The organism is Haloterrigena sp. H1 (assembly GCF_005938085.1).
GTDB lineage: Archaea > Halobacteriota > Halobacteria > Halobacteriales > Natrialbaceae > Natrinema.
In genome coordinates this window covers 1,059,012-1,171,313 of sequence record NZ_SMZK01000001.1, presented here as the reverse complement: position 1 = coordinate 1,171,313, position 112,302 = coordinate 1,059,012, and the positions used below count along the sequence as shown (strand labels likewise).

The window sequence follows — 112,302 nt, the reverse complement described above, 5'->3', positions numbered from 1 at the left end:
GGACGGTCGCGGTTGCACCGGCAATGACTGACAGCAGACCGTATGAGACCGCTGCGTGTCAGTTCGTGCTAGCACACTCCCGCTCAGTCGTGCGGGCGCATCGAGTTAGGCACCGAGGCCGGTGCCGAGCGGCAGTCTGACAGCGACCGCCATATCCGAGTCAGCACTGTCTCGAGGTAGATCGGTCAAATATCCTGATCTTCATCGTGAAGCGGGATAGCGGCAAGTTTTACAATGTGGTTCGTGGTGCGTTTCATGAGGTTCGATACCTAATGTCAATGGAAGCAGTCGTATATCAGGGACCGCACGACGTAGCTATCGAGGAGGTCGACGAACCCGAAATCGAGCATGAAAACGACGTGATAATCGATATCACGACGACGTGTATCTGTGGCTCGGACCTCCATATGTACGAGGGACGAACCGCGGCCGATCCGGGGATCGTCTTCGGACACGAGAACATGGGAACCGTCACCGAAGTCGGCGACGCCGTGACGACTCTCGAGGAAGGCGATCGCATCGTACTGCCGTTCAACGTGGCCTGTGGCTTCTGTCGGAACTGTGAAAACGGCTATACCGGCTTCTGTACCAACGTCAACCCCGGCTTCGCCGGCGGTGCGTATGGGTACGTCGCAATGGGGCCGTACAAGGGCGGCCAGGCCGAGAAACTCCGCGTGCCGTTTGCGGACTTCAACGCGTTGAAACTGCCGGAAGGCGACGAACACGAGGACGCCTTCTCACTGTTGGCGGACATCTTCCCGACGGGATGGCACGGCACCCGACTCGCGAATCTTCAACCCGGCGAGTCGATCGCGATCTACGGGGCCGGTCCCGTCGGCCTCATGGCCGCCTACAGCGCCAAGATCCAGGGCGCGTCCGAGATCTACGTCGTCGACCGCGTCGACAGCCGCCTCGAGATGGCCGAGGACCACTGTGATGCCCACGCCATCAACTTCGAGGAGGGCGACCCAGTCGAACAGATCGTCGATGCCCACGGCAACGAAGTCGACAAGGGCGTCGACGCCGTCGGGTATCAGGCGATCGACCCCGAGACGGACCCGGGCGACGACGCCTACGATCCGGCCCGGGAGAATCCCGCGGTCGTCCTCAACCAGCTTATCGAGACCGTCCGTCCGACGGGCCAACTCGGCATTCCGGGGCTGTACGTCCCATCGGACCCCGGCGCGCCCGACGAGATGGCGGCACAGGGACGGCTCGGCATCGACTTCGGCAAGCTCTTCGAAAAGGGGCTGAAGCTCGGGACCGGCCAGTGTAACGTCAAACAGTACAACCGGGAGCTGCGAGATATGATCATCGAGGGACGGGCCGATCCCAGCTGGGTCGTCTCCCACCGCGTCGACTTAGAGCAGGCACCCGAGATGTACGAGAAGTTCGACGAACGCGAGGAAGGCGTCACCAAAGTCTTGCTCGAGCCATAGCACTTCGCCCTCGAACGCCGTTTTTTTCGATCGTCCCGGACTGCTGTTCGACAGCCTCAGCTTCGCAGCCAGGCTTTCGGGTGGTCGTCGCGAAGGTGATCCTGGTACTGCTTGATCAGCGTGGGATACGATCCCGCAACCGCATACCAGTCGCAGTGGTCGCATTCTCGTTCGACCGTGTCAGTCGCGCTCTGTACGTATCCGCCGTGTCGGTGCATGCTCATCGCGCTCTGCTGTGACGATATAGCCTTTCTGTCTCGGCTGGAGAAACAGGTATGCTTCTGTCTGACATAGGCTGGTGTATGTGCCAGTACTGCAGCTACTCCTTCCACGACGGCTGGACACAGCTGCTCGAGTACGACGACGTCTATCAGAACGCCTTCCCCGACCGGCTGACAGACCAGTCGACACACGGTTTTCACGAGTCCTGGGAGGAGCTCAGCGACGAACTCGCACCGTAGCTCACAGCGGGAACGGATCGACCGCCGTGTCCGCCGCCTCGCGGTCGTCGTCGATCACACACGCCTCGAGGTCCTCACGGATCCGCTGTTCGTCCATCTCGCGGCCGATGAACACCAGTTGCGTCTGCCGGTCGTCGGTCGGCCGCCACTCGCCGATCGGGCCGGCTCTGACTGACGGCCCGGCCTGACTGACGCCGATCACCTCGTCGCGGTTCGCGACGTGACAGACGCCCTTGGCTCGGATGATCGCGCCGTCCCAGTCTTCGTCCTCGAGCCAGGCGGCGAGTCGCGCCGGGTGGAGCGGGCGATCGGCGCGGAAGACGAACGACGAGACGCCGTGTCGCTCGGCAGCGCTCGGCTCCGCGTCGTTGGTGTGCGTGTCGTGGTCGTGGCCTTCGCCACGCAGGTGCCGTTTCCACCCTGGCGAGCGCTTCGCTCTCGCGAAGTCGAACTGTCCGGTGTCGAGGATGAGTTCCGGATCCACCTCGGAGTAGCTCGTTCGACGCCGCCGTGCCCGCGGCTGAAGTTGGTCGACGACCGTCTCGATCTCCGCGACGACGTCGTCGGGAACCATGTCGGTCTTGTTGAGCAACAGGACATCGCAGAACTCGATCCCCTCGATCAGCACCTCGCTCAACGGCCGATCCGCGTCCGGCTGCAGCCCCGCGGGCAACTGCGCACCGGCGTCGAACTCCTTCCAGAACCCGTACGTATCGAGGACGGTGACCATGGTATCCAGCCGGAACAGGGACGTCGGGTCCACGTCGCTCGCGTCCGTCCCGTCGGTGAACACCTGTGCGATGGGAATCGGTTCACTGATCCCTGACGCCTCGACCAGCAGGGCATCGAACTCCCGGCTACGTGCCAGCCGCGTCGCTTCCTCGAGGAGATCGCCGCGTAATCGACAACAGATACAGCCGTTCGAGAGGTCGACGATCCCGTCGTCGGTGGCTCGCTCGAGTCGGTCCGCGTCGACGTTGACCTCGCCCATGTCGTTGACGATCACGGCCACCCGCCGCCCCCCGGGGTTCGACAGTACGTGATTGATCAGCGTCGTCTTGCCCGCGCCGAGGTAGCCGCTGACGACGGTGACTGGAATCGTATCGGCACTTGTCATACGGTACCTACTACCACAACAGGGACGGTACTAAGTGTACGTGATGGGAATCGCCCCGTTACCGGTCTCCGGTCCGGTACGCCAGTTACTTCGATCGTTGCGCGCCGCTACTCCCCCTCGAGGGGCTCCCTGCGGCGATCGATGCGCGTCGCGGGCAGGTCGGCCCGGTCGGCGTGTTCACGGATCGCTGCCTCCCCTTCGGCCCGATAGTGACAGAACGTGCCCGTGATCCGTCCGTTTTCGTTGGCCATGACTTCGGATTCGATCCACCGGATCTCGGTGCCTTCCTCCCGCAGTTCCTCGAGGGCCTCGCCGGACTGCTCGCCGGCTGCCTCGAGTTCGTCCTTGGTGATCGGGTCGTCCAACGATCGCAGTATCAGGAAGTCCGTCAGCTCGGTATCGGACATTGCTACCACGACACACAATCATGGCGCCCACTGTAATAACTGTCGGCCACCTCTCGAAAACGGATCGCCGAGAGCGCGTCGGTCGACCGGGTCTGCCCGCCATCTTTCCGCAGCGTTCGCGCTCGAGCCTCCACCCGATAGGAATCGATCGCAGTGACAGTGAGACGCAGCGTTACTCGTCGGGAAGGCGGTTCTTGCGGTATATCTTCGCGATTTCCATGTCGACCTCATCGAGCCCGACGATGATATCCTCGTCGGGGGACAGTTCCTCGGCCTCCCAGCTCTCGAGGAACGCGACGGCGTCGTCGCGATTGGCGTAGGGGCGCGGTTCGATCCCCATCGGGTCCTCCGCTGCCTCCTTGTCGGTAATGAGAACGTAGTGTGCTTCCATTGCGTCGATGTCGTCGCTTCCGGTCTCGTAGTCGGTCGTCCACGCGCCTTGGATCGGCGAGTCCGGCGTCGACGACACTTTGTAGGCGAACAGACAGCCCGGAAAGTCGAAGACGGCCGCCTGTCCGTTCTCGTGGACGATTTGACTCTTTCCATCGTACTTGGTGACCGGCATGCCACAGACATCACAGCGTTGCGATCTGGTGTATTCGACTGGCCCTTCCTCGACACCCTCGATCGATGGTTCGTACACCTGTGCCTGTTCGTCGTCACCGTCTTCGGACCCATCGCCTTCAGTCCCTCCACCGAGACAGCCGGCGATCGCCGCTGTCGCGCCGGCTCCCAGCACGCCCAACAGCCGCCGCCGTTCGAGTCCGTCGCGTTCGCACATACTCGCCTGTAGCGACCCAACGATCAAAACCGACGTGGTTCAGCCGTCGAACGCGGCTCTGATGCGGTCTGCTGTCCCGAGTGACCGGCGAACCCGCAGACGGGTGGCGGGTGCGCCAGAATCCACTGACAGGAGTCCGTCTGTGACCTCATTCGAGTTGCGCTTTCGCCAGCCGATGGCGGGCCCGGAACATGGCCGCGAAGCCGGGCTTCGAGAACGGTTCGGCAACGTCACCGAGCGGCCCGAACGGGAGTTCGTACGCAACGCGATCCCGAATGACGGTCCGATCGCCGTCGGCGAAAAAGCTGTGCGTATGCTCCCACCGGTCGAACGGCCCGTGGACCATCTCGTCGCGAAAACACGCTGCTCCATCGTCGCGCTCGCGGTCCGTAATCACCGATGTCCAGTGCTGGCGCGGCCCCACGCCGAACGGCCGGATCGACAACGCGACCTCCGAGCCAGGCTCGAGCACGTCGGGATCGGTCTCGCCATCGGGCCCGATCACCCGTTCGACGCGCAGCTCTAGCCAGTCGGGCGTCACTGCCTCGAGCCCAGACACGCGAGAGTGAAACGCCCACACGTCTTCGAACGGCGATTCGACCGTCGTTTCACGTTCGTACGTCGGCATGCTCGTGCCTACGGGGGCCAGCCTGAAAACGAAGATCCCAAACCGGCGACGGAAAGCGCCGCGTGGCGGATCTGTCGGCCGCCAGGATTACTTCAGCCGTTCCTGGAGAAACGACGGATGTGCTGCAGTGACACCGTCGATTTCGAGTAGCTCCTCGGAGATGATCTCGCCGAGCGCGTCGCCGTCTTCGGCGCGCACCTCGGCCATTAGCATGTGATCGCCGCTGGAACTGTACAACGCTTCGACCTCGTCGAGGTTTTTGATCGCCTGTGTGGCCTCGACGTAGCGTTCGCTCGCGACGTCGAGCCCGACCAGCGCGATCGTCTGGCTCGAGAGTTTCTTCGGATCGATGTCGGCCGAGTAGCCGACGATGACGCCCTCCTCTTCGAGCTGGTTGATATACTTACGCACCGTTGGTTTCGAGACGTTCGCTCGCTCGGCGATCTCGGCGTAAGACGCTTGCGCGTCCTCCTCGAGCACCTCGAGAATTCTGTCTTCCGTCGCCTGCGCACTCATACGAGTATGTTTTGCTCCGGCGGAAAAATATCTTTTGTATACGAAAACGACGGATATCCGATCAGAAGCACGCCGGGCTCGGACCGGCGACCGCGACGCTTGCGAGCGATTTTGACCGTTGAAGCCGGTCGAAACACTGCAGGCAGGCGGTCGCTCGAGGTGGAACCGACGCCACAAATCGAAATCAGTGTGAGTGGCCGTGAGACGGCGGCCGACTGTCTGCTATGGGACGGCGTCGACAGTCGGGTTACGTGTGTCGCTCGAGCAGGTCGTAGCTGCGTTCCCACTCCGCGTCGTCGTCGAAGTACCGTTCGGCCAGTGGCTGGTCGGGCATCTCGCCGACGGCGTGTTTCTCCTGCTGGTAGGACGGCCGATCCTCGTCGACGTAGTAGCGGCCGGTGAGGACGGTCCCCTCGTTGAGGACGTCCTCGGTCTCGCGCATCATCTCGGCGGCCTCGGCCCGGTCCGTGACGTCGAAGTCGTAGTCATCGGACTCCTGGACGTCGACGTAGGGGACGTACTGACGGGCGTCCTTGTTCCAGGTCGGACACTGGGTCAGGAAGTCGATGTGGGCGAAGCCGTCGTGTTCGATGGCTTCCTTGATGATCTCCTTGGCCTGATTGGGGTTGACTGCAGCGGTGCGGGCGACGTAGCTCGCACCGGCGTTCAGCGACATCGACAGCGGCCGGATCGGCGTCTTCGCGCTGCCCGAGGGCTGGGTCTTGGACTTGTGGCCCTTCGGACTCGTCGGCGAGGTCTGGCCTTTCGTCAGCCCGAAGATCTCGTTGTTGAACACGATATAGGTCATATCGTGGTTCTCCCGGGCCGAGTGGATGAAGTGGTTACCACCGATCCCGTAGCCGTCGCCGTCACCGCCCGCGGCGATGACCTCGAGTTCGGGATTCGCGAGTTTGGCGGCTCGCGCCACTGGCAGCGAGCGGCCGTGGATCGTGTGGAAGCCATACGTGTCCAGGTAGCTGTTCAGCTTGCCGGAACAGCCGATCCCGGTGACGGTCAGCACTTCTTCGGGCGTCTTGCCGACCTCCGGCAGCGCCTGTTTCAGCGCCTTCAGGACGCCGAAGTCACCACAGCCAGGACACCAGGTCGGCTGTGGTTCGACACCGGGGGTGAACTCGTCCCGGTCGATCTCCCGTTCCTCTCCGATCGCGTTGAATGCACTCATTGGTCAGTCACCTGCAGCTGGTTCGATTCGCACCTGTGCGGTCGGTTCGCGGTCTTCCTCGACGAAGTTGACCTCGTAGCCCTCGACGATCTCGGCGGGCTCGAACGGCTCGCCGTTGTACTTCAGCAGGCTGGTCAGCTTCTCACCGAACCGGCCGAGTTCCTTCTGGAGCAGGCCGCGGAACTGTGCGGTGGCGTTCATCTCGACGACCATCGCCTCGTCGACGCTCTCTAAGAACTCGGTCACGTCGGCCTCCGCGAACGGCATCATGTCGGAGACGCTGATACCTTTCACCGAGTGGCCGTCGTCGTTGAGCCGCTCGACGGCCTCCTCGACGGCACCCTGGCTCGAGCCCCACGTGATGACCCCGTAGTCGGCCGTCTCGTCGCCGAAGTAGGTCTGCGTGGACGACTCTCGGCTGTCGAGGTCCTCGCGGATCGACTCGAGTTTCTCGAGGCGTCGGTCCATCTGGGCGACGCGGTTGTCGGGGTCCTCGCTGATGTGCCCGACGGGGCTGTGTTCGTTGCCGGTCGCGAGGAAGCGCCCGCCTTTCTGGCCGGGGATCGAGCGCGATGCGACGCCGTTTTCGGCGTCCTCGTAGTTGAAGCGCTTGAACTTCCCGGAGTTGTCGTGGGCAGCCTCCCGAAGTTCCTCCTCGGTCAGCGTCGATCCCAGATCGGGCTGGGGTTCGCGGTCGAAGAACTCGACGTCGACGTTGGTGTTCTCGCCGGAGAGCTTCTGGTCGTAGATGATGATCGACGGGATCTGGTAGTCCCAGGCGATCTCGAACGCCAGTCGAGTCTGCTCGTAGGCTTCCTCGATGTTCCCGGGCGCGAAGACGACGCGCTGGGAGTCACCCTGACTCGTATAGAGGATGTGCTCTAAGTCGGACTGTTCGGGTTTCGTCGGCATCCCGGTCGAGGGACCGGCACGCATGGCCTCGATGAGGACCACTGGGGTCTCGGTCATCTCGGCGAGACCCAGTGGCTCGCTCATCAGTGCAAAGCCACCGCCGGACGAGCCGGACATCGCCTTGACGCCGGCGTGGCTCGCACCGACTGCCAGCGCCGCGGCAGCGATTTCGTCTTCGACCTGCTCGGAGATCCCACCCATGTCGGGGAAGTTCTGACTGAGGATGGTAAAGACGTCCGTCCACGGCGTCATCGGGTAGCCGGAAATGAACCGACAGCCGGCGTCGATCGCGCCGTAGGCGATCGCGTTCGAGCCCGACAGCAGCGCCTGCTCGGTGTCGTGAGTGCCTTCGGGGGCGCGCAGGTCGTGCTCGAACTCGTACTCCTCGTTGATGATGTCGTAGGCCTCGTGGAGGATCTCGATGTTCGCCTCGAGAATCTCGCCGCCCATCGCGTCGGACATCAGGTCCTCGATGTGCTCTAAGTCCATCTCGAGCAGCGCAGCCGTCACGCCGACGCCGGCGGTATTGCGCATGACCTCACGGCCGTGTTCCCGGGCGAGGGCGCGAAGATCCATCGGGAAGACGTGCCAGTCGTTCTCCTCGGCACGGGCCTCGAGATTGAGCGCTTCGACGTCCTCCTCGCTGATGAGGCCCTCGTCGTAGACGATGATCCCGCCGTCGCGGAGTTCATCGAGGTTCTCCGAGAGGGGTTTGATCTCCTCGTTCCCGTAGTAGGCATCTTCCTGGGGGTTGCGGGCGAACGAGTCGCCCAGCGCGAGCAGGAAGTTGTACCCGTCGCCCCGTGACTGTACCTCGTGGTCTGCGGCACGAATCTCGACGTACGTGTGGCCGCCGCGGATCCGCGACGGATAGTGCCGGTGAGTGAATACGTCGAGCCCCGAGCGCATCAGCGCCTTGGCGAAATTCTGGCTCGTCGAGTCGATCCCGTCGCCGGAACCGCCCGCGATTCGCCAGATAAGTTCGTCGCTACTCATAGTGGATCAGTGGCCGATGGGCCAACCGTACTCGGATTTTCGCACTACCGTGCCTAAAGCCTTTGCTATGGATTGACAAGTATCTTTCGTGAAGAATGAACGTCCATTGAATAATATGCCACGGAAGATCATTATCGATAAGCCGACGCCGCGTTCTCCCTCATTACGTCAGCGTGACCTATCACTGTCCGATGACCGACCGCCGGTACCTTTTATATCCTATTCATGCTATCCTATCCCATGGGTTACATCGTTCGGATGCCGAAACTCGGGCTCGAGATGGAACGCGGAACGCTTCTCGAGTGGGCGATTGATGAGGGCGACGCCGTCTCCGAGGGAGAGTTAGTCGCAGAAGTGGAGTCGGAAAAGAGTATCGGGGAAGTCGAGGCCCGCGAAGACGGCGTGTTGCGACGGACCTATCTCGAGGTCGACGAGACGGTCCCGCCGGGGACCCCGATCGGGATCGTCGCACCGAGCGATGCCGACATCAGCGATCTCGAGGACGAAGCGACAGCCGATCTCGAAGCCAACGTCGAGGTCGACGAAGCCGAGTCCGAGCCGGAACCGGAGGAGAGCACGGCCGAACCAGCCGCAAGCGGGGGCGATACCAGCGCCGGTGGGGCGACAGCCGATGAAGTCCAGGCCTCACCCCGAGCCCGAGATCGGGCGGACGAACTGGGTGTCGAGCTATCGACCGTCGAAGGAACCGGCTATCAGGGGTCGATCACCGAGGAGGACGTCGAACGGGCGGCCAGCGAGGGGACGGGAGAAGGTGCTGGCGAGCTGAACGCGTCACCGCGGGCGCGCTCCCGCGCCGACGAACTGGGTGTCGATCTCACAACCGTCGAAGGAACCGGCTATCAGGGCGCGATCACCGAAGACGACGTCGAGGCGGCCGCCGCTGCCGAGACCGGCGGGACGAGTCGAACGCTCGCGGCGGAACGGCCGTTCGGCGGGATGCGCAAGACGATCGCCTCGCGGCTGAGCGAGAGCGATCGCGAGGCCGTCCACGTGACCGTCCACCGCGAGGCCGACGCCGAGGCGCTGCTTTCGGCTGCCGACGCTGCCGACGACGTCCTCGAGACCGACGTCTCTGTCCAGGACGTCCTCCTCCGGACAATCTCGGCGACGCTCGCGGATCACCCCGCGTTCAACGCGACGTTCGAAGACGACGTCCACGAACTCTGGGAGGAACACAACATCGGGATCGCCGTCGATATCGAACAGGGGCTGATCGCGCCCGTACTCCCGGACGTTGAGAGCAAATCGCTCGCCGAACTCGCCGACGAGCGACGGGACCTCGTCGGCCGTGCGACCAGCGGTGATTACACGATGGACGATCTCCAGGGCGGGACGTTCACCGTGACGAATCTCGGCGTCCTCGGCATCGAGGCGTTCGACCCGGTCATCAACCCGCCGCAGGTCGCCATCCTCGGTGTCGACGCCATCACCGAACAGCCGACCCGTGGCGACGACGACGGCATCGAATGGCGACGCCACCTCCCGTTCGATCTCTCGTTCGACCACCGGGTCGTCGACGGCGCGGACGCCGCTCGATTCCTCGAGACGCTCGTCGACTACGTCGAGGAACCGTGGCCGCTGCTTCCGGACGACGTTGCCGAGGCGGCCGACCGCGGGGCCGGCAGTGCGGCCGAGACAGAGATGCCCGGCCGGTCGGTTACCGCCACGAACCCCGAGGGAATGCACGGTCGCATCGAGGCGGGCTCCTTCGAGTGGACGTACGACGAACCCGAATCCAGCGGCGGCACCGAGACCGGCCCGACCCCGGTCGACGTCGCCCTCAGTGGCCTCGCCTCGTGTCTCTCGCTGAGTACCAGGTTCCAGGCGAGCAAACGCGACATGTCGGTCGACGAAATTCGGGTCGACGTCGACGGGACTCCCGACGAGGGGTCGGTCGAAGAGATCGCGGCGACGATCCGGCTCGCGACCGACGCAGACGACGAGGCCGTCGACCGGCTCGTCGACCTCGGGGAGCGGGGCTGTCACGTCTCGCAGATGCTTCGAGAGGACCTCGAACTCGACCTCTCCTGGGAACGGCTCTAAAATCGGGGACGGCCCGTTTGACGGTCCGTTACTCCGGGTACGTCCGATCCGGTTCCGGCATCGCGTCGACGTTCGCCGCGGTCTCGAAGATCGCGCCGTTGAGTTCGTCGGCGGTGTCGAAGTACCAGTACTCGGTGCCGCCGTAGTTGCCGCTTTGGATGACCGGCAGGCCGGCGTCTTCGAACTCCTTGACGACCGCGTGTGGATCGTCGAAGGCGAAACAGGCGACGTGATGGAGCCCTTCGCCGTGTTCTTCGAGGTGTTCCGTGTAGATACTCTCTCCCTCGAGCGGTTCGATCAGCTCGATCATCGTCTCGCCGAGCTGGGTGAGCGCGAGTACCATCGAATACTCGTGTGATTCGCCGTGGTAGGTCCGGTCGGTGAGCGTCGGCGGCTCGAACCGATAGACCTCCCACGGGCCGACCCCGAGGATCGAGCCGAACCGGTCCATCCCGTCGTCGATGTCCTCGACGACGAACGCGACCTGCGATAGTTCTGGAATCTCGACGTCCACTTGTGGAATGTTGTCGCTTACCATTGTGGCGAGAGTCGGTACCACAACGGTCGATGTAATCCTTTGCCCGTGCCCGCCGCCCTGACACCGGCTACTCCGTCCGCGGCTCGTCGATGGGGGCGACCTCGAACGCGCCAGTTCGTGCGCCCGCCTCGAGCGTCGCGTCGACGTCGACGAGTCGCGGCCCGTCCGGGACCGGCGTCAGTTCGACCATCGCGTCCGTGAGTTCGAGTTCGCGCTCGCCGTCGGCCCCGACGACGCCGTCGGGCACGTCGAACGTGGCGGATTCGTTCGGTTCGAGTCGCTCACACGACGCGACGCCGATCGTCGCGGTGACGCCCGGCGCGACGATTGCACGGACGCATCGGGGCGCATCGTCGGGATCGGTGAGTCGGACGGCGACGCCGCCAGGATCAATGGGAGACAGCGGCTCGAGAGCGCCTGCGACGGCTGGGAGCCCGATGTTTCCGGGGTGGGCCTGTGACACGACCCCGCCGCGGAGATCGGACGGATCGAGCAGCGCGCGTGTCCCAATAAACGACTTCGAGGAGACCTCTGCGGCTGCAAGTCCGGTCAGCCGCCGCTCGCCGGTCGGCGTCTCGGCGCGTGCCTCGACCGTACCGTGTCGCGTTGTCACCGCGTCGGCTGGGACCGTTCCAGTCGCGACGAGTGCCGCAGCCGCGCCCGCAACGGTGCCGTCGACGGCTGCAGGGACGACGTTGTTCGTGCCCGTCGAGACGGCAACAAGGGGGACGTCACCGAGTTCGAGCGCGGCGTCGCGGGTCGTGCCGTCGCCGCCGAGGACGACTGCGGCGTCGGCTTCGTCACGAAAGCGGGCTGCTGCCCGTCGGGTGTCGGCCGAACTCTCCTCGATCGGCATCTCGAGCGTCGTCGCGTCTATTCCTTCATCTTCAGGTGCTTTCGCGACCACGTGGTCGGCGATTCCTGTCCGGTCGGGCATGACGAGCACTTCGACGGGCTCGCCTGCGACGGTCAGGCCGTCGCAGACGCACTCGGCGACCCGGCGCTTCGCGTAGTTGTCGACGACGCTCGCGCCGCCGGTGAGCCGGCGGATGTCCCGTCCTGCCGCGGGGTTGACGATCAGTCCGATAGTCGCCACGTGGAGACCTCGTTATGAGATCCGCTCGATCGCGGCTCTGACATCGTCGTCATCGGGCAGGACCTCCTGCTCGAGCGGTGGACTGAACGGCATGTGCGTATCCGGCGTGCCGACCCGCTGGATCGGTGCGTCGAGGCTGAAGAACGCCTCCTCCTGGACGCGCGTGGCGATCTCCGCGTGGGTGCCATAGGAGAGCGGACTCTCGTCGGCGACGACGAGTCGGCCCGTCTTCTCGACGCTCTCGACGATCGTGTCGGTATCGAGCGGGTACAGCGAGCGCGGGTCGATGACCTCGACGCTCACGTCGCCCTCGAGCGAGTCGGCTACGCCGAGTGACTCGCCGACGAGTCGCTGGGTGGCGACGACGGTGACGTCTTCACCTTCGCGTTCGACGGCCGCCTCGCCGATCGGGACCGTATAGTCCTCGTCCGTCGGGACCTCGCCCGACTGTTCGTAGATCATCTTGTTCTCGAAGACGAAGACGGGATCGTCCGAGCGGATGGCGGCTTTCGTCAGCCCCTTCGCGCTCGCCGCGGTTCCGGGAGCGACGGCTTTCAGCCCTGGGAAGTGGGCGATCCAGGTATGGACCGTCCCCGAGTGCTGGCTGGCGGCGCCCATGCCACCTCCCTCGGTGGTCCGGACGGTGACCGGCAGTTCAGCTTTCCCGCCGAACATGTAGTGCATCTTCGCCATCTGGTTCATGATCTGTTCCATCGAGACGCCCATGAAATCCGAGAACATGAGCTCGACGACCGGCCGCGTCCCCGTCGCCGCCGCGCCGGTCGCCGCGCCCATGAAGCCGGCCTCGCTGATCGGCGTATCCCGGACCCGCTCCTCGCCGAACTCTTCGTAGAGGCCGCCCGTTACCTCAAGGACGCCGCCGAAGAGCCCGACGTCTTCGCCCATCAGGTAGACGTCCTCGTCGCGCTCGAGTTCTTCGCGGAGGCCCTGTCGGATCGCCTCCCGTACGGTCATCGTCTCGGTCTCCTGTTCGAGTTCTGCCTGTGCAGTCATCGGTGGTCACCTCCGTTTTCGCCGCCGTCAGTCCGGGCGACGTTCGCGAATCGCTCGAGTTCCGGCGGCTGGTCAACGAACATGTCTTCGTAGGCCGCGCTCGCTTCCGGTGCGTCCGTCTCCTGTGCGTATTCGACGGCGTCGTCGATCGACGCCTCGATCTCGGATCGGAGGTCGTCGAACTCCTCCTGGGTCAGTTCGCCGCGCTCGATCAGTCGGTCTTTGAACGATTCGATCGGATCCTGGTCTTTCCAGCGTTCGATCTCCTCGTCTTCGCGGTAGGGCTCCTCGTCGCCCTCGTAGTGACCGCGGTAGCGGTACGTCTGTGCTTCGACCATCGTCGGCCCGTCGCCGGCGCGCGCTCGCTCTCGGGCTTCGGCGACCGCCTCCGCGACGGCAGTGATATCCATGCCGTCAACCGTCACGCCGGGGATGTCGTAGGCCTGGGCCGTATCGCTCAGGTTGTCGAGGTTGTGCTGTTTCTCGACCGGCGTCCCCTCTCCGTAGTGGTTGTTCTCGACGACGAAGATCGCCGGCAGGTCCCACGTCGAAGCGAGGTTGATCGCCTCGTGGACCTGTCCCTGGGCGACCGCGCCGTCGCCGAGGAAGCCGACCGCAACCTGGTCGCGGTCCTGATAGTCGATCGACAGCGCCGCGCCGGTCGCCATCGGCGGCCCCGCACCGACGATGCCGTTCGCGCCGAGCATCCCGGCGTCGACGTCCGCGATGTGCATCGAGCCACCCTTCCCATTACAGTAGCCCTCGGCCTTGCCGTAGAGTTCGGCCATCATGTACTTCGGATCGAGCCCCTTCGCGATGCAGTGGCCGTGCCCGCGGTGCGTGCTCGCGATGTAGTCGTCTGAATCGAGCGACGCACAGGTGCCGACGCCGACCGCCTCCTCACCGATATACAGGTGGACGAACCCCGGTATCTCGCCGTCTGCGAACCGATCCCCTGCCTCTTCGTCGAACGCCCGGATAGTTACCATCCGGCGTAGTGCTTCCCGTCGACCGTCTGCAGTTTCAAGGTCAAAATTTGCCATGTGGCTATCCTGAGGTACGGCACCATCCCACATATATCTAGCATTTATAATTGTGTAGTATTACCCGGGAAACTGTATCTGAAACGCGACTTACACGGTTTGATACTGATCTCACTCGAGTCGCGAATACGTCGGAACTGACGTCTGCCAGTCTCTCCCGGCGGAGAGGTCGCCGTTTGCGCGCAATCGTGCCCGCCCGCTCTTCGTCACCGCTCGAATCCGTCGGGAACGACCGGCTCGAGGCCGGTCTCAGCAATAAAATCGGCGAGGAAGTCGACACGATCGGGAATCTCGGTCGGCCGATGGGAGTCAGTGCCAACGGTCACGGCCACGTCGTACTCGCGGAGGAGCGACAGCAATCGATCGGACGGGTGGACGACGCCGGCGTCGGACAGCGCCCGGCCGGCATTGATCTCGGGGATCGTCCGCGAGTCGGCGAACGCCTGTGCCACGCGCCGGTAGTGGTCGTCAGTCGCCCGGCCTCGCAACGGCGGCGTCCGCTCGAGCAAGTCGACGTGGGCTGCGATTTCGAACAGTTCCGACTCGACGAGCGCGACGAGCTGGTCGAAATAGTCGTCGACGACCGCGTCGCGTTCGGCGCCGCTCATCGCGTCGAAGTGAGACGATACCTGCACGTTACGGCCGTCGACGTCGTGGACGCTCCCGATCGCGTAGTCAAATCCCGCCTCCGAGAGGAAGGCGTCGATGGCGGCCTCGTCTCGCGGATCGTAGTCCATCTCGACGGCGTCGTAAATCTCGAGACTGAACTCCTCGCGAACGCGGTCGATCCCCTGCCGGCGACGCTCGTAGGTGAGATCGAGATTGAACCCGTAGACGCTACGCATCGACGCGTGATAGTCGCGCGTGGCCACGTTGCAGTGGTCGGCGACACCGACGCCCTCGAGCCCGGCCGACTCGGCAGCTCGGACCATCGACCGGAGGAACTCGCCGTCCGAATAGTTCGAGTGGACGTGAAAATCCCGCATACGTCGTCGACCACGGAGGACGGGTTAGATGTTACGCTCGAGAAACGCCGCTCGAATCAATAGGTAGAACGCCCGCGCACGTTAGCAGCCGGCGACGGAGCGTTACTCGTTACGTGGGTTGCTCGGGTGGTAATTCGTGTCGTACTCGCCGGGCTGGTCGTCGACGCGGTCGGGGTTGAGTCGGCCCGATAGGAGCATGAAGTCGACCAGCGTCAGCGCGAGCATCGCCTCGACGACGGGAACGCCACGGGGCGGGAGCACGGGGTCGTGACGGCCGATGACCTTCTCCTCTTTGAGCTCGCCGGTCTCCCAGTCGGCAGTCTGCTGGGACTTGGGAATCGACGTCGGCGCGTGCAGCGTGACCTCGCCGTAGATCGGCTCGCCGCTCGAGATGCCACCCTGGATGCCGCCGTGGTCGTTCTCCACGGGAACCGGATTGCCCTCGTCGTCGAACTCCCAGTCGTCGTTGCGCTCCTTGCCGGTCCACTCGGCGGCCTCCGTACCGAGGCCGAACTCGAAGGCAGTCGCCGCTGGGACGGCCATCATGGCCTGGCCGAGTCGCGCGGAGAGGGAGTCAAAACGCGGCGCGCCGAGGCCGACGGGGACGCCCTGGGCCTCGAAGTAGATGCTGCCGCCGATGGAGTCGCCCTCCTCCTGATACTCCGCGATCCGCTCTTGCATCTCCTCGGCGGTTTCGGGGTGGGCACACCGGACGTCGTTTTCTTCCGAGTGCTCGAGGATCTCCTCGAAGCTCACTTCTGGGGCCTCGATATCACCGATCTGGTTGACGTGGGCTTTGAGCTCGATCCCCTCGCGCGCCAGGAGCTTCTTCGCGATCGCGCCTGCGGCGACCCAGTTGACCGTCTCACGCGCGGAGGAACGGCCGCCGCCGCCCCAGTTGCGCGTGCCGAACTTGGCCGAGTAGGTGAAATCGCCGTGGCTCGGTCGCGGCGCGGTGATGAAGGGCTCGTACTTGCCCGAGCGGGCGTCTTTGTTCTGGATGACCAGGCCGATCGGCGTGCCCGTCGTGTAGCCATCCTGAATCCCGGATTTGATCGCAACGTCGTCGGGTTCGCCGCGGCTGGTCGTGATCATCGACTGGCCCGGCTTGCGCCGATCGAGGTCTTTCTGAATGTCTGCTTCTGTCAGCTCGAGGCCGGCGGGACAGCCCGAGATGGTACAGCCCATCGCCTCCCCGTGGCTCTCGCCGAACGTGGTCACCTGAAAGAGGCGACCGAAGCGGTTGCCGTTCATTACCACGTCCTCGGGGACGGGGACACTTAGCCCTGCAGGATTCTCGCACGACGGCCTACCCGTCACCTGTGCGATCGGCGTCCGTCACGACAGTGGAGAGGCGGACACCTCTGGTGTGGGTGCCAACTGAACGCGTGGCGCGATAGGTGCTGGCTGTCGCTGCAGGCGACGCGCTCATCTATTTGTGATGTGCAAACACATGACTAGCTATGAGCGACGAACAGTTCGAACCCGATCTGCGTGCGCTCCGCGTAGCGGCCGACGAGTTCCCGTTCGACGATGTCGTCCGCTTGCTCGGGGACTGCCACACTCGCTCCGTGCTCGTCTACCTCCACGACAGCCCAGCGCCGTCGCTCGAGGAATTGGCCGACGTGGTCGCCGCCGCAGCCGCCAGCGAGACGGGAACGATCGCCGCACCGTCCGACCACGACCGGATTCGACTGCGGCTGTATCATTCGATCCTGCCTCGACTCGAGGACCTGGGATTCATTACGTTCGATACTGCGGCGAAGACCGTCACCGACACCGACATTCCGGAGGCCGTCAGCGCCGCGCTGGGGGTGACCGACTCGGAGCCATGAACGAACTTGGTGATCCAATCGAGACGGTCGAAGGCCAACGGAAAACGCTCGAGGTCCATACCGACGACGACGCGGTTTTCGAGGGGCTCCGTCGGCAGTTCGAGACGCGAAACGTCGACGTGGGCCGCCAGTCGCTTGGCCCGCTCGACGGGACGGGGTTCGTGATCATCCGGAGCGCCGACGGCACGTTCCGCGGTGCGTTAGGACTCGATCAGTTTGCGGCGCTCCTCTCGCCGCGGACCCATCCGCCGTGGGAACTCGCCGAGACCGACGACGATCGAGCGGAACTGTTCAGCTTCCTCGAGGAGACGTTGTTCACCTCCTACAGTCGTCGGCAGATGCTGGCAACGACCCGCGAGATCGAAGACCGGGCGTGGCGTGTCGGGGCCGGCCGGTTGTATGCGGGGTTCGAACGCGCGCCGGCGTTCGCGGCACAGACGGACGTCTACGAGCGATTCGGGCGTCACGACTCGCTGACGGTCGCGGTGTTTATAGACGACGAGTGGACCGAGCCCGTCCCCGAGGGTGTGGCCGTCGTCTCGGAGCGCGACAGCGAGCTCGGCGACTACTGGTTCGTCGTCTTCGACGGTGGCGACAACGAGCAGGAAGCCTGTGCGTTACTCGCAGAAGAGCGCCATCCGGGGTCGTTCTACGGGTTCTGGACGTACGATCCGGCGATGGTCGCAGAGCTGATCACGTATCTCGAGACGACGTACGAGATCCCCGAGTGACTCTCCTGTGGACACGTCCGCTTGGCCAGCTATGGCGCTTCCGCCCCGGAACAGACTCCGTCGGCGGAGGGGTTATACGACCGAGGCAATTTAAAGAGGGCAATGACGGCTTCCGCGTTGACCGACAGTCTCAGGGAAACGCTTGCGTGCTTCGACAACGCTGGGGTCCCGCGGACAACGAGCGAAGTAGCGGACCGGCTCGATCTCGGCCGCCGGAGCACCTACGACCGGCTCGACCGGCTCGTCGAGCGCGACCGGCTCGAGACGAAGAAAGTCGGTGCGAGCGCCCGCGTCTGGTGGCAACCACCGGCAGCGGGCGGGCGGGCCACTGCAGGCGGGGACCAGGAGCGTACAACCGTTACTGGACCACTGGTCGACGACGTGATCAACGACGCGGAGATCGGCCTGTTCGTCCTCGATGCGGATCTCGAGGTGGTGTGGCTCAACCAGACGGCCGAGCAGTACTTCGATCTCGATCGCGAACACGCAGTCGGCCGGGACAAACGAGCGCTCGTGACGGACCACCTCTCGACCGTTATCGACGACGGTGCATCGTTCGCCGAGACCGTGCTGGCAACCTACGAGGACAATACGTATGCCGAACGGTTCGAGTGTCTCGTCACGGCGAGTGAGAACCGCGAAGCGCGCTGGCTCGAGCACCGGAGCAAGCCGATCGAGTCCGGCGACTACGCCGGCGGCCGAATCGAACTCTACTACGACGTCAGCGACCGGAAACGCTCGGAGCACGCCCATCGCGCGGAACGAACCCTCCTCGAGCGCGTCCTCGAGGCGAGTCCAACGGGGATCGGCATCTTCGACGCTGATGGCGAAGTGCAACGTGTCAACCAACAGTTCATCGAGTGCCTTGGGCTGGCTGGGGACGATCCGGAGACATACGTGCTTGGTGACCAGCCCCTGCTCGACGAGGACGGGGCGGTGATCCCATATGCGGAGCGGCCGGCACCGCGGGTGCTCGCGACCGGCGAGTCGGTCGTCGACCAGCACAGTCAGGTCCGCGGCCACGACGGCCAGCTGCGGTGGCTCTCGATAAACGCTGAACCGATCGACGATCACGGTGTCGTCGTCACGATCGACAACATTACGAAACTCAAAGAGCAGGCACGCCACCTCGAGCGCCAGCACGACGAACTCGTGGCCGAACTCGAGGGGGTCTTCGAGCGGGTCGACGACGCGTTCTACGCACTCGACAACGAGTTGCGATTTACCTACGTCAACGACCGCGCCGAAACGCTGCTGGGCCATCCTGAGTCCGAACTACTTGGCAGGAACATCTGGCAGGCGCTGTCCGTCGACGACGCCGATCCACTCCGTGACCGGTTCGAGACGGCGCTCGCCACCCAGACCGACACGAGTTTCGAACGCTACTCTGAGCCACTCGACATCTGGGAGCTCGTCAGAGTGTACCCCTCTGAATCTGGCCTCTCGATTTACTTTACGGATATCACCGAGCACAAGCGAAAAGAGCGCCAGCTCCGCGAACACGAAGCCAGTCTCGAGCGAACGACGGAACTGCTCGAACAATCCCAGCAACTGGCGAACGTGGGTGCGTGGGAACTCGACGTGACCACGACGCCCGCCGACCTCCGGTGGACCGACGAGGTCTATCGGATCTACGGTCTCTCACCCGATGAGGAAATCGAACGCGAGCAATCGATCTCGTTCTACCATCCCGAGGATCGGCCGCGGATCCGCGAGGCGGTCGAGCACGCGATCGAAGACGGTGAACCATACGATCTCACGCTCCGAATCGAACCGGCCGACGGTGGCCTGCGATGGGTCCGGGGCATTTGCAATCCTGTGGAAGCCGATGGCGAAGTGGTAACGCTTCGTGGTGCGTTTCAGGACGTTACCGAGCGGATCGAGCACGAACAGGACCTCGAGCGCCAGCGCGAGCAACTCGCCGCGCTTAACAACCTCAACGACGTCGTCCGCAGCATCACCGACGAGGTGATCGCTCAGTCGACACGCGAAGAGATCGAGCGCGTCGTCTGTGAGCGCCTCGCCGAGACGGAGTCGTACCTGTTCGCCTGGATCGGCGACGTCGACATCGCAACCCAGACGGTAACTATGCGAACGGAGGCCGGTGTCGAAGGCTATCTCGACGAGATCACGATCTCGACCGACCCCGACGACGAGCGCAGTCGGGGGCCGACTGGCCGGGCGATCCTCGAGCGCGAAACCCAGACGACACAGGATATCGAGGCCGACAGCAGACACGACCCCTGGCGCGACCACATCGAACAGTACGGCTTCCGCTCGTCGGCGGCGATCCCGATCATCTACGAGGACACCGTCTACGGGGTATTGAACGTCTACGCCGACCGATCGGACGCGTTCGAGGACGAGGAACGGGCAGTCATCAGTCAACTGGGAGAGGTAGTGGGCCATGCGATCGCTGCCACCGAGCGCAAGCGGGCGTTGATGAGCGACGACGTCGTCGAACTCCAGTTTCGCGTTCGCGATATTTTCGCCGCCGTCGGCGCCGACATGACGACCGATGGCTCGATCACGATCGATCACATGGTCCCCATCGAGAACGACGAGTACCTCGTCTACGGGACGATCACCGAGGATGCGATCGCGGGAATGGACGCACTCGTCGACGCGCTTCCACACTGGGTGGATGTCACCTATCGGACCGCAGACGGGCCGACGAGCTTCGAACTCCGGCTTTCCGACCCGCCGGTGCTGTCGACGATTGCCTCGCTGGGAGGGGCCATCGAACGCGTTGTCATCGAAGACGGCGACTACCGGATGACGGTTCTCCTCGCACCGGGTGCTGACGTTCGGCGAGCGATCGATGTCGTGCAGACAACCTATCCGGCCGCGGAACTGCTGAAACATCGCCAGATCACACGTCCCGACACCACCGCCGAACGCGTCCGTCACGTGCTGACGGACGAGCTTACCGACCGCCAGCGAGCGGCCCTCGAGGCCGCCTATCACGCGGGCTTTTTCGAGTGGCCTCGCGATGCCACTGGCGAGGACATCTCCGCGTCGCTCGAGATCGCACCGGCGACGTTCCATCAGCACCTCCGGCGCGCACAGAAGAAGATCTTCAACTCGTTACTTTCGGGCTCGAGGGGGCCTTGACCGCGTCGTGTGTCGGCTGCCCTCCGCCACACAGCGGTTACGCCCGTCGCTCGAGGTCGATGCCCACCTCCTCGAGCATGCCGAAGAAGCCGGGGAACGAGACGTCGACGTGATCGGCACCCTCGACGGTGGTCTCGCCGTCGGCGACCAGTCCCGCGAGTGCGAGCGCCATGATGATCCGGTGATCATCGCGGCCCGAAACGGTCGCCCCCTCGAGTTCTGACGCGCCGCCGTGGATCGTCAGCGAGTCCTGCTCTTCGGTGGTCTCGATGCCCATCTTGCCTAACTCCTCGGCCATCGCACTCACGCGGTCGGTTTCCTTGTAGCGGACGTGCTCGGCGTTCGTAATCCGTGTGTCGCCGTCGGCGACCGCTCCGAGCGTCGCGATCGTTGGGAGCAAGTCAGGTGTGTCCTCGACGTCGACCTCGATACCGGAGAGTGGGGCCTGCGAGATGTCGATCGTCCCCTCGTCTTGGTTCCAGTCGACATCGGCACCCATCCGCTCGACGATCTCGACGATCGCACTGTCACCCTGTGCGCTGGGGTGGGCACCCTCGATCCGAACCGTCTCGCCCTCGGCGGCGGCGATCGCACCCGCCGCCAGCGGGTAAGAGATCGACGAGAAATCGCCGGGGACTGCGTACTCGCCGCCTGCAGGCGCGTAGGATTGCCCGCCGTCGACCGCGAAGCCGGTCTCCGTCTTGTGGGCGTCGACGCCGAAGTCGGAGAGCACCTCGAGCGTGATATCGACGTACGGTGCGGATTTGAGCTCGGTCTCGAGGTCGAGTTCGATTCCCTCGTCGGTGACCGCGCCGGCCATCAGCAGGGCGGTGATGTACTGCGAGGAGACGTCACCCGGAATCGAGACTGCACCGCCAGCCAGCGGGCCGGTGACGACCAGCGGAGCCTGCCCGTTTCCGCGTGTGCTGTCCGCTTCCACACCGAGGTCGGCGAGCGCCTCGAGCAGCGGCCCCTGCGGGCGCGAGCGCAGTGACTCGTCGCCGGTCAGCACCGACGTGCCGTCAGCGAGCGCCGCCGCCGCGGTGACGAGTCGCATCGTCGTGCCGCTGTTCGCACAGTCGATGACATCCGCCGGCACATCGGGGCGGCCATCGAAGCCGTCGATCTCGAGCGTGCCGTCGTCGTGTCGGTCGACGTCGCCGCCGAACAAGTCGACGGCGCGGGCGGTCGCCTGCGTGTCCGCACTCCAGAGGGCGTCGCGAACGGTCGCTTCGCCGGCATAGCCCGCCGCGAGGATCGCACGGTGTGTATAACTCTTCGACGGCGGTGCCCGCGCCGTCCCGGCGACGCGCGAAGGCGTGATAGTGACGTTCATGGTCGCCCTGTGGGGTGGCCCCGTCTTACCGATACCGATCCTGCGAGTCCGACCCGCTCGAGCGGATCGAAAGCGAAACCCCCTAACCCGCTCCGAGAGTGGGTGCGAGCATGCACGACGACAGCGAGGTCGCCGTCCTTCGGCTCGGCCACCGCCCCGGCCGGGACGAGCGGATGACGACCCACGTCGGCCTGACCGCGCGGGCACTGGGTGCCGACCGCGTCCTCTTTCCCGACAACGCCGGCCAGTCGCTCGAGACCGTCAGGGACATCACCGACCGCTTCGGCGGCCCCTTCGAGGCCGAACTGACCGACTCGCCCCACGCCGTTATCCGAAACTGGGAGGGAAAGGTCGTCCACCTCACGATGTACGGCGAGCGCGTCCAGGACGTCGATGCCGAGATCCGGACGGCCCACGACAGCGAGGGCGACCCGCTCTTGCTCGTGGTCGGCTCCGAGAAGGTAACCTTCGACGTCTACGAGGAAGCCGACTGGAACGTCGGCGTCACCAACCAGCCCCACTCAGAGGTCGCCGGGCTGGCCGTCTTCCTCGACCGGCTGTTCGAAGGTCGGGAACTAGAGCAAGAATGGGACGACGCCGATCGAACGGTAATTCCAATGGAGACGGGCAAGCGGGTCGTGCCAGCAGACGACGCGGACGACCAGAGTTAACCTGACTACCCCAGTCGGTCGCACACACCGCGATATGATGCGCGGGAGTTAACAAGACTTAATGGCTTCATGCCGTTACGTGTAGGCAATGGCTTTTGAGGACCTGCTCGAGGACCCAGTAATTCAGAAATATTTGCACGAGCTGGTCGGTCCCACGGGGATGCCCGTCGCAGCGGCACCACCGGACGGCGAGGTGACCGACGAGGAACTCGCCGAGGAACTCGACCTCGAGTTGAACGACGTGCGGCGCGCGCTGTTCATTCTCTACGAGAACGATCTCGCGACCTATCGACGGCTGCGCGACGAGGACTCGGGGTGGCTGACCTACCTCTGGACCTTCGAGTACGACAACATCCCGGAGAACTTAGAAGAGGAGATGTATCGACTCCACGACGCCCTAGAGGAGCGCCAGGAGTACGAGCGCAACCACGAGTTTTACCTCTGTGAGATCTGTTCCATCCGCTTCGAGTTCGGCGAGGCGATGGACTTCGGCTTCGAGTGTCCCGAATGTGGCTCGCCGCTTGAATCGATGGAAAACGACCGCCTGGTCAACGCGATGGACGACCGCCTCGACGCGCTCGAGGACGAACTCAACATCGACGCGGACGCCTAATGGTCGTACTCGCAACCAAACTGTACGTCGAAGGTGACGCCCGCGAGCGATCGCTCGATTCGTTGCGCTCGCTGGTCAACAATGAGATCGGCGAACTCGATGCCGACTTCGACGTCGGTGTACGCCACGACGACTTCCCGTCGGTGACGATCGAAGGTGACGACGCGACCGTCGCACGAAACGTCCTCCGCGAGGCGTTCGGCGAGATCGTCCCCGACCTCGAGGCCGGCGAGACCTACACCGGCACGCTCGAGTCCTGGGACGACGACGGCTTCGTCCTCGATGCGGGACAGGGCGACGGCGTCCGGATTCCGACCGACGAACTCGGGCTCGGCCCAGGGTCGGCGACGCAGATCCGCGACCGATACGGGTTGGTCCAGCACATGCCGTTGCAGTTCGTCTACGGCGACGACGAGCCGTCTCGGCTCGCCGAGGAGACACAGGATCGTCTCTACGAGTGGACTCGCGGCGACGGCCGACTCAACGTCAACAGCGCAACCCGCGCGGAAGTGCGGGCCACGCTCAACCGCGCCGGCCACGCACAGGACTACGTCACCGTCGAGCGACTCGGCTTGCTCGAGCAAAGCGTCGTCTGTACCGAGGGCACCGATCCGCCGGGCCTGCTCGCAAGCATCGGCGAGTACCTCCCGGCCGAACTGCGTTGTGTCGTTCCCTAGTATGAACCGCCGGCTCGCCCTCGCAACGGTCGCGGTCGCCCTGCTGTTGATGGGTGCCGGCTGTGCGGCGTTCTCTGGTGGCATCTCCGACGAGCAACTCGACCGCGAGCAAAACTACAGCGACGTGCGTGACGGCGACGCCGACGTCACGATCGCGCTCGAGGACGGCGACCTCCTCGGCGGCGGCGAGTACCGAGCCGTCTACGACTTAAACGGGACCGAGGAACTCTCCTTGTCCCAGTCGACCATCTATAGCGAGGAGCCGCTGGATATCTACAGCGTCCGCTACTGGTACCCCAACGGGACCGTAGTCAACGGCTCGGACCTCGAGGTCGAACAGGGAGGCTCGGCGACGACCGTCACCGTCCCCGACGAAAACGGCACGCTCGCGCTCTCGGGCGATGCCGGACGCAAGACGTTCCGGCAACCGGCGTACGTCACGAGCTCCTACGAGGTGCGACTGCCCGAGAATCACCGCGCGTCGAACTTCCTGTTCGGCGAAATCTCACCGAACGGGTACGAACGTGAGGTCGTCGACGGGCAGGTGCGCCTCTCCTGGGACGAGATCGAGGCGGATCGCACGATCTCGCTACGATATTATCTCGCGCGAGACATTCAACTGTTCCTTGGTCTCATCAGTGTGTTCGGCCTGCTCGGTGCCATCGGTATCGGATACTACTACCGGCAGGTCAAACGACTCCGCGAACAACGCGAGGAGTTCGGTCTCGATCTCGAGGACGATTCCGACGGCGGACCACCGGGATTCCTGTAGTCGTTTCCGGGCACAGCCTGGAAACTTCTGCTACAGCAAACCGTATTAGTCGTGCATCGTTTGCTCGTCGAGCCAGACGACTTCCTTGTCCTCGATCTCGAGACGGCCCTTGACGTAGGCCGTATTCACCTGCGGTGGCTTGACCGCCCCGCGTCGGACGTCGCGTGGCATACCCACGTCGTCGATCAGCCACCCGTAATACCGACCCTCGTCGTCGGTAGCGTCGAAGACGAGCAGCTTCGGCGCGTTGACGCGGGCCGTCGTGCGAAACGAGGCCCCGAACACTCGCGGGAGATCGACCACTCTGACCCGCTCGCCGGCGGCGGTGATCGCCCCCGCGTTCCACGGATCATCGGCGTCCGCGAGTGCGGAGTCGTCCGCGATTCCGAGGACTGAGGCGACCGACTCGGCAGTGACACAGTAGCGTCGGTCCTCGAGGTCGAACGTGAGGACGGTCACCCGTTCGTCGTCGGTTGTCCCGTCGTGGTTCGGTGCCGGTTCCATTTGCTTTGAACACAGTCGACGGAGAAAATGAACGCTCCGAATCGTTCGACCGGATGGTAACGACGGAGACACATAAATCGAATGAACACACACGTCGGAGTCAACGTTTTATTCATGGGCGCTGATACACGAACAGGACGATGGCCCCGGATCTCTCAGAAAAGCTTCTCGGAATCGATGTCGATGGCACCGATCGATCCCGCGAGTCGGACCGCGCGAACGGCGAGGACGAAGTCTTCGTCCAGTTCGTCTTCGTCACCGTCGGTGAATACCGATTCGCCCTGCCGGTCGACGTCGTCAGAACGGTTACGGACCCGCCCACGGAGGTGACGCGAGTACCACGGACGCCACCTTCGATCGAGGGACTGATGGACCTCCGTGGCGAGATCACGGCAGTCATCGATCCGCGAGTTCATTTCCCAACTCCCGAGATCGAAACGGACCGTGAACGGCTGATCGTGTTCGATCGGCCGAGCGACCAGCAGTCGGCTGCGATCCGCGTCGACGACGTGATCGGCGTCGAGGTCGTCCCCGAGAGCAACGTGATCGATGACGACAGCGTCGCTGACAGTCCCCTCTCAGGTGATGCCCTCGAGCATCCGTTGGTCGGCGCACTCGTCATGCAGGAACACGAGCGATCGCAGTCTGACGAGCCGACGAACGTGACCGCGAGCGACCGCTCAGATGATGGGGCCGATGTCTTCGAGTCCAGCATCGGTGACGAGTCGACGCTGTCGTCGGCTGGCGGTGCGAGCGGTGGGTTCGGCGGCTCGATCGGCGAGACATTCGAGATCGAATCGGCCGAAGACGCCAGCGATGAACCCGACGGCGACGGGGCCGATGACGAGACACAGGAGGTCGTCGTCGAGGCAACCGCACTCATCGATGTCGAACGGATGCTGTTGGCGTCAGGGCAGCAGTGAGAGACACCGTCTCTTGCTCGTCCACTCGATGCAAGCATTTGCGCAGTAGATAGGAAGCGTCTCGCTGCAACCGGACACGCTCGAGACCGTGTTCCGCGCGAAATCTTCGAATCGTCTCTGACATTTATCACGACTGATAATGGGGAGACAGCATTTATCGTAGTTGTATCGCTACCAGAATCTGGTGTACTACTGAATGTCGACAGGGGTGCTCATCGTGGACGACTCTCATTTTATGCGAAACTTATTGCGCCAGATTCTGGAACAAGATTACCGCATCGTCGGAGAGGCGTCTAACGGGGCAGAAGCCGTCAAAATGTACAAAGAACACGATCCCGACGTCGTCATGATGGACATCGTGATGCCCAAATGCAACGGCATCAAGGCGACCGCAGCGATCAAGAAGATCGATCCGGACGCCAGCGTCATCATGTGTACGAGCGTTGGACAGCGTGAGAAGATGAAACTCGCCGTGAAGGCTGATGCGGACGGCTACGTCACGAAACCGTTCGAAGAACCCAGCGTCAGAAAGGCCCTTTCAGACGTCGTCGCTGCATGACGAGAGTACTCGTTGTCGACGACTCGAGGTTCATGCGGACAGTCATCGGCAACGCACTCGGCGACGCCGGCCACGAGGTCGAAACGGCTACAAACGGCTCGGAGGCTGTCGACCTCGCCGGGACGTTCGATCCGGACGTCATCACGATGGACGTCGAGATGCCCGAGATGGACGGCATCGACGCCGTCGAACGAATCATGACGACGAATCCGGCCCCGATACTGATGCTTAGCGCCCATACTGAATCCGGGGCAGAGGCCACGCTCGACGCCTTAGAGCGCGGTGCCGTCGACTTTCTCCAAAAGCCTGACGGCTCCGATTCGCGGACCATGGTCGATCTGACCACGGAGGTCGTCAAAAAAGTCGACGGTCTCGCCGAGGCAAACGTCTCGACGGTAGCGCTCGCTCGAGCCACTGCGACGGCCCACGCGACCCGTTCGAGACTCGCCGGGAACCCAGGGCAGGGGACGACAACGGGAAAAGCCGTCGCTGGCGGCAGTGCCGACGTGCAAGTAAACGGCGATCACGGGACGGGGACAGTCGGGCCAAACGCACGCCCTGGAATCGAGCCGTCGTCAGAGACCGACGAGGACACAGCATCGCTTCCCACCGAGCGGACGACCGCGCCGACCATCGTCCTCGGTGCGTCGACCGGCGGCCCGAAGATCGTCGAACGCCTGTTCGAGCAACTGCCGATCGACCTCGAGGCGAAGGTCCTGGTCGTCCAGCATATGCCGTCCGGGTTCACGGAACGGTTCGCAGATCGACTCGATACACACAGCGCGTACGACGTCTTCGAGGCGACCGATGGCGAGTGGCTCGAGCCCGGCGACATCGCGGTCGCACCGGGGAACACCCACCTCGAGGTGGCAACCGAAGCAAGCGGCTGTCTCCGCTTGCAACTCAGCGACGGCGAACGAGTCCACGGCGTCCGACCGTCGATCGACGTGACGATGGAAAGCGCCGCCGAAGAGGTCACAAGCGGGCTCTGTGGGGTCGTGTTGACCGGAATGGGATTCGATGGGGCGGCCGGAATCGAGGCGATCAAAGCCGCCGACGGCTACACGATCGCACAGGACGAGGCTACGAGCCCAGTTTTTGGTATCCCCTGTCAGGCAATCGAAACCGGCTGTGTCGACACGGTCGCACCCGCAGGCGGGATTGTCGACGCCATCGTCAACGCGTTCACGACGGACGGTGAGAACGATGACTGATTATCTGACAGAGTTCGTGCAGGAAAGCGAAGAACGAATCACGGAACTGAACAACGCCTTGCTCACCCTCGAGCGCGATCCCGACGACGAGGAGGCGATGGACAACATCTTCCGGATCGCTCACACGCTCAAGGGCAACTGTGGGGCGATGGGCCTCGAGTCGGCCAGCGATCTCGCCCACGCGATCGAGGACCTCCTCGACGCCGTCCGCGGTGACGACCTCGAGGTGACGCCGCCGCTGATGGACGACATCTTCGACGCCGTCGACGAACTCGAGGAGATGGTCGACGAGGTCGCCGTGGACGGCGAGGTCGAGACCGATCCGTCGTCGACGATCGACGCGCTTCGGAACCACCTCGAAGACGGCGAAGACAGAGCAGCGACAGAAGTCGTCACACCGTCAGCCGACGAGATCGACGCGGTGTGTTCGCGGTTCGACCCGCCGGCCGACGACGGCCACGACGTCTACCTCGCCCGGCCGACAGCGTCATGTACATCTCGCCGAACAGCTCGAGCGTCTCGAGCGTGAGTTCCTGTTCCTGCTTTGCCGTGCGCATGTGCTTTTCTTTCTTGTCCTCAAGGAAACTCTGCATGTCACCGCCGCTGTTGACGATCGAGAGCATGTAAGTCAGGAACTGTGAGAGGTCGTCGCTCGGCGTCTCGAGGGCCTGCTTTCGGATCGCCGTCCGGTAGTCGATGTCGAAGTATTCGGTCTCTTTGACGATGCTCTGGAACTCCTTTGCGACCTCGCCGTAGGTGTCGTCGGCTTGGGCCATCGCCTCGATGATCTCGAGTTGGTTCAGGCCGCCGACCGAGAGCGCGTACATAAACGACACCGAGTCGGTCAACAGCATGTTGATCTCACGCTTGCGTGTCGAGGCGCGTGAGTAGGGTACCGCAACCATCGAGCCGAACCCGATCACGAATCCGATCGAACCGAATAGCAGTCCGCTAAAAAAGACGATCGCCGGAACGCGCAACATCTCGATGATCGTAAGCAAAAGACCCTGGCCGACCGGCATCCCGATGATCGGTTCGTTCGAGAGGATGCCGAGCGCGAAGAGGCCGTAGCCAAGCAGTAGTCCGATCAGCCAGAGGCTCAGCCCGCTGATCATCCCGATGCCAAGCGACCGGGAGAGATAGAGCTCGACCGTATCGGTCATCCGAGCCTGAGAAAGTTTCGTCTCGACATCGGCGACGAACTCGCTGTCTTCATCAAACAGCCGATCGTACAGCGGATAGAAGTAATCACCGAGCGCGTCAGAACTAGCTGACATAGTCGAGCCGCCACTGGTGTTGGTTTTCAAGCTCATATGTCTCCGTTCTCGTCCTCGTTACCGTCCTCGTCCTTGTCTTCGCCCTCGTCGGCTTCGAAGATCCCAGTATTGCTGTCGGCCAGTGCGTCGTCACTGTCCGTGTTGTCGTTTCTGATACTGTCAGCTAAAAATATTACAAAGAAAAGTACGTTACTCCGATATGACCTCTCTCGAAAACGTCTCTACCGAAGACCTCCGCCAGATCTTGGCGGAGGTCGAGGGAAAAAAGCCATCACAACGGCTGATGGCGGCAATCAACTATCTTGAAGAAGACGGTGCGACGCTACAAGAGGTCGCTGAACGCTATGGATACACTGCTGGCTGGCTCTCGCGGTGGCTTGATCGACTCGAACGGCTCGCCGACGAGCCGTTCGAGGAGGTTGTCTACGACGAACACCGTTCAGGAAGGCCCTCAAAACTCTCCGACGAAGAGTATGAACGGTTCGTTGAAGCGCTCCACAAGTCTCCAGAGGAAGTTGGACTTAACGCGCCTGCGTGGTCCGTTCCACTAGCTCGTCACTATCTCGCCGAGGAATTCGGCGTTGAGTACTGTGAGCGTCACGTTCGACGATTGATGACCGAGGCCGGGCTGTCCTGGAAGACAGCCCGGCCGGAGTTTCATAAATCCGACGAGAGAGCACAGGAAGCATGGCAAGACGGGTTCAAAAAAAGCGCGACAACCTGGACGACGAATACACGATCTTAGCCATTGTTCAGACGCGACAGATTCTCTCGACACTGATTCACGCCTGGTTTCCCAAGGGAGAGCGCCCGTCACTCCCGGTGACGGGCGCGTGGGACAGCATCAAACTTCTCGGTGCAGTCAGCGATACTGACGAGACGTTCTTTCTCCCTTGCGAGGAGAACTTCAACAGCGACACGACGATTCGTCTTCTAGACGCACTCCAGACCGAGTTCGGCGAGAAAATCTGCGTTGTCCTCGACAACGCCTCGTATTTCACGGCGAACAGAGTCCAGGAGTTCGTTGAAGATACTCCGATCGAACTGTGTTACCTTCCGCGGGGTTCACCAGAGCTGAACCCCGCGGAAGAGTGCTGGCGACAACTCGATCAATCACTCGGCAACCGCCTCTTCGAAACGCTTGACGAACTTCGTGATGCTGCTCTCTGTGCACTGGACGACATCAACGTACCAGATGTCTTTACGTACTTATGTCCGTGAGTATGAAAATCGATCCATCGTCGCTCGTCTCGGTGGCATCGAACAGCGCCTCGTCGTCTTCGTCGGGCGTGTCGTCCTCGTCGTCGCTGAAGACCGTGTCAGTCTCGTCGCCGAATATCGATTGTTCACCATCACTGGCGCCATCGGTATCAGCCGATGCCGACGTATCGGCTGGCGATCCTGTCTCGACTGTCCGTGTCCCACCTTCTGGGTCCGTGGACGTGGCTTCAGTCACGTCCTCTTTACCGTCCGGCGGATCCGACGTGTCGGCTTCGATATCGATCGTTGGTGGTTCCGGTTCAGTCTCGGCGACTGTCTCGTCTTGATCCGCCGTCGATTCGGTATCGATATCGATCGTCGGTGGCTCTGGCTCAGATGAATCACTGGAGGGTGACGCCGACTCGGTCTCGGTAGCTGATTGCTCACTGACCGGAGTCGCCGAGGACCCGTTTGACTCGTCACCACGTTCTGCGTCGGAATCGCTGCTCGAGTCGGTGTCACCCGACTCGGGATCGAAGATCGAATCGAGATCGTCCTCGGGGAACATCGACTCGAAACCGGCGGAGTCCGGGTGACTGGCCGTGTCCCCGGTATCGGTCGCTCGCTCGGCATCCGGATCGTCGAGTTCGTCGATCGTCTCACCCATATCGTCGAACAGTCCTATCAAATCCTCGTCGTCGGCACCACCACTGTTGTCGTCGGTATCGATCGTCGACTCGTGTCGCTCCTCGTCCGATTCCGTGGATTGACTCGAACCAGTCGAGGATTCGGCCGCCTCCGTGAGGTTCTCATCGGTTGGCGATTCGGTATCGGTTACACCGTCGCTCGCTCCCGACTCGGAATCCGACTCCGGTGGCGCGGACGACTGGCTGCTCGAGTCGGTGGCCGCGTCTGTCTCGTCGGCAGTGGATGCCGCCTCGAGTGCGCTCGGATTGTCGTCGGGTCCGGACGCAGCGTCGGTGTCTGCCGCATCAGCCGCCGACGCCGATACTGCTGTGTCTTCGCGCTCTTCCTCCGGTTCGACAGCGAATTCGCTCTCTTCGCTGAGCCACGCCGGTTCATCGGCGACGTCATCGTCGTCGATAGCGAACGCCGTCGAATCGTCGCCGAGTTCCCACTCTCCTTCGTCGACGCCTTCGTCGACGGTACCAGGGAAGTCGAACTCGTCAGTATCAGCGCGGTCGACTTCGATGGCGTTCTCCTCTTCGACGTCACCGAGCGCGCTTGCGAGGCCGCTTGGCACCTGACCACGGTAGTCCTCGAACAGGGACTCCTCGGCCCGCTCCAAGAGGTCCATCGAGAGGTTGTAGGTCTCGTCCGTCGCCTCCGGCCGTGGCACGAGCTCTTCTTTCTCCTGGTCGACGTCGATCAGGACGCTTTCCATCTCGCGGAGGTCTTCGAGACTGTCCTCGAGTTGCCCGTTCGCGATCAGTGTGAGGATGGTATCGGGATCGTTGATGAAGGCCTGCACCGTCGCGGCGACCTGTGCGTACGTGTTCAGTCCGTTCTTGATGAGATACGCGAGGATGACTTCCCGTTTAAACGGCTCTGTTTAATCGCTAGACGGCGTCGAGTTGAGTCGTTAGAATCACTGTGTTGAAGCGGAAGACCGGAAATTGTGCCAACCCAAATCTTCCGCTTCACCGAACGCTGTGTCTGGATTGCTAAAAGAGTTGCTGACGATACGGACGAATCCGCCGCCCCGGAAGGTGGCGGCAGATTCGCCGATTATGCGATGATTCCGCTTCACTGCTTGCGAATTTACCTTGGGACGTCCTATCGAATGACCATTGACATACTGACGGAGATGCCACGAATAACCCGGGAGATCGGCCTTGAACCGGCCGATCTCCCTCATCCATCCACGCTATGTCTAGCGTTCGATAGGCTCGAAATGCGTGTGTGCCGAGTGCTGCTGCGCTATTCAGCGCAGCTGCACGAGACCGGTGAGATCGGCGCGATCGACGCAACGTACTTCGACCGCTCCCGTGCAAGTCGCCACTACTGCCGACGGACAAACTACCGCGTTCAGACGATGAAAGTGACGAAGCTCGTCGATACAGAGACGCAAGCGATTCTCGATTTGCACTGTACTACGACGTGGGAAGGGAGTGATGCAGAGATCTGTGAGCAACTCGCCCGCAAGCACGCGGGCGAGTTGCGCGTCCTCACGGCGGACAAGGGCTATGACTGTAACTGGCTTCGAGAAGACCTCCGAGAGCTCGACATTCGGCCGTTGATCAAGCACTGCGTCCATGCACCGTACGATCACGCGCACAACGCGCGGATCGATGACGAACTCTACGGCCAACGGGCAATGTCAGAAACCGTCTTCTCTTCTGTCAAGCGCTCGCTGGGCGTCGCCCTGCGAGCGCGAACCTGGTACCGAGAATTTCGTGAGATCGCGCTGATGTGTGCGGTTTACAACATCAAGAAGGCCGCAAAACAGGAAATTCCGCTCCCCTCATGCGATTAAACACGGCCGTTTAAACAGTTCCTCCTCGAGTTTCTCTCTGCTCCAACCGCGGTCGAACTGAATGCCTTCCAAGGTGTTCGAGTCCCCCATCTTGAGGAACTCGTCGGTTTCGGCCTGCCACTGGTAGACGTCCTGAACGTTGATCTCGTCGTGTTCGGCGTCGTAATGGTTGATCTCGGTCAGCGACTTGTTCCGGCGAACCTTTCGACCCTGAACCCGAGTCTGAGTCTGGATCGAGACCAGGTCCAGGGCCGTGAACATCGTCTTCGAGACGTTGATCGGGTCCGTCGTAAATCGCTTCAGGACCTCGTCGACGGAGTCGGCGTGGAAGGTGGTGTAAGTGGTGTGACCGGTCGACATAACCTGGAACAGCGTCCGCCCTTCCTCGCCACGGATCTCACCCATGACGATGTAGTCAGGACGCTGGCGCAGTGCGGCCTCGAGCAAGTCGAACTCGTCGACGTCACCCTGTTCGTCGTCGGAGAACGACGGCCGGGTGACGCTCGCAATCCAGTTGCGCTGTGGGAGTTCGACCTCGCGGGTGTCCTCGATCGAGACGATCTTGGCGCTCGAGGGGATAAACAGCGAGACCGCGTTCAGCGAGGTCGTCTTCCCGGATGCGGTACCTCCAGCGAAGATCAGGCTCTTGTGATTCTCGATACAGAGCCAGAGGAACGCCATCTCATCGAGGCTGAACGTGTTCCAGTTGATGAGGTCGATGGGGGTGAACGGAACGTCCTTGAACTGACGGATTGTGTAGTTGGTCCCGTGGTCGGAGACTTCCTTGCCAAGCGTCAACTGGGCTCGTGAGCCGTCTGGCAGCGTCGCGTCGACCTGTGGGAGTCGTTTGCTGATGCCCTTGCCGGATCGCTGGGCGAGTTTAACGACGAAGTCGTCGAGTTCGTCCTCGCCGTGGTAGATGTTGGAGATGATCTGTTCGTACTCGGAATGATAGACGAACACCGGCGAGTTGTACCCGTCACAGGAGATGTCCTCGACGTTGATGTCGTGTTTGATGCCATCGATACGCTCGTAGCCGATGAAGTCGCGTTTGAGCACGTAGAGCAACTTCTCTACCTGATACTCGCTCAGGGTGTCCGGATCGTCTTCGAGAATCGCTGGCTCGGGGCGGACCTCGATTCCGCCCAGTGGACTCGGCCCGTCGTCGTCGTCGCCATCGCCCTCGTCGTCGTCGAGAAGCCCCTGAAGCGTCTCGAGAATGCCTTTCGACGTGTCGTTCGCGGTTGCCTCGAAGAGATCGTAGCGTTTGAGGAGCCGCCGGGTTTCGTCCTCGATCACTGTCCGTCGACCGTCTTCTGTGGCTTTCTCCTTGACGCCCTCTTCGGAGTACTTGATTGCCGTCCTGAGTTTGCCCGAGAGGAACTCTTGGAGTTCCGCCTCGATCTCGTTCTGGTACGGCTCGATCATATAGTACTTCTTTTCGTTTTCCTTCTCCGAATGAAAGATGATAACGAAGGCGTAGGGTTTGTTCACCCAGTAGCGCTCGACCTCCCGAAAGTGGGTCTTCTTCTCCATCGGGACGGCTTTCTCGAGATCGTAACGGTTCGAGACGGTGGTGTTGCCTGCGGCTGTCGAGAAGAACTCGTCCTCGTCGATCTCCTCTTGAACGTTGACCGTCCGCTCTTCGACGATATCGTCGACTCCCATCGCGATGTCGTTGGCGGCTGCGAGCCGTCCCTCGAGCGTGTCCGGATCGAAACCGAGCGCCTCTTCTTCGTCGTGCCGGACGATGTCGCCGTTGCTATCGCGCGGACGACTGCCGTCATCGTCGTAGTAGTACTCCCACTTGTAGTGTTCCCAGCTCCAGACGTCCTTGACGACGGGCGTCGTCTCGGGATCGACGTACTCGAGAAACAGCTCTGAGAGCGCCGCCGCGGTTTCGCCGGCGGTCGGCAGAACGTTGTCCTCGAGATCGTCTGGGTGATGGCGCAAATACGTTTCTGGATCGAATTCGACCTGATCCCAGTCGTCCCCGCTGGGAACACTCGTCGTGCTGCCGTCATTGGTGTCGAGCCCAAGCTGTTCGTCCGCATCGGTGGGTTTGTTCGGATACAGGACGGATACCTCGTCCTCGTACCCGTATTCGTTCATGAACTCCTCCCACGTGTACGCTCCGACACGGATGGCCGAGTTCGTGCTCGGCTCAGATTCATGGGAACTCTCCTCTTCCGACGCAGAATCGGACGCCTCCCCCTCAGAAAAGTCCCCAGCATCCGACTGGTCGGCTTCGTCAATAGCCATTACATTCCTCCTAACTTTCTCCCCTCAAAAAATTCATCCGCCCATTACCATTTCTGATAATCCTACGCAGCCGTTTTCGACTGTCCGCCCCCAATTTTTGGGGGTCAAATAAGTCATTTAACAGTTATGGCCGAAATCTGCTCCGACGGCACACGAAGCGTGAGGTAGGCGAGGAGGGTATCGATCTGTTCGGGTTCGCTGATCCCGTCGTCTTCCTCGTGATCGAGGCGGCACGTTACGTGACTGGTCGCTGCTCGCGGCCGACCGTGGCTAACCGGCGCAGTAGACGGTCAGACGCTTATTGACCGGCTGACGACCCAACGCAGACGTTCTGCTGATACTGCTGGACAGAACTACTTGAAGTTCGATCCCACCGACGGGATCGATGTGGGTCACAGCTCGAGGAGCACAATCGAGCAGCAACTGTAGTGGGTGTACTGCGGGACCGATGAAGAGATTCGGGTGTGGCGGGATTCGAACCACGCCCGGTTCGCTCACTTCGTTCGCTGCACGGGCGTGGCGGGATTCGAACCCACGATCAGAAGGTTAGGAACCTCCTGCCCTCTCCGCTAGGCCACACGCCCCGGCGTGAAAAGAACCTTAGTTGGTTTCCGTCTCGGCTTCCGTCTCGTCTTCGTTGGTTACCGGCTCCGTATCGACGAACTCGTCGTCATCACCAGCACTGTCGTCGTAGTTCCCGGACTCTCGCATTTCCTCGAGCTCCGTTTCGACCTTTTCGCGACCTTTCTGGAACTCACCCATAGCTTCACCGGTCGACCGTGCCAGCTTCGGAATCTTGTTGGCCCCGAAAAGCAAGATGGCAAGGAGCAGGATGACGCCAAGCTCCATCGGTCCGAATCCGCCGGGGATGAACAGCGGTGTTAGTTCGGCTTGCATTTCTACACACAGCTTGTCCACTGGCAATTATAACCTTTTTGGACCACTTAGGTAATCAAGCGGCCACGACAGTCCGTCTCTGGACGAGATTCGCCGAAAAATGAACTAACACAGCTCGGTTGAATTCTCGGCCCTGATATGGACTCCTGTCGGTGGGTTCCGGCGCACCCGCATGATGGGGTAGGGTGCACTGATACTGCCGGACAGAAGTATGAGACACAGTGACAGTAGACCGTATGATGGGGTTCCGCCGACTGCCCTCCATCGAAACTGTTCCGCGAACGAAACTGTCTTTCCCGCGTGGACGCAATGGACTGACGATGGTAACGACCGGAGACGCCGCACCCGATTTCACCGCACCGCTCGCGAACGGCGACATCGAGGAATTCACACTCTCGGAGCGTCTGGAAGACGAAGCACCGATCGTTTTGGCCTTCTTCCCCGGCGCGTTCACCAGTGTCTGTACGACCGAGATGTGTACGTTCCAGGACCGACTGGCCACCTTCAACGACCTCGATGCCAGCGTCTACGGTGTCAGCCGGGACTCGCCGTTTACGCTCAACGAATTCCGCGCACAGAACGACCTCGAGTTCGGCCTGCTCAGCGACTACAACAAGGAGCTCATCGACGACTACGACGTCGAGATGGACTTCGCCGATCTGGGCGTCTACGGCGTCGCCAAGCGCTCGGTGTTCGTCGTCGACGGCGACGGCGAGGTCGCCTACTCGTGGGTCAGCGACGATCCCGGCGTCGAACCCGACTACGACGAGGTCGAGGCTGCAGTCGAGGATCTCTCCTAACGCTGTTTGAAGAATAGCCCGACACCTGTCGCAGAACTTTTTTAGTCTGCAGCCGAGGGTTTTGTATGAGCGATTCTGCCGCCGAGGAGGATTCCCGCCGTGTTTACTCCCCCGACGACCATCACGCGTTCCCTGACGAGAAGCTAAACCGGGTCCTCGAGTACATCACGAGCGACGACGAGATCGCGGCGTACCTCGAGGCACAGAACGTCAACGCGGTCGATCGGATGCGATACAACGATCACGGGACGAAACACATCGAGATCGTCCGCAACCGGGCGCTGTGTCTGTACGACCTGCTCAAGGCAGGGAACGTCGACTTCAACGGGGCTCGCCAGCAGGGACTGGCTGAAGAAGACGAATCCGTCATCATCGCGCTCGCGGCGACGCTCCACGATGTCGGCCACGTCGTCCACCGCGACAGCCACGCCTACTATTCGATCCCGCTGGCGGCGGACATCCTTGAGCGAGTCCTCCCCGAGTTCTACGACGTTGCCGAGACCGTCCGAATGAAAGGCGAAGTCCTCCACGCGATCCTCTGTCACCACACCGCCGAGACGCCGCTGACGACCGAAGCCGGCGTTATCCGCGTCGCCGACGCCCTCGATATGGAACACGGTCGCTCTCGCATTCCCTACGAGTCCGGCGGTCGAGGGATCAACACCCTCTCGAGTCAGGCGATCAGCCGCGTCTCGCTCCAGCAGGGTGATACCACGCCCGTCATGGTCGAGATCGCGATGACCAACGCCGCCGGCGTCTATCAGGTCGACAACCTACTCAAAGCCAAACTGAAAGACTCTGGCCTCGCAGACCAGATCCGGATCGTCGCCGTCAACACGAACGAGAACCACGAACAGCTAGTCGAACGGATCGAGCTCTAGCGGACTCGAATTCGGCTCGATGAACCGCTACACTGACTTACAGTCAGTCGTATAGGAAACGCAATGTCGACGCAGCTTACGGTTTTGGCGCTTCTGACCGGGTTGGTCACCGGTGGACTGTTCCGGTTTCTCAATATCCCGATCCCTGCACCGCCGGAACTCCCCGGTCTCATGGGTATCGTCGGGATCTATCTCGGATACAGGGTGGTCGAGCACTTCGGCGTCGGTGTCGATCTCCTCGAGACGCTCGGCCTGTAGCCCCAGGACCCCCGCCTACGCTGACCGGACGCTCACCGAGAGTCGCATCGCCGCCCAAATCAACAACAGAATCGTCGCAGGGGCGAAGATGGTAGCGACGAATGGGAGCAGAGATGGTGGGAGGTAGCTGTAGAGGAGGACACCGATTCCGACGAGAAGCAAGATGAGAACTATAGGCGGCCATTGGCCGTTTCGATCGTCCATAGCGACGATATGGGCTGTCGGAGCTATAAACGATTCTACTCGAGGCGTCGATCGCGCTGAAAAATCGGAACCCGAATCGCGAGGTTAGTAGCTACGCTCTTTGGGCTCGTAGGTCTTGTTCTGGCCCTCGAGGATGACCGGGCGATAGAAGATCGAGGGTTTGCCGTCGTCCCAGGAAACGAGCGTGTGTTTGAGCCACTCCTCGTCTTTGCGTTCCTGGTGTTCTTTGCGCCAGTGAGCGCCACGGAACTCGTCACGGACGAGCGCGCCGAGTGCGATCGTCTCGGCGACGTCGATCAGGTTCCGCGTTTCGATGGTCTGCTGGAGGTCGGTATTGAACGTCCGCGACGGGTCGTCGACGTAGACGTCCTGATACTCCTGGCGGCACTCGCGGATGATCTCGAGGGCCTTCTTGACGCCCTCTTCAGTCCGGAAGACGTTGACGTAGTCCGTCATCGCCTGCTGGAGTTTGGCGCGGATCTCGGAGTGTTGGATGCCGTCGTCTTTGTCCATCAGCCCGTCGACGCGCTCGCGAGCCGTTTCGACGGTTCGCTCGAGGACGCCTTCAGCGTCGGCCGTGACGCCACCGTCGGCGGCGACGCCGCCGCTCGTCTCGAGTCCCGCTGCGCCGGGGGCGACCGGGAACTCGGTGTCGGTTTCGTCCTCGACATCGTCGCCGTAGCCGGTCTTGATCTCGGCCTCGCCGAGGTCGCCGCCGGCAGCGTGGTAGCCGGCGCGTCGGCCGAAGACGATCAGTTCCGGCAAGGCGTTGCCGCCCAGTCGGTTGCCGCCGTGAACGGAGACACAGGCACACTCACCGGCCGCGTAGAGGCCATCGATACAGGTCTGGCCGTTCTCGTTGACCTCGATACCGCCCATCGCGTAGTGCTGGCCGGGCTTGACCGGCATCGGTTCGATAAGGCCGTCGACGCCCTCGAAGTCCTCTGCGAGGTGCAGAATGTTCTCGAGGCGGTCCATAATGCGCTCTTCGCCGAGGTGACGCATGTCGAGGTGGACGTACTCGTCGTCGACGCCACGGCCCTCGTTGACCTCCGTGAGCTCTGCTCGGGCGACGACGTCGCGGCTGGCGAGTTCGCCGGAGTTGTTCGCGTAGCCGTGCTCGAACATGAAGCGTTCGCCCTCGTTGTTGTAGAGGATGCCACCTTCGCCACGGACACCCTCGGAGATGAGGACACCCGTCGACGGCAGCGACGTCGGGTGGAACTGGATGAACTCCATGTCCTCGAGAGGCACACCGGCACGATAGGCCATGGCCTGGCCGTCGCCGGTACAGGAGACGGCGTTGGTCGTGTGGTCGAACGCCTGGCCGGGGCCACCGGTCGCGAGGACGACGCCCTCGTTGGCCTTGAAGCCTTCAATCTGGCCGGACTGGACGTCGTAGGCGACGACGCCGTGACACTCGCGGTCGTTGGGGTCGTCTTCGTCGGTCGTCGCCAGGTCCATGACGTACCACTCGTCGTAGACCTGAATGCCGCGTTTGACGACCTGCTCGTACATCGTGTGCAGCAGGTGATGGCCGGTCTCGGCACCGGCGTAGGTCGTCCGCGGGTACGAGAGACCACCGAACGGTCGCTGCGAGACGGTGCCGTCTTCCTCGCGGGAGAACGGCATCCCCCAGTGCTCGAGATTGATCGTCTCTTCAGGGGCGTCCTGGGCGAGGGTCTCGACCGCCGGCGCGTCGCCGAGGTAGTCCGACCCCTTCATCGTGTCGTAGGCGTGGAGTTCCCAGTCGTCGCCTTCCTGTAAGGCGGCGTTGATGCCACCTTCCGCAGCGCCAGTGTGGCTGCGGACGGGGTGGAGCTTCGTGACCATCGCCACGTCGGCTCCCGCTTCGTGCGCTGCGACCGCGGCTCGGAGGCCGGCACCGCCGGCGCCGACCACGATAACGTCGTGTTCGTACATGGTTACCAGAACTTCAGGTTTTTCTTGACTGCTTCCCGCTTGAGCTCCTGAATGTGCTCGGTGAGCGGAATGTCTTTCGGACACACTTCGGTACAGGAGAACTGGGTCTGGCACCGCCAGACGCCGTGTTCCTGTTCTAAGATGCGGAGTCGATGCTCTTTGATGTCTTCTTCCTCGCGGTCGTCCATCGCGAACTTGTAGGCCTTGTTGATCGCCGCAGGGCCGAGATACTCGTTGTCGCCGGCCGCGATGTTACACGAGGACATACAGGATGCACACCAGATACAGCGCGTGGACATCTTGACCTTCTCGCGGTTTTCACGCGACTGGCGCTGTTCTTCGAGCTTGCTTGCGTCGGGCGTGTCTTCGCTCTTGAAGTACGGCTCGACGGCGTGCATCTGGTCGTAGAAGTGGTCCATATCGACGACCAGGTCCTTGACGACCTCCTGATGTGGCAGCGGCTCGATGCGGATCGGCTGCTCGAGGTCGGAGATCTGCGTCTTACAGCCAAGTCGTTGCTTGCCGTTGACGAAGAAGGCGTCGGAACCACAGACCGCCTGCCGACAGGAGTGACGGAACGTCAGCGACGAATCGTACTCGTCGCGGGCGTACATGACCGAGTCGAGGACGGTCATCCCCTTCTCGAAGGGGACGTGGAAGTCGTCGAATCGGGGTTCCTGTTTCTCCGCGACCTCGGGGTCGTAGCGGAACACCTTGATGTGGACCGTCTCCCCATCGAACTCGGCCTGACTTTCGTCACGCTCGTCGACCATGTCGCCGCCTTTTTGTTTCTCGGCTGCCGGCGATTCCGCGCCTTTCATCGCCGGGTCTTCCGGTGCTTCTTGCGTGTCGGGTTCGGCTTGTTGCGTGCTCATGTTAGATCATTCCCCCATGACGAGTGCGACGTAGGTCCCCTGTGCGACGAGTGCAACGCCGGCGAGGGTAAGCACCGCCAGGATGACCTTCTTCTGGGTGCCCTTGAGGCCCTGATTGACCAGCGCGTTGTAGACGCCGTTGACGCCGTGGAACGCGGCAGTGACCAGGAACAGGACCATCGTCAGGAGGTAGCCGATATTCTCCATTCGGGCCTGCGTTCCCAAGAAGGTTACCTCGTAGGCGTGGTTGACGAAGTGCAGAAGGAAGAAGTGGAAGGCGAGAACGACGACGAGAAACGCCGCCGTAAGTCGCTGGAAGAACCAGCCGGTCCCGCCGGGCGTGAACGAGGAGTATCGTTCTGCCATTAGAGACCCACCCCCGTCAGGAAGGTCGGAACGCTGGCAACGGTGATCGCACCCGTCAACACCAGCGAGGCGTAGAAACTCTTGTCCTGTGCCTCGAGTCCGACGCCCAGATCGACCATCAGCAGGCGGAGGCCGTTTAAAATGTGGAAGACAGCCACCGCGAGCAGGCCGATCTCGAGCAGGCGGATGAGGAACAGCCCCTCGAGTCCCTGCAGCGTCGTGGTGTAGATGTCCGCTTCGTTCATGATTGCCGCTTCGTTACCGGCTGCGCCGAGAGAGGTGCTCAGCACGGAAATGTGGGTAAACAGGTAGCCGATCAGGATCCACCCGGTGAACTTGTGGAAGATCCATGCCCACATCCCGGCCGAGAACTCCTTCCAGCGACCGAAGTCCTCGACGAGACCGCGATTGTAAGACTGACTCATGCGCTCATGTGGTCCGTTAGACCGCGGGGGTATAGAAGTTACTTTTATCTCGTCACCTCCGCCCTCAGTCCACCCGATATATGATGGGACGAAAACAGCTTTCGCCGAGCGCCGAACCCGTTCGGGCCGGTGGGGCGACTCGCTGCCGCCGCTGTGTGATCGCTATCGACAGCGACCAGCCGCGGTCTCAGAGTTCCGATCGTGAACTCTCGGTCGTTCGCTCGCGCTCGAGCGCGGTGAGCGTATCCGGCGAGAGCCCGACCAGATGACAGAGCGGGTTCCCCGGGTAGACGACGGGGTTCTCGAGGACGCCGACGATGAGGCCGGTAAACGGCGCTTCGACGGTGACGATGTCGTCCTCCTCTTTGAACGGGTTGGTGATGGCACAGATCACCTCTCCTTCCTCGACGAGCGCGCCGCGGCCGCGTTTCATATCGACGATACCGCCGGCGTCGGCGCGGAGCCAGGTCTTCTCGTCGTCGGTGTCGATGACGGTCCGCCAGCCGGGCCAGTGGACCGACGACTCCCGGTGGAGGCCGAACTCCGCGAGCACGCTCGCGACGCCGGTGAGCGCGCGATCGATCAGTCGGCGCTGGAAGCGGTGGGCTTCGCCCATCTCGACGGTGATCGTGGGGATACCGGCTTCGCTGGCTTCGCGACGCAGCGTTCCAGAAGGCCCCTCGCCCGCGATGATGACGTTCGAGCTGAACGCGTTGGCGAGTCTGGCGACGGCTGGTCGTTCCATGTTGGCCCGCACGTGGAGCATGTTCGTCCGCCCGCGGGTCGACGTATGGAAGTCGACGCCGAGATCACAGGGTTCGATGAAGTTCGTGAAGATCTGGTTGGCCATCCGTCTGGCGCTGGTTGACCCCTCGCGACCGGGGAACGACCGGTTCAGGTCCCGGTCGTAGATCGGCAGGTACCGCTCCTGTGCGATAAAACCCGGGACGTTCATCACGGGCAGACAGACAAGCGTCCCGTGAAGGATCGAGTGATCCCAGTCGTGGGCGACCTCGCGGACGACCTCGATCCCGTTGAGTTCGTCGCCGTGGGCCGCCGCCGAGAGAAAGACCGTCGGCCCCGGATGTTCGCCGTTGATCACCGTGACGGGAATTCGGACAGGGTCGCCGAGATACGTTTCGCTGATGCCATACCGGATGTTCGCCGATTCGCCGGGATCGACACGCCCGCCGTTGTACGTAAACGGCTCGTTCGCTGCGTCGGGTTCGCGTCCGTCGTCGGGCGGTTCGGTCGCCGTATCGTCGCTCATAGAAGGTTCTCCGGGGGCATCACCGTGAATCTTCCCCCTTTACTATCGTTCGAGGCAGTGTTTCGTCACCCACGACTGTCGTCGTCGACGGACGCTCGAGCCATTCTGCGTCACTTTTCCGGCGAATGCCGCGTTCGTTCGAACAACGGATACCAGAATCTGGGGTTGTGGGCATACGTTTTGTATCAGGCCGTGCTATGGATACCCATGGAAATTCGAGAGGCGACCGAATCGGATGCTGAGGCGATTCGCACAATCGCACACGACTCGCTCAATTCTACGTACACGGCGTTTCTCGCCGAAGAGACGATCGACGACGCGATCGAGCAGTGGTACGGTGATGCGTTCGTCGACGACCTCGATGACGACCGCGTGGTCTTTCTGGTCGTCGAAGACGATGACGACAAGATCGTCGCCTTCTCCCAGAGCGAACTGATCGGCCAACAGACACACACCGGCCATCTCCTCTGGTTGCACGTCCATCCCGACCACCGCGACGGCGGCACCGGCGTCCGCCTCCTCGTTCGGACACGCGAGACGCTACTCGAGAAAGGCGCCGACGAGATCCAGTGTTTCGTGCTCGAGGACAACGAGGTCGGCAACGAGTTCTACCGCGCTCACGGCTTCGAGCAGGCCGGTCAGCGCGAGATCGAGATCGGCTCGGAGACGTTCACGGAGAACGTCTACGTCGAGAGCGACCTCGAGGGTGACGGCGAGTGGGGTGCAATCGACGAGGTCACGGTCGACGGCGAGACGGTCTACGTGAGCTACGGCGAAGCGGCCCGTGGTTCGAAGTCGCCGTTTTACACGGCCTACCGAACCGAAGACCGGGACGAACGCTACGCCTGGCTCTGTGGGAACTGTGAATCGATCGACAACGCGATGGATGCGATGGGACGGATCGAGTGTAATAACTGCGGGAACCGGCGAAAAGCGACCCGGTGGGACTCCGCACACCTCTAGGTAGTCCCGGATTCAGTTTTCACTTCTCGATTCGTGCGGTCGGTCGATACGGAGCCGTAATCAGCCGTAACGAGTGGCTATTCGACGCTTACGGTCGCCTTTCAGCTGTTGGAACTGCTTACCGCCTGCTTCGCTCCCGATCGGTTCGGAACGCGGTCTGGGACGGATTCCGTGCCGAAATCCAACCGTCACCGCTCTCGTGATGACTGCGTTCCGTCTGTTGTCTCCGCATTACAATTGGTCGACCTGTCGATGCGAGGTGTACGTGGGTCGCTCTCGGCTGCACCGGCGGATGACTATGGGTGTCTCGTCGGGGTGAGTACGTCGAATGAACAGGGAAGATCACATCGTTCACGGCTTCAAGGCAACGCTCGTTGCGCGCGCGATCTACATGCTTTCAAGCGCGCTGTTGATGTTCGTCCTGGCGCGGTACCTGCTCGACCCGGACGGGTACGGCGCGCTGTACTGGGCGATCGGGGTGCTGGCAATCATCCAGCTCTTTGCTGATCTCGGACTCTCGCGGTCGGTCGCCCGATATCTCTCGGAGTATCGCGAGACTGATCCGGGACAGGTGCCGCACCTCCTCAAGACGACGGTCGCGGCCAAACTCGTCTTGATCACGTTCGTTGCGTACGTCCTCTTGCTCTACCACGAGTGGATCGCGACCGCACTGGGCGAACCGGACGCGATCCCCTTCCTCGCGGCGGGGGTCGTCTATCTCGTCGTCTTCTCGTTCAGTACCTTCTCACAGGTGGCGTTTCAGGGCTTCAATCACCTCGGCTACAGCGCGATCGTTCAGGCGATCAGCGGCGCGGGACGGCTGCTCTTCGCCGTCGTGTTCGTCCTCGCCGGCCTCGGCGCGCTCGGTGCGTTTTTCGGATACATCGTCGGCTACGCACTCGCCGGGATCATCGGCATGGGGATCCTCTACTACGGATTCTACAGACGGTACGATGCGGCCGACGAGTATGAGGACGGTCTCTCGCGGCGGCTCCTCGAGTACAGCGTGCCGCTGACGGCGACACAAAGCGCGAACGTCATCGACAAGCAGATCGACATCGTCCTGGTCGGACTCTTCCTCAACCCGGCTGCAGTCGCGTTCTACACACTTGCAAAGCAGATTTCGGATTTCGTCCTCGCACCCGCCGCGTCGCTTGGCTTTACCATCTCGCCGAACTTCGGCGAACAGAAGGCCGCGGGCGAACTCGAGAAGGCCAGACGGATCTACGAGACCTCACTGACGAACGTCCTGTTGCTCTACATTCCGGCAGCGGTCGGGCTCGCGATCGTCGCGGGACCGTTCCTGACGATGGTCTTCGGGAGCGATTACGCGGCGGCGGTGCCGGTGTTGCAGGTCCTCGCCGGATTCGTCGTGTTGCAGGCGATCACGAACCTGACCAGCGACAGCTTAGACTATCTCGGGCGCGCTCGAGCGCGTGCGATCGCAAAAGGCGCGACGGCGATCGCCAACTTCGGGCTGAACATCGTGTTGATCCCCTGGATCGGTGTCGTCGGCGCGGCGATCGCGACGGTCGCGACTCACACGGTGTACGTGGCAGTGAATCTCTACGTCGTCCACACCGAACTCGGACTGAACGTCGGGCGACTCGCCCGGACGACGGGCCTGATCTGTGCGATCACGGGCGTGATGGGCGCGGCCGTCTTGCTCGTGACGCCGCTGGTCTCGAGTCTGTTCATGCTGGGTGGTGCGATCGCCATCGGTGCGATCACCTGGGCGCTGCTCGCGGTGGTCAGCGGGCTGGTCGATCCGGGACAGGTGCGGTCAGTGATAAGTTAACAATCCTGTCAGCCACGATAGTCCGTGACCCTGAGTGAGTCGCCTGAACTGCCAATACTTATCCGATGGGTGGGAGTCTAGCCTGTATGGCCGGTGCAGATCCCGTGACCGTCGGGGTATTGAGTCTTCATACGAGCAAGGAAACCAAAGCGATTCTCAACGCCGTCGAGGATCTCGGACACGACACCGAGTGGCTTCGCGCGGAGAACACGTCGATCAGCGTCACCGACGGCAGTCCCGTCCTCGAGCCCGAGGTCGACGTGATCGCTAATCGGATGCTGCTGTCGAACACCGAACAGCCCGCCGAGGAACTGGGTCTCGCCAACACGTTCTCCCAGCTGGTTCCGACCCTCAACGAACCGGATTCCGTGTTGACCGCGATCCACAAACTCTCGACGGCAACCGCGCTCGCGGGCAACGACGTCCGGACGCCCGATGTCACACTTGCGCTAAGCGGCGATCAATTGAATGCCGCACGGAGTCGGTACGGCGAGGAGGCGGTCTACAAGACCGCGATCGGCACCCACGGCGGTGGGACGTGGAAAGTCGGGCCCGACGACCCGATCAACGCCAAGGTTGGCAACCGGTATGCCTTCCTGCAGGAACTCGTCGACCAAGAAGACGTCCGCCACCGCGACTTGCGCGTCTACGTCGTCGGCGACGAAGTCGTCGCCGCGATGTACCGCTACGCGCCGGACAACGACTGGCGAACCAACGTCGCGCTCGGTGGCTCCGTCGAGGACGCGACCGAGGATCTCCCAGAGGAAGCCCGCGAGATGGCCCAGCGCGCGGCCGACATCGTCGATCTCGACTACGCCGGCGTCGACCTCGTCGAAGGCGACGAGGGCTGGTTCGTCCTCGAGGTGAACCCGACGGCCGGATTCAAGGGGCTCTACGAGGCGACGCAGGTCAGCCCCGCGCCCTACATCGCCAAACTCGCGATCGAACGTGCCGGCGGCGAGGTCGACGACGACCGCGTGCGAGACCTCTCGAACGTCCTCGACGACTCCCGGCCGACGGCCCAGCCGACGGAAGCGATGGCACAGGATACGGAACCGGCAGTGATCGGCTACACCGAAGAAGTCGTCCTCTCCGGAACCAGCGGCTCGAAAACGGTGCTCGCCAAATCCGACACCGGCGCGACTCGGACGAGCATCGACACGAGCCTCGCCGCCGACATCGGTGCCGGGCCGATCAAGTCCATCACCCGCATTCGCTCCGGGAGCAGCAAGCAGTCCAAGAGCCGTCCCGTCGTCGACGTCGTCGTCGGCGTCGGCGGCAATCAACACACCGTCACGGCAAGCGTCGAGGATCGCGGTCACATGGACTACCCGGTCTTGCTGGGTCGGGATATCCTCGAGAACTATCAGGTCGATGTCAGCCGCCGCATCGACAGTGACGCGGTCGATACTCCCGAAGAAGAGGAGTAACACGGGGAGTACCGATCCGTCGGTTTTCGGTATCTGAAACGATATCGAGCGAATCAGCAAACAGAACTGTTGTTTTGGACAGCTATAGTAGCCACTGAAAGTCAATGTATATCTGATCGCACGACTGCGTTAGCGATCCAGTGTATAAATCGTTTCAGTAGCTACTATATTCTCACCAGATTCGTCCGACTGCTTATACGAGCTATCGATGGCGTCGGTCGTTCGATACACGGACTCGGCGCACTGAGAGACGGGTCTTGACGAGTGGACTGAACGCACGACACGATCCAATCGCTGATAAAATCTCGCGGGTTCATAAGATTACTTTTGCCATAGAAAAGACTTCGTTACTGAAGTAGAAAATCTTAATAGGCGAAAGAAGCAATTCGCCATTGATGACTGGGTCTGACCAAGACTGGTGGCCGAATCAGTTGAGCGTGGAGATTCTCGATCAGAACGCTCAGCAAGTCGATCCGCGGGGCGAAGGGTTCGACTACGCTGAAGAATTCGAGAAACTCGATCTCGAGGCCGTCAAGGAGGACATCGAGGACGTATTGACGACATCGCAGGAGTGGTGGCCGGCTGATTACGGCCACTATGGCCCCCTCATTATCCGGATGGCGTGGCACAGCGCTGGCACGTACCGCACCACCGACGGCCGTGGCGGAGCGTCCGGCGGTCGCCAGCGCCTCGCGCCGCTCAACAGTTGGCCCGACAACGCGAACCTCGACAAGGCGCGCCGGCTGCTCTGGCCGGTCAAGCAGAAGTACGGCCACAAACTCTCGTGGGCAGACCTGATCGTCCTGGCCGGCAACGTCGCCCTCGAGTCGATGGGCTTCGAGACGTTCGGTTTCGCTGGCGGTCGTGAAGACGACTTTATGCCCGACAAGGCCGTCGACTGGGGGCCCGAAGACGAGATGGAGGCCTCCGACCGCTTCGACGAGGAAGGTGAACTCGAGGATCCCCTCGGCGCCACCGTGATGGGGCTGATCTACGTGAACCCTGAGGGGCCGGACGGCAATCCGGACCCCGAAGCGTCGGCCGAGAACATTCGCGAGTCGTTCGCCCGAATGGCGATGAACGACGAGGAAACGGCCGCGCTCATCGCCGGTGGTCACACGTTCGGGAAAGTCCACGGTGCTGACGACCCCGACGAGCACGTCGGCCCCGAACCCGAAGCGGCACCCATCGAAGAGCAGGGCCTCGGCTGGAAGAACGAACTCGGCGAGGGCAACGGCCCCGACACGATCACCAGCGGCATCGAAGGGCCCTGGACATCCGCACCGACCCAGTGGGACATGGGATACATCGACAACCTGCTCGAATACGAGTGGGCGGCACAGAAAGGCCCTGGCGGTGCGTGGCAGTGGACGCCGGTCGACGAGGAGATCCAAGAGAGCGTGCCGGACGCCCACGATCCGTCGGAGACCGTCGACCCGATGATGCTCACGACGGACATCGCACTGAAGCGAGATCCGGACTACCGGGAGATCCTCGAGCGTTTCCAGGAGAACCCACGGGAGTTCCAGAAGACCTTCGCGAAGGCGTGGTACAAGCTGATCCACCGCGACATGGGCCCGGCAGAGCGGTTCCTCGGGCCGGAAGTTCCCGACGAGGAGCTGATCTGGCAGGACCCGCTCCCCGACGCAGACTACGAGCTGATCGGCGAGGACGAAATCGACGACCTCAAATCGGAGATCCTCGAGTCGGACCTGTCGATCTCCCAGCTGGTCAAAACCGCCTGGGCGGCTGCATCGACGTACCGCGATAGCGACAAGCGCGGCGGCGCGAACGGGGCCCGCATTCGCCTCGAACCCCAGCGGAGCTGGGAGGTCAACGAACCCGACGAGCTCGAGACGGTTCTCTCGACCTACAAGGAGATCCAAGAAGCGTTCAACAGCTCTCGGGCCGACGCCGTTCGGGTCTCACTCGCCGACTTGATCGTGCTGGGCGGCAATGCAGCCGTCGAGAAGGCGGCGGCAGATGCCGGCTACGACGTGGAGATCCCGTTCGAGCCGGGCCGGACCGACGCTTCGCAGGAACAGACCGATGTCGAGTCCTTCGAGGCGCTCAAGCCGGAAGCCGACGGGTTCCGCAACTACCTCAGTGACGAGGCCGAGCGCAAGGCCGAAGCGTTGCTGGTCGACAAAGCCGACCTCCTGGACCTGACGGCCGATGAAATGACGATCCTGGTCGGCGGTATGCGCACGCTGGGTGCGACCTATCAGGACTCGGACCTGGGCGTCTTCACCGACCAGCCGGAGACGCTGACCAACGACTTCTTCGAGACCGTACTCGGCATGGACTACGAGTGGGAACCTGTCTCGGACGACAGAGAGGTCTTCGAGCTGCGCGACCGCGAAACGGACGAGGTCGAATGGAAGGGCTCGCGCGTTGACCTCGTCTTCGGGTCGAACTCCCGTCTTCGCGCCATTGCGGAAGTCTATGGCGCTGAAGACGGCGAGGAGAAGTTCGTGCAGGACTTCGTGGACACATGGAGCAAGGTCATGAAACTCGACCGCTTCGACCTCGAGTAACCGAGCCGCGACGACCGTTCGACAGATAGTCGCAGTGACGGCGGCCGTTCCGCGGTGGAATTATCGGACGCGCGTCCCGTTCACTCGCTGTGGATGACGACTTCGTCGTCCGTGATCTCCGTTATCTGCGACGCGTCGACTGGATAGTCCTTGTCACCGTGACCGCCCCAGTCGAGGCGCGCTTTGAGTCGATCCGTGAGTCCAGGTTCCGGATCGACGTACGCCGTCTGTCCCTCGACCTCGGCGATCATGCCAATCTGTTGGCCCGAATCGTCGATCACGTCTTTGCCCTGTTCGTCCTGGGAGAGCTCGATCGTTGCCGGTTCGGTCGCCTCGTCCGTCGTTCCCGTGCCGGTGTCGGTCTCAGCACTCGTCATCGGTTCGCCGGCCGCGGTACCGGTGGGTTCGGTTTCCATTGCACCGGCTTCCATCGCACCGTACTCCTCGACGTCGATGATCTCGCCCTCGATTACATCGCTGGCGACCACCTCGGACTCGAGCAGTTCGGTCCCCTCGAGGATGTATCGCAGCTCCACCTGCTCGGTCACTTCCTCCTCGACCGTCCGGCGCTCGATGAGTTCGCTCCGGACGGTGTCGCCTTCGGTCCGCTGGCTCTGGATCACTTCCCGTTCGATCACTTCGTCGGCCATCACGTCCGAGCGGACGACGTCGCTCTCGAGGATCGATCGCTGGACGCTATCGAGTTCGATGTCCGTCTCGACCGACTCGATCTCGTCGTGCTCGAGTTCCTCGTCCTGCTCGATGTCGACGTCGACGACGCGGCTCTCGACGGTGTAGCGTTCGATCTCCTCGATGGTTTCGAGGTAGTCCTCGTCGACGATCAGTTCGATGATATCATCGTCGATGAACTCGGTCTCGACGATCTCGCGGCCCAGGAGTTCGGAGTCGACGACCTCCCGTTCGACGAGATCGGTGTCGACCACTTCGCTCTCGATCGTGTCCCGTTCGACGATCTCCTGTTCGATCACCTGCGTCTCGACGATTTCGGTCGTCACCGTCTCGCCGCGCCGAAGCGAATCCTCGAGTTCGTCGCGGCCGAGATCGGCTCGGTCGAACGCCTGCTCGCGCTCGACGACCTCGAAAAAGCCCAGCCCCTCACCGGCCGGTTCCTCCTCGTGGTAGACGAATACGAGGTCTTCGTCCTCGAACCGGTTGTTGAACTCGTCCCAGGTGTACTCCTCGTGGGTTTCGCCGAGCTCGTCCCGGTGAGCGAACGAGTGGCCGTGGTCGTCGCTGTCCCGAACCCTGACGGGAACGGCGTTGTGAGCTTCGGCCCACTCTCTGATCTGCTCGGTGTCGGTAGTCATTCGTCGTTGCTCGGCTGCGCCTGTCTCGGTCGAAGATGTATCGTCTGCCATCTCCCCAAGTGGTGGAATCGACCTGTACTTCAGTCAACAGGGCCGTCCCGTCGGTGTACTGTCCTATTTCTCCCGACCCCTCTCGCGGCCTGCATAGTCGGGTGCGTAATTACGTATTAGCTGGTCAATCCGACAGTCTCGTCCACCTTTTCCGACGGATAAGAGCGTATTACACCGCTCGGCCCAGCCGAGCCATATCGGACAGCTGCCACATCTCGCTCCGTCCAAACAGCGCGCTTTTGATCGCTCGAGCCTCTCCATCGATGACGATGGCCGATCCCGACTCCACCGCTCGCAACGCACCCGAGTCCGTCCTCCGAGAGGACCCCGTGCTGGCCAGCGTAATCGAGCGCCGCGAGCCACACCCGCTCGAGCCGGTCGAAAACGAGTTCGAGCGCCTCTGCGTGTCGATCATCAATCAGCAACTCTCGACCGCTAGCGCCGCGGCCGTCCGCGAGCGTGTCTTCGACATCCTCGAGGGTGTCGTCACTCCGGAGTCGGTACTCGACACGTCTCGAGACGCACTTCGCGAGGCCGGCCTCTCGCGGACGAAAGTCGATTACATCGAAAACGCCGCTCGTGCGTTTCAGGAGCGCGATCTCACCCGTGCTGGCCTGGCCGAGCACTCCAACGAGGCGGTGATCGCCGAACTCACCGAGATCACAGGAATCGGCGAGTGGACCGCCAACATGTACCTCATGTTCGTCCTCGAGCGACCGGACGTGTTGCCGCTTGGCGATCTCGCGGTTCGACGGGGGATCGAAAGGTTGTACAACGACGGTGCGGACCTGACGCGAGCCGAGATGCGCGAGCTCGCCGAGCCGTGGCGGCCCTACCGGAGCACCGCGACGCGGTACATCTGGGCCGAATACGAGGCCTGATCCCGTTCGGACTGCTCGTCTCGCGTCGGTCACTCGAGGTGGTGATAGTCGAGTTCGTACCCTTCCTCGAGGGCCGCACGGACTGGTTCGCTCGGTTCGGCGACGCCTCGGCGTTGAAGCGAGAGCCCGCTCTCGTCGGCAGTGACGATGAGGTTCTGTCGCCAGGCTGGATCCGTCTCCGGGTAATCCGTCCGGTAGTGTGCGCCGCGGGACTCGGTTCGCTCGAGGGCCGTTCGGAGCAACACCTCGGCGACGATGAGGCTCATCGAGAGATCGACGGCGTACTCGAACGACCGGGAGGTGCGGTCGCCGTCGACCCGGAGGTTGGCCGTTCGCGCGCGGAGTTCCGCGAGTCGCTCCAGTCCCTCGCGCAGCCCCTCTTCGTCGCGGAGGATGCCGGCGTGATTCCACAGCAACTCACCGAGGTCCTCGAGGAGCGCCCTGGGTGCGACGTTGCCATCCGAAGCGGCCAGGTCCGCGAGCGCGCGGAACTCGCGTTCGGCCAGCGCTCGCTGGCCGTCAGTGACTGTGGGCGCGTCGTCGCCCGCAGTAACCTGCTCGCTGACGTGGTCGCCGACGAGTTTGCCGATCGCGACGGTTTCGGCCAACGAGTTGCCGCCGAGGCGATTTGCCCCGTGGACGCCCGCAACGGCCTCGCCGACGGCGTACAGTCCCTCGACCCCTGTTTCCCCCGTCCGGAAGTCGATGTCGACGCCACCCATCGTGTAGTGGGCCGTCGGCCCGATTTCCATCGGTTCTGCCGTGATATCGACGCCGAGGCCCTCGAATCGGTCGACCATCGTCGGCAGTCGCTCGTGGATGTACTCGGGATCGCGATGGGAGATGTCGAGATAGACGCCGCCGTGTTCGGTCCCTCGCCCTTCGCGAACCTCCTCGGCGATCGCTCGTGCGACCACGTCTCGAGCGTCGAGTTCCATCTGGTCCGGCGAGTACCGCTCCATGAAGCGCTCGCCCGCCGCATTGTAGAGTCGGCCACCCTCCCCGCGGACGGCCTCCGTCACGAGTCGGCCGTCCCACTCGTCGCCGTAGCGTTCCCCAACCATACCGGTGGGATGGAACTGGACGAATTCGGTGTCGAGGAGTCGAGCGCCTGCCTCGAGCGCCAGCGCCTGGGCGTCGCCGTTGTTCTCGTCGTCCCGCGAGGAGTGGCGTCGATAAGCCGCCGAGAAGCCACCGGCCGCCAGCACGACGTGGTCCGTCCGAAACAGCAACCCGTCGCCGGTCTCCATGTCGAACCCGACCGCGCCGTCGACACGGGTGCCGTCCGAGAGGAGTCGCGTGATCATCACGTTCTCGCGGTAGGGAATCTCGAGGGCCTGTGCTCGGTCGATCAGCGTCTCGAGCATGACCTCGCCCGTGCGATCGCCGACGAAACAGGTCCGGCGGTACGACTGCGCGCCGAAGTAGCGCTGGTTGATTTTCCCGTCGTCGGTTCGGGCGAACGACATCCCCCACTCATCGAGTTCCCGGATCCGGTCGGGCATGTGTTTGGCCGTCAACTCGACGGCCTCCGGATCGTTCAGGTGGTGGCCCTCGTTCAACGTGTCCGCTGCGTGGATCGGCCAGTTGTCTTCGGGATCGAGCGAGCCGAGTGCGGCGTTGATCCCGCCAGCCGCCCACGTCGTGTGGGCATCGCCGTAGTCTCGTTTGCCGACGACGAGCGGCTCGAGCCCCGATTCGGCCAGTTCGATGGCGACTCGAGCCCCGGCAGCACCCGCCCCGATGACGAGCACCGGCGTCGTGATGACGTCGTATGCGGCCTCGTGGTCACGACCGTCGGCTTCGTCCCCGCCCTGCGTCGGCAGCCGTCCGTCGACGCCACCGGCATCGCCGGTCGTCGGTACACCCTGGTCAGCAGGCGGTATTTCTGTCATCAATATCATGTAAGGGCTGGTCGAACATAGCTCGCTCACCAAACTATGCAAACGGCCGAAAACGAAGGAATCAGGCCCCCTTATCTCGGGTTTGGGTTTTTGTCCGGGTCAAGACGTACCGGGCGAATGCGGCTAGTCAGGTGGTGACGTGGGTCGACGAATCACCAGGCGGTAACGGCTCACTCCTCGAGATGGGGGCGATCGATGTCCTCGGGCAGGTCCGGCTCGACGTGTGCGAGGCGCATCGCGTTGCCAGTCACGCCGAGGCTCATTCCCATGTCACCAATGACGACCGCGTGGATCACCGTCACGAGACCGATCGGCGCGCCGGCAGCCAACACCGCCTTCACGGCCAGACTCGCCCAGATGTTCTGGCGGATGACGCCGTTTGCCGTCCGCGAGAGCCGGTAGAGATACGGCAGCCGCGTCAGATCGTCGCCCATCAGCGCCACGTCGGCCGTCTCGAGGGCCGTGTCGGTCCCTGCCGCGCCCATTGCGATGCCGACGCCTGCGGTCGCAAGCGCGGGTGCGTCGTTGATCCCGTCGCCGATCATGGCGACGTTACTGCTCGTATCGTCGTCGTTCCCTTCTCCCTCGAGCCGTCGGATCCACGCGAGTTTCTCGTCCGGGAGCAACTCGGCGTGGTACTCGTCGATGCCGACCTCGTCGGCGATCGCGCGAGCGGTGCCCTCGTTGTCGCCGGTGAGCATCACGACGCGGACACCTTGGTCCTGCAGTCGCGAGACGGCCCACGCGGCTTCGGGCCGGACCCGGTCCGCGACGGCGACGACACCTATCGGGCCGTCCTCGGTGCCGATGATCATGACGGTCTTGCCCTCGGCCTCGAGTTCGGGAACGATGTCGCGCAACACGTCGAGACAGCCCTCGCGGTTGCAGTCGGGTCGCGATTCGGTAGCCGCCGCCTCGGTCTCGAGCGCGGTCCCGCCGTCGGTCGTGACGTGGGCGTGCTCTAAGTCAGCCAGCCCTTCGAACAGCCCGGGCTTGCCGACGTAGTGAGTCTCCCCGTCGATCTCGGCGCGGATTCCCTTCCCGGTTAGCGCCTCGAAGTCGGAGACTGCCGGGTCGTCGGGATCGACCCCTCGCTCTTTGGCGTAGCCGACGATCGCCCGTGCGAGCGGGTGCTCGCTCCGGCGTTCGGCCGCGCTCGCCCGTCGGAGCACGTCGTCCTCGTCGGCTCCCTCGAGCGGGATCACGTCGGTCACCGACAGGTCGCCGGTGGTGAGCGTTCCCGTCTTGTCGACCGCGAGCACGTCGCTCTCGGCGACCGACTCGAGATAGCGCCCACCCTTGATCAGGACGCCGTTGCGCGCGGCGCTGGTGATCCCCGAGACGACGCTGACCGGCGTCGAGATGACGAACGCGCAGGGGCAGGCGATGACCAGCAGTGTCAGCCCGCGCAGGAACCAGGTGTGCCACGACGCGCCGACGACCAGCGGCGGACCGACGGCAACCGCGATCGCGAGTGCGACGACGATCGGCGTGTAGACACTCGCGAAACGGTCGACGAACTGCTCGCGTTTGGTCTGCTCGCGCTCGGCGTCCTCGACGAGTCGGACGATGCGGGCGATCGTCGAGTCGCCCGCCGCGTGTTCGACGTCGACCTCGAGGTACCCCGACTCCGCGATCGTACCGGCGAAGACCTCGTCGCCCGTCGTCTTGTCTGCGGGAACGCTCTCGCCCGTGATCGGAGACTCGTCGACCGCGCTCTCGCCCTCGAGCACGGTGCCGTCGGCGGGGATCTTCTCCCCCGGCCGAACGACGACGCGGTCGCCGACCGCGAGGTCGTCGGCGGGGATCGTCTCCTCGGAGCCGTCCTCGCGTTTGACGGTCGCGGTGTCCGGCGAGAGGTCCATCAGTTCCCGCAGCGAGTCCCGTGCGCGATCCATCGAGTACGTCTCGAGCAACTCGGCGATGTTGAACAGGACGGCGAGCATGGCCCCCTCGAACGGATGGTGGGCCGCGACGGCGGCGATGATGCCGACCGTCATCAGGAAGTCGATATCGAGGCTCCGATTGCGTGCGGAGTAGTAGCCGTTCCGGAAGATCGGCGCGCCGGCGACGGCCGCGGTCAGAATAAAGAGCAGCGTCGAGAGCTGGTAGCTCCGGCCCGCAACTGCGAACAGAGTCGGATCGAGCCCGGAGAGGACGAACTCGAGGGCCATCCCGACGGCCACGACGACGGCACCGACGCCCGTGATGGCGGCCCGCCGACTCTTCCAGACGGGCTCGGCGTCGGCCATCGGCTCGCCATCGGTGTCGAGCGGCGTCGCGTCGTAGCCGGCGGACTCGATCGCGTCGGTGACTGAATCGGGGTCGGTGCCCTCGTCGACCGCGACGGTTACGCGACCCGACGTGGGCCGGGTCTCGATCTCGCCGACGCCGTCGGCTCCCTCGAGGGCGGTCTCGACTTTGGTCGCACACGAGGCACAGTCCATGCCGGGGACCGACATGGTTAGCTCGTCGTCACCGCGTCCATCGTCGTCCACAATCTCGTAGCCGGCCGCCCGAACCCGCTTGCGGATTTCCGCATCGCTCGTCTCCGTCGGATCGTATGCGACGACGAGCCGACCGCTGGTCACCCGCGCGTCGAGTTCGTCGATTCCCTCGAGACGGTCGACGCTGTTGGTCACCTTCCCGGCACACGACGAACAGTCCATCTCCGGGACGCGAAGCTCGAGGGTACGGGTCGTGTCCGGCCCGTCGCCTGCATCCGGCGGCGAAGCGTCACTCATCACCTGCGTGTACTCACTCGTCGCCCATACGGGTTATTCGGCGTGCGCCAACTCGGCTGCCGGCTGGAGTCGCCACCGCCCTGTCGCGTTCCGCGCTCCGTCGCTGGGAACACGGTTCTTTATTGGATCCGTCTGATTAGCGACGGTCACTGATGTTTGCGAATATTGCTCTCGGGCCGCAGTGTCCCGTTTGTGAGTCTGAAATGTGGGAGTTCACTACTGCGACGGACTTTATGCGAGCCGACAACGAGACGCTGGCAGCGGATGTGACTGCCGAGGCGGAATGCTTCGATTGTGACTCGCTATTTGCAGTTTCGGTCGCAGCCGACGAAGAGGGCTGTCTACAGACATCCGACGGCGAGTCAGTGAGCCCACCACAGGGGTTCGGGTGGGGAACCGCTCGGTCGCAGATCGTCGCCACACACGTCCTCCACGTGTGGGGCGATACCAACGATAGCTTCGGCGACCAGTATTGCCAAACGTACGACTTTCAGGACATCCGTATTGTCGAAGACCGTTCCTGACCCTTCGAGGTGATCACCGACCGACGGCGAGCGTCTCGTCGTACTCGAGCGAGTCATCATCGACGAACGCGGTCGCGAGGGTCGCTTCGGCCCGCCGGAGCCGATAGGAGAGCGTCGAGCGCGGCACGTCGAGTTTCTCTGCGAGTTCCGAGAGGTCGGTCCGTCGCGGGGTCTCATAATAGCCGTATTCGACGGCGGCCTGCAGCGCTGCCCGCTGTTCGGCTGGCAGCGACGCGTCCGCGTCGTTGCTCTCACGATCGGGATCGAGATCGGTCAGCCGAAGCATCTCCATGCCGGCACACTCGCCGACTTCGTCACCGAGCGCGTCGAAGAAGTCTCCGACTGGCGCGTCGCTCCCGAGGACGATCCGCCAGCGATAGCGCCGGCCCTCCCGATAGGTCTCGAAAAGCAGCCCCTCGCCGAGATACTCAAGCGCGAGGTGGGGAACCGACGTACAGACATCGGTGCGATCCCAGTAGGTGTAGACGACGAGTTCGTCGCTCGAGCGATCGAGGAGTTGCGTCTCGCAGTCAGCCCCGCAGTCGTCCCGAACCAGACAGTCCGCACAGTAGGTCGGCTCGCGGTAGGCTCCCTCGAGTGCCTCGATCCCCGACTGCGAGCCGGTCGCGTGATCGACCCGCCAGAGGCTCTCGGGGGTGACGTGACACGCAAGCGACCGCACCGTCGTCTCCGGGTTGGCCTCGAGAACGTCCGCGACCGGGTTCGTGCCGGGATCGTACTCGAGGGCGAAGACGAACTCTCTCATGACGCGACGATAGGAGTCGACGCGACAAAGGACTGCTGGCGAGCGACGGCGGTGGCCGAGAGCGGGGCTTGAGACCTGGACTGATCGATCTCAGTCCAACAGCTCGCGTGCAATAATGTTCTTCTGGATTTCGGTCGTGCCCTCGTAGATCTGAGTGATCTTCGAGTCGCGGTAGAAGCGTTCGACGGGGAAGTCGTTGACGTAGCCGGCCCCGCCGTGGATCTGGACAGCCTCGTCGGCGACATCGACGGCGACGCGGGAGGCGTACTCCTTGGCCATCGAGGCGAGTTTGGTGATGTCGTTGCCCTGGTCGACGTTCCAGGCGGCCTTGTAGGTCAGGTTGCGCGCGGCCTCGGTCTTCGTGGCCATGTCGGCGAGCTTGTGCTGGATAGCCTGGAACTCCGAGATGGACTTGCCGAACTGCTCGCGCTCCTGGGCGTAGTCGAGGGATGCCTCGAGCGCGCCCTTCGCAATGCCTAGTCCCTGTGCGGCGACGCCGGTGCGGGTCTCGTCGAAGAAGTACATCTGCTGCATGAAAGCGGCGTCGCGGGTGCCGATGAGGTTCTCCTCGGGAACACGGACATCGTCGAGGACGAGCTCGGCGGTATCGGAGGCACGGATCCCCATCTTGCCGGTGATCTTCTCCGAACTGAAGCCGTCGCGGTCGGCCTCGACGACGAGCTGGCTGAAGCCGTTATAGCGTCCTTCGGCGTCGGGATCGGTCTCACAGAGGACGACGAAGAAGTCACCGACCGAACCGTTGGTGATCCACATCTTGGTGCCGTTGATCACCCACTCGTCGCCGTCTTTTTCCGCGCGGGTCGACACCGAGGAGACGTCCGAACCGGTGTCGGGTTCAGAGATCGCCGCGCCGGAGATCTTCTCGCCGGCTGCGACCGGCTCCAAGAAGCGTTCCTTCTGGTCTTCGGTCCCGAACTCGCGGATGGCCTCGGTGCCGAACGAACAGGCCATGATCGAGAGCGCGATGCCCGGATCGTGCGAGAACAGCTCCTCGGCGATGATGACCGACTCGAGCGTTGAATAACCGGCCCCGCCGTATTCGATGGGAATCGAGGCACCAACCAGCCCCATCTCGGCGGCCTCGTCGACGATGTCGTGCGGAAACGTCTCTGCAGTGTCGTACTCCTCGGCGTTGGGGACGATCTCGTTCTCGGCGAATCGGCGGACTTCGTCGCGGATCTGCTGGTGTTCCTCAGTGAGCCCGAATTCCATGAGACACTGTTACATACGCCTCGGTAAAGGGTTTTGTAACCCGAAGTAAACTAAACAAGAGTTTCTAATTCTGACGAGGGAAACGTTGAAACGACTTCACATAGGACTACTGATCATGGAGCTCGAGGATATCAACACCATCACAGTTCTGGGAGCGGGCAACATGGGTCACGGTATCGCGGAGGTCGCCGCCATCGCAGGGTACGACGTACGGATGCGCGATATCAACGACGAGTTCGTCCAGAACGGCTACGAGCAGCTCGAGTGGTCGCTGGGCAAGCTCGCCGAAAACAACCAGCTCACCGAATCAGAGGCCGACGCGGCCTTAGAGCGCGTGACGCCGCTGGTCGACATGGAGGAAGCCGTCGCCGACGCCGACGTCGTCATCGAGGCTGTCCCCGAACAGATGGAGATCAAAACGGACGTCTACACCGATCTCGAGGCGGTCGCCCCCGACCGGGCGATCTTCGCGACGAACACCTCGAGTCTCTCGATTACGGACCTCTCGGAGGTCACCGAACGGCCCGAGCGGTTCTGTGGGATGCATTTTTTCAATCCGCCGATCCGGATGGATCTCGTCGAGGTCATCTCCGGAGCACACACCGCGGACGAAACGCTCGACGTCGTCGAGGACCTCGCGGACGATCTCGGGAAGACGCCCGTCCGCGTCCGCAAAGACGTGCCCGGGTTCATCGTCAACCGCATCCTCGTTCCCCTGATGAACGAAGCTGCGTGGCTTGTCGAGGACGACGTCGCCACGATCGAGGAGGTCGACGCGACGACGAAGTTCGATATCGGGCTACCGATGGGGAGTTTCGAACTCGCAGACTACGTCGGCATCGACGTCGGCTACCACGTCCTCGAGTACATGCACGAGGTTGCAGGCGAGCGCTACGAGCCGTGCCCAATGTTGGAATCCAAGGTCGAAAGCGAGGAGTTCGGCCAGAAATCCGGGAAAGGCTTCTACGACTACGAGAACGGCGACGGCGCGGACGTCTCGATGGACGAGGAGCTGTTCAGCGAGACCGTCAAGGAGCGTCTGCTCGCCGTCGTCGCGAACGAAGTAGCTTACCTCGTCGGTGACGACGTCGCATCGCCTTCGGAGATCGACACCGCGGTCAAACTCGGCGGGCGCTGGCCAAACGGACCCGCGAAATTCGCCGACGAATACGGCGTCGAAACGCTCGCCGACGCGCTCGAGGACGCCTACAAGGAGACGGATCATCCTCGCTACGAGCCGTTCGACCATCTCGCGACCGTCGCCGAGGAGGGTGGCTTCTACGACGATTCGGGCGCGGGCGAAACGGACGAACCGCCGGCGTTCGACACGCTCGAGCTGACCTATCCCAGAGACCGGGTCGCACAGATCGAACTCGACCGGCCCCAGCAGATGAACTCCATCAGCATCGACCTCGTCGAGGAACTCGACACCGCACTCGACCTCGTTGATGACGACGACAGCGTTCGCGCACTCTTGCTGACGGGGGCCGGCTCGAAGGCGTTCTCTGCGGGTGCGGACTTCATGAGTATTGCCGGCAGCGGTGCCGACCCCTACGAGGCGATCGAACTTTCGAGGGACGGTCAGGAAACGTTCGGCCGCCTCGAGGAACTCGAGTTGCCGGTCGTCGCCGCGATCGACGGCTACTGTCTCGGCGGTGGGATGGAACTCGCGACGTGTGCTGACATCCGGATTGCGACCTCGCGTTCGGAGTTCGGCCAGCCCGAATTCAACCTCGGACTGCTTCCGGGGTGGGGTGGCACCCAGCGCCTCCAGCGCATCGTCGGCATGGGGCGTGCGAAAGAGATCATCTTCACCGCAGAGCGGTTCCCTGCCGAGGAGATGGCCGAGTTCGGCTTCGTCAACGAAGTCGTCGACCCCGACGAGTTCGAGCCGGCCGCACGCGACTACGCCGAGCAACTCGCCGGTGGCCCGCCACTCGCGATGCGCTATACGAAACGGGCGATGCACAAAGGCTGGGACAACCATGAGGCCGGACTCGAGATCGAATCGATGGGTTTCGGACACGTCGTCAACTCGGAGGACGTTCACGAGGGTATCAACGCCTTCTTCGGCGACGACGACCCCGAGTTCGAAGGCCAATAAGGGCTGGAAATCGCTGCCGGGCTGCGATACGGCCAGCACCTGTAACAGATCGCGAACCGGCGTGGCTGTCGCGGACGGTGGTCGGCACGTCTGCTCGTCGGTGAAATGGTCGCGAGATTTATGACCCAGAGGTACCATTGGTGACGCGTGGCTGTAACCGATGAAGAGAACAGAGGGGTTCCCCAATGAGTGACGGGACGGAGGTGCTCGTCGTCGACGACGAAACGCGGCTCGCCGATCTGTTTGCTGCGTGGCTCGAACGTGACTGGACGGTCGAGACAGCCTACGATGGCGAGGAAGCGCTCGCGGAGATGGCCGACTCCGTCGAGGTCGTCCTGCTCGACCGGCGGATGCCCGGACTCTCCGGTGACGATGTCCTCGAGCGAATCCGCGAGCAGGGATACGACACGCGAGTCGTCATGGTAACGGCGGTCGATCCGGACTTCGATATCATCGAGATGGGCTTTGACGACTACCTCGTCAAGCCGGTCTCGAAGGACGAGCTCCTCGAGATGGTTGACGACATCGTCAGCCGCTCGGACTACGAGGCGGATATTCAGGAGTACTACACGCTCGTCTCGAAAAAAGCGCTTCTGGAGTCGGAGAAGACTGACCGCGAACTCGCGACTAACGAAGAGTATCTGGATCTCTGTGACCGCGTCGACGAACTCGAGGCTCGCGTTGACGAGACGGTCACCGAGATGACCACCCACGACGAGTTCGTCGGCGCGTTTCAGGACCTGCAGTCCGACAAGTAGCCGTCTGTTTCGAACTCGAACCGGACCCCGCCGCCCTCGCTTTCGGTTGCGGTGACTGCCCACCCGTGTCCGGTAGCCACTTCTTTGAGGATCCTGAGGCCGACACCCAGCCCGTCCATCGCCGACGAAACCGACGAGTCAGCGGGATCGAAACGGCAGTCCTCGGGAAGTCCGACACCGTTGGCCGCGACGAAAAAGCCCCGTTCGCTCGGTTCGAGTGGCCCGATGCGAACGGTCTCGACCGCCGAACCGTGTTCGATACTGGTCCGGAAGCAGTGCTCGAAGAGTCGCAACAGCCACGAGCGATCGGCCTCTATCGTGGTCGTTTCCGAGATCGACAACGTCGTCTCTCCCGTCGAGACGTGATTCCACGCCTCGTGAGCGGCCGCCTCGAGGTCGACGGGTGCGATGTCTGCCACCCACTCGCCGTCGCGAGCGATCGCCAACACGTCTTCGATGATCGCTTCCATCCGATCGAGCCCCTCGCGGGTCCGATCGGCGTAGGCGAGGTTCTCGGTGTCCGTGAGGAGATCGAGGGATTCCTGCGCGACGTTGAGCGGATTCGTGAGGTCGTGGCTGACGATGCGAGTGAACGCATCGAGACGCTCGGTATGGTCGCGGAGTTTCTGTTCACGACGATACCGTGCGGTGACGTTGCGAAGGACGCCAACCGTGCCCCGGAACTGCTCGTCCGAGACGAGGACAGCGATCTGAGCCTCACAGGGAATCGATGCACCAGCTTTCGTCTCGAGCGTGACGTCGATGGTGTCGGTACTCGCGTCGGCGGTACGGAGCGATCGAATGACGCTCCTCGCGGCGTCGATATCCGCGCTGTCGAAGAGGAACGAGGCGTGTTCGCCGAGCAGCCCTTCGCGACTGTACCCGCTCATCTCGACGAGCGCGTCGTTGACCGTCATGAAGTGACCCGTCTCGTCGAGAACGTACATTCCGTCACCCGCCGTTTCGACGAGCCGTTCGTATCGGTCGAGAACGCGCTCTCGCTGTTCGAGCCGACCGCGGACGGCGATCGTCTCGAGGACGTGTGACGCGGTCGCGGCGATCGCTCGGATCGCATCCCGTTCGGACTCGGAGAGCGCAGCCGTCCCATAGACGGCGATCACGCCGTATAGCTCATCGCGGGTGGCGAGCGGGGCGACGGCGACCGATCGGGAACCATGCTCGAGCGCACGGGTGCCAAAGGGGACCTCGTCGCAACTCGTCTCGTCGTACTGGCGTGTCTGAATCGATCGCGTGCACATCGCACGCTCGAGCAACGGGAACTCACCGCCACCGACGCTGAAGCTTCGATCGAGCGACCACGCTTTCGACTCACAGTCGGAGAGCCACGGGACGACCGTCCGTTCGCCACGATCGTACTCGCCGATCCAGGCGGACGTGAACCGATCGTGAGTGGTCAGTTCTTCACGGATCGTCCTTTCGACGGTCAGCGGTGAGGTCGCATCGACCAGTTGACAGCGAACGGAACAGACGATATCGGCGAGCGCTGCGGGCAACGTCTGGCGAATGTGCTCGAGGTCGGGCGCGATCGTCTTCCCGCTCGGCGGGTCCGGTTCCGGAAACGTAACGTCGGTCGCTCCGTTGAGCCGATCAGCGAGCGCATCCGCCAGTTGGCTCTCGTGATCGGCCTCGTTCGTCCGGGAGACGACTTCGCTTAACACGCGTCTGTCGTCTCCGCCCCACGAAACGAGTGCTGGCGTCTCCGGGGCTTCAGAGACGACGGCGTCGACGAGCGACGGCACGTCCGCCACCGTATGGCCATCGATAACGACCGCATCGATCGACGTTCGCTCGAGACAGTCGACGGCTTCGGTCGCCTGCTTGGCGATGACGATTTCGACTGGATCGTCCGTCAGTGAGAGAGTAAGACGTGCTCTCGTTGACCGGTCGTGGCTCACACAGAGCACGCGAGGGCGTCTGACAGGAGATGAGTGCTGGCTGTTCATAATTCGATGGAAACGGCAAGTGGGTGTCGGGTGATGTGTAACCGGCCATGATCGTTCTTTCGGGTAATGTATCGCAGTGGTAATACAAGGGCAGTCCTGCCCGAATCGGACACACGGACGGGTTCAGGGCGCCTGCCGGTAGATCAGGTTGCGCTGGATTTCGTTTGCGCCCTCGTAGATGACCGGCACCCGCGCGTCGCGGTAGACACGAGCAACGCGGCGATCGTTTAAGACCGACCGGCCACCGTGGAACTGCATGGCTTGCTCTGCGACGTCGACGGCCGTTTCGGTCGCCTTCGTCTTTGCCATCGCCGCCCAGTAGCCCGCACTGTCTCGGTTCATAACGTGGTCGCAGCCTCGCCAGGTGAGCGTCCGGGCGCTCTCGAACTCGAGGAGCATATCGGCGAGGCCGTGCTGGACGCTCTGAAAGTCGCTGATCGTCCGGCCGAACTCCTCGCGGTCGTGGGTAAACTCCCAGGCTTCCTCGATGGCGGCCGCGGCGAGGCCGATCCCGTGGCCGGCGACGGCGATGCGGCCGTGATTGAAGAAATCCGCGAGCAGCATGAAGCCGGCACCCTCCGCGCCGATCAGGTTGTCCGCGGGAATCCGGCAGTCGTCGAACTCGATGTGTGCCTGCTTGGAGGCACGCATCGCCATCTTTTCGGGGATGTGCTCGGCGTCGTAGCCGTCCGTGTCGGTCGGGACGATAAACAGCGAGTGGTTCCCGTATGGGTTGTCTGCATTGTCGCCGGTGCGGGCATAGACGGTAATCCAGTCCGCCTCGACACCGTTGCCGACCCAGTATTTCTCACCGTTGATGACGTATTCGTCGCCGTCCCGTTCTGCCCGCGTCTGCATCCCCGCGAGATCGCTGCCAGTCTCTGGCTCCGAGACTGCCAGTCCCGAGCGCTGCTCTCCCTCCGCGACCGGTCGAATGTACTCTTCACACTGCTCGTCGGTGCCGTGTTCGTAGGTGATCTCACAGCCGAAACTCGCCAGTTGCAGCGTCAGGGCGATTCCCGCATCAGCCCGGTAGAACTCCTCCGTGAGCGCGAGCAACTGCGCCAGATCGAATCCCCGTCCGCCCCACTCCTCGGGAATGTCCTGTGCCACGAGGCCGGCGTCCCGGCCCGCCTCGAGGATCTCCTCGGGATACTCGCCGGCCTGAAAGTACTCCTGGGCGTTCGGTTCGATGTGGTCGTGTGCGAACTCGCGGGCTTCGGCTTTGATCTCGCGTGCGTGGTCCGGGACGAGCTGCTCGTCGAGTAGGTCCATATCCTGTTGAATGACACCACGGAGCAAATAGCCGGCGGCGAACAGTGCAATCCGTCTCGGTCACTGCCGACGGAACAGTACCGCTAGCCGGCGAATCCAGACAGGAGCCACTCGTCGTCGGCTCCCTCGTCGTCCGCGATACTCGGGGCGCTGACGAGCACGAACGCGCTCTCGCGGTCGCCGTTGCGGATCTGGCGCGTCGATTCGGGCGGGATCCAGAGCGCGTCGCCAGCCTCCATGTCGACCGGGTCGTCGTCGACGACGACCGTCGCCGACCCCTCGATGAGCACGTAGATTTCCTCGTGGTCGTTGGTCGTGTGGTCGTGGGGTTTGCTCTTCCAGTCCGGATCACAGCGAGCAATCGTTACCCCGACTTGCTCGGTCTCGAGTGGGTCGCTGAGAAAGTGCATCGCGCTCGAGACCTGCTCGACCTCTTCGTAGTTGACCTTCCGGTATGTCATACAGCCCCATTCGCGAGGCTGACAGTAAAACTATACTGTTGGCCACCAGTCCGTGAACACCTGATCGCGACTCGAGTGCGATCGGTATGTGAACCGTGGTATCCAACGGTATCCGCGTTCGGCCACACGACGCTACTCCTGTGCGAGCGGATCGAAACTGTCGACCGGGATAACCGAGTAGTCGACCGTCAGCGCGTCTCTGGTCGCCCGGATCTTCCCGACGAACGCCGAGATGTCCTCGAGTTCGCCCTCGAGGACGAACAGTTCCATACAGTAGTGGTCGCCGACGTGGCTATGGAAGTTCGACGCGACGAGGTCCTCGTGTTCGTGGCGCAGATGCATCATTCGCTCTTCGACGCTGGTCGTCTCGTAGTCGAACAACACTGTGACGATGCCCATCAACTCCCGGTCCTCGAGCCGGGTGTCCTCGAACTCGCCCAGCAGGTTCCGCGAGGCTTCCCTGACGACTTCGCTGCGGCCGGTATAGCCGTGCTCGTCGGCGAACTGATCGAGTCGCTCCAAGAGTTCGTCCGGCATCGAGACGCTGACGACTGCCATATAATAAACCAACCGCTATGGACTATTAAGGATTATCATCATTCGAGGAATCGATACTGCCGGCTCGAGCCGACAATCTGCCTACACGTGGTCTGCAGGAAGCAGATCTTCGAACTCCTGTTCTGCGAGCCACTCACAGAGTGCGACGAACTGGTCGCTTGCTGCCCCGAACAGCTGTGCGCCTTTCTCGGCCGTCGCGTCCGTCTGATCGCCGAACACGCCGTTGTCGCTGTTGTCGATCGCGTCGTAGAACGTCCGCGAGCCGTGTTTGACTGTTCCGGCATCCTCGACGCTCGCTACGCCAGTGTCTCGGGCATCGTCGAGGCGGTCGTCGTGGACCAGCTCCGGCTCGAGGTACTTGATCATCGCCGTCTCTTTCGGTCCGCCGTGGGGTCCGTTCTGGGCGAAGAGCTCGTCGACCAGTTCCGGAATCGACTCGTCCCACATCCATTCGATCGCGTAGGCGACCCCCTCTTGACGGAGGCGTGCACCGATCTCCCGGAGATGCTGGACGTTGCCGCCGTGGGCGTTGACGTAGATCACGCGGTCGATCCCGTGGGCGGTGAGGTTTCGCGTCAGCGACTCCACGTACTGGCGAAACGCCGACGGCTCGACCCACATCGTCCCGTGGAACTGCCGGTGGTGGCCGCTGACGCCGACGTTGATCGTCGGGGTACAGAGATAGCCCGTTCGATCGGCGGCCTCCCGGGCAAACGCCTCCGCGATCAGGTGGTCGGTCGCCTCCGGCAGGTGCGGGCCGTGCTGTTCCGTCGATCCGAGCGGCACGAGCGCGAGCGATTCCGATTCGAAGTACGTCTCGAGGTCCGGCCACGCTTCGTCGGCGAGGTACATACGTAGTCTCTCGTGTGTGGATCATCAATAGCGTAGTGTGAAAGACCAGCACACGAATGCACGCCGTCCGGAAGCGAGAAAGAGCGCCGAGAGCCGCGTCGAAGCGACATCTGGCCGGAGCGCGAGGAGCCAACACGTGGAAACCCGCCGCTGACGAGGTGTCGTCGGTAATCCCATATTACCGAAATCGGCGTCCTGGCGTGAGTGGACGAGCGTACTGCCGGCCTCGTTCCGTCGCCTTGTTCCGTCGATATCACTGGTTTCCCGGGAGGAGAACGAGTTTGTTTTGATTTCTGAGGCAGAGACGAGACGAACCACTAACCAGATTGCTGATTCATGGTGGGATCGGAACCGGGCGAATCTACATGCTGTGATCCGTGTCTCGAGTCCGGACGCCCATGCGTGATCGCGGTCGCCACCATCTACTCGATACGCGACCGGTCGCGCTCTATGCGTGAAACTGGACACGTTCGGTCGCCCGGTGAGGGAGAGACGTTTCAGCCACGACCGGTCGGTCTCTCCCCGTGCTCTCGGCTCGGTCACAACACGTGTTTATCGCCTGCCTGCGTGCGAATCGCTTCGTGATCGATCACACTCGTTGCTGGGGGTCCGAACCGAACCCGTATCGATACGTCACGGTACGGCGAGCGCGCAATTCGCCGTAACGCACACTTCAATCGTCGCGACCGCGTGGAACGTGACCTGTTAGTTTCACTACTGATTGATAGGCACTCAATTACAAAACGCCGGTGGACCGACGAAAGTTAGTACATGGTACTCCGATATCCCGCTCAAGCACAGGTTCCCGAGTGGTTACAAGATCCCATCGCGGAGCTCGTAACGTTCCTCCCACGGCTCGTCGGTGCGCTGGTGATCCTCGTCATCGGCTGGGCCGTCGGCCGACTGGCAGGACGCGTCGTCCGTCGGCTCGCCGACGGCGTCGAACTCGACCGAATGGTCCTCGAGACGCCGCTCGGTCGCATCCTCGGCGGTACCGAACAGGCCGTCTCGAGTGCGTTCGGGAAGTTGGCGAAGTGGTTCGTCTACGCGCTCGCGATTCTCGCGGCTGCGAACGCGCTCGCGATCGCGACGCTGTCGGAGTGGATCTCGACGGCGGTGTCGTACCTGCCGGCTTTCATCGCCGGGCTGGCGGTCATCGTCCTCGGGTTCGTCGTCGCGGACTTCATCGGCGACGCCATCGAACGGACCCGCGCGGCGACCCAGACGGCCTACACCACCTGGTTCGCCACCGGTGCGCGGATGTTCCTCTATTTTACGGCGATCGTCATCGGTCTCGATACGATGGGAATCGACGTCGGCATCCTCTACGTGTTCGCGCGAGCGCTCGCGTGGGGGCTCGGCGCGGCCATCGCCATCGGCGCTGGCGTGGCGTTCGGCTGGGGCGGTAAGGACTACGTCGCCGACAACATCGACCGCTGGATGAGTCGGACGAGCGAGGTCGCACCCGGCGAGAACGAGTCCGCCGGGAGCCAGTCTCGCGCCGGCGACCGCACCGGCAGCAGTCCGAGCACCGATCGCGAACCGGGATCCGAGCCTGGTCCCGGACCGACCGACGACGACTAACGCACGGCCCGCCTGTGGTCGCTCTCGACACGACGCGGCACCTGGCGAGGCCGGCGACACGCTCGACTGCGGCGGCGACGATCAGTCGGCTTCGATCCCGCTCGTAGCTCGAACCGCCGGATCGTCCGCCTCGTCGTCCGGAAAGAGTGGCTTGACCGGCACGATCACGTGGGCGCGGACGAGGTTTCCATCGTTCAGTCGCCACTTCGTGAGATGCGCGATCGATCGGGAGCCGCTGTAGCCGTCCTCGATCCGCTCGCAGACCGCATCGAACGCCGCCTCGTCGAACAGGTCGTCCGAGACGTGGTCCGTCACGACTGCAATGTTCCCACGCCGAGCGTAGACGTCGAGCCGCCCTTCGAAGGCGTGTTCTATGTCCTCGATCCAGCCGTGGATTTCGCCGACTGTCGGCCGATCCGGTGCCGTCGGAAAGGTGATCGACGCCTGATACTGGTCGGGACGTTCCCGGACGTGTCGTTTCCAGAGTCGCCCTAGCTGCTGTCCGACTCCGGTTCCGGGCACCCGCGACGCGACGTCGGTCGCTCGGCCGGCCGCGGCCGACATGCGCCGTCGAAGGTGGGTAATGGGATCGGGTCGATCGCGTTCCCTCATTCGTTCTCACGTTCGAGTTACAGGCATCGGTAATACGTCCTTTGTTGTCGAAAACGATCGTCCAACAAGAACGTCACGCGAGCGTGTATATTGTCGCTTCGCGAGGGTTTTGTACAATCCGTTACTACCGCTGGACAGCATGCCTCGAACAGGGCACACCCACTCGGTTCCCCGCCTCGTCGGATCCGTCGCGATCGTCGCCGTCGGCGTCGCGGGTAATACCGGCTTTGACACCCCACTCCGTACGATTCCGGCCCTCGTTTTGATCGCAGTCGGCATCGCCGGCGTCACGAGCACTGCACGGGAAGCCGAAACGGCACAGCTTCGACGCGTGGCGAAACGATGGTGGGTGCTTGCCTTCGCGACCTTCCTCCCCTACGGGCTGGCGACTGCCCCCGACAGCGAAGCGGCGGCCGCCGTCGGTGACGCGTTCGCCGGCCCGGTCGCGGGGCTCGTCCTCGAGTCGGTCGCCGGTGCGACGGCCCTCTGTGCCGTGTCGATGTCGGTCCTGTACGCCTTCGCCTGGTACGGGATCCATCCGGGACGGCCAACGCCCGAAGAGCGCGTCCTCGCCGACGGCGGCGACGATTGAGACGGTCTGCTGTCCCGCCGTCCCGGCGCACCCGCAGGACGGGTCGCGGGTGCGCCAGCACTGATTGATAGAGGTCTACGAGCACGCATCGGCTGCAGTCAGCCAACAGCTATATATCCCGGCACCGACTCAACCCGGCAAAGCGGTGCACGACGTGATTCCGACACTACCCGATTCGGATCGATCCCTGCTCGCCGCCTCGCTCGCTTGTTTCGCCATTGCCGGCGTCGCGACCACCGCCACCGATGGCGTCGAACTAACGATCGGAGCCACTGCGCTCGCCATCGGCGGCGTCTACGGCGTCGCTCGCTACGCCCAGTCGGTCACACGACGGACGCTCGCACACACAGCACTGGGCCTGTGGCTATCGTTCATCGGAATCGCCGGCACACACGCCGTCGGCCTCGAGACGATCGGTGCCGTCGCGCCGGGACCCGCCGCGGTGGCAGTCGTCGCGCTCACTGCGATCACGTGGGCGACGTTGCTCGCTGCCGCCGGTGCGACGCTCTTTCTCGGCTGCCGCGAGTACGGCTCGCCGGCCCCGGCGGACGAACAGGTTCTCGACGGCGACGCCTCCGATTACTCGACGCGGTAACTCACCGCGATCCCTTCACCAAGCGGGAGAATCATCGTCTCGAACGCCGGATCGGTCCGGACCGTCTCGAGGTAGTCGATAATCCCTTGCGTGTGTTCGTTCGTCTCGTCCAACGGCGTGTCCTCTGCCCACGCGAGCAGGTCGTCGAAGTCGATAACCCCGGCTGTGATCGCGTTGTCGGCGATAACGACGCCGCCGACAGAGAGCTTCGAGCGGACGGCCTCGAACGCGTCTGCGTACCGATCCTTCTCGTGATCGATCAGGACGACGTCGAACGGCCCGTCGTAGCGGTCGATCGCCGCCATCGCGTCGTCGTGTTCGTATCGTGCGATCCCGTCGTAGCCCCCCGTGGCCATGTACTCGCGGGCGAGCTCGAGTTCGTCCGCGTCGACTTCGGTGAGGACGATCTCGCCGTCGTCGGGGAGGGCCTCGGCGAACCAGTAGGCGGAGTAGCCGTATCCGGAGCCGAACTCGAAGATCCGCTCGGAACCGGTCAGTCGAGCGACGAATCGGAGGAACGCGCCGACTTCCGGACCGACGTGGGGAAAGCCCTCCGCAGCGGCGTACTCGTCCATCTCGATTAGCGTCTCGTCGGGGTCCGGACCGGCCGCGCGAACGAAGCGGGCGATGTCGTCAGTGAGAACGTCGGTCATACCCGAGCATACCGGCCGCCAGCACAAATAGACTGCCGGACACTCCGGTCAGCCACTGCTCGCACGCGAGCCGTCGTCGCGATTCTTTCGCTGTCCCATCACACTGCCGCCTGCCTGCCCGTCGCGGGTTCGTGGGAGCGACAGTATCCTTTTTCCCACTCCAAACCGTCCTTCCGACCGACATGTCTGCCGACCACGCCCTCGCCGAGGCAGTCGATAATCTGGTGTACGAGCCCGTACAGGTCCACGAGCACGGCATCGACCTGACGGTCGCCGCCGTCTACGAAGTCGCCGCTCCCGGCAGCATCGACTTCGGCGGCGACGAACTCGAAGACGCCGACCTCGAGCCGGTGCCGACCGAACTCGCAGCGCCCGACGACGAGTACGGCTGGTGGCACCTCGAGGGTGGCCAGTACGTGATCCAGCACAACGAGTTTCTGACGGGCCTCGAGCAACCGGTTCAACTCCAGCCGCGCAACGAACTGCTGGCCCGTGGCGGCTCGCATCCCTCGATGCTGGTGCGAGATCACCTGCCGTTGATGCCGTTGTCGGTCGCCGACGGCGGCCTCGAACTCAAGGAGAACGCGCGGGTGTCGACGCTGACGGCGGCCGGTGACAGCTAACGGTCGACTGCGATACCCGAATCAGCCACCGAAACCTCGTGACGGCCGCGACACACGAGGTCGAGGCGCTCCGGGTTTTGTCGTCCAGCAGCGTATTTACCGTCAGACTCCCTAGCCCGCCGTAGTGATGTATCAGGACATCCTCGTTCCGACGGACGGGAGCGACGGGACCCGTCAGTCGCTCACGCACGGACTCACGCTCGCGGAGCGATTCGACGCGACGATCCACGCACTGTCGGTCGTTCCCGAGGGGCCGCTGGGGACGCTCCAAACCAACGAGGGACACCCCGACGCGGAGCGAGCAGTCGAGCGCGTCGAAGCCGAAGCGACGCGCGAGGGGGTTGACGCCGTGACGGCGGTCGAACAAGGCGTGCCACACGAGGAAGTACTCGCGTACGCCGACGACCACGATATCGACATGATCGTCATGGGGACACAGGGTCGAACCGGCCTCGACCGAGTGCTCGTCGGCAGCGTCACCGAACGGATCGTCCGGCTGGCCGACATCCCAGTCGTCACCGTCCGCCTGAACGACGATATTCGGATCGAAGACGCCGACGAGGCCGCCCGAATTGCGCGCAAAACCGTCGAAACGGAGGGGTACGACGACATCACTATCAGCGATGATCCACACCGAACCAGCGCTTCCTGGATCGTCCCCCTCGAGACGGGGTCGGGGCCGCTCCACGTCCACGTTGACGCCGTGACGAGCGAAGCTCGAGTCGCGAAAGGATCGAAGCAGTAGAGTCTGCAGCGGACTGCAGAGAACGCTTCGAGCGGGCTCAGTCCTGGATGAACTCGCCGTCGCAGCGGTACTCCTGTAGCTTGATGCTGTTTACCGGTTCGGTTTCATTGTACGGTTCCGAGGGCTGTGCCATGTAGTAGAGGTCGAGACGTTCGAGGTCGGTCTCGTGGTCGTCGTTCCAGCGCTCACAGAGGTGGTTTGCCAGATACGACCGATGGTTCTCGTTGTCACCACCCCAGACGTTCGCGAGGTACTTTCGCCAGCGAGTGGTCGGGTACACGTCCTCGTGACTCGATGGTGGACCCCAGCTTATCGCTGACCGATGAAGGGCATCGACCTCGGAACCGTTCTCGAGTTCGGCCGGTGCGAGGAACCAGCCGTCGGTTCCCAGCGGCTCTGGGGCGAACATTTTCCAGGACTGGTAGGTTTCGGTCGCCTCAAGTGCGGCATCGCCGGGTTCGGGAACCTCGGTGTAGCCGACTGCCTGGGCGTTCGAGAGGAGCACGAGGGTGAGAAAGAGCCAGGGAAGAATCGTCGAAAACAGCGCGCGGCCGCGAGCGACCCCGACGGTGAGGAGCTGCTGTGGCGCTGGCGCGGCGGTCGGGAGGCCGTCGATCGTCGGCCCTTTGGGAAGGATGACACGGAGCCGGGACATCGCGCCACACAGCGGAGCCGTGAGACCGATGCGAGTAGCCAGGGCAGTCACGCCGTCCCAGACAACGGGCGGATAGAACGGCACAAGTGCAGTGACGACGACAAGCGGGAAAATCCCGATCCGCATCGTCACGAGCATCCCGAGGTGCATTCCGGCGAATGCCGTCGCGAGCGCTGCCCGCGGCCGGCCAGTGAGCCCGATCAACAGCGGGGAACTGAGCAGCAACGCCGCCCACACGTACGTCATCACGCGCAGCAACTCGGGGTACCCCGCGAGAACATCGCCGAGCAGGAACGTGAACTGATAATCGAGACTGAAGACGTAGACGACCGCCTCGCCGTTGAACCACATCTCGCCTCGACTCTTGTGAATCGCGTTCACGACGTACATGACTGTGACCTGGAGCAACAGTGCCATCGTCGCCACGTTCGAGACGGTTGCTCGAGGCTCGTCAGTACGGCGAGCGTCGACGGCCCACCGTTCGCTCAGCGGCAGGAACATCGCCCAGAACAGCAAGACACGAAGCAACGTGTCTCCGCCGTTGAGGACCATTGGGTTCCGGGCGTGCAGTGAGAGTAACAATAGCCACGAGCAGACCGTTGCCAGCCGGGTTCGGTACCCAATAGTCATCGCGGCGGCGAAGACGGCGGCGACGACAAACAACAGCGCAATCGCCCACAGCTCACCCGAGATTGCATGTAGTGAGTATACGTTCGAATAGTCCGAGAACAGGGCCGCTCGTGGGAGAACCCCAGAGTCTGTGTAAAACGCCTCGAGGTTTCGCGAGCGGAGTGCGAGATCAGTAAGCAACAATAGGCCGAGCGCGATCCGGAACACGGCTAGCGCTCGCGTATCGATTGCGAACCGGTTCGTGAGCCCGGCCGAGAGTCGATCGACGACATCCGAAAGCCGGCGACGTCCGTCAGTGGAGGGGTGTTGTTCTTGCGTCGTCTGAACTAGATGTCCGGGTGTCCCGAGCAGATTGGCATAAGCTTGGTGTATCGTGAAACACAGTTTTGACCTATCCGGCCGTCGCTGCCCGACTCGAGGAAACCCAGAATACTGACCGGAACCCTGAACTACAGTCACTCCGTACGGGCAGTCGTTCGATGAGTTCCGAGATCCCGGACGAGCATCCGATTGTCCTGTTCGATGGGGTCTGTAACCTCTGTAACGGCTTCGTTCAGTTCATCGTTCCTCGAGATCCGGACGGAAAGATACATTTCGCGTCCCTCCAGTCCGACGTCGGTCAAGAACTGCTCGCGGCACACGGCCTGCCGACGGACACCCTCGAGTCGATCGTCCTGATCGAAGGCGATGACTGCTACGTCAAGTCAGGTGCTGTGGCACGGATCGCCGCGCACTTGGGTGGGGTATATGCGCTCGCGGCATCGTTACGATACCTTCCGCGACCAGTTCGCGACCGAGCGTATGACTTCGTCGCTGCCCGTCGCTATCGGTGGTTCGGGCAGAAAGACCAGTGTCTGATGCCGACCGGTGACGTTCGATCCCGGTTTCTCGAGTAAGTCTTGACCGATTTCTCCGTTCCGACTGGTGTTCCTACGGTCACGAGTGTCGTCAAAATTCGTTCGCGGTAAAAAAGCCAGGGCGGGGATTTGAACCCCGGAAGTCTCGATTACAAGTCGAGTGCATGAACCGCCCATGCTCCCCTGGCGCTGGCCGTTGATTAGCCGTCCTCCTTTGAATGTGTATCGTTTTCGTCCCGAGTTTCGAGCGACCGAGCCATCGTCACCCGAAACTCGTCGTATCCCTCGCGCCGATAGAACCGACGGGCGGCCTCGTTGTTTGCCATCACCTCGAGCAACACCTCGTCGGCACCGCGCTCGGCGGCTGCTTCCTCGGCAGCCGCGAGCAACGCCGCTCCGATCCCGCGGTCGCGGAAGGCGGGTTCGACGTAGATGTTCGAGAGCAGCCCGCGGGTGCTGTCGAGTTCGAGAGAGCCACGCTCGAGCGTGACCGACGCGAAGCCGACGATCTCGCCCGCGAGTCGGGCAACGAGGAGGCCGTCGTTGATCTGATAGGCCGCGAGCGTCTCGCGCATGGTCTCGCGGTTTGGATCGGCACGGACGGCCGATTCGTGGTGGCGCTGGTCGCGGGCGAGTCGTACCCACAGGTCGGTGACCGTCTCGAGATCGTCTCGCGTGGCGGGTTCAATCGTCGGCTGCTGGTTGTTCGGGGGCATTCTCGAGTGCGGTCACGGCGGGGAGCGGTTCGGCGGTGAGCATCCGCAGGGCAGCGCCGCCGCCGGTGCTGACGTGGGAAAAGCCCTCGACGCCGAGTTGTCGCAGGGCGGAGGCGGTGTCGCCGCCGCCGACGATACTCATCGGTCGCTCCGTGGCGGCACCGAACAGCTGTCTGGTGCCCGTCTCGAAGCACTCGTCCTCGAAGACGCCGGCGGGGCCGTTGAGGATGACGGTCTCCGCGTCCGCGAGGATGCGCTGGTAGTACTCGAGCGTCGACGAGCCGATGTCCATGGCGGCCTCGCCGTCGCCCGGCGGCAGGGCGTTGACCCCGAGTTCGTGGCGCTCGCCGTCGCGGCCGACGGCGACGTCTCGCGGGAGCGCGATCCGGTCTCCGTAGGCATCGAGCAGATCGGCGGCGCGATCGATTTCGTCCCAGTAGCCCTGGTCGTAGATGAAATCGGAACTGGCGTCGCCCAGATCGACGCCGTCGGCGATGAGAAAGACGTTGCCGACGACGCCCGCGGTGAGGACGTGATCGGCCAGTCCCTTCTCTAGGATCGACCAGGCAACGTCGATCGAATCGGGGACTTTCGCGCCGCCAAGGACGTAGACGCGGGGCTCGGGGGTCTCCTCGATCGAGCCGAGCACGTCGAGTTCGGACTCCATGACACGGCCGGCATACCCCGGCAGGACGGTTGGCAGGCCGACCAGTGAGGGTTGTGAGCGGTGGGCCGCGGCGAAGGCGTCGTTGACGTAGGCGTCGAGCACTGGCTCGAGGCCCTGCACGAGGTGTGTCTGGGCGGCCCGTTCGGGGTCGAACTCCATGTACTCCTCGCTGTAGAAGCGGGTGTTCTCGAGGACAACGCAGTCGCCGTCATTGAGATCTCTAACGGCCTCGCGAGCAGCGTCTGTAAACGTCGCATCTACGTAGTCGACGGGCTGGCCGAGCAGTTCCGAGAGGCGATCGGCATGGGACTCGAGCGTGACGAACTCGTCGCCGCCGGGTCGACCCTGATGGGCGAGGACGGCGACCCGACCGCCACGCGCGACGAGTTCCGAGAGCGTATCGACGTGAGCGCGCAGTCGGGCGTCGTCTGCGAGCGTGCCATCGTCGTCGATCGGACTATTGACGTCGACGCGAACACCGACGGTAGTCCCTTCGACGTCCAGGTCGTCGAGGGTCGCGATCATTATCGACCCCTCCACCGCGGCCCCCGAAAGGTCTTTCTATCGGAGAGATAGGAGCGGGATATGCTGGCACCACACACGCTACTATCGGAGTCGCTCCCGACTCACACCGATCGGCAGTCCGCACAGACCAGCTGCCCGTTTGCGTCCCACAGCGACTCCGCGAGCGAGCCACAGGCCTCACAGACGCCCTGGGTCGTGTACTCGTCGCCACCGTTGGGGAGCAACTGCGTCTCGCCCTCCACGGTCGACCGGGTTGCCGTGGGCTCGGCGGACTGACGGTCGCGGTCGATCGGCGGCTCGCTCGAGCGAGGAGGCGTCATCGTCGCCTGGAAGGAACTCGCGGCAGCGATAACGTCGCGTTGGGTGACGACCCCGGCAACGCCGTCGTCGCCCTCGACGACGACGTTGCGGATGTTCTGGCGAGCCATCGTCGTCGCGACGTCGGTGAGCGACCGGTCGAGCCCCACCGTGACGACCGGCGTCGTCATGGCGGCTTCGACGGTCAGCGCGGCCGGCTCGTGCTCGTCCGCGACGAGTTCGAGGACGTCCCACTCGGTCAAAACCCCGACCGGCTCCGGCCCGCGAACGACCAGCGCGCAACTCGTCTGCTCGTCACGCATGAGCCCCACGACGTCGAGAACGGTATCGGACTCACTGACGCCAACGTAGTCGGTCGTCATCACGTCTCTGACGGACAGTTCCGATTCCATATGCGAATGATTCGCACGAACGGGCTAAAAGCTACCTCCGGCACACTTAAGCAAGACGGCACCGAAGTTCGGTAATTCCGCTACTCAGGCCGTCTCCCACTCGAGTTCGACTCTGGTCCCGTCGGCCCGACAGGTCTCGAGGGCGTGTTTGGCGTCGAAGCCGGCCTCGTGGGGGCTTTTCCCGCGGCCGACACCGACCTGCATCTCGACGTCGACGGCCCCCTCGACGTGGGCAAGGGCCTCCTCGTAGTCAGCGGCCTCGAGGTCGGGACAGACGACGATGACGTTGTCGCCGCCGACGAAAAACGAGAGGCTGTCGTGGGCATACCGCATGTGACGCATGAGTTCGGCGTAGCCCTGCTCGATCTCGATGAAGGTGTCGAAGGCGTTGAGTTCGTCCGTGTAGTTGCCGGTGGCATTGACGACGTCGAAGTGGGCGATCTGGACGTCGTCGTCGGCCCGGTAGGCGTCGTCGATCGTCCGGCCCTCGAGACACTCCCGGCGGTGTTTGTCCTGTGCGCTGCCGGCGTCCTGGAGGCGTTCGGTCGCGTCGGCCAGCGCCTGGACGGGGTTGGTGCCGGTCGCGACGCCGAGGCTGAGCGTCACGGGATAGCGGTTGCCGACCGACTCCTGCAAGAGCGCGTGGTCCTCGAGGTCGAGGCCGTTCGTGACGGCGATCATGTTATCGAAGCGAGTGAAGAAGGTGTAGCCGCCGCGGTTGCCGACGAACTGGGAGATGTCCGCGTACAGCCGGGATTGCATGGTCTGGAGGTCGGCTTCCCGGCGCGGTTCAGGGGTTACCGTCCACGGCCCGTAGTTGTCGATCTGGACGAGCGTTACCTGCGTATTAGTCACTGTGGGCGATCCTTTCGAACGGCGTCGTATAAGTGATACGCAATCCAGATCCGTGATACGGCGCGGAAACCGGCGTTATGCGGGGACCTTTTCGGGGTCTTTGCCCTGCGGGTGGTACTTCCAGAAGTCGCCGGCACGCATCGCGTCCCCGACGGCCTTGTGCATGTCGAGGATCGTCTCGAACTCGTCGATGTCCTCGTCGATGTAGTCGAAGATGTCGCTCATGGCGACGATCGTCTCGTGGTTGACCCGGATCGGGTAGTTGCCGTACTCGTCGACGAACTCGTCGCGATCGAGCGGGAAGTCCTCTTGCTCGTCGACTTTGTCCGCGATGATTCGCATGTCGAACTTGCGCATCCCCTCGCTGCCTTCCTCTCCGTCGGGGTCGACTGGCCAATCGTTGCTCATACTCCGACGTGTGCAGGGGACCCGCAAAAGGATTACTCCTTGTCGCTGTCACCTCGGCGGCGGTGGAGAGTCTCGAGAACGGCCAGTTCGAACCGTATCTCGCCCTCTGCGCTGTCGACACCGACGACGGACTAGCTATGAGCACAGCGATCCGTCGGTCGAGATAGGATCCTGAAAACGGACGTCGCGGGTCTTGGGCAGGTCCGTTCCACGGCTGCAACGGAATCACGGACCGTCCGACACGAGTCAGTCAGTCAGTGTCGCGCACACCCGTACTCGGCCGTGTGGGAACGCTTGGACACGGGACCACCGAACACTCAGAGCCGAGACCGGTGTGTCGGGTCCGTGTTACGAGTTGTTCGCGTACAGGTACACCGCACCGACGGCGACGATTGCCTCGGTGACTTTCGTGATGACGGCCATCGGATTGAGGCTCCCCTCCATGTAGAACGCGTCGATGCTGAACCCCTGGAAGACGAACAGGGCGACGATCGTGGCGATCGCGTAGGCCGCCGCGACCAGATAGAGCGTCTGATTCCAGTAGGGAGTCAGGTAGAGGACGACCCCACCAAGGAAGCCGACCCCGTTCAGGATGAACAGTATCCCCATCATCTGATTGAATCCCATCGCCCGGGGGGCGAGCACCAGGTGGAGCACCCCCGTTATGACGGCTGCGAGTATGACCAGATATCCGACCGGATTCGACGGGGGACTGATCAGCGAGTCGCTCTGCCCTGTCATCGTTGATTGCGCAGACATTATCCAACTTATTAGGCCGGCACTTGATGGGTCGTGTTGCGATTCCAACATCGTGGGAATAGCAGCTATATTCTATACTGATTTTCGCTCTGTCGGCTGTATTTGTAGACAGGACGGCCGTTTTTGGAGAGTACCAGCAGTATTTGTACGGAGTCTGTTCGCTCGATAGCTCTGTGACTGAACCTCGACCGCAGAACGCACAGGAGTACTCCCGGCGAGCGGATGCAACAAGATAGGAGAAATTACTGGACAGCAGTCAATACGACGCCGGCCGCATGTATGCGGCCGTCACCTATGGGAACGGCAGCGAATTCGCGATCGGCGTCACGTCGTTCTGTCCGGCAGTATCAGTCCCAGCCGGGACTAGTCGTCGGCCGTTTCGGCGTCTGCCGTGTCACCCAGCACTTCCTCGCGGTGCTCGTCGAGCAGCGGCGCGCGACCGCGGGGCTTGGGGTTGGTCTCGGTCATCTTGATCGGGTTGCCCGCGATCTCGACGTCCGTGTCGGCACCGGGCTGTTCGACCGGCACGAGCATGTCTCGCGTGTGGACGTGCGGGTCGTCGAAGATCTCCTCGGTGGTCTGGACCGGCGCGGCCGGCACACGACCCTCGAGTTTGTCGACGAGTTCGTCGTTGGTCTGTGCGCGGGTCCACTCGGCGATCTCCTCGCGCAGCGCGTCGCGGTGCTCGAGGCGCTCGGGCGTCGTGGGGTAGTCCTCGGCGAGATCTTCGCGGCCCATCACGTCGCAGAGTTCCGCCCAGTGGTTGTTGTTGAACGCGGCGATGACGGCGTAGCCGTCGTCGGTCTCGAAGGCGTTGTAGGGGAACAGCGTCGGGTGGGAGTTGCCCCGGCGGGTGGGGGCCTCGCCGGTGTAGGACTGCTGGTAGATTGCGCGCTCGGTGAAGCTGATCATCGAGTCGTACATGCCGGTGTCGACGTACTGGCCTTCGCCGGTCTGTTCGCGGTGGTTGACCGCAGCCAGAATGCCGATACAGTTCAGCGTCGCGGTAAAGAGGTCGCCGACGCCGGGGCCGGTCTTCGTCGGCGGGCCGTCGGGCTGGCCGGTGGTCTCCATGACGCCACCGAGTGCCTGCGCGATGAGGTCGAAGGAAGGCTGGCCCTGTCGGTCCGTTTCGCCCGTGCGCGGGTCACCGAACCCGCGGATCGAGGAGTAGATGAGATCGTCGTTGTGCTCTGTGAGCGTTTCGTAGCCCAGCCCGTACTTCTCCATCGTGCCCGAGCGGTAGTTCTCGACGACGATGTCGGCTTCCTCGACGAGCGAGAGGAAGTCCTCGCGATCGTCTTCTTCGCGGAAGTTCAGCTCGATGCTCTTCTTGCCGCGATTGACGCTCTGGAAGTAGCCACCGTAGGCCTCCTCCTCGGGGTCGTCGACGAACGGCGGGTTCGAACGGATCATGTCACCGCCCGGCCGTTCGATCTTGACGACGTCCGCACCGAGGTCCGCGAGTAACATCGTGCAGTACGGCCCAGCCAACACCTGGGTCAGATCTAGCACGCGAAGGTTGGAAAGTGCTCCCATGTCTGTACGCTCTCTTCTGAAACCATCCCCAAAACCCTTACCATCGATCATGAAGTTGGTTTGGTGTACCGCGGATAGTGGCAACGTTCACCATTCTAACACCCATAGGATGTTTAAAGAATATTATCATGGAAGATCATTAAGTTTATACCCGAGTTCCTCATGGTTCTCAATACGATGTCCCAAACGGTCGTCCTCGGCGTGATTGGCTCCGATGCCCACGTCGTTGGCATCACAATCTTAGAGCAAGCCTTCAGCGCAGCCGGCTTCGATGTCGTGAACCTCGGCGTCCAGACCTCCCAGGAGGAGTTCGCCGAAGCCGCGGTAGCCCACGACGCACAGGCTGTACTCGTTTCCTCGCTCTACGGCCACGCCGAGCAGGACTGCCAGGGATTCCATACCGTCCTCGAAGAGGCGGGTGTCGACGCCGTCAGCTACATCGGCGGCAACCTCGCTGTCGGACAGGACGATTTCGAGCAAACCCGGAAGACGTTCCGGGAGCTCGGCTTCGATCGCGTCTTCGACTCCGAAACCGATCCCGAAGAGGCGATCGCAGCGCTGCGCGAAGACCTCGAGATCACTCCGACTGAGTCGGAACGCGCAACTATTAGTTCTTAGATGTCTAGATGATACGAGACGAACGCATACCATCCGACGAGCTACAGCGTATCGACGAGGAGATTCGGTCGAACTGGCCGACGGGGGCAGACGTCGACTTCGAAGAAGCGATCGAGTACCACGAATCGCTCCCCGAACACAAGCGATTCGCCGACGTCCTCGAGTCAGCGGACAAGCCGCTGCTCCAGCCCCGAGCCGGTGTCCCCCGGCTCGACGACCAGATCGAACTCCTCGAATACCTTCATCAAGAAGGCCAGGCCGATCTGCTGCCGACCACCATCGACTCGTACACGCGTGACAACGAGTACGAAAAGGCCCAGCAGGGCTTAGAGAAGGCCCGCGAGACGGGCGACGACACCCTGAACGGCTTCCCGGCCGTCAACCACGGCGTCGAGGGCTGCCGGAAACTGATCGACGCGATCGACGCGCCGATCGAGGTCCGTCACGGCACGCCGGACGCCCGGCTGCTGGCGGCGATCACCTTCGCCGGCGGCTTCCAGAGCTTCGAGGGTGGCCCGATCTCCTACAACATTCCGTACACCAAACGCCACGGCCTCGAGGAGACCATCAAGCGGTGGCAGTTCGTCGACCGCCTTGCGGGAGCGTACACCGAGCGTGGCATTCGCATCAACCGCGAGCCGTTCGGCCCGCTGACCGGCACGCTGGTGCCGCCGTCGATCGCGATCGCGATCGGGATCGTGGAGGGGCAGCTAGCGGCGACCCAAGGCGTCCGGTCGATCACGCTCGGCTACGGACAGGTCGGCAACGTCGTGCAAGACGTCGCCGCCCTGCGGGCGCTTCGGAAACTCGCGAACGAGTACCTGCCCGACGAGGTCGTCGTCACCACCGTCTTCCACGAGTGGATGGGCGGGTTCCCGCCGGACGAGGCCCGCGCGAACGGCGTCATCAGCCTCGGCGGGATGACCGCTGCCATCGCCCAGCCCGATAAGGTCATTACCAAGTCGCCCCAGGAGTTCCAGGGGGTCCCGACTAAGGAGGCAAACGCCTCGGGCCTGCGCACCACGCGTCAGGTCATCGACATGGCCATCGAGCAGAAGATCGACATCGACGGCATCGAAGAGGAACAGGACCTCATCGAGCGCGAAACCCGCTGTCTGATGGATACGATCTTCGAACACGGCGACGGCGACGTCGTCCAGGGTACGCTCAAGGCCTTCGACTCCGGCGCGCTCGACGTGCCGTTCGCACCCAGCGACAGTGCGAAAGGGGCCGTGCTCCCGGCTCGAGACGACGACGGTCGCGTCCGCATCTTCGAGTGGGCCGACCTCGCGATGGACGACGATATCAAAGAGATTCACAAGGCGCGGCTGTCCCAGCGTGCCGACACCGAGGGGCGCAAACAGTCGTTCCGGATGGTTGCAGACGACGTCGACGCGATCAGCGACGGCAAACTCATCGGTCGCCCCCAGGGCGACGTGAAACTATGAATATTACAGGCATATACGCAACGCCCGGCTACTCCGGGTTCTTCTTCGACGACCAGCGCGCGATCAAGCAGGGAGCAGAACACGACGGCTTCACCTACGAGGGTGTGCCGGTCACCGACGGCTTCGACGAGATTCGCCAGGCCGGCGAATCGATCATCGTCGACATCGAACTCGCGGACGGGACCGTCGCCCGCGGCGACTGTGCCGCGGTCCAGTACTCCGGTGCCGGCGGGCGCGACCCGCTCTTCAAGGCCGAGGAGTACGCCCCCGTCATCGAGGGCCCCGTCGCCGACGAACTCGAGGGCCGCGACGCCACCGACTTCCTCGACAACGCCGAGTTGCTCGAGGAGATGGAGGTCGACGGCGACCGCCTGCACACGGCGATCCGCTACGGCGTCTCGCAGGCCCTACTTGGCGCAGCCGCCGAAGCCGAGAACACGACGAAGACGGACGTCATGGCCGACGCGCTGGGCACCGAGCCCGCGACGGAGCCGGTCCCCGTCTTCGGCCAATCCGGCGACGACCGCTACACCAACACCGAGAAGATGTTCATCAAGGGCGTGCCGGTCCTGCCCCACGCGCTCATCAACAGCGTCGAGAAGATCGGCGAGAACGGCGAGACCTTACTCGAGTACGTCGAGTGGCTCGTCGAGCGGTCCCAGGAACTCGGTCCCGAGGACTACGATCCGCGCTTCCACATCGACGTCTACGGGATGATCGGCGAGATCTTCGGCGCGCCGTACGACCGCGACGAAGTGGTCGACTACTTCGCGGCGCTCGAGGAGGCCGCCGCACCGTACCCGATTCAGATCGAGGGGCCGATGGACGTCGGCAACCGCGAAGATCAGATCGCGGCGATGGTCGAACTCCGCGAGGGACTCGCCGACGCCGGTGTCGACGTCGACATCGTTGCCGACGAGTGGTGTAACACCTTCGAGGACGTGCAGGCGTTCGTCGACGCCGGCGCGGCCGACCTCGTGCAGGTGAAGACGCCCGACCTCGGTGGCATCCACCGCAGCGGACAGGCAGTTCGCTACTGCGAAGGCACCGACACGCGGGCCTACCTCGGTGGGACCTGCAACGAAACGGAAACCTCCGCGCGTGCCTGCGCTCACGTCGCACTCGCGACCAACGCCGCGCAGGTGCTCGCAAAGCCCGGCATGGGCTTCGACGAGGGGTACATGATCGTCGAAAACGAGATGCGACGAACGATCGCACGACGAGCACGCGACCAGCCACAACAGACTGACGAGGTGACTGCAGATGACTGATTGGACCGATCCCGATACGTTCGCACAGGCACTCGAGCAAGTCGAAACTAAAGAGAAGGGCAACTGCTTCGAGGACTTCGAAGAGGGCGATATCATCGAGCACGACCCCGGCCTGACGCTCACCCAGTTCGGCAACGAACAGTGGATGGGCCAGACGCTCAACCACGACCCCGCCTACTGGCGAACCGATGCCGCCGAGGCCCGGGGCTTCGAGGAGCCGCCGGTCCACCCCGACTATCTGACCGCGGCGACGCTCGGTATCACCGTCGAGGACCTCAGTGAGAAAGGTGGTTACTTCCTCGGTCGCACCGACGTCCGGTTCCCTGGCACGCCGGTCTACACCGGTACCGAACTCCACGTCGAAAGCGAGGTCGTCAACCGCGCTACCTCGAGTTCCCGACCCGAGTACGGCATCGTCTCGTGGCGCACTCGCGGGAAAGACGCCGAAACCGGCGAGGTGCTGTGTTCCTACGAGCGCACCAACATGATCCCGCGTCGCGACCCCGTCGCCACCGACGGGAGCGGTGCCGCCGCTGCCGAGGAGGAAGACGACGGACCCGACCTCCCCGACGAGTTCATCACCCCCGAGGGTGGCTACTTCGAGGACTTCGTCGCGGCGCTCAAGGAAGCCGACGACGAAAACGCCGCCGTCGCCTACCGCCACGAACGCGGCCGCACGCAGGACGACGTGACTGTCGCCTCGCTACCGCTGGCGACGCTCAACACGGCCAAACAGCACCACAACGTCGACGTGATGTCCGACTCGCCATCCGGCGACATCGTCACCTACGGCGACGTGACCCGCTCGACGGCGCTCGGCCACGCTCGCTCGGACGAGCAGACCTGGCGCGAAGTCGGCTTCGACGACGAGTCGTTCCACACGTTCGTCGCCGTCGGTGACACTGTCTACGCGTTCACGCGCGTCCTCGAGGCCGAAGACGACGCCTCGAGCGACGAGGCCGGCACCGTCACCTTCGAACACATCGCGTTCAACCAGGACGACGAACCTGTCTACTCGGGAACGCGAACCGCGGAGATTCGAAAGCGTTCTAACTAACACGATCGATCGTTACAAACGACCGCAGACGACTACCAATTCAAATCATGACTGACGACATTCGACTCTGCCGTACGTTCCAGACTGCACCGGCCGCCGTTCCGAAAGACGACTCCGCGAAGTATCTGCGCTCGGGCCTCGAGGCCGAGGGCTTCCAGGCACCCGACTGGCTCGTCCCCGACATGGAAGACGGCACCGCGCCGAACATGAAAGACGAGGGCCTCGAGAACACGATCGATCTCGTCCCGGACTACGACTTCCCCGGCGAGATCTGGCCCCGCGTCGAGTGGAGCTACGAGGACGCCTCCTTCCGTGACCGCGGTCGCGAACAGATCGACCAGCTCGTCGGCGAAATCGGCGACGAGATCGACGGCGTCGTCGTCCCCAAGGTTGGCCGCGTCGAGGACGTCAAACGCGCTGCCGAAGCCGTTGCCGACGCCGAGGCCGAACACGGCTTCGCCGATGGCTCGATCCGACTCTCGATCATCATCGAGACCGGCCGTGCCCGCTCGGACCTCCGTGAAATCTCCAAATTCGGCGAAGACTCCCGGCTCACCGCCCTCGTCTTCGGCCCCGTCGACTACGCGGCCGAACTGGGTGCGCGTGACCTCGGAGACGGTCGCCCACGCTGGGACGGGCTGCTCGAGGCTCTCTCGAACGAAGCCAGCGCTGCCGACCTGCTCTGTATCGGCGGCCCATTCGACGACCTGTTCAAGGAACGCGCCGGCTTGACCTACTACAACGCCGACGCCTACGCCGACCAGGTCGAACACGAAGCTCACCTCGGCCTCGACGGCTCCTGGTCGCTGTACCCCAAGCAGACGATTCAGGCAAACACCGTCCACATGCCCACGCCCGAGGAACTCGAGCGTGACGTGAGCAAGATCGAACGCTTCAACGAGGCCAAGGCGGAAGGCACCGGCGCGGTCACCCTCGACGGCCAGATGGTCGACGAAGCGACGTTCAAGGTCTTCCGCAACACGGTCCAGCAGGTCCGTGCGATCGACGAGACCCGCCCCGCACAGACCGAGGAGTACTACGACGAGGACCTCCTCGAGCGCGCCCGCGACCTAGAGCTGTCCTACACGTAACGCGCGCAATCGGCAGTTGATCCCTCTCGAGGGTCTGATTTTTCTTTTCGGTCTATCGGCTCCGCTTCGTAGACTCCAGAATTAGGGCGTGACCAGCGTCGCGTCTGCGGCCGCGTCCGCGGCGCGCTCGAAAATGTCGTCTGGTTCGGCGCTCAGGAGCGGCTCGAGGCGGGCGTTGGTTTCGACGCGGTCGGGGGTGACCCGATTGCAGCCGGCGTCGATCGTCGAGTCGGTGTAGGTACCGATCTCGCGGGCTTTCGCGACGATGTCCGCTTTGTCCCACGTGAGCAGTGGCCGGTGGATCGGGAGCCGCGTGGCACGGCTGGTGACGCCGAGATTTCGGATCGTCTGGCTGGACTTCTGACCCGCCGCCTCGCCGGTGACGACGGCGTTGGCGTCGACGCGCTCGGCCAGTGTCTCGGCGGCGCGGTAGAAGAACCGACGCAGGGAGAGCATCCGTCCCTGCTGCATCTCGCTGACCAGCAGATCGACCGTTTCGCCGCCCGGAATCCGGTAGACCTGCATGTCGAAGTTGGGTGCGTACGTCGAGAGGATCCGGACGGTCTCCATGGCGCGGGCCTCGTGGTCGATGCCGCCGTAATCGCCGAGGTCGACGTAGGCCGGGACGACCGGACTGCCGCGGCGCATCATCTCGTAGGCCGCGACCGGCGAGTCGATGCCGCCGCTGACCAACGCGATGACCGGCTCCTGGGATCCGAGCGGCAGCCCGCCTGGGCCAGGGACCGTCTCGAGATAGATGAAGGATAGATCCTCGCGAACTTCGACGCCAAAGGTCAGATCGGGGTCGTCCAGGTCGACCTCGGGCTCGAAGTCGTCTTCGACGGCCTCCCAGATCGCAGTGCCGCCCTCGCGGGCGAGGTCCTCACTATCGTAGGGAAGGGTCTTGTCGGCACGACGGGCATCGATGGCGAACGTCCCGCCGTCGTAGCACGCGCGGGCGGTCTCCTCGAGGGCTTCGATGATCCGTGCTTTCTCGGTGCTGACGACCAGAGCGGGACTCGCGGAGACGACGCCGAAGGCGTCCGTGACGGCCGCGGTTGCGTCCTCGATCGCGTCTTCGCTCGTGTGAATCAACGGTCGGTTCCACCGGCGTTCGACCTCGCCGGGAATCGAGCGGTCAGCGAGGAGGGCCTCGATGTTGTCGACGAGGAGTCCCTCCATGTACCGCTTGACGCTGTTGCTCTTGGTGTTGACGTCCCCATGACGGACGAGGACGGTATCGGCTCCCGGGGGGTGCATGGACTGTGATAGACGGTTGGGGCTATAAGGGGATTACGAGGTCCGTATCGGTCTCGAGCAGACGAGAGCGACCGGCGACTACCACGCGCCCCCCGTCTCAGATGATCGACTCTTCGACCGTCGGACTGAGACTGCCGGTGTAGGTATAGATTCCGACGACGAGCACTACACCGGCCAGTAGCGGAATGATGGCGCTGAGTGCGTACAGCACGTCGAAGCCGATTACGTTGGCAAATGGTAATGAGATCAGCGGGCCGAGCGCACCACCGACGTCGCCGAAGACGTTGTTGGTCCCCATCGCCCGCCCCATGCGTTCCTCGGGCGTGAGATCCGCGAGCAGGGCAGTCAGGGGGCCGCCGACGCCGCCCTGTCCCGCGCCGATCAGTACACAGCCGGAGACGACGATCGCAAGCGAGGGTGCGAGCGTCAGGACTGCGAAGCCGGTACAGCTCGTCACGAGAAAGGCCAGCAGGATTGGCACGCGAGCACCGAGGCTGTCGCTGAGCTTCCCCCCGGAGATCGTAAAGACGGCTCCCGATAGCGCCGAGACGGCCATCAAGAGCCCGGAGGTACCCTGTTCGCCGTAGTCGATGCCGAACCCAGCGACGTCGAGCGCGAGCGTCATCGACTCGGCCTCGAGGTACAACACGAGTGTCGAGAACAGCACGCCGAAGTACGCGAAGTAGAGCCCGAAGTTGACCAGCCCGATGGTCAACGCGGGCAGGGTCGTTTCGACGTCCCACGGTGTGACCGACGAGTCGGGGCTGTCGACGTGGGTTTCGGGAACGATGAAGTACGCAATGATACTCGCGAGGCCGGCGAAGGCAGCTGCGAGGACGAACGCGGCGACGTTGCTGTAGACTTCGCTGACGATTCCGCCCAGCACCATCCCGGCGGGGAACCCGAACGTGATCCCGGCCCGGACGATGCCCATGCTTGTCCCGCGCGAACTGGCCTCGCTGACGTCGGCGGTGATCGTATATGCCGTCGCGAACACGAGCGCGCTGCCGACCCCCCACATGATTCGGGCGAGAACGAACCAGACCTCGGGCATCGAGGAGGTGATCGCGACCACGTAGCCCGCGGTCGCCGCTCCCTCGATGGCTAGCCCTGCGACGAACGGTTTTCGGGTACCGATCCGATCGACGAGCACGCCGGCCGGCGCGTTCGCGAACAGCCGTGTCCAGCGGTTCGCGGAGAGGATGACGCCGACCATGAACGCCGAAATCCCCAGCACCTCACCGAGGTTCGGCAGGATTGGAAAGACGACGCCGCCGCCAAAGCCGACGAAGAAGGTACTCGCGACGACGGCGTAAACGACCGAACGGGTGGTGGAACGACGACTCGAGTCGGACACTGATACTATTAGACGTGGTCACTGGAGACGCGCGGTTCGTACCGCCGTACACGGGACCAGTGCTTGATTATTCCGACATCACACCAGTCGTGCCGGTTTCGGGCCGATACCGGTGGACACGAGAGAACCCGGACAGTGTCGGAAAGCGCGATAGAAAAACGGCTTAGAACGTCGTGAGGTCGCCCTCGATCACGCTGCGGGTGATCTCGGTGACGTCGGCGAGTTCCCGGTCGACGATCGCTTCGACATCGGCGTCGACGTCGGAAATCGCGACGCCGTCGTCGGTGACGAGGTGGACGTCGGCGACGTGAGGCTGGTCGATCGGACGGCCGATCTGGGAGAGCAGCCGAACGCGCAGGTCACGGATGCCATCGACCTCGTCGACGACGCTCTCGGCGATCTCCGTCGAGAGGAGGTTGTAGATCTTCCCGATGTGGTTGACCGGGTTCTTTCCGCTGGTCGCTTCCATCGACATCGAGCGGTTGGGCGTGATGAGCCCGTTGGCGCGGTTGCCCCGACCGACGGAGCCGTCGTCGCCCTGCTCGGCGGACGTGCCGGTGACGGTCAGGTAGATCGACCCCTCCTCGTAGTCGTCGGCCGTATTGACGTGGACGTTGACCTCGCGGTCGGTGTGTTCGCGGGCGACGCCGTCGACGAACTCCCGAACGGACTCGACGGCCTCGACGTAGGCGTCCATGTCCGCGATGTACTCGTCGACCATCGCCGCGGCAACGGTGACGTCGATCGTGTCGCCCTCGCGTTTACCCATGATCTTCACGTCCGGACCGAGTTCGGGGTTTTCGTCAGCATACTCTCCGTTCAGTCGGCGCTCGGCCTCGAGGACGATCTGTTCGGTTTCGGTCAGTGGCGCGTGGCCGACACCGAAGCTGGTGTCGTTTGCCATCGGGACGCTCACTTCGTCCTCGCCGAAGACCTCCTGGAGGTCGCCGCTGCCCTCGCCGAGTTTGACGTCGACGACGATATCCTCGCCGACGGTCAGCTGGGGAATCTCGGACTCGAGGTACTCGCGGGCGGCCCGCAGGGCGATCGTCTCGGCGGGGATGGCCTGGCCGTCGTAGTGTTTGGTCGCGCGGCCGACGATCAGCAGATAGATGGGGTCGACGACCTCGCCGCCGCCGAACGCAGGTGCGGCTTCGCCGGCAACGAGTTGCGTCTCGTCGGTGTTGAAGTGTAACACTTCGCCGACGCGGTCGAGATACTCGCGGGCGAGCGCCCCAGCGACGCTCTCGGCGATCCCGTCACAGATGGAGTCGGGATGGCCAATGCCCTTTCGTTCGACGATTTCGACCTCCTGATCCTCGACCGCTTGCCGGTCGATAGATTCGATCCGAATGTTCCGCTCGCTCATTGTCGGCACTTGAGCGAGCGTGGTTCTATAACTTGCGGAAACAGATACGGGTCAGAAAATGCTTGCTGGTTATTCGATGGCCGCGAATCGAGGGAGGGGCGATCGCTCAGGACTCGAGCAGCAGGCCCAGATACGACGTCTGTAACTGGTCGTCGGGATCGTGCCCCAGTCGCTCGAGGACGTCATAGGCACCCTCGCGGGCGGTCTCGAGGTTCGATTCGTCCGCGACCTCGGTCTCGACCTCGACGTACTCGCCGACGCCGTCGACCGAATCGAGGGTGACGGTGTACCCATTGAGCGAGAAGCGCTCACGGTCCTTGCGCACGGTCGCGGTGGCTTCGAAGCCGAGGCTCGTCAGGATGGCATCGATCGTCTCGTCGTTTTCGACCCCAGTTTCGAACTCCTCGCGGGTCTTCGTCTCCTCGTCGACGAGGGGACCTTTGTAGGTGACGTGGGTTTCCTCGGGGCCGTCGGCGGGGCGCTCCGAGCGAATCCGCAACGCCTCGTCGGTCTCGGCGAAATCGCGATGTGGCGCGTTGTAGTAGGTGTCTGCCTGCACGACCGAGCCACGTCGCGTTGCCTCGAGCGCCTCGAGACGGTCACGGACGGCCTCGAGCTCGGCGGGGATCTTCACTTCGACCTCGTACATGCCCGTGGGGACGGAACACGGTCGTAAGTATCGGTCGCTCTCGCTCGAAAACGTCGTACTTAAATGTAGACGGGCGGACGTACAACGTATGACTGAGGATCAAGAGGCCGAGCTCGACGAGCAGGCCGATGACGTCGACGAAGCAGTAGCCGAGGAAGCCGCCGACGAAGCCGACGGGCTTCAGCAAGGCGACTTCGTCGAACTCGAGTACACCGCCTACACTGTCGAGGATGAACAGCTGGTCGACACGACCGATCCCGAGGTCGCCGAGGAAGAGGGTGTCGACGATCAGGGTCAGGAGTTCAAGCCACGAACGATCGTGCTGGGCGAGGGCCATATCTTCGAGGGCGTCGAGGACGCACTCGTCGGCTCCGAACCCGGCGACTCCGGCAGCGTGACGATTCCCGCCGAGGACGCCTTCGGCGAGTACGACCCCGACGACGTCCAGACCGTCAGCGCCGAGAAGATCGACGAGGACGACCGCTACCCCGGTGCGAACGTGCAGATCGACGGCCAGCAGGGTTATATCAGCACGATCATAGGCGGCCGCGCCCGTGTCGACTTCAACCACCCGCTCGCGGGTGACGACGTCGAGTACGAGTACGAGATTCTTGACGAGGTCGACGACCGCGAACAGCAGGCTGCCGGCCTCTTCGAAATGTACCTCGGGATGGAGCCCGAACTCTGGATCGAGACGGACGAAGTCGAAGAGGAAGTCCCCGTCGAGCCCGACGAAGACGACGAGGACGCCGAGCCCGAGTTCGAGACCGAAACCGTCGAGAAGGAGACGCTCTACCTCGAGTCGACGCCCCAGATGACCATGAACCAGCAGTGGATGATGGGCAAACAGCAGATCGGTCAGGACATCATCGAGAAGGTCGGTGTCGACCGCGTCATCGTCCAGGAAGTCATCGACGGCATGGGTGGCATGGGCATGGGCGGTATGATGGGCGGCATGGGCGGTATGGGCGGCGGCGACATCGAGGAGGCCCTCGAGGACGCCGACGTCGATGCCGACGAGATCGTCGAAGAGCTCGAAGGCGCAGAGGAGTAACGCGGCCCGCCAAATTCTGTTGTTTTTCGAAACCGATACTGACGAGGTCGAACGCGCGTTGGTTCCAGTTTTCACCGCGGGGCAAATAGCGGTGCATCGATGGAGCCCTGGCTACTGTCAGTCAGTTCCAGTGTAACCGCGACCGTCCTGCGGTCGGGCCGGGACATCGTGACGGCAGACCGTATTGGGCGAAGCCGTTGTCGACGCGTTACGCGATGTCGCGGCTCGTGTCGATCGCCACTTCCTCGGTCAACTCGAGTTTGATCGCGTCGGTCGGCTGGCGGCCGCCGCGGAACTTGGGGATCGTCAGGTGGTTCTCGAGTTCGGTACCGGCGATCTCGGTCCGGAGATCGAAAACAGCGTCGACGGCATGGAAGGTCCGCGTCCGGTTTGCGGGTTCGTCACGTCCCTTCAGACAGTGAAGCATGGCGATGCTTCCCGTCTCGAGCATCTTCGATTTGAGGTCGTTGAGAAAGTCGACGTAGTCGTTCGTATCGGTCCGTTCTAAGACGTCCATCGTGTCGACGATGAGGTTGGCACCGTCGGGGAGCGCGCCGATGAGCCGCGTTGCCTCCTTGAGCGGGTCATCGCCTGTGACGTGTCTGACTGTGGGACTCCCGACCGAGGACGGCGAGTTCTCGATGGCGTGGCGGACGGCGTCGTCGGAGCGTTCGGTCGAGAGGTACAGCGTCCCACGCGCGGCCGTGAGTTCGTAAAGGAGGAGTTCGGACTGGCTGGCTGGCTCGGCCGCAAACGCGACGAGACAGCCCGGCGGCAGCCCACCGTCGAGTTTGCGATCGAGCACGCTGATTCCGGTATCCAGCCGACCGACCATACAATTGTGACCAATTGCTGTAGTGTCTGTATAACTCTTTGCGTTGGAATCACGACTTGCGATAGCAAGGGGCACAGGCATATCGCGTTCCACTCGCATCCCGTGTCGGTGGTCTCGTCGGGCCGAATGGAGAGATTCAAGGGGCACGCAAGAGCCTACACGAACGAATGCGCCACGATCACCTCATCACGAGCAAACACCTCTCGCGGGCGGACATCGAGACCGTCCTCGATCGTGCGGCCGAGATCGACGCCGACCTGTCGGCCGTCGCTGACCGCCACGCCGGGACGTTGCTCGGCCTGCTCTTTTTCGAGCCGAGTACGCGGACGAAGATGAGCTTCGAGACCGCAATGAAACGGCTCGGCGGCGACGTCGTCGACATGGGCTCGATCGAGTCCTCGAGCGTCAAGAAAGGGGAGACGCTCGCAGACACCGTCCGCGTCATCGAGGGGTACGCCGACGCGCTGGTCTTGCGCCATCCCAAAGAGGGGGCGGCAACGATGGCCAGCGAGTTCGTCGACGTCCCACTGATCAACGCGGGTGACGGCGCGGGCCAGCATCCGACACAGACGATGCTCGATCTCTATACGATCCGGGAGAACGCCGGCCTGGACGATTTGACGATCGGCATCATGGGCGACCTGAAATACGGTCGGACCGTCCACTCGCTGGCCTATGCGCTGACGAACTTCGACGCCCACCAGCACTTCATCAGCCCCGAGAGCCTACAGTTGCCCCGCGAGGTCGTCTACGACCTTCATCAGCAGGACACGCCGGGGATCCGCGAACACGACTCGCTCGAGGAAATTTTGCCCTCGCTGGACGTCCTCTATGTCACGCGGATCCAGCGGGAACGGTTCCCAGACGAGAACGAGTACCAGAAAGTCGCCGGCGAGTACCAGATCGATGCCGAAACGCTCGAGGCCGCGAGTGACGACCTGACGATCATGCATCCGCTGCCCCGCGTCGACGAGATCGCCCCCGAGATCGACGAGACCGAGCACGCGGCCTACTTCGAGCAGGCCCACAACGGGGTGCCGGTCCGGATGGCGCTGCTGGATCTGTTGTTGAGCGACGAGGCAGCACTCGGCGGTGATGACGATGAGTGACGAACACGACCACCACGACGGCAACGACGAGCACGAACTGCGGGTCAGCAAGATTCGCGACGGGACCGTAATCGACCACGTCCGCGGCGGACAGGCGCTGAACGTCCTCGCAATCCTCGGCATCGATGGCAGCAACGGCGAGGAGGTTTCGGTTGGGATGAACGTCCCCTCCGACCGCCTCGCGCGCAAGGACATCGTCAAGGTCGAGGGTCGCGAACTGAGCCAGGACGAGGTCGACGTCCTCTCACTGATCGCGCCGGATGCGACGATCAACATCGTCAGAGACTTCGACGTCGTCGAGAAACACCGCGTCGAACGACCCGAAGTCGTCGAGGGCGTCCTCTCCTGTCCCAACGCCGGCTGTATCACGACCGGAAACGAGCCCGTCATCTCCCGGTTTACGGTCCTCGAGGACGGCGTACGCTGTGCGTACTGTGGAACGATCGTCCGCGAGGAGATCGCATCGCTGATCGACACCTGAGACTGCCGCCGTCCGTGTTTCAGTCGAGACGAGCATCCAGAATACCTAAGTATTTTCCACCCAATCTTCACCTGTACATGTCACGCACTATCAAAATCGTGCTCGCCCTGTTCGTTGTCGCCGTTCTCTACAAGGTCACGTTCGGCGGCTCCGACGACGTCGAAGTCGACTACGAACCAGCTGAGTAGTATCGAACGACCCGTCGACACACCGCCGCACTCGAGGTTCGAGGTGCGAGTGGTGTCACGGACCCTTCACTAACAGAAGTACACTCGATTCCGAACCGCTTACGGTGACGGCGGCGTACGCTGAGCTATGTACGGCGTCGTCACCCGTAACGCCGAAGAAGTACGGTGGCCGGAGTTCGAGCGCGGCTTCTACGAGGTCAAAGACGTGACCGGCAGGTCCTCCGAACCGATCGCCGACGGGATCAATATGGTCTCCTGTTTCGGCGACAACGCCGCTGCCGACGCCGATCCGTCGCTACTCCCCGTCGACGACATGGGTCGGCCGGCCGACCGCCAACAGCCCTACTTCGACTGGGCCTACATCTGCCCGTCCCGCGAGGACTACCGAGAGGGACTGTTCGAGGTGATCGACGACTGTGTCGCCGAAAACGAGGACGTCCGCCTCGACGACATCGGCTTCCCACGTGCGGAGTACTGTCGCTGTGGCGTCTGCGAGCAGGCGTTCGAGGCAAGCGAGTTCGACGACCGCATGGAGTGGCGAGCCGACGTCATCACCGAGTTCGTCGAGGACGCCGTCGACCGAATTCCGGGGACCGTCTACATGACTCTTTATCCCGATCCCTACCCCGGCCACCTCTACGAACGTGCCGGCATCGATCTCGAGGCTATCGAAGAATACGTCGACGAGTTCGTCGTCCCGCTGTATGATACGAACTACGGGACGACCTACTGGCTCGAGACGATCGCCAAGGGCTTCGAAAGCGCACTCGAGACGCCGTTTAACATCGAACTGTACGCAGTCAACGTCGACATCGACAACCTGATCCACGCGAGTGAGGTCGCTCAGGAGTACGCCAAGGGAGTCTTCTTCGGCTACGATGCAGGCAACGGCCGTGCGGCCCTGCGACGGATGCAGGCCGACGAGCGCGAGGGCGTCACTCACGGCGAACCCGGCTCCGAGTCGGACCCGTGAGTTCGGCCGGTGTGGAAAGCGGCACTGGCCAGCGGTGACGGCTCGAGGACCAACCGAACGATGTGACGCGAAAAGAAACCGTGATTCCGCCTAACGCTGGGGTGCGATCGGCGGGTTGATTCGACATCGGTGGACAGGACTACCGGGTCCGATCGTCGTCGTCGCCGAGAAGGTCGTCGTCATCGTCCCGTCTCATACCCTCGTCGTCGCGGCCGCCGATATCGTCCTCGTTGCGGTCGATACCACGATCCGACGTTTCGGTGCCGGCCGTTCCGGTCCTGGTGTCGGAACCCATCTCGGTGGTTCCGCCAGTCGTACCGGAGGGATTCCGCTCGAGGCGGATTTCGTCGTCGGTCACGCGACCGACCGCCTCCTCCTGAAGCGGGTAGGTGTTTTCACCGCTGTCGCTCCAGCCGAGTGTCGCCTTGATCGAGTCCGTGATTCCGGGATCCGGTTCGACGTGAGCGGTGCCGTGTTCGACGTCTGCGACCATACCGACCTCGTCACCGTCGGCGTTGACGACGCGCTTGCCGATATCGTCGTCGCTAAACTGTGGAGACATTGCACTCGGAGGATGGAGCGAGTCGCGCAAGGCCGTGGTGCTTGCTTGCGCTTGCGACCGGCTCGCACCGAGCCGACGCGAGCCGTCGGCGATCACTCGAACGTCGGCTCTCGGTCCTCGAGGCGAGCGGCAACACCCTCTTCGTGGGCCTGTGAGGTGCGGGCCTGTGCCTGTAGCAGGTTCTCGTAATCCAGTCCCTCCTCCCACGACCGACCCAGGTTCTCGTGTATGGCCTGTTTCATCAGCCCGATCGTAGCCGTCGGGCCGTTCGCGAGCTGTGTGACGATGTCGGCGACCCGATCGTCGAGGTCGGCGGCGGGGACCGCCTCGTTGATCAGCTCGAGGTCGGCCGCGCGGTCGGCGTCGAAGAACTCGCCGGTGAACGCGAGCCGTTTGGCCGCGCGCAGTCCGACGATGTGGGGAAGCATGACGGTGCCACCGGTGTCGGGAAGCAGCCCGACCCTGACGAACGCACAGGAAAACCGCGCGTCAGCGGCGGCAACCGCGATATCCGCGAGCGCGACGATCGATAGTCCCGCGCCGATGGCGTCGCCGTTGACCTTCGCGACGATCGGGACGGGACACGCGAGCATCGCCTCGACGACGCGGCCGAACGTCTCGGTGACCTGCTCGTAGGCCGCCTGCGACGAGTCGGGAGTCTCGGCGAGCGCCTCGAGATCGCCGCCGGCACTGAAGGCGTCACCTGCACCGGTGATGACGATCGCGTCGTACTCCGCGGGCGTGGCAGCGTCGATGGTGTCGGCCAGATCGGCGGCCGTCTCGGTCGTGAGCGCGTTGCGCGCGTCCGGCCGGTCGAACGTCACTCGTAACACGCCATCATCGTGATGGGTTTTCATGCCACGACTGTTGTGCGCCCGGCTATTAAACGCGAGTTTCGATCCTGTTTTCGTCCGGGAGATGGCGCTCAGCGGGTCGGGCGGTCGCGAAAACCATCGAGATGGCCGTCGAACGGGACGGTGGCTCCGGACGGTCAGCAGTCAGTTCGTCGGCATCGGTGGTGCGGCGGTCTCCTCTTCAGTGACGTTGAGTTCGGACGTCACGAGTGCGCGATAGGCTCGACGCAGGCGCTCGGAGAGCGCCTGATGGGAGATGTCGAGCTCTTCGGAGAGTTCCTGCATCGAGACCTCGCGCGGAATCTCGAAGTAACCGTGGTCGATCGCCGCGACCAGCGTCTCGTACTGCCGTGGCGTCAGCCCACACTGGGAGTTCGTCTCGGATGCCAGATCGAACAGCCGGACGATCGTCGGGGTGACGTCGGCATCGTCGAGACGGTCGTACAGCGAACTTACACACTCGCGGTCGACGACGCGGACACTGAATAGCCACGTCCCGTTCGACGCCGAGGCACTCAGTACCGTCCCACCCTCCTCGAGCACGAGTTCGAAGGGGTCGATGGTATCCGGCTCGAACTCGATATCGTACAGCCAGCGGTCCTCGTCGCTGCTGATCTGTGTGTACGTTCCGATCGCGGTCGCCTCCTCGAGCGCGTCCTCGACGTCCGACTGGGACGGCCCCGAGAGCCAGAGTCCGTGGCCGCTCGAGGCGATCACCCGCTCCATCTCGCACGTCAGCGACGGAACGGCCTCGAAGAGCTCGTCGGTGCCAGTGCCGTCGGCCTGGATCTCGATGTCTGCGATGGATGTCATGAGTCTCACTCCACGATAGAACGACGATGTCCATAACCGCACTTCCAAACCACTTAGAGACGATCTGAGTGAATGACGAGTCTCTTGACTGGTTCTCGCATCGATCGAGTGCAGCAAAAGCGGATGGCAACTCGCCCGCCGAACACGACGTGGTGGCCGGGGACCTCCCGGAACGGCTCACGAATCCGGCCCGTCAGATCGCGACGCCCTCGAGTGTGCGGATCGTGTCGACGAGATCGTCGATTTCGTCGTTGCCGCGGCCGACGACGGGACCGCCGACCGTAGCCGGGTCCCGGTCGCCGACCAGAACCGTCGGCAACGGCGACTGCGAGAACCCCTCGACGAGGACGGTGTCGTATCCACGACGTGCGAGTCGCTCGAGGGTCCGTGAGAGCGCCTGAATTTCGGGATCGTCGGCCTCGAGGAGGGTATCGCCGTCGGCGGCCGGCGGCGCGTCTTTCCCGTGTGTCGTCACCTCGAACGTCGTCGTTGGTGTAATGCCAACGACGGTCTCCGCGCCCGCGGTTCGATGGCGATGGGTGTCGGTTCCCGGCGTATCGACCTCGATATCGTGGTGGATCGACTTGATCGTCGCGACGCGTCCGTCCTCGGCCAGCCGGGGCACCAGCCGCTCGACGAGCGTCGTCTTCCCAGCATCGCTCGGGCCGGCTACACAGACAGCCCGCAGTCTCGTGTCCGCTGCCATGCGCGTACGTTGACGATCCGAACTTAAAGTTCCGCGCCAGCAGGGCGTGGCCGTTGGTTAGAAGAGTTCGACGCGAATTCCGTCGGCCTCGAGGTCGGCCGCGAACGCCTCAGCGTCGGTCTCGATCGGCTCGAACGTGTCGTAGTGTTCGGGCAAGACCAGGTCAGCGTCGACGCTCCGGGCGAAATTGGCAGCCTCGGCGCGATTCATCGTGAAGTGGCCGCCGATCGGCGGGACAAGCACGTCGACCGAGAGCGACTCGTGATGCGGGAGGAAATCCGTATCAGAGGGGACCAGAACGGTCGTTTCCTCGAGCGTGAGTACGAGGCCGATTACCTCGCCGTCGGCATGGTAGGGCTCGCCGTCCTCGTCGACGTGGGCCCCATCGGGGTCGTTGTAGGCGGGGACCGTCCGCACGTCGATCCCATCGACAGTCGTCTCGCCTTCGTAGGGGAGGTCGATCACGTCGCTCGCGAGCTCGCTGGTGTCGATCGCCTCGTAGGCCGCGACGGTGACGTTCGGCCCTGCAACGGCCGCGATCGCCTCCGGGTCGTAGTGGTCGAAGTCGTCGTGCGTGATAAAAACTATGTCGCCGTCGCTCGGCTCGCCCTCGAGCACCTCGCTCCACGGATCGATATAGATGATCGTGCCATCCGTGGTCTCGATACGAACGCTTGCGTGGCCGAGCCGCTCGAACGTGAGCCCCTCGTAGTCGACTTGCATGGTGGCTCGAGGGTACGGAACGGGTCGTCTTATAGGTCGGCCGTTGGCTCGAGTGAGGCCAAAAATCGATTCGGCATCAGCGTCGCAATCTCATGGGCTAGGGCGTACTCTGGTCAGATCGCTTGAACCGCATCGCCCCGCACGGAAGGAATCGCTACAAATGTGGGCCGGACGCGATTTGAACATTAGATGTCGCTCGGCTTCAACGATCGAGTACTGGATCCCCATCCAATCCGGTCAAATACGCTTTTCGCGTCCACTTTGCCTGTGTAGACATTCGGTACATATGCGACTTCATTGTGATAGAATCGGACCATCACTCCCACCACTCCAGCCACCTCTTCAGACGCAAACACTCCTTCATCTCCCGGAGGGATTGCGGGATACGTTCTATTGTATCCACCCGGAATCGCATCAATCTCAGTCAAGTACTCCTCCCATTCAGGATTGGTATTCTGGATAGCACTCGAGATTTCGACATCCTCACATCGCCCGTATCCATACGGTTCACCGATCACCTTCTCTACAACTTCCGCAACAGAATCAACCGTCTCAATCTTCATGTCAATGAAGACGATAAGCGGCCGCTCACCTCTTTGCTTCGCTGCTTTCTGTTTAATATTCCCTGCAATCTTGTTGTTCTCATCTGGAGTGATCCCGACCATTCCAGACTGCACGATCCGACCCAGTTCATCAGAACCCGATTTTAACACCTCCACTTCAAAAGCATCTGTTTCAACTGTTACCGGTAGATCTTCTTCACTGATACTGCCAATCTCGCCAATCACTTCATCAACTTGTCTCTCGTTCTCTGCCCACGAGTCCCCGTCACTGGCAAAGTTATCGTACGCGTATTTCTTCTGGATCACAGGCGTGTATTCACAGTCCAACTCTTCCGCGAGATGAACACGGATACGATTCTCCTCCCGCGACTCTCGAATACAAGCCACTTCCACGTCTAGATCCTCACATCCGTACTCAGGCAGGCCTGTAGTCCCCTTCACGTCCAAAACTTCTGGACTGTCACACAGCCATCGCTCCGTTGCAACATATCCGATCAGTTCGCTGAAAAACGAATCAAATCCTCTCATTGAATATAAATCGTTCTCATACTCCAACGCAATCTCGTCAGCGGGTGTCCGATTGATCAGTCTGGAATAGTAGTCCAGTCCACGCCAGTTGTCCTTTACAACGGAGAAATACACTTGATGATGCGGATCCGCCTTTGACCACCAGTCGTCCCCAAGAAGTGAGGCGATTTCGGGATACCGGCTCTCGAACTCGTCTTGATTCATAGCCACTACCTGTTTCTGACCCTGAATAAACCCAGTGACCCCGGATTAGTCCTCGATATCCTTGTCAGGATTGTACTGGTCAGCCTGATGCCGACCGTACCCATAAGTGAAGCGCGCGACGCTCGACTTAAATATCAATCCAGAAACAACACGCTGTCCCGGAAATCAAAAACGCGCTGCGGAGAAGCGGGCCGGGCGCGATTTGAACACGCGACCGTCTGATTAAGAGTCAGACGCTCTGCCGGACTGAGCTACCGGCCCTGTATCTCCGACTTTCTCTCGGTCGTTCAAATACGTTTCCCTTGGCAGGCGCTGTGACAGCCATCCACGCGCGATTGCTGGCTCGCCACCGACGCGAAACGTCAGTTTATGCCACGCTTCGGGAACGTTAAGTGCGGTGGGTCCGACCACACGGGCAATGAGCACGGGGGTTACGATTTCGTCGATTTCTGATTACGCCATCTTGGGCTGTGGCAGCGTGGGATACGCCGTCGCGGAGGAACTCGTCGAACAGGGCAAAGACGTCTTCATCGTCGATCGCGACGAGAGCCGCGTCGAATCGCTCCGCGATCAGGACCTGGATGCCCGTGCGGCCGACATCCGCGACGAGGAGATCGCCGACCTGGTCGCCGACCGGGACGTCGTCCTGATCCTCGCGTCGGACGTCGAATCGAACAAGCACGCCCTCAAGCATATCCGCACCGCCGACGACGACCCGTTCGTCGTCGCCCGCGCGAGTGATCCCGTCTCGGGGGACGAACTTTCCGAACTCGGCGCCGATATCGTCATCAACCCCTCCTCGGTCATCGCCGAGTCCGCGTTGCGAGCCCTCGAGTCCGGCGAACTCGAGTACAACGCGGGCCAACTCGCTGGGATCGTCGAGGAAACCGGGACGCGACTGGCGATCGTCACCCAGGACAGTCCCGACCCGGATTCGATCGCCAGCGCGGCGGCGTTGCAGGCGATCGCCGATCATCTGGGGATCGACTCCGATATCATCTATCTGGGTGACGTCGGCCATCAGGAGAACCGCGCGTTCGTCAATCTGCTGGGGATCGACCTCGTCCAGTGGGACGAGATCGAGGACCACTCGATCTACGACACCGTCGCCTTGGTCGATCACGGGACCGCAGGCGAGATGCAACTCCCCGTCGACATCGTCATCGATCACCACGAGGCGGAGACCGAGGAGGGCGTCGAGCCCGAGTTCGTCGACATCCGGCCGAACATGTCCTCGACGTCGACGATCATGACGAAGTACATCCAGGAGTTCGACATGAACGTCTCCGAGGAGGTCGCAACGGCCTTGCTCTACGGCATCCGCGCGGAGACCCTGGATTTCAAACGCGACACGACCCCCGCCGATCTGACCGCCGCGGCTTACCTCTATCCGTTCGCGAACCACGACACCTTAGAGCAGGTCGAATCGCCGTCGATGTCCCCCGAGACACTGGACGTGCTCGCGGAGGCGATCACGAACCGCGACGTGCAGGGCAGCCATCTCATCTCCAACGCCGGCATCGTCCGCGATCGCGAGGCGCTGACCCAAGCCGCCAGCCATCTGCTGAATCTCGAGGGCGTGACCACGACGGCGGTCTTCGGCATCGCCGACGAGACGATCTTCCTCGCCGGTCGCTCGAAGGACATCCGTATCAACATCGGCAAGGTGTTAGACGATGCCTACGGTGAGATCGGCGAGACGGCCGGCCACTCCACACAGGCCAGCGCGGAGATCCCGCTGGGCATTTTCACCGGCATCGAAATTTCGGATGGCACGCGGGATACGTTACTCGAGTTGACCGAAGAGGCGGTCAAACGGACGCTGTTCGACGCGATGGGCGTCGAGGGAAGTAGCGAAGGGTCGAACGGCAGCTAGCGGCGTTCTACGCCGAATCCGCTGGCTCGACCTCGCGGGCGGCTGTCGGGCTGGCTCGGTCGTCGTCGCGCGAACGGGTCTAAACGACGAGTTCGTCTTCTTCCTCGTCGGGGTCGCGGACGCGCTCGACGACGTCGTTGATCAGGATGATGTCGCCGACAGAGCGGACCCAGCGGTAGGGGACGATGATGCCCTGCCCGCTGCGAGCTTCTTCGGCGAACAGTTCGCTGTTCAAGTTTGCGAGTGCGAGTCCGGAGACGACCTCGCCGTCGATGTTCAGTCTGAGATCCTCGACCTCGCCGACGAAGACGCCGTTGTTCGAGTAGACCTCGCGGCCGACGAGAGAGGTGATCTCTTGGGGTGTGTCGTCCATGCCAGGAATCATGCGTGGTGGACTCTTAACTTTTGGTTAGACGTGACAGTCGGACTGTTGGACACTAGTCGATGAGGCCCCGTCGCACACGGACAGTCGTCGTTGTGGCGGCGAGCGCTGCAACGCGATCGATGTAACCCGTGTCGGCTTCCAGAGGCGGAGACCAGCCAAACCGCGACAACGGTGTGTCTGACGGGTTTAGTCCAGAATCGAGTCGACGGCTGCGTGATCGGACAGGAGCTGCTTCATCCGGTCGACCGTCTCCGCGTCGCGCGTCCGACCGCTTCGGATCACGTCTTCTGCGCGCTCGACGGTTGCGAGCGTGTCCGTCTGCACGGAGAGGATCGGGACGCCTTTCTCGCTTGCCTGCCCGAGGATCGTTCCCGACGGGCGGTGGCCACCGGTCAGAATGAGACAGCGGACGCCGGATGCCTCGAGCGCGGCGGTATGGATTTCGGCTCGGTCACCGCCGGTGATGACGGCCGCGTCTTTCGTTCGGCGGAAGCGTCGCAGGGCGCTGTCGGCACCCATCGCTCCGACTGAAAACCGCTCGACGTAGGCGTCCTGTCCCTCGTCGACGAGCATCGTCGCGCCGAGTTCGTCGGCGAGGTCGGCGACCGTAACACCCGAGAGTTCCCGTTCGCTCGGGAGGACGCCGTGGACCGGAATCCCCTGCCCCTCGAGAAACGGCACCACGTCGGTCTCGAGTTGATCGTAGGCCGCATCGGGGACGTCGTTGAAGACGACACCGGCGAGCCGGTCGCCGAACTGATCGGCCGCGGCGAGCACGTCGTCGATGTCCGCCGGGATTTCGTACGAGGCGACCAGCAGGACACGAGCGTCGAACAGGGCCGCGATGTCGGCATCGGTGAGATCGACGATCTGGCCGATGTCGTACCGACCGCCACCCTCGACGAACATCCGGTCGTGGTCCGCCGCGAGTGTCCCAAACGCGTCCTGAACGCGCTCGCGGAGTTCGTCGGGCGTCTCGCGGCCGCGAATCACCTGCTCGATGAACGTCGGCGAGTAGACGACCGGCTCGAGATCGTGGATCTCCGCCTCTAACTCGAGCAGGTCGCGCGCGAGCAGCGGGTCCTCGTCTAAGGTCTTGCCGACGTTGCTCTGAAGCCGGGTGCCTTTGGGTTTCATGTAGCCGACGCTGTCGCCTGCGCTTTGTGCGAGGCGGGCGAGCGCCAGCGTGATTGCCGTCTTCCCGGTGCTCTCCGCGAGCGAGCTGACGAGGAGCGTGTCGGTGTCGCCGGTTTCGTTTTCGGTGGTCGTCGTGTCTGTGTCACTGTCGGCCGCCGTGGATTCGGGTTCTGAATCGATGTCGGTCATGGTTCCTCCGTGTCGAGTTCGTCGGTGTCGACGGTCAGTCGGAGATCGATCGCTTGGACGCCGTCGGGCCCCGCCACGAGCGGGTTGATGTCGAGCTCGAGGATCGACGGGAAGTCAGTCACGAGTTGTGAAAGTCGCTGGATCGTCTCGACGACGCCCTCGACGTCCGCGGGCTCGCGGCCGCGAGCGCCGCGCAACAGCGGCGCGGCCTGGATCTCGTCGACCATTTCGCGGGCCTCGCGCTCGCCGATCGGTGCGATACGAACCGACGTGTCCTCCAAGATTTCGACGAAGATGCCGCCGAGGCCGAACAACAACAGCGGGCCGAACTGCGGATCGCGGTTCATCCCGACGATCGTCTCGGTCGCGGCCTCGAGATCGACCTGCTCCTGGATCTGTACGCCGACGATCGTCGCGTCGGGCTGGTAGTTGCGCGCCCGCGCGACGATGTCTTCGTAGGCATCATAGACGTCGTCGGTTGCGACGCCGACTTTGACGCCGCCGATATCGGATTTATGCGAGATCTCGGGGCTGACGATCTTCATGACGACGTCCCCGTCGATCGAGTCGGCCACCTCACGGGCGCGCTCGGGATCGTCGACGATTTCGCCGGCCGGCGTCGGAACGCCGTAGGCCTCGAGTAGATCCATCGACTCGACGCCGAGTCGGTTGTTGGCACGACGCTCGGCACGTGCCAGTATTTCACGGGCACGCGCTCGGTCCACGTCGAACGTCTCTGGTTCGTCGGTCGATTGCTCGTGAATATCGCGGAACCGAGCGAGCGCGTCGAGTCCCGACACCGCCCGCGAGGGATCGAAGTAGTTCGGAACCCCCGCCTCGCGCAGCTGCTCCTCGGCCTCGCGGGCTCGTTTCCCGCCCATCAGGCAGGCCACGACCGGCGTGTCGTGTGCCTCGCGGCTCTCGATAATCCTGTCGGCGAGGCCGTCGTACGAGAGGACTGCCGTCGGCGCGGCGACGACGACCGCGCTGCCGACGTTGGGGTCTTCGAGTGCGATCTCGAGGGCTTCGCCGAAGCGATCGACGTCAGCATCGCCGATCGCGTCGATCGGGTTGTAGACGTTGGCCTCGTCGGGCATCGCCTCGGCCAGCGCCGTGATCGTCTCGTCGGTAAAGTCGGCGATCTCGAGCGTCGAGTCACCGACCGCATCGGTCGTCAACACGCCAGGCCCGCCCGCGTTCGTCACGACGGCGACGCCGTCAGTGTCGGGTTCGGGCAGCCCCGCGAGCGCCCGCGCGTAGTCGAACAGCTCTTGGACCGAGTGGGCTCGCAGGACGCCGGCCTGCTCGAGGCCGGCCTCGTAGGCCCGTTCGCTGCCGGCGATCGCACCGGTGTGCGAAGAGGCCGCCTTCGCGCCGGCGTCCGTCCGACCGGATTTGACGAGGACGATCGGTGTCTCGTCGGTCACCTCGCGAGCAGTCTCGAGGAACGTCTGCCCGTCGTCGATGTCCTCGAGATAGCCGATGACGACGTCAGTTGCCGGATCGTCGTCCCACTCGCGGATGAAGTCGGTCTCGTCGAGGACGGCTTTGTTGCCAAGCGAGACGACGTCCTGAAAGCCGATTCCCTCGTCGGTCGCCCAGTCGAGGACGGCGGTGATGAACGCTCCCGACTGGCTCAGAAAGGAGATCGACCCCTCGAGCGGGGTTTGCGGGGCAAAGGAGGCGTTCATCCCGTTCGGCGTCGCCATGATCCCGAGACTGTTGGGGCCGACGACGTTGAGGTCGTGTTCGGCGGCGAGTTCGCGCAGTCGCCGTTCGCGTTTCGCGCCCTCGCTGCCCGTTTCGGCGAACCCGGCGGTGATGACGACGATATTCTCGGTGCCTGTCTCGGCGAGCTCCTGAATCGATTCGATGACGATGTCGGGCGGTACGACGACCACCGCCAGCTCGATCGGCGGTGCGCTCTTCGCGTCCGGATAACACTCGAGCCCGAGGACCGCCTCGCGCGAGGGGTTGATCGGGACGACCTCGCCGTCGAACCCATCACGCAGGTTCTCGAGGATCGCCCGTCCGACCGCGCCCTCGCGGTCGGTCGCGCCGACCACGGCGACGGTCTCGGGATCGAAGAGTGCGGATAACCGTCCCATCGCTCGAGCGTTCGCCAGGCAGTGTGTTAAGCGTATGGCGTGTTCCGCCCATCGGAGAGCGAGCGGTCAGTGCATCGAGATCGCCGGTGACGACCGGCTCGAGGCGAACACCGCGAGCAGGTAGCAGGCGATAGCGACGACGACGATCGAGCCACCGGTGGGCAGGCTCTGTGAGATCGAGAGGACGAACCCGCCGATGACGGCCACCTGGCCGAAGAGGATCGAGAGGTAGATCGTCTCCCGGAAGCTCTGTGCGAGCTGGGTCGCAGCGGCGACGGGGACGACCAGCATCGCGGCGACGAGGATGACGCCGAGGATCTGCATCGCGCCGACGACGACGACGGCCGTCATCACGATCAGCAGGGTGTTGTACCACGTGACGTTGAGCCGTGCGACGCGGGCGGCCTGCTCGTCGAACGTGATAAAGAGCAGTTGCTTGTAGGTCGCGACGGTGACGGCGACGACGACCACGCTGATGACGGCCATCAGCCGCGCACCCGAGGGGGTAACGACCGAGATGCTGCCAAAGATAAAGTCCTGGACGTTGATGCCGGTCATCCCGCGGCCGTAGCTGATGATCAGCGTGCCGACGGCGAAGCTCCCGGTCAGCATGATCGCGATCGGCACGTCGCCGTAGGTGTCGGTTCGCTCGGCGAGCCACTGGACCGCGAGTGCGCCCAGCACCCCGACGACGAGCGCGACGACCATTAGTGAGCCGTCCCAGCCGGTGATCGAACTCACCAGCAGGCCGACCGCGACGCCGGCGAAGGCCGTATGCGCCAACGTCTCGCCGATCAGGGCCATCTCGCGGTGGACGAGGTAGGTACCGACCAGCGGCGCGACGACGCCGATCAGGATCCCCGTCGCGATCGAGCGCCACATGAACGGATGATAGAAGACGTTCGTCCCGAGGTAGTGATCGGCCCACCAGCCCGCGATCCGGAGCTGTTCGTACAACGTTCCGACGATCGTGACTTGGCGCAACGCGTCGATCGCCAGCAGCACGACCATCGCCACTGCGAGAACGGCAGTCACGGCGATCCCGACGTGCTCGAGCCGTCGCCGGAAGGAACGTCGCTGCGTCATCGGTTCAGTGGTGGTGATGGACAACCTGGCCCGTCGCGCCGTAGGCCTCGGTCAGGGCATCGCTTTCGACGAACGATTCGGTATCGCCGTGGTGGTACAGCTCCGTGTTGATACAGGCGATTCGGTTCGCCCGATCCGTGACGACGCCGATGTCGTGTTCGATCAGGATGATCGTGATCCCGTCGTCGTTGAGCGACTCGAGCAACTGGTAGAACGCGTCTCGAGATTCGGCGTCGACGCCGACGGTCGGCTCGTCGAGTGCCAGCAGGTCGGCCTCGGAAGCCAGCGCGCGGGCGATGTAGGCCCGCTGGCGCTGGCCCCCGGAAAGCTGGTTGACCTGCCGATCCGCGAGGTCGGTAATGTCGACGGTTTCGAGTGCGTCGTCGACGATCGCACGATCGTCGGCGGTCAGCCGGCCGTGGCCCGCGTGGGCGAACCGACCCATCGTCACCGCTTCGCGGACAGTGACCGGCATCGAACCGCCGCCACTGGTGGCCTGCTGGGAGACGTAGCCGATGCGCTCGCCGTCGTCGAACGCCGAGACGGGTTCACCGAACAGTTCGATCGTGCCGCTGTCGGGCGTGCGCAATCCGAGCATGAGGTGCAACAGCGTAGTCTTGCCCGAGCCGTTGGGGCCGATCAGGCCCAGAAAGTCCCCCTCATCGACCCGCAGCGTGACGTCCTTGACCGCAGGCTGTTCGCCGTAGGCAAACGTCACGTTCTCGAGCGCGACGACGGTCACTGTGCGTCTAGTACCTCTCTGAACGCGGGGATGTTTAGCTCTTCCATTTGCTCGACATAGCCCCAGCCCTCGTCCTGCCAGCTCGTGAGCGTCCCCGAGAGGTGTGTGATCGGCATCGCATCGGTCGCGGCGCTCTCCTCGAGGATCGTCTCGACGAGTGGGTATGCGCCGTCGGGATCCTCGAAGGGATCGTAGAGAACCGTCTCGATGCCCTCCGAATCGACGAGTTCGATCGTCTCGGAAATGTCGTTAGCACTCGGCTCTTCCTGCGGGGAGACGCCGACCGGCGTATGAATATCGAACCCGTAGCGGTCCTGTAGATAAGTAAACGAGTCGTGGCCGGCGAAGACAGCGACATGTTGATCTGCCGTCTCGAGCAGATCCGTGAACTGCTGGTCTATAGACTCGAGGTCGGTCGTATACGATGCGGCGTTCTCCTCGTAGGTCTCGGCGTTGTCCGGGTCGGCGTCGGCCAGTCCCGAGGCGATGGTGTCGACGACCTCCTGTGCAAGCACGGGATCGAGCCAGACGTGTGGATCGATCGAGGATTCGTCGTGGGTCTCGTCGCCGTGTTCGGTCTCGCTCTCGTGGTCGTGACCATCGGCGGTGGCCTCGTGGCCCCAGCCCAGCAGCTGGTCGTCGAGACCCTCGAGCCCATCGATTACGGCGACGGTGTCGTAGTCGGACTCGAGCGTCGCTGCGACGTCCTGTGCCCACGAGAACGCGGGCGTATCGATGTAGACGAAGACACCGGCGTCGGCGATGTCCCGGGTGAGGTCGCCGCTTGGCGACCAGCCGTGGCCGGCCTGTCCGGTCCCGACCGGGTTCTCGAAGTCGATCGCGTCGCCGCTGACCTGCTCGGCCCAGTCCCACAGGGTAAAGAAGGCGGCGTAGCCGGCATCGAGATTCGCGTCGGCCGCGCTGATGTCGTCGAGACAGCCGGCGACAGTGCTCGCAGTGAGTGCACCGGCACCCGACTTCAGCAGCGTCCGTCGTGTCAGCTCCATACTCGAGGCTAGTACTCGCCGAGTATAAGTATTATTATCTGGAGAGTGTGTTTTGTTAATTCTCGCCTTTAGCGTCGAAGTCTGTTAATAACTGCTGCCCATATAGCGAGCCGAGTTGTTATGCTGCGGCTCGTCACTTAGAGGCAAGCCAGTTCCGGCAAGAGAGTGAGGAAGCCAGCGCGACGGCCCTATTCGAGCGAGACCGCGAGTCGCGTTCCATCGAGCCGCCGGTACGACGGGGAACGATCCGGAGACGGGTCACGAACCACCTCGAACGCGTCAAATCGGATCACGAGCCGACCGGGATCGATCGTCGCCCGGAGCATGGGGCCGCGGCTAGTCACGACGACGTAAGGTGGTGCGGGAACGGGGGTCGCCCGGAGTTCGTACCCGGTCGCATCGACTGAATCGGCGAGCACTCTCGACAGCGCCTCGAGAACCCCGGCCTCTGCGAGCGCCCGGTGGAGCCCGTCCGCAACCGCCTCGCTGTCGGTCGTTCGCGCGGTATCCCAGCGGGCGGCGACCGCGTCGGCACAGGCGTCGATCCCGTCGACGATCGACGGGTGGTCCGTCCGGATCCGACGCCGCACGTCACGGACTGGGTGGGACATGAATTCCGGTGGAACGGGAACGCACTAAGGCGTCACGACTCGAGTCGGCGCGTCGCGCTAGTCGCGATGCGTCTCGAGGACACCGACGTTCAGCGTCCGAACCCGCGTCAGGACGCCGCGGAGTCGGCGTCGCCACGATCCTCGCTGCGACGCGAGTTCGTGTCGGAGCCGCTCGTTTTCGTCCTCGAGGGCCCGAGTTTCCGATTCGAGGTCGCCGAGTTGCGCTTCGAGCGTTTCGACCCGGTCCTCGAGCCGGTACCGACGGCTGCGCTGTGCTGCGCGGTCGTTTCGCAACTGATCGCGTTCGCGCCGGAGGCCGATCAGCTGGGCCTCGAGATGCTCGCGCTCGCGGCGGTCCGGTGCGACGACTGAGGGACGTTCCGTGCCGTCGGTCGCCGTCCCGCCGGCGTCGAGCTCGAGATGCCCCGAGTGGGTCGCGTTGACGACAACGCCGACGAGCAGGATCAGGCCACCGAAGTACAGCCAGGTCAGCAGGAGGAGGATCGCGCCGATCGGGCCCGCCGAGTCGGAGCTACCCGCAAACGCGACGTAGACCTGAAACAGCGACTGCAGCGCCGCCCAGCCGACGGCGGCGACGACGACGCCCGGCAGCACCTCCCGAACGGAGACGTCGATGTCGGGGAAGAAGTAGTACATCGGGAGGAAGGCGATCGTCAGTCCGACCACGAGCAACAGCGGATTCAACAATCCAATGAAGGGGATACTCGGGAAGAACGCGAACACGACGGTCGCCAATGCCGCAGCGACCAGCGCGACGGCGATCGTCGTGAAGACGACGGCCCCGTCGCGGAGTTGGTCGCCCAGGGAGTTCTCCGCGGTCGACGCGTAGATCTCCGAGAAGGCGGTGTCCAGCCCCCGGAAAATCTTCAGCGATCCCCAGACGAGCGCAACGAGTCCGATGAGGGAGGTGCCGACGCTGCCGGTATCACCTTCGACCCCGTTCTCGAGCATGACCTGGCCGCTCTCGGGCAGGAACCCCTCGGTCATGGCCGAGACCTGGTCGGCGAGTGCCTGATCGCCGACGAACGACACCAGAAAGAACAGCAGCACGAGTAACGGAATTAACGAGACGAACGCCTGATAGGCGATGCTAGCTGCCATGAACGTCACGTTCTTCTCCTGAATTCCGTTGACGACCGACTTCGCGAAGGGAACGGCGCTGCGGACGGTGCTAGCCATACCGCTGGTCCGTCACAGGGCCTGATAGCGGCCCGGCTTGCAGCCACGCGCCCCGTTTGGCTGGTCCCGAGCCGAGACGGGCAACTCACTCCGCCTCGAGCAACGTCTCCACTGCATCGCGGGTCGGGAGCGCGGCCATCGCGCCCCGAGCGGTGGTCGCCGTCGCCGCGACCGCGTTCGCAAACGCCACCGCGTCCGCGAGCGTGTGGCCGTCTCGCAACGCGGCGATCGCTCCGGCGACGAACGCATCGCCAGCCCCTGTGGTGTCGACCGTCTCGACCGCGAACCCGGAGTGAGAAACCGTGTCCGCGGGCCAGGGTGCGTCGTCATCGGCGACGGCGATGGCACCCTCGCTCCCCCGTGTTACGAAGACGGTGTGAGTCTGGGCCGCGCCGTCGCTGATCACCGCTCGAGCGACGGCGGTCGGTGACTCGCCCGTTGTGCCCAGCAACTCGAGTTCGGCCGCCGTCGCGAAACAGACGTCGACGTGGGCGAGCGCGTCGGTCGCGACGCTCGCGAACGTCTCCTCGTCGGGCCACAGTTCGGGCCGCCAGTTCGGATCGAACGACGTCGTACAGTCCGCGGCGGCGGCCCGCTCGAGCAAGTCCAGCGTCGCCGCACGCGACGACCCACTCGCAAGGGTCACGCCGCCGGCGTGGACCCACTCGCAGTCGGCCAGCGTCTCGTCGTCGATTCGACCGGGCTCGAGGCGCGTGTCAGCCGTGCCGTCGCGGTAGAACGTAAACTCACGGTCGCCGGTCTCGTCGTGGGTGACGAACGCGAGCGTCGTCTTCGCCCCGGTATCGCGGGTGACGAACTGGTCGGGGAGGCCGTAGTCGGCGAGTATCCGTTCGAGGTAGCGACCGAACGGGTCTGCCCCGACGCGGGTCCAGAACAGCGGCGGCTCGTCGAGTCTGGCGAGCGCGACGGCGACGTTCGCGGGCGCACCGCCAGGACGGCGCTCGAAGCCGGCGACATCCTCGAGCGGGCCAGGCTGGTCGGGAACCCAGTCGATCAGCGTTTCGCCGGCGACGAGCACGTCGTGGGCCATATCTCGTCTACAATGCCGCGACAGTAGTCCGTTCGGTGTCGAACGGCGTGATTCGACGTCGAACTGTCATGGAAAC

Annotated in this window: 107 protein-coding genes, 3 tRNA genes and 2 pseudogenes; 43 read left to right on the top strand and 69 right to left on the bottom strand. The window is 63.2% G+C overall.

The window, feature by feature from the left end:
• The first annotated feature begins 278 nt into the window (after window positions 1-278).
• On the top strand, window positions 279-1,439 hold the full coding sequence (locus E2L06_RS05935; protein ID WP_138779530.1) for a glutathione-independent formaldehyde dehydrogenase: 1,161 nt from the start codon (window positions 279-281) through the stop codon (window positions 1,437-1,439).
• A gap of 56 nt (window positions 1,440-1,495) precedes the next feature.
• Here E2L06_RS05935 and E2L06_RS21755 read toward each other — a convergent pair whose 3' ends face one another.
• Window positions 1,496-1,657 carry a hypothetical protein gene (locus E2L06_RS21755; protein ID WP_171052275.1) on the bottom strand — a complete coding sequence of 54 codons (162 nt, stop codon included), beginning with the start codon at window positions 1,655-1,657 and terminating at the stop codon, window positions 1,496-1,498.
• An 84-nt stretch (window positions 1,658-1,741) separates the two neighbouring features.
• On the opposite strand from E2L06_RS21755, the gene E2L06_RS21750 reads away from it, so the two are divergent.
• Window positions 1,742-1,900: a hypothetical protein gene (locus E2L06_RS21750; RefSeq protein ID WP_171052316.1), complete on the top strand. Its 159-nt coding sequence runs from the start codon at window positions 1,742-1,744 to the stop codon at window positions 1,898-1,900.
• A 1-nt stretch (window position 1,901) separates the two neighbouring features.
• Here E2L06_RS21750 and E2L06_RS05930 read toward each other — a convergent pair whose 3' ends face one another.
• The 7 genes from E2L06_RS05930 to E2L06_RS05900 all read right to left on the bottom strand — a co-directional run bounded on the left by E2L06_RS05930 (window position 1,902) and on the right by E2L06_RS05900 (window position 8,440).
• On the bottom strand, window positions 1,902-3,017 hold the full coding sequence (locus E2L06_RS05930; RefSeq protein ID WP_138779528.1) for a GTP-binding protein: 1,116 nt from the start codon (window positions 3,015-3,017) through the stop codon (window positions 1,902-1,904).
• A 107-nt stretch (window positions 3,018-3,124) separates the two neighbouring features.
• A complete protein-coding gene (locus E2L06_RS05925; protein ID WP_138779526.1) occupies window positions 3,125-3,424 on the bottom strand; it encodes a DUF4242 domain-containing protein in 300 nt (99 codons plus the stop codon).
• Window positions 3,425-3,596: 172 nt separating this feature from the next.
• Entirely contained in the window at window positions 3,597-4,205 is a 609-nt protein-coding gene (locus E2L06_RS05920) for a nitrous oxide reductase accessory protein NosL (protein WP_138779524.1), read from the bottom strand.
• Between the two features lie 148 nt (window positions 4,206-4,353).
• Window positions 4,354-4,833: an SRPBCC family protein gene (locus E2L06_RS05915; protein ID WP_138779522.1), complete on the bottom strand. Its 480-nt coding sequence runs from the start codon at window positions 4,831-4,833 to the stop codon at window positions 4,354-4,356.
• 87 nt (window positions 4,834-4,920) lie between these two features.
• On the bottom strand, window positions 4,921-5,349 hold the full coding sequence (gene lrpA1, locus E2L06_RS05910; RefSeq protein ID WP_138779520.1) for an HTH-type transcriptional regulator LrpA1: 429 nt from the start codon (window positions 5,347-5,349) through the stop codon (window positions 4,921-4,923).
• A 247-nt stretch (window positions 5,350-5,596) separates the two neighbouring features.
• A complete protein-coding gene (locus E2L06_RS05905) occupies window positions 5,597-6,532 on the bottom strand; it encodes a thiamine pyrophosphate-dependent enzyme (protein ID WP_138779518.1) in 936 nt (311 codons plus the stop codon).
• 3 nt (window positions 6,533-6,535) lie between these two features.
• Window positions 6,536-8,440, bottom strand: coding sequence for a 2-oxoacid:acceptor oxidoreductase subunit alpha (locus tag E2L06_RS05900; RefSeq protein WP_138779516.1), 1,905 nt, complete (start codon window positions 8,438-8,440; stop codon window positions 6,536-6,538).
• Window positions 8,441-8,680: 240 nt separating this feature from the next.
• Between E2L06_RS05900 and E2L06_RS05895 the strand changes: the two genes are divergently transcribed.
• A complete protein-coding gene (locus tag E2L06_RS05895) occupies window positions 8,681-10,504 on the top strand; it encodes a 2-oxo acid dehydrogenase subunit E2 (protein ID WP_138779514.1) in 1,824 nt (607 codons plus the stop codon).
• Window positions 10,505-10,532: 28 nt separating this feature from the next.
• On the opposite strand, the gene E2L06_RS05890 is transcribed toward E2L06_RS05895, so the two are convergent.
• The 6 genes from E2L06_RS05890 to aroC form a co-directional block, all read right to left on the bottom strand.
• Window positions 10,533-11,042 (bottom strand): VOC family protein, encoded by a 510-nt coding sequence (locus tag E2L06_RS05890; RefSeq protein WP_138779512.1) that lies wholly within the window; start codon window positions 11,040-11,042, stop codon window positions 10,533-10,535.
• A gap of 67 nt (window positions 11,043-11,109) precedes the next feature.
• A complete protein-coding gene (locus E2L06_RS05885; protein WP_138779510.1) occupies window positions 11,110-12,138 on the bottom strand; it encodes an NAD(+)/NADH kinase in 1,029 nt (342 codons plus the stop codon).
• Between the two features lie 12 nt (window positions 12,139-12,150).
• Window positions 12,151-13,152, bottom strand: a complete 1,002-nt coding sequence (locus tag E2L06_RS05880) for an alpha-ketoacid dehydrogenase subunit beta (RefSeq protein WP_138779508.1) — start codon at window positions 13,150-13,152, stop codon at window positions 12,151-12,153.
• Complete coding sequence (locus tag E2L06_RS05875; RefSeq protein ID WP_138779506.1) at window positions 13,149-14,195, bottom strand: thiamine pyrophosphate-dependent dehydrogenase E1 component subunit alpha; 1,047 nt, start codon at window positions 14,193-14,195, stop codon at window positions 13,149-13,151. Before E2L06_RS05875 ends, E2L06_RS05880 begins: the two co-directional genes overlap by 4 nt.
• Window positions 14,196-14,401: 206 nt before the next feature.
• The gene (locus E2L06_RS05870) at window positions 14,402-15,181 is read right to left on the bottom strand and encodes a PHP domain-containing protein (protein ID WP_138779505.1); all 780 of its coding nucleotides are present in this window, start codon (window positions 15,179-15,181) and stop codon (window positions 14,402-14,404) included.
• Between the two features lie 102 nt (window positions 15,182-15,283).
• On the bottom strand, window positions 15,284-16,435 hold the full coding sequence (gene aroC, locus E2L06_RS05865) for a chorismate synthase (protein WP_138779503.1): 1,152 nt from the start codon (window positions 16,433-16,435) through the stop codon (window positions 15,284-15,286).
• 209 nt (window positions 16,436-16,644) lie between these two features.
• Between aroC and E2L06_RS05860 the strand changes: the two genes are divergently transcribed.
• From E2L06_RS05860 to E2L06_RS05850, 3 genes are all read left to right on the top strand, one after another.
• A complete protein-coding gene (locus E2L06_RS05860; protein ID WP_138779501.1) occupies window positions 16,645-17,016 on the top strand; it encodes a hypothetical protein in 372 nt (123 codons plus the stop codon).
• A complete protein-coding gene (locus tag E2L06_RS05855; protein WP_138779499.1) occupies window positions 17,013-17,747 on the top strand; it encodes a DICT sensory domain-containing protein in 735 nt (244 codons plus the stop codon). Before E2L06_RS05860 ends, E2L06_RS05855 begins: the two co-directional genes overlap by 4 nt.
• 102 nt (window positions 17,748-17,849) lie before the next feature.
• Window positions 17,850-20,861 carry a PAS domain S-box protein gene (locus tag E2L06_RS05850; RefSeq protein WP_138779497.1) on the top strand — a complete coding sequence of 1,004 codons (3,012 nt, stop codon included), beginning with the start codon at window positions 17,850-17,852 and terminating at the stop codon, window positions 20,859-20,861.
• A gap of 37 nt (window positions 20,862-20,898) precedes the next feature.
• Here the strand turns inward: E2L06_RS05850 and aroA are convergent, their stop codons facing one another.
• A complete protein-coding gene (aroA, locus tag E2L06_RS05845) occupies window positions 20,899-22,197 on the bottom strand; it encodes a 3-phosphoshikimate 1-carboxyvinyltransferase (protein ID WP_138779495.1) in 1,299 nt (432 codons plus the stop codon).
• A gap of 110 nt (window positions 22,198-22,307) precedes the next feature.
• On the opposite strand from aroA, the gene E2L06_RS05840 reads away from it, so the two are divergent.
• From E2L06_RS05840 to E2L06_RS05825, 4 genes are all read left to right on the top strand, one after another.
• Window positions 22,308-22,868, top strand: a complete 561-nt coding sequence (locus E2L06_RS05840) for a tRNA (cytidine(56)-2'-O)-methyltransferase (protein WP_138779493.1) — start codon at window positions 22,308-22,310, stop codon at window positions 22,866-22,868.
• A gap of 88 nt (window positions 22,869-22,956) precedes the next feature.
• Entirely contained in the window at window positions 22,957-23,481 is a 525-nt protein-coding gene (locus E2L06_RS05835; RefSeq protein ID WP_138779491.1) for a transcription factor, read from the top strand.
• Window positions 23,481-24,158: a DUF2110 family protein gene (locus E2L06_RS05830; protein ID WP_138779489.1), complete on the top strand. Its 678-nt coding sequence runs from the start codon at window positions 23,481-23,483 to the stop codon at window positions 24,156-24,158. Before E2L06_RS05835 ends, E2L06_RS05830 begins: the two co-directional genes overlap by 1 nt.
• Window position 24,159: 1 nt before the next feature.
• The gene (locus E2L06_RS05825) at window positions 24,160-24,930 is read left to right on the top strand and encodes a DUF5803 family protein (RefSeq protein ID WP_138779488.1); all 771 of its coding nucleotides are present in this window, start codon (window positions 24,160-24,162) and stop codon (window positions 24,928-24,930) included.
• Window positions 24,931-24,975: 45 nt separating this feature from the next.
• On the opposite strand, the gene E2L06_RS05820 is transcribed toward E2L06_RS05825, so the two are convergent.
• Entirely contained in the window at window positions 24,976-25,434 is a 459-nt protein-coding gene (locus E2L06_RS05820) for a chemotaxis protein CheW (RefSeq protein ID WP_138779486.1), read from the bottom strand.
• A gap of 140 nt (window positions 25,435-25,574) precedes the next feature.
• On the opposite strand from E2L06_RS05820, the gene E2L06_RS05815 reads away from it, so the two are divergent.
• The 4 genes and pseudogenes from E2L06_RS05815 to E2L06_RS05800 form a co-directional block, all read left to right on the top strand.
• The gene (locus E2L06_RS05815; RefSeq protein WP_138779484.1) at window positions 25,575-26,357 is read left to right on the top strand and encodes a chemotaxis protein CheW; all 783 of its coding nucleotides are present in this window, start codon (window positions 25,575-25,577) and stop codon (window positions 26,355-26,357) included.
• Between the two features lie 196 nt (window positions 26,358-26,553).
• On the top strand, window positions 26,554-26,916 hold the full coding sequence (gene cheY / locus E2L06_RS05810) for a chemotaxis protein CheY (RefSeq protein WP_138779482.1): 363 nt from the start codon (window positions 26,554-26,556) through the stop codon (window positions 26,914-26,916).
• A complete protein-coding gene (cheB, locus tag E2L06_RS05805; protein WP_138779480.1) occupies window positions 26,913-28,130 on the top strand; it encodes a chemotaxis-specific protein-glutamate methyltransferase CheB in 1,218 nt (405 codons plus the stop codon). Before cheY ends, cheB begins: the two co-directional genes overlap by 4 nt.
• Window positions 28,123-28,608, top strand: a pseudogene (locus E2L06_RS05800) (Hpt domain-containing protein); the annotation flags it as partial. The gene cheB and the pseudogene E2L06_RS05800, both read left to right, overlap by 8 nt.
• Window position 28,609: 1 nt before the next feature.
• On the opposite strand, the pseudogene E2L06_RS05795 reads toward E2L06_RS05800, so the two are convergent.
• Window positions 28,610-29,443 (bottom strand): annotated as a pseudogene (locus E2L06_RS05795) (type II secretion system F family protein); the annotation flags it as partial.
• A gap of 163 nt (window positions 29,444-29,606) precedes the next feature.
• Here E2L06_RS05795 and E2L06_RS05790 point away from each other — a divergent pair.
• Window positions 29,607-30,628, top strand: a protein-coding gene (locus E2L06_RS05790) for an IS630 family transposase (protein WP_394348735.1) whose coding sequence is annotated in 2 segments (ribosomal slippage) — window positions 29,607-30,111 and window positions 30,111-30,628 — 1,023 coding nt in all. Because the reading frame shifts where the segments join, the coding sequence is not laid out codon by codon here.
• On the opposite strand, the gene E2L06_RS05785 is transcribed toward E2L06_RS05790, so the two are convergent.
• A complete protein-coding gene (locus E2L06_RS05785) occupies window positions 30,609-32,099 on the bottom strand; it encodes a hypothetical protein (RefSeq protein WP_138779476.1) in 1,491 nt (496 codons plus the stop codon). The genes E2L06_RS05790 and E2L06_RS05785 overlap by 20 nt on opposite strands.
• A gap of 147 nt (window positions 32,100-32,246) precedes the next feature.
• On the opposite strand from E2L06_RS05785, the gene E2L06_RS05780 reads away from it, so the two are divergent.
• Window positions 32,247-33,104 (top strand): IS5 family transposase, encoded by an 858-nt coding sequence (locus tag E2L06_RS05780; protein WP_394348734.1) that lies wholly within the window; start codon window positions 32,247-32,249, stop codon window positions 33,102-33,104.
• Here E2L06_RS05780 and E2L06_RS05775 read toward each other — a convergent pair.
• The 3 genes from E2L06_RS05775 to E2L06_RS05765 form a co-directional block, all read right to left on the bottom strand.
• On the bottom strand, window positions 33,093-35,366 hold the full coding sequence (locus tag E2L06_RS05775; protein WP_249361373.1) for a type II/IV secretion system ATPase subunit: 2,274 nt from the start codon (window positions 35,364-35,366) through the stop codon (window positions 33,093-33,095). The two genes, E2L06_RS05780 and E2L06_RS05775, sit on opposite strands and share 12 nt — an antisense overlap.
• A gap of 511 nt (window positions 35,367-35,877) precedes the next feature.
• Window positions 35,878-35,950: transfer RNA gene (locus tag E2L06_RS05770), tRNA-Arg, on the bottom strand.
• A 16-nt stretch (window positions 35,951-35,966) separates the two neighbouring features.
• Window positions 35,967-36,263: a twin-arginine translocase TatA/TatE family subunit gene (locus E2L06_RS05765; RefSeq protein ID WP_138779472.1), complete on the bottom strand. Its 297-nt coding sequence runs from the start codon at window positions 36,261-36,263 to the stop codon at window positions 35,967-35,969.
• 320 nt (window positions 36,264-36,583) lie between these two features.
• Between E2L06_RS05765 and E2L06_RS05760 the strand changes: the two genes are divergently transcribed.
• The 3 genes from E2L06_RS05760 (at window position 36,584) to E2L06_RS05750 (ending at window position 38,202) form a co-directional block, all read left to right on the top strand.
• Window positions 36,584-37,063: a redoxin domain-containing protein gene (locus E2L06_RS05760; RefSeq protein WP_138779470.1), complete on the top strand. Its 480-nt coding sequence runs from the start codon at window positions 36,584-36,586 to the stop codon at window positions 37,061-37,063.
• Between the two features lie 65 nt (window positions 37,064-37,128).
• Entirely contained in the window at window positions 37,129-37,944 is an 816-nt protein-coding gene (locus tag E2L06_RS05755) for an HD domain-containing protein (protein ID WP_138779468.1), read from the top strand.
• A 63-nt stretch (window positions 37,945-38,007) separates the two neighbouring features.
• Window positions 38,008-38,202 carry a XapX domain-containing protein gene (locus E2L06_RS05750; protein ID WP_138779466.1) on the top strand — a complete coding sequence of 65 codons (195 nt, stop codon included), beginning with the start codon at window positions 38,008-38,010 and terminating at the stop codon, window positions 38,200-38,202.
• 15 nt (window positions 38,203-38,217) lie between these two features.
• On the opposite strand, the gene E2L06_RS05745 is transcribed toward E2L06_RS05750, so the two are convergent.
• The 6 genes from E2L06_RS05745 to E2L06_RS05720 form a co-directional block, all read right to left on the bottom strand.
• Entirely contained in the window at window positions 38,218-38,406 is a 189-nt protein-coding gene (locus tag E2L06_RS05745; protein WP_138779463.1) for a hypothetical protein, read from the bottom strand.
• Between the two features lie 84 nt (window positions 38,407-38,490).
• On the bottom strand, window positions 38,491-40,329 hold the full coding sequence (locus E2L06_RS05740) for an FAD-binding protein (protein WP_138779461.1): 1,839 nt from the start codon (window positions 40,327-40,329) through the stop codon (window positions 38,491-38,493).
• Window positions 40,330-40,331: 2 nt separating this feature from the next.
• Window positions 40,332-41,204, bottom strand: coding sequence for a succinate dehydrogenase/fumarate reductase iron-sulfur subunit (locus E2L06_RS05735; RefSeq protein WP_092932979.1), 873 nt, complete (start codon window positions 41,202-41,204; stop codon window positions 40,332-40,334).
• 6 nt (window positions 41,205-41,210) lie between these two features.
• Window positions 41,211-41,570, bottom strand: coding sequence for a succinate dehydrogenase hydrophobic membrane anchor subunit (locus tag E2L06_RS05730; protein WP_138779460.1), 360 nt, complete (start codon window positions 41,568-41,570; stop codon window positions 41,211-41,213).
• Window positions 41,570-41,995 (bottom strand): succinate dehydrogenase, cytochrome b556 subunit, encoded by a 426-nt coding sequence (gene sdhC, locus E2L06_RS05725; RefSeq protein ID WP_138779458.1) that lies wholly within the window; start codon window positions 41,993-41,995, stop codon window positions 41,570-41,572. Before sdhC ends, E2L06_RS05730 begins: the two co-directional genes overlap by 1 nt.
• Before the next feature lie 187 nt (window positions 41,996-42,182).
• Window positions 42,183-43,265: a succinylglutamate desuccinylase/aspartoacylase family protein gene (locus E2L06_RS05720; protein WP_138779456.1), complete on the bottom strand. Its 1,083-nt coding sequence runs from the start codon at window positions 43,263-43,265 to the stop codon at window positions 42,183-42,185.
• Between the two features lie 207 nt (window positions 43,266-43,472).
• Between E2L06_RS05720 and E2L06_RS05715 the strand changes: the two genes are divergently transcribed.
• The 4 genes from E2L06_RS05715 (at window position 43,473) to katG (ending at window position 49,993) form a co-directional block, all read left to right on the top strand.
• Entirely contained in the window at window positions 43,473-44,228 is a 756-nt protein-coding gene (locus E2L06_RS05715) for a GNAT family N-acetyltransferase (protein WP_138779454.1), read from the top strand.
• Between the two features lie 328 nt (window positions 44,229-44,556).
• The gene (locus E2L06_RS05710) at window positions 44,557-46,026 is read left to right on the top strand and encodes a flippase (RefSeq protein WP_138779452.1); all 1,470 of its coding nucleotides are present in this window, start codon (window positions 44,557-44,559) and stop codon (window positions 46,024-46,026) included.
• Between the two features lie 86 nt (window positions 46,027-46,112).
• Complete coding sequence (locus tag E2L06_RS05705) at window positions 46,113-47,456, top strand: RimK family alpha-L-glutamate ligase (RefSeq protein WP_138779450.1); 1,344 nt, start codon at window positions 46,113-46,115, stop codon at window positions 47,454-47,456.
• Between the two features lie 395 nt (window positions 47,457-47,851).
• Window positions 47,852-49,993: a catalase/peroxidase HPI gene (gene katG / locus E2L06_RS05700; protein WP_138779448.1), complete on the top strand. Its 2,142-nt coding sequence runs from the start codon at window positions 47,852-47,854 to the stop codon at window positions 49,991-49,993.
• Between the two features lie 80 nt (window positions 49,994-50,073).
• On the opposite strand, the gene E2L06_RS05695 is transcribed toward katG, so the two are convergent.
• Entirely contained in the window at window positions 50,074-51,372 is a 1,299-nt protein-coding gene (locus tag E2L06_RS05695) for a hypothetical protein (protein ID WP_138779446.1), read from the bottom strand.
• Window positions 51,373-51,635: 263 nt separating this feature from the next.
• Here E2L06_RS05695 and E2L06_RS05690 point away from each other — a divergent pair, with 263 nt between their 5' ends.
• On the top strand, window positions 51,636-52,253 hold the full coding sequence (locus E2L06_RS05690) for a DNA-3-methyladenine glycosylase (protein WP_138779444.1): 618 nt from the start codon (window positions 51,636-51,638) through the stop codon (window positions 52,251-52,253).
• Window positions 52,254-52,282: 29 nt separating this feature from the next.
• Here the strand turns inward: E2L06_RS05690 and E2L06_RS05685 are convergent, their stop codons facing one another.
• Window positions 52,283-54,148, bottom strand: a complete 1,866-nt coding sequence (locus E2L06_RS05685; RefSeq protein WP_138779442.1) for an L-aspartate oxidase — start codon at window positions 54,146-54,148, stop codon at window positions 52,283-52,285.
• A gap of 179 nt (window positions 54,149-54,327) precedes the next feature.
• Window positions 54,328-56,901: a heavy metal translocating P-type ATPase gene (locus tag E2L06_RS05680; RefSeq protein ID WP_138779440.1), complete on the bottom strand. Its 2,574-nt coding sequence runs from the start codon at window positions 56,899-56,901 to the stop codon at window positions 54,328-54,330.
• A 233-nt stretch (window positions 56,902-57,134) separates the two neighbouring features.
• On the opposite strand from E2L06_RS05680, the gene E2L06_RS05675 reads away from it, so the two are divergent.
• The gene (locus E2L06_RS05675; protein ID WP_138779438.1) at window positions 57,135-57,425 is read left to right on the top strand and encodes a hypothetical protein; all 291 of its coding nucleotides are present in this window, start codon (window positions 57,135-57,137) and stop codon (window positions 57,423-57,425) included.
• Window positions 57,426-57,438: 13 nt separating this feature from the next.
• Here the strand turns inward: E2L06_RS05675 and E2L06_RS05670 are convergent, their stop codons facing one another.
• Both E2L06_RS05670 and E2L06_RS05665 read right to left on the bottom strand, forming a co-directional pair.
• Window positions 57,439-58,191 (bottom strand): helix-turn-helix domain-containing protein, encoded by a 753-nt coding sequence (locus E2L06_RS05670; RefSeq protein WP_138779436.1) that lies wholly within the window; start codon window positions 58,189-58,191, stop codon window positions 57,439-57,441.
• A 90-nt stretch (window positions 58,192-58,281) separates the two neighbouring features.
• Window positions 58,282-59,424, bottom strand: a complete 1,143-nt coding sequence (locus tag E2L06_RS05665) for an acyl-CoA dehydrogenase family protein (protein WP_138779434.1) — start codon at window positions 59,422-59,424, stop codon at window positions 58,282-58,284.
• 115 nt (window positions 59,425-59,539) lie between these two features.
• Between E2L06_RS05665 and E2L06_RS05660 the strand changes: the two genes are divergently transcribed.
• Entirely contained in the window at window positions 59,540-61,528 is a 1,989-nt protein-coding gene (locus tag E2L06_RS05660; protein WP_138779432.1) for a 3-hydroxyacyl-CoA dehydrogenase/enoyl-CoA hydratase family protein, read from the top strand.
• 185 nt (window positions 61,529-61,713) lie between these two features.
• Complete coding sequence (locus tag E2L06_RS05655) at window positions 61,714-62,286, top strand: HalX domain-containing protein (protein ID WP_138779430.1); 573 nt, start codon at window positions 61,714-61,716, stop codon at window positions 62,284-62,286.
• Here the strand turns inward: E2L06_RS05655 and E2L06_RS05650 are convergent.
• The 5 genes from E2L06_RS05650 to E2L06_RS05630 form a co-directional block, all read right to left on the bottom strand.
• Complete coding sequence (locus E2L06_RS05650) at window positions 62,262-64,250, bottom strand: PAS domain S-box protein (protein ID WP_138779428.1); 1,989 nt, start codon at window positions 64,248-64,250, stop codon at window positions 62,262-62,264. The genes E2L06_RS05655 and E2L06_RS05650 overlap by 25 nt on opposite strands.
• 123 nt (window positions 64,251-64,373) lie before the next feature.
• Window positions 64,374-65,525 carry an acyl-CoA dehydrogenase family protein gene (locus tag E2L06_RS05645; protein WP_138779426.1) on the bottom strand — a complete coding sequence of 384 codons (1,152 nt, stop codon included), beginning with the start codon at window positions 65,523-65,525 and terminating at the stop codon, window positions 64,374-64,376.
• Window positions 65,526-65,608: 83 nt separating this feature from the next.
• Complete coding sequence (locus E2L06_RS05640; protein WP_138779424.1) at window positions 65,609-65,986, bottom strand: cupin domain-containing protein; 378 nt, start codon at window positions 65,984-65,986, stop codon at window positions 65,609-65,611.
• Window positions 65,987-66,118: 132 nt separating this feature from the next.
• Window positions 66,119-66,544 carry a nickel-responsive transcriptional regulator NikR gene (gene nikR, locus E2L06_RS05635; RefSeq protein WP_138779422.1) on the bottom strand — a complete coding sequence of 142 codons (426 nt, stop codon included), beginning with the start codon at window positions 66,542-66,544 and terminating at the stop codon, window positions 66,119-66,121.
• A gap of 81 nt (window positions 66,545-66,625) precedes the next feature.
• Complete coding sequence (locus tag E2L06_RS05630) at window positions 66,626-67,396, bottom strand: creatininase family protein (RefSeq protein ID WP_138779420.1); 771 nt, start codon at window positions 67,394-67,396, stop codon at window positions 66,626-66,628.
• Window positions 67,397-68,167: 771 nt separating this feature from the next.
• Here E2L06_RS05630 and E2L06_RS05625 point away from each other — a divergent pair.
• On the top strand, window positions 68,168-68,980 hold the full coding sequence (locus E2L06_RS05625) for a hypothetical protein (RefSeq protein ID WP_138779418.1): 813 nt from the start codon (window positions 68,168-68,170) through the stop codon (window positions 68,978-68,980).
• An 81-nt stretch (window positions 68,981-69,061) separates the two neighbouring features.
• Here the strand turns inward: E2L06_RS05625 and E2L06_RS05620 are convergent, their stop codons facing one another.
• Window positions 69,062-69,592: a hypothetical protein gene (locus tag E2L06_RS05620; protein WP_138779416.1), complete on the bottom strand. Its 531-nt coding sequence runs from the start codon at window positions 69,590-69,592 to the stop codon at window positions 69,062-69,064.
• A gap of 139 nt (window positions 69,593-69,731) precedes the next feature.
• On the opposite strand from E2L06_RS05620, the gene E2L06_RS05615 reads away from it, so the two are divergent.
• Window positions 69,732-70,184 carry a hypothetical protein gene (locus tag E2L06_RS05615; RefSeq protein WP_138779414.1) on the top strand — a complete coding sequence of 151 codons (453 nt, stop codon included), beginning with the start codon at window positions 69,732-69,734 and terminating at the stop codon, window positions 70,182-70,184.
• Window positions 70,185-70,329: 145 nt separating this feature from the next.
• Window positions 70,330-70,779, top strand: a complete 450-nt coding sequence (locus tag E2L06_RS05610) for a hypothetical protein (RefSeq protein ID WP_138779412.1) — start codon at window positions 70,330-70,332, stop codon at window positions 70,777-70,779.
• Here the strand turns inward: E2L06_RS05610 and E2L06_RS05605 are convergent.
• Window positions 70,764-71,432: an O-methyltransferase gene (locus E2L06_RS05605; protein WP_138779410.1), complete on the bottom strand. Its 669-nt coding sequence runs from the start codon at window positions 71,430-71,432 to the stop codon at window positions 70,764-70,766. The genes E2L06_RS05610 and E2L06_RS05605 overlap by 16 nt on opposite strands.
• 182 nt (window positions 71,433-71,614) lie before the next feature.
• On the opposite strand from E2L06_RS05605, the gene E2L06_RS05600 reads away from it, so the two are divergent.
• Both E2L06_RS05600 and E2L06_RS05595 read left to right on the top strand, forming a co-directional pair.
• Window positions 71,615-72,055: a dCTP deaminase gene (locus E2L06_RS05600; protein WP_138779408.1), complete on the top strand. Its 441-nt coding sequence runs from the start codon at window positions 71,615-71,617 to the stop codon at window positions 72,053-72,055.
• A gap of 127 nt (window positions 72,056-72,182) precedes the next feature.
• Window positions 72,183-72,800: a universal stress protein gene (locus E2L06_RS05595; RefSeq protein WP_138779406.1), complete on the top strand. Its 618-nt coding sequence runs from the start codon at window positions 72,183-72,185 to the stop codon at window positions 72,798-72,800.
• A gap of 37 nt (window positions 72,801-72,837) precedes the next feature.
• On the opposite strand, the gene E2L06_RS05590 is transcribed toward E2L06_RS05595, so the two are convergent.
• Window positions 72,838-74,436, bottom strand: a complete 1,599-nt coding sequence (locus E2L06_RS05590) for an HTTM domain-containing protein (protein ID WP_138782508.1) — start codon at window positions 74,434-74,436, stop codon at window positions 72,838-72,840.
• Window positions 74,437-74,564: 128 nt separating this feature from the next.
• Here E2L06_RS05590 and E2L06_RS05585 point away from each other — a divergent pair, with 128 nt between their 5' ends.
• Window positions 74,565-74,981 carry a thiol-disulfide oxidoreductase DCC family protein gene (locus tag E2L06_RS05585; protein WP_138779404.1) on the top strand — a complete coding sequence of 139 codons (417 nt, stop codon included), beginning with the start codon at window positions 74,565-74,567 and terminating at the stop codon, window positions 74,979-74,981.
• Between the two features lie 75 nt (window positions 74,982-75,056).
• Here E2L06_RS05585 and E2L06_RS05580 read toward each other — a convergent pair.
• The 8 genes from E2L06_RS05580 to mct all read right to left on the bottom strand — a co-directional run bounded on the left by E2L06_RS05580 (window position 75,057) and on the right by mct (window position 81,121).
• Window positions 75,057-75,130: transfer RNA gene (locus E2L06_RS05580), tRNA-Thr, on the bottom strand.
• A gap of 12 nt (window positions 75,131-75,142) precedes the next feature.
• A complete protein-coding gene (locus E2L06_RS05575; RefSeq protein WP_138779402.1) occupies window positions 75,143-75,658 on the bottom strand; it encodes a GNAT family N-acetyltransferase in 516 nt (171 codons plus the stop codon).
• Complete coding sequence (locus E2L06_RS05570; RefSeq protein ID WP_138779399.1) at window positions 75,627-76,850, bottom strand: phosphoglycerate kinase; 1,224 nt, start codon at window positions 76,848-76,850, stop codon at window positions 75,627-75,629. The genes E2L06_RS05575 and E2L06_RS05570 overlap by 32 nt, the downstream gene beginning before the upstream one ends.
• A 101-nt stretch (window positions 76,851-76,951) precedes the next feature.
• The gene (locus E2L06_RS05565; protein WP_138779398.1) at window positions 76,952-77,560 is read right to left on the bottom strand and encodes a cyclic nucleotide-binding/CBS domain-containing protein; all 609 of its coding nucleotides are present in this window, start codon (window positions 77,558-77,560) and stop codon (window positions 76,952-76,954) included.
• Between the two features lie 84 nt (window positions 77,561-77,644).
• Window positions 77,645-78,415 (bottom strand): GTP cyclohydrolase III, encoded by a 771-nt coding sequence (locus E2L06_RS05560; RefSeq protein WP_138779396.1) that lies wholly within the window; start codon window positions 78,413-78,415, stop codon window positions 77,645-77,647.
• Between the two features lie 75 nt (window positions 78,416-78,490).
• Window positions 78,491-78,823 (bottom strand): DUF5785 family protein, encoded by a 333-nt coding sequence (locus tag E2L06_RS05555; RefSeq protein WP_138779394.1) that lies wholly within the window; start codon window positions 78,821-78,823, stop codon window positions 78,491-78,493.
• 348 nt (window positions 78,824-79,171) lie between these two features.
• A complete protein-coding gene (locus tag E2L06_RS22350; RefSeq protein ID WP_138779392.1) occupies window positions 79,172-79,582 on the bottom strand; it encodes a hypothetical protein in 411 nt (136 codons plus the stop codon).
• A gap of 363 nt (window positions 79,583-79,945) precedes the next feature.
• The gene (mct, locus tag E2L06_RS05545; protein ID WP_138779390.1) at window positions 79,946-81,121 is read right to left on the bottom strand and encodes a succinyl-CoA:mesaconate CoA-transferase; all 1,176 of its coding nucleotides are present in this window, start codon (window positions 81,119-81,121) and stop codon (window positions 79,946-79,948) included.
• Between the two features lie 162 nt (window positions 81,122-81,283).
• On the opposite strand from mct, the gene glmS reads away from it, so the two are divergent.
• From glmS to citE, 5 genes are read left to right on the top strand one after another with little or no spacing between them, the layout of a single operon-like run.
• Window positions 81,284-81,739 (top strand): methylaspartate mutase subunit S, encoded by a 456-nt coding sequence (gene glmS, locus E2L06_RS05540; RefSeq protein WP_138779388.1) that lies wholly within the window; start codon window positions 81,284-81,286, stop codon window positions 81,737-81,739.
• A gap of 8 nt (window positions 81,740-81,747) precedes the next feature.
• Complete coding sequence (locus E2L06_RS05535; protein WP_138779386.1) at window positions 81,748-83,187, top strand: methylaspartate mutase subunit E; 1,440 nt, start codon at window positions 81,748-81,750, stop codon at window positions 83,185-83,187.
• Window positions 83,184-84,458 carry a methylaspartate ammonia-lyase gene (locus tag E2L06_RS05530; protein ID WP_138779384.1) on the top strand — a complete coding sequence of 425 codons (1,275 nt, stop codon included), beginning with the start codon at window positions 83,184-83,186 and terminating at the stop codon, window positions 84,456-84,458. The genes E2L06_RS05535 and E2L06_RS05530 overlap by 4 nt, the downstream gene beginning before the upstream one ends.
• Window positions 84,451-85,515 (top strand): 2-methylfumaryl-CoA hydratase, encoded by a 1,065-nt coding sequence (mch, locus tag E2L06_RS05525; protein WP_138779382.1) that lies wholly within the window; start codon window positions 84,451-84,453, stop codon window positions 85,513-85,515. The genes E2L06_RS05530 and mch overlap by 8 nt, the downstream gene beginning before the upstream one ends.
• A gap of 47 nt (window positions 85,516-85,562) precedes the next feature.
• Entirely contained in the window at window positions 85,563-86,606 is a 1,044-nt protein-coding gene (gene citE / locus E2L06_RS05520; RefSeq protein WP_138779380.1) for an L-malyl-CoA/beta-methylmalyl-CoA lyase, read from the top strand.
• A gap of 81 nt (window positions 86,607-86,687) precedes the next feature.
• Here the strand turns inward: citE and E2L06_RS05515 are convergent, their stop codons facing one another.
• From E2L06_RS05515 to cyaB, 4 genes are all read right to left on the bottom strand, one after another.
• The gene (locus E2L06_RS05515) at window positions 86,688-87,866 is read right to left on the bottom strand and encodes a tRNA sulfurtransferase (protein ID WP_138779378.1); all 1,179 of its coding nucleotides are present in this window, start codon (window positions 87,864-87,866) and stop codon (window positions 86,688-86,690) included.
• Between the two features lie 97 nt (window positions 87,867-87,963).
• Window positions 87,964-89,223 (bottom strand): MFS transporter, encoded by a 1,260-nt coding sequence (locus E2L06_RS05510; protein WP_138779376.1) that lies wholly within the window; start codon window positions 89,221-89,223, stop codon window positions 87,964-87,966.
• Window positions 89,224-89,386: 163 nt separating this feature from the next.
• Complete coding sequence (locus E2L06_RS05505) at window positions 89,387-90,592, bottom strand: methionine adenosyltransferase (protein ID WP_138779374.1); 1,206 nt, start codon at window positions 90,590-90,592, stop codon at window positions 89,387-89,389.
• 106 nt (window positions 90,593-90,698) lie between these two features.
• The gene (gene cyaB, locus E2L06_RS05500) at window positions 90,699-91,241 is read right to left on the bottom strand and encodes a class IV adenylate cyclase (RefSeq protein ID WP_138779372.1); all 543 of its coding nucleotides are present in this window, start codon (window positions 91,239-91,241) and stop codon (window positions 90,699-90,701) included.
• 88 nt (window positions 91,242-91,329) lie between these two features.
• Between cyaB and E2L06_RS05495 the strand changes: the two genes are divergently transcribed.
• Window positions 91,330-92,295, top strand: a complete 966-nt coding sequence (locus tag E2L06_RS05495) for a peptidylprolyl isomerase (protein ID WP_138779370.1) — start codon at window positions 91,330-91,332, stop codon at window positions 92,293-92,295.
• A gap of 208 nt (window positions 92,296-92,503) precedes the next feature.
• On the opposite strand, the gene E2L06_RS05490 is transcribed toward E2L06_RS05495, so the two are convergent.
• Window positions 92,504-93,130: a transcriptional regulator gene (locus E2L06_RS05490; protein WP_138779368.1), complete on the bottom strand. Its 627-nt coding sequence runs from the start codon at window positions 93,128-93,130 to the stop codon at window positions 92,504-92,506.
• Between the two features lie 167 nt (window positions 93,131-93,297).
• Here E2L06_RS05490 and pyrB point away from each other — a divergent pair, with 167 nt between their 5' ends.
• From pyrB to E2L06_RS05475, 3 genes are all read left to right on the top strand, one after another.
• A complete protein-coding gene (pyrB, locus tag E2L06_RS05485; RefSeq protein WP_138779366.1) occupies window positions 93,298-94,239 on the top strand; it encodes an aspartate carbamoyltransferase in 942 nt (313 codons plus the stop codon).
• A complete protein-coding gene (pyrI, locus tag E2L06_RS05480) occupies window positions 94,232-94,720 on the top strand; it encodes an aspartate carbamoyltransferase regulatory subunit (RefSeq protein ID WP_138779365.1) in 489 nt (162 codons plus the stop codon). Before pyrB ends, pyrI begins: the two co-directional genes overlap by 8 nt.
• A gap of 315 nt (window positions 94,721-95,035) precedes the next feature.
• Complete coding sequence (locus E2L06_RS05475; RefSeq protein WP_138779363.1) at window positions 95,036-95,881, top strand: hypothetical protein; 846 nt, start codon at window positions 95,036-95,038, stop codon at window positions 95,879-95,881.
• Window positions 95,882-96,020: 139 nt separating this feature from the next.
• Here the strand turns inward: E2L06_RS05475 and E2L06_RS05470 are convergent, their stop codons facing one another.
• From E2L06_RS05470 to E2L06_RS05440, 7 genes are all read right to left on the bottom strand, one after another.
• Entirely contained in the window at window positions 96,021-96,443 is a 423-nt protein-coding gene (locus E2L06_RS05470) for a hypothetical protein (protein WP_138779361.1), read from the bottom strand.
• 92 nt (window positions 96,444-96,535) lie between these two features.
• Window positions 96,536-97,300 carry an enoyl-CoA hydratase/isomerase family protein gene (locus E2L06_RS05465; protein WP_138779359.1) on the bottom strand — a complete coding sequence of 255 codons (765 nt, stop codon included), beginning with the start codon at window positions 97,298-97,300 and terminating at the stop codon, window positions 96,536-96,538.
• Window positions 97,301-97,441: 141 nt separating this feature from the next.
• Window positions 97,442-98,110 carry a helix-turn-helix domain-containing protein gene (locus E2L06_RS05460; RefSeq protein ID WP_138779357.1) on the bottom strand — a complete coding sequence of 223 codons (669 nt, stop codon included), beginning with the start codon at window positions 98,108-98,110 and terminating at the stop codon, window positions 97,442-97,444.
• A 193-nt stretch (window positions 98,111-98,303) separates the two neighbouring features.
• Window positions 98,304-98,816, bottom strand: a complete 513-nt coding sequence (mobB, locus tag E2L06_RS05455) for a molybdopterin-guanine dinucleotide biosynthesis protein B (RefSeq protein ID WP_138779355.1) — start codon at window positions 98,814-98,816, stop codon at window positions 98,304-98,306.
• Window positions 98,817-98,873: 57 nt separating this feature from the next.
• Window positions 98,874-99,539: an MBL fold metallo-hydrolase gene (locus E2L06_RS05450; RefSeq protein ID WP_138779353.1), complete on the bottom strand. Its 666-nt coding sequence runs from the start codon at window positions 99,537-99,539 to the stop codon at window positions 98,874-98,876.
• Between the two features lie 185 nt (window positions 99,540-99,724).
• Window positions 99,725-100,834, bottom strand: coding sequence for a hypothetical protein (locus E2L06_RS05445; RefSeq protein ID WP_138779351.1), 1,110 nt, complete (start codon window positions 100,832-100,834; stop codon window positions 99,725-99,727).
• Window positions 100,835-101,021: 187 nt separating this feature from the next.
• Window positions 101,022-101,095 (bottom strand) — tRNA-Lys (locus E2L06_RS05440).
• A 157-nt stretch (window positions 101,096-101,252) separates the two neighbouring features.
• Between E2L06_RS05440 and E2L06_RS05435 the strand changes: the two genes are divergently transcribed.
• Complete coding sequence (locus tag E2L06_RS05435; RefSeq protein ID WP_138779349.1) at window positions 101,253-102,710, top strand: DHH family phosphoesterase; 1,458 nt, start codon at window positions 101,253-101,255, stop codon at window positions 102,708-102,710.
• A gap of 79 nt (window positions 102,711-102,789) precedes the next feature.
• Here the strand turns inward: E2L06_RS05435 and E2L06_RS05430 are convergent, their stop codons facing one another.
• The 9 genes from E2L06_RS05430 to E2L06_RS05390 all read right to left on the bottom strand — a co-directional run bounded on the left by E2L06_RS05430 (window position 102,790) and on the right by E2L06_RS05390 (window position 112,226).
• Window positions 102,790-103,083, bottom strand: a complete 294-nt coding sequence (locus tag E2L06_RS05430; protein ID WP_138779347.1) for a PRC-barrel domain-containing protein — start codon at window positions 103,081-103,083, stop codon at window positions 102,790-102,792.
• Between the two features lie 198 nt (window positions 103,084-103,281).
• On the bottom strand, window positions 103,282-104,421 hold the full coding sequence (locus E2L06_RS05425) for a phosphotransacetylase family protein (RefSeq protein WP_138779345.1): 1,140 nt from the start codon (window positions 104,419-104,421) through the stop codon (window positions 103,282-103,284).
• Window positions 104,418-106,529: an acetate--CoA ligase family protein gene (locus E2L06_RS05420; RefSeq protein ID WP_138779343.1), complete on the bottom strand. Its 2,112-nt coding sequence runs from the start codon at window positions 106,527-106,529 to the stop codon at window positions 104,418-104,420. Before E2L06_RS05420 ends, E2L06_RS05425 begins: the two co-directional genes overlap by 4 nt.
• A gap of 66 nt (window positions 106,530-106,595) precedes the next feature.
• Complete coding sequence (locus E2L06_RS05415) at window positions 106,596-107,615, bottom strand: metal ABC transporter permease (protein WP_138779341.1); 1,020 nt, start codon at window positions 107,613-107,615, stop codon at window positions 106,596-106,598.
• A gap of 4 nt (window positions 107,616-107,619) precedes the next feature.
• Window positions 107,620-108,357 carry a metal ABC transporter ATP-binding protein gene (locus E2L06_RS05410; protein WP_138779339.1) on the bottom strand — a complete coding sequence of 246 codons (738 nt, stop codon included), beginning with the start codon at window positions 108,355-108,357 and terminating at the stop codon, window positions 107,620-107,622.
• A complete protein-coding gene (locus E2L06_RS05405) occupies window positions 108,354-109,364 on the bottom strand; it encodes a metal ABC transporter solute-binding protein, Zn/Mn family (protein WP_138779337.1) in 1,011 nt (336 codons plus the stop codon). Before E2L06_RS05405 ends, E2L06_RS05410 begins: the two co-directional genes overlap by 4 nt.
• Window positions 109,365-109,552: 188 nt before the next feature.
• A complete protein-coding gene (locus E2L06_RS05400) occupies window positions 109,553-109,975 on the bottom strand; it encodes a hypothetical protein (RefSeq protein WP_138779335.1) in 423 nt (140 codons plus the stop codon).
• A gap of 57 nt (window positions 109,976-110,032) precedes the next feature.
• Complete coding sequence (locus E2L06_RS05395; protein WP_138779333.1) at window positions 110,033-111,175, bottom strand: YhjD/YihY/BrkB family envelope integrity protein; 1,143 nt, start codon at window positions 111,173-111,175, stop codon at window positions 110,033-110,035.
• 85 nt (window positions 111,176-111,260) lie between these two features.
• Complete coding sequence (locus E2L06_RS05390; RefSeq protein WP_138779331.1) at window positions 111,261-112,226, bottom strand: carbohydrate kinase; 966 nt, start codon at window positions 112,224-112,226, stop codon at window positions 111,261-111,263.
• Window positions 112,227-112,302 lie beyond the last annotated feature (76 nt).

Excerpts from the sequence above, each read along its gene's own strand:
- E2L06_RS05935 (WP_138779530.1), top strand. The coding sequence starts at position 279 with ATGGAAGCAGTCGTATATCAGGGACCGCACGACGTAGCTATCGAGGAG.
- E2L06_RS21755 (WP_171052275.1), bottom strand. The coding sequence starts at position 1,657 with ATGCACCGACACGGCGGATACGTACAGAGCGCGACTGACACGGTCGAA.
- E2L06_RS21750 (WP_171052316.1), top strand. The coding sequence starts at position 1,742 with ATGTGCCAGTACTGCAGCTACTCCTTCCACGACGGCTGGACACAGCTG.
- E2L06_RS05930 (WP_138779528.1), bottom strand. The coding sequence starts at position 3,017 with ATGACAAGTGCCGATACGATTCCAGTCACCGTCGTCAGCGGCTACCTC.
- E2L06_RS05925 (WP_138779526.1), bottom strand. The coding sequence starts at position 3,424 with ATGTCCGATACCGAGCTGACGGACTTCCTGATACTGCGATCGTTGGAC.
- E2L06_RS05920 (WP_138779524.1), bottom strand. The coding sequence starts at position 4,205 with ATGTGCGAACGCGACGGACTCGAACGGCGGCGGCTGTTGGGCGTGCTG.
- E2L06_RS05915 (WP_138779522.1), bottom strand. The coding sequence starts at position 4,833 with ATGCCGACGTACGAACGTGAAACGACGGTCGAATCGCCGTTCGAAGAC.
- lrpA1 (WP_138779520.1), bottom strand. The coding sequence starts at position 5,349 with ATGAGTGCGCAGGCGACGGAAGACAGAATTCTCGAGGTGCTCGAGGAG.
- E2L06_RS05905 (WP_138779518.1), bottom strand. The coding sequence starts at position 6,532 with ATGAGTGCATTCAACGCGATCGGAGAGGAACGGGAGATCGACCGGGAC.
- E2L06_RS05900 (WP_138779516.1), bottom strand. The coding sequence starts at position 8,440 with ATGAGTAGCGACGAACTTATCTGGCGAATCGCGGGCGGTTCCGGCGAC.
- E2L06_RS05895 (WP_138779514.1), top strand. The coding sequence starts at position 8,681 with ATGGGTTACATCGTTCGGATGCCGAAACTCGGGCTCGAGATGGAACGC.
- E2L06_RS05890 (WP_138779512.1), bottom strand. The coding sequence starts at position 11,042 with ATGGTAAGCGACAACATTCCACAAGTGGACGTCGAGATTCCAGAACTA.
- E2L06_RS05880 (WP_138779508.1), bottom strand. The coding sequence starts at position 13,152 with ATGACTGCACAGGCAGAACTCGAACAGGAGACCGAGACGATGACCGTA.
- E2L06_RS05875 (WP_138779506.1), bottom strand. The coding sequence starts at position 14,195 with ATGGCAAATTTTGACCTTGAAACTGCAGACGGTCGACGGGAAGCACTA.
- E2L06_RS05870 (WP_138779505.1), bottom strand. The coding sequence starts at position 15,181 with ATGCGGGATTTTCACGTCCACTCGAACTATTCGGACGGCGAGTTCCTC.
- aroC (WP_138779503.1), bottom strand. The coding sequence starts at position 16,435 with ATGAACGGCAACCGCTTCGGTCGCCTCTTTCAGGTGACCACGTTCGGC.
- E2L06_RS05860 (WP_138779501.1), top strand. The coding sequence starts at position 16,645 with ATGAGCGACGAACAGTTCGAACCCGATCTGCGTGCGCTCCGCGTAGCG.
- E2L06_RS05855 (WP_138779499.1), top strand. The coding sequence starts at position 17,013 with ATGAACGAACTTGGTGATCCAATCGAGACGGTCGAAGGCCAACGGAAA.
- E2L06_RS05850 (WP_138779497.1), top strand. The coding sequence starts at position 17,850 with ATGACGGCTTCCGCGTTGACCGACAGTCTCAGGGAAACGCTTGCGTGC.
- aroA (WP_138779495.1), bottom strand. The coding sequence starts at position 22,197 with ATGAACGTCACTATCACGCCTTCGCGCGTCGCCGGGACGGCGCGGGCA.
- E2L06_RS05840 (WP_138779493.1), top strand. The coding sequence starts at position 22,308 with ATGCACGACGACAGCGAGGTCGCCGTCCTTCGGCTCGGCCACCGCCCC.
- E2L06_RS05835 (WP_138779491.1), top strand. The coding sequence starts at position 22,957 with ATGGCTTTTGAGGACCTGCTCGAGGACCCAGTAATTCAGAAATATTTG.
- E2L06_RS05830 (WP_138779489.1), top strand. The coding sequence starts at position 23,481 with ATGGTCGTACTCGCAACCAAACTGTACGTCGAAGGTGACGCCCGCGAG.
- E2L06_RS05825 (WP_138779488.1), top strand. The coding sequence starts at position 24,160 with ATGAACCGCCGGCTCGCCCTCGCAACGGTCGCGGTCGCCCTGCTGTTG.
- E2L06_RS05820 (WP_138779486.1), bottom strand. The coding sequence starts at position 25,434 with ATGGAACCGGCACCGAACCACGACGGGACAACCGACGACGAACGGGTG.
- E2L06_RS05815 (WP_138779484.1), top strand. The coding sequence starts at position 25,575 with ATGGCCCCGGATCTCTCAGAAAAGCTTCTCGGAATCGATGTCGATGGC.
- cheY (WP_138779482.1), top strand. The coding sequence starts at position 26,554 with ATGTCGACAGGGGTGCTCATCGTGGACGACTCTCATTTTATGCGAAAC.
- cheB (WP_138779480.1), top strand. The coding sequence starts at position 26,913 with ATGACGAGAGTACTCGTTGTCGACGACTCGAGGTTCATGCGGACAGTC.
- E2L06_RS05775 (WP_249361373.1), bottom strand. The coding sequence starts at position 35,366 with ATGGCTATTGACGAAGCCGACCAGTCGGATGCTGGGGACTTTTCTGAG.
- E2L06_RS05765 (WP_138779472.1), bottom strand. The coding sequence starts at position 36,263 with ATGCAAGCCGAACTAACACCGCTGTTCATCCCCGGCGGATTCGGACCG.
- E2L06_RS05760 (WP_138779470.1), top strand. The coding sequence starts at position 36,584 with ATGGTAACGACCGGAGACGCCGCACCCGATTTCACCGCACCGCTCGCG.
- E2L06_RS05755 (WP_138779468.1), top strand. The coding sequence starts at position 37,129 with ATGAGCGATTCTGCCGCCGAGGAGGATTCCCGCCGTGTTTACTCCCCC.
- E2L06_RS05750 (WP_138779466.1), top strand. The coding sequence starts at position 38,008 with ATGTCGACGCAGCTTACGGTTTTGGCGCTTCTGACCGGGTTGGTCACC.
- E2L06_RS05745 (WP_138779463.1), bottom strand. The coding sequence starts at position 38,406 with ATGGACGATCGAAACGGCCAATGGCCGCCTATAGTTCTCATCTTGCTT.
- E2L06_RS05740 (WP_138779461.1), bottom strand. The coding sequence starts at position 40,329 with ATGTACGAACACGACGTTATCGTGGTCGGCGCCGGCGGTGCCGGCCTC.
- E2L06_RS05735 (WP_092932979.1), bottom strand. The coding sequence starts at position 41,204 with ATGAGCACGCAACAAGCCGAACCCGACACGCAAGAAGCACCGGAAGAC.
- E2L06_RS05730 (WP_138779460.1), bottom strand. The coding sequence starts at position 41,570 with ATGGCAGAACGATACTCCTCGTTCACGCCCGGCGGGACCGGCTGGTTC.
- sdhC (WP_138779458.1), bottom strand. The coding sequence starts at position 41,995 with ATGAGTCAGTCTTACAATCGCGGTCTCGTCGAGGACTTCGGTCGCTGG.
- E2L06_RS05720 (WP_138779456.1), bottom strand. The coding sequence starts at position 43,265 with ATGAGCGACGATACGGCGACCGAACCGCCCGACGACGGACGCGAACCC.
- E2L06_RS05715 (WP_138779454.1), top strand. The coding sequence starts at position 43,473 with ATGGAAATTCGAGAGGCGACCGAATCGGATGCTGAGGCGATTCGCACA.
- E2L06_RS05710 (WP_138779452.1), top strand. The coding sequence starts at position 44,557 with ATGAACAGGGAAGATCACATCGTTCACGGCTTCAAGGCAACGCTCGTT.
- E2L06_RS05705 (WP_138779450.1), top strand. The coding sequence starts at position 46,113 with ATGGCCGGTGCAGATCCCGTGACCGTCGGGGTATTGAGTCTTCATACG.
- katG (WP_138779448.1), top strand. The coding sequence starts at position 47,852 with ATGACTGGGTCTGACCAAGACTGGTGGCCGAATCAGTTGAGCGTGGAG.
- E2L06_RS05695 (WP_138779446.1), bottom strand. The coding sequence starts at position 51,372 with ATGGCAGACGATACATCTTCGACCGAGACAGGCGCAGCCGAGCAACGA.
- E2L06_RS05690 (WP_138779444.1), top strand. The coding sequence starts at position 51,636 with ATGACGATGGCCGATCCCGACTCCACCGCTCGCAACGCACCCGAGTCC.
- E2L06_RS05685 (WP_138779442.1), bottom strand. The coding sequence starts at position 54,148 with ATGACAGAAATACCGCCTGCTGACCAGGGTGTACCGACGACCGGCGAT.
- E2L06_RS05680 (WP_138779440.1), bottom strand. The coding sequence starts at position 56,901 with ATGAGTGACGCTTCGCCGCCGGATGCAGGCGACGGGCCGGACACGACC.
- E2L06_RS05675 (WP_138779438.1), top strand. The coding sequence starts at position 57,135 with ATGCGAGCCGACAACGAGACGCTGGCAGCGGATGTGACTGCCGAGGCG.
- E2L06_RS05670 (WP_138779436.1), bottom strand. The coding sequence starts at position 58,191 with ATGAGAGAGTTCGTCTTCGCCCTCGAGTACGATCCCGGCACGAACCCG.
- E2L06_RS05665 (WP_138779434.1), bottom strand. The coding sequence starts at position 59,424 with ATGGAATTCGGGCTCACTGAGGAACACCAGCAGATCCGCGACGAAGTC.
- E2L06_RS05660 (WP_138779432.1), top strand. The coding sequence starts at position 59,540 with ATGGAGCTCGAGGATATCAACACCATCACAGTTCTGGGAGCGGGCAAC.
- E2L06_RS05655 (WP_138779430.1), top strand. The coding sequence starts at position 61,714 with ATGAGTGACGGGACGGAGGTGCTCGTCGTCGACGACGAAACGCGGCTC.
- E2L06_RS05650 (WP_138779428.1), bottom strand. The coding sequence starts at position 64,250 with ATGAACAGCCAGCACTCATCTCCTGTCAGACGCCCTCGCGTGCTCTGT.
- E2L06_RS05645 (WP_138779426.1), bottom strand. The coding sequence starts at position 65,525 with ATGGACCTACTCGACGAGCAGCTCGTCCCGGACCACGCACGCGAGATC.
- E2L06_RS05640 (WP_138779424.1), bottom strand. The coding sequence starts at position 65,986 with ATGACATACCGGAAGGTCAACTACGAAGAGGTCGAGCAGGTCTCGAGC.
- nikR (WP_138779422.1), bottom strand. The coding sequence starts at position 66,544 with ATGGCAGTCGTCAGCGTCTCGATGCCGGACGAACTCTTGGAGCGACTC.
- E2L06_RS05630 (WP_138779420.1), bottom strand. The coding sequence starts at position 67,396 with ATGTACCTCGCCGACGAAGCGTGGCCGGACCTCGAGACGTACTTCGAA.
- E2L06_RS05625 (WP_138779418.1), top strand. The coding sequence starts at position 68,168 with ATGGTACTCCGATATCCCGCTCAAGCACAGGTTCCCGAGTGGTTACAA.
- E2L06_RS05620 (WP_138779416.1), bottom strand. The coding sequence starts at position 69,592 with ATGAGGGAACGCGATCGACCCGATCCCATTACCCACCTTCGACGGCGC.
- E2L06_RS05615 (WP_138779414.1), top strand. The coding sequence starts at position 69,732 with ATGCCTCGAACAGGGCACACCCACTCGGTTCCCCGCCTCGTCGGATCC.
- E2L06_RS05605 (WP_138779410.1), bottom strand. The coding sequence starts at position 71,432 with ATGACCGACGTTCTCACTGACGACATCGCCCGCTTCGTTCGCGCGGCC.
- E2L06_RS05600 (WP_138779408.1), top strand. The coding sequence starts at position 71,615 with ATGTCTGCCGACCACGCCCTCGCCGAGGCAGTCGATAATCTGGTGTAC.
- E2L06_RS05595 (WP_138779406.1), top strand. The coding sequence starts at position 72,183 with ATGTATCAGGACATCCTCGTTCCGACGGACGGGAGCGACGGGACCCGT.
- E2L06_RS05585 (WP_138779404.1), top strand. The coding sequence starts at position 74,565 with ATGAGTTCCGAGATCCCGGACGAGCATCCGATTGTCCTGTTCGATGGG.
- E2L06_RS05575 (WP_138779402.1), bottom strand. The coding sequence starts at position 75,658 with ATGCCCCCGAACAACCAGCAGCCGACGATTGAACCCGCCACGCGAGAC.
- E2L06_RS05570 (WP_138779399.1), bottom strand. The coding sequence starts at position 76,850 with ATGATCGCGACCCTCGACGACCTGGACGTCGAAGGGACTACCGTCGGT.
- E2L06_RS05565 (WP_138779398.1), bottom strand. The coding sequence starts at position 77,560 with ATGGAATCGGAACTGTCCGTCAGAGACGTGATGACGACCGACTACGTT.
- E2L06_RS05555 (WP_138779394.1), bottom strand. The coding sequence starts at position 78,823 with ATGAGCAACGATTGGCCAGTCGACCCCGACGGAGAGGAAGGCAGCGAG.
- E2L06_RS22350 (WP_138779392.1), bottom strand. The coding sequence starts at position 79,582 with ATGTCTGCGCAATCAACGATGACAGGGCAGAGCGACTCGCTGATCAGT.
- mct (WP_138779390.1), bottom strand. The coding sequence starts at position 81,121 with ATGGGAGCACTTTCCAACCTTCGCGTGCTAGATCTGACCCAGGTGTTG.
- glmS (WP_138779388.1), top strand. The coding sequence starts at position 81,284 with ATGGTTCTCAATACGATGTCCCAAACGGTCGTCCTCGGCGTGATTGGC.
- E2L06_RS05535 (WP_138779386.1), top strand. The coding sequence starts at position 81,748 with ATGATACGAGACGAACGCATACCATCCGACGAGCTACAGCGTATCGAC.
- E2L06_RS05530 (WP_138779384.1), top strand. The coding sequence starts at position 83,184 with ATGAATATTACAGGCATATACGCAACGCCCGGCTACTCCGGGTTCTTC.
- mch (WP_138779382.1), top strand. The coding sequence starts at position 84,451 with ATGACTGATTGGACCGATCCCGATACGTTCGCACAGGCACTCGAGCAA.
- citE (WP_138779380.1), top strand. The coding sequence starts at position 85,563 with ATGACTGACGACATTCGACTCTGCCGTACGTTCCAGACTGCACCGGCC.
- E2L06_RS05515 (WP_138779378.1), bottom strand. The coding sequence starts at position 87,866 with ATGCACCCCCCGGGAGCCGATACCGTCCTCGTCCGTCATGGGGACGTC.
- E2L06_RS05505 (WP_138779374.1), bottom strand. The coding sequence starts at position 90,592 with ATGAGCGAGCGGAACATTCGGATCGAATCTATCGACCGGCAAGCGGTC.
- cyaB (WP_138779372.1), bottom strand. The coding sequence starts at position 91,241 with ATGTACGAGGTCGAAGTGAAGATCCCCGCCGAGCTCGAGGCCGTCCGT.
- E2L06_RS05495 (WP_138779370.1), top strand. The coding sequence starts at position 91,330 with ATGACTGAGGATCAAGAGGCCGAGCTCGACGAGCAGGCCGATGACGTC.
- E2L06_RS05490 (WP_138779368.1), bottom strand. The coding sequence starts at position 93,130 with ATGGTCGGTCGGCTGGATACCGGAATCAGCGTGCTCGATCGCAAACTC.
- pyrB (WP_138779366.1), top strand. The coding sequence starts at position 93,298 with ATGCGCCACGATCACCTCATCACGAGCAAACACCTCTCGCGGGCGGAC.
- pyrI (WP_138779365.1), top strand. The coding sequence starts at position 94,232 with ATGAGTGACGAACACGACCACCACGACGGCAACGACGAGCACGAACTG.
- E2L06_RS05475 (WP_138779363.1), top strand. The coding sequence starts at position 95,036 with ATGTACGGCGTCGTCACCCGTAACGCCGAAGAAGTACGGTGGCCGGAG.
- E2L06_RS05470 (WP_138779361.1), bottom strand. The coding sequence starts at position 96,443 with ATGTCTCCACAGTTTAGCGACGACGATATCGGCAAGCGCGTCGTCAAC.
- E2L06_RS05465 (WP_138779359.1), bottom strand. The coding sequence starts at position 97,300 with ATGAAAACCCATCACGATGATGGCGTGTTACGAGTGACGTTCGACCGG.
- E2L06_RS05460 (WP_138779357.1), bottom strand. The coding sequence starts at position 98,110 with ATGACATCCATCGCAGACATCGAGATCCAGGCCGACGGCACTGGCACC.
- mobB (WP_138779355.1), bottom strand. The coding sequence starts at position 98,816 with ATGGCAGCGGACACGAGACTGCGGGCTGTCTGTGTAGCCGGCCCGAGC.
- E2L06_RS05450 (WP_138779353.1), bottom strand. The coding sequence starts at position 99,539 with ATGCAAGTCGACTACGAGGGGCTCACGTTCGAGCGGCTCGGCCACGCA.
- E2L06_RS05445 (WP_138779351.1), bottom strand. The coding sequence starts at position 100,834 with ATGAATCAAGACGAGTTCGAGAGCCGGTATCCCGAAATCGCCTCACTT.
- E2L06_RS05435 (WP_138779349.1), top strand. The coding sequence starts at position 101,253 with ATGAGCACGGGGGTTACGATTTCGTCGATTTCTGATTACGCCATCTTG.
- E2L06_RS05430 (WP_138779347.1), bottom strand. The coding sequence starts at position 103,083 with ATGGACGACACACCCCAAGAGATCACCTCTCTCGTCGGCCGCGAGGTC.
- E2L06_RS05425 (WP_138779345.1), bottom strand. The coding sequence starts at position 104,421 with ATGACCGACATCGATTCAGAACCCGAATCCACGGCGGCCGACAGTGAC.
- E2L06_RS05420 (WP_138779343.1), bottom strand. The coding sequence starts at position 106,529 with ATGGGACGGTTATCCGCACTCTTCGATCCCGAGACCGTCGCCGTGGTC.
- E2L06_RS05415 (WP_138779341.1), bottom strand. The coding sequence starts at position 107,615 with ATGACGCAGCGACGTTCCTTCCGGCGACGGCTCGAGCACGTCGGGATC.
- E2L06_RS05405 (WP_138779337.1), bottom strand. The coding sequence starts at position 109,364 with ATGGAGCTGACACGACGGACGCTGCTGAAGTCGGGTGCCGGTGCACTC.
- E2L06_RS05400 (WP_138779335.1), bottom strand. The coding sequence starts at position 109,975 with ATGTCCCACCCAGTCCGTGACGTGCGGCGTCGGATCCGGACGGACCAC.
- E2L06_RS05395 (WP_138779333.1), bottom strand. The coding sequence starts at position 111,175 with ATGGCTAGCACCGTCCGCAGCGCCGTTCCCTTCGCGAAGTCGGTCGTC.
- E2L06_RS05390 (WP_138779331.1), bottom strand. The coding sequence starts at position 112,226 with ATGGCCCACGACGTGCTCGTCGCCGGCGAAACGCTGATCGACTGGGTT.